This is a genomic window from Arthrobacter sp. CAN_A1 (assembly GCF_015751665.1).
In the GTDB taxonomy this organism is placed as follows: Bacteria; Actinomycetota; Actinomycetes; order Actinomycetales; family Micrococcaceae; genus Arthrobacter_D.
This window is the reverse complement of the sequence record NZ_JADOUR010000007.1, coordinates 1-115343: the sequence shown is the minus strand read 5'-3', so window position 1 is coordinate 115343 and position 115343 is coordinate 1. Positions and strand designations below refer to the sequence as shown.

General features: G+C 64.9%; 107 protein-coding genes, 1 tRNA gene and 2 riboswitches (1 of these 110 running past the window's edge). Of the genes, 54 read left to right on the top strand and 54 right to left on the bottom strand.

Annotation, left to right across the window (positions count from 1 at the left end; translation table 11 throughout):
- Positions 1–247, top strand: the final stretch of a protein-coding gene (locus IWX62_RS10285) for a DUF3027 domain-containing protein (RefSeq protein ID WP_333483354.1). 257 nt of this gene lie to the left of the window's left edge; the window shows 247 of its 504 coding nt (coding positions 258–504); its start codon lies beyond the left edge, outside the window; the stop codon is at positions 245–247.
- Between the two features lie 48 nt (positions 248–295).
- Positions 296–1573, top strand: coding sequence for an MFS transporter (locus tag IWX62_RS10280; protein WP_196841318.1), 1278 nt, complete (start codon positions 296–298; stop codon positions 1571–1573).
- Between the two features lie 16 nt (positions 1574–1589).
- On the opposite strand, the gene serC is transcribed toward IWX62_RS10280, so the two are convergent.
- Positions 1590–2714: a phosphoserine transaminase gene (serC, locus tag IWX62_RS10275; RefSeq protein WP_196841317.1), complete on the bottom strand. Its 1125-nt coding sequence runs from the start codon at positions 2712–2714 to the stop codon at positions 1590–1592.
- A 248-nt stretch (positions 2715–2962) separates the two neighbouring features.
- Here serC and IWX62_RS10270 point away from each other — a divergent pair, with 248 nt between their 5' ends.
- From IWX62_RS10270 to IWX62_RS10235, 7 genes are all read left to right on the top strand, one after another.
- The gene (locus IWX62_RS10270; protein ID WP_196841316.1) at positions 2963–3670 is read left to right on the top strand and encodes a metal-dependent transcriptional regulator; all 708 of its coding nucleotides are present in this window, start codon (positions 2963–2965) and stop codon (positions 3668–3670) included.
- Between the two features lie 138 nt (positions 3671–3808).
- A riboswitch (cyclic di-AMP (ydaO/yuaA leader) is annotated at positions 3809–3982 on the top strand.
- 2 nt (positions 3983–3984) lie between these two features.
- On the top strand, positions 3985–4788 hold the full coding sequence (locus IWX62_RS10265; RefSeq protein WP_333483353.1) for a M23 family metallopeptidase: 804 nt from the start codon (positions 3985–3987) through the stop codon (positions 4786–4788).
- 124 nt (positions 4789–4912) lie between these two features.
- A riboswitch (cyclic di-AMP (ydaO/yuaA leader) is annotated at positions 4913–5076 on the top strand.
- Positions 5077–5081: 5 nt separating this feature from the next.
- A complete protein-coding gene (locus IWX62_RS10260; protein ID WP_196841315.1) occupies positions 5082–5909 on the top strand; it encodes a hypothetical protein in 828 nt (275 codons plus the stop codon).
- 29 nt (positions 5910–5938) lie between these two features.
- Entirely contained in the window at positions 5939–6814 is an 876-nt protein-coding gene (locus IWX62_RS10255) for an NlpC/P60 family protein (protein ID WP_196841314.1), read from the top strand.
- 261 nt (positions 6815–7075) lie between these two features.
- Positions 7076–7576, top strand: coding sequence for an HNH endonuclease (locus IWX62_RS10250; RefSeq protein WP_196841313.1), 501 nt, complete (start codon positions 7076–7078; stop codon positions 7574–7576).
- A complete protein-coding gene (locus IWX62_RS10245) occupies positions 7573–8523 on the top strand; it encodes an NTP transferase domain-containing protein (RefSeq protein WP_333483352.1) in 951 nt (316 codons plus the stop codon). Before IWX62_RS10250 ends, IWX62_RS10245 begins: the two co-directional genes overlap by 4 nt.
- Positions 8520–9836 carry a molybdopterin molybdotransferase MoeA gene (locus IWX62_RS10235; protein ID WP_196841312.1) on the top strand — a complete coding sequence of 439 codons (1317 nt, stop codon included), beginning with the start codon at positions 8520–8522 and terminating at the stop codon, positions 9834–9836. The genes IWX62_RS10245 and IWX62_RS10235 overlap by 4 nt, the downstream gene beginning before the upstream one ends.
- A gap of 124 nt (positions 9837–9960) precedes the next feature.
- On the opposite strand, the gene IWX62_RS10230 is transcribed toward IWX62_RS10235, so the two are convergent.
- Entirely contained in the window at positions 9961–12282 is a 2322-nt protein-coding gene (locus IWX62_RS10230) for an FdhF/YdeP family oxidoreductase (protein WP_196841311.1), read from the bottom strand.
- A gap of 64 nt (positions 12283–12346) precedes the next feature.
- On the opposite strand from IWX62_RS10230, the gene fdhD reads away from it, so the two are divergent.
- A complete protein-coding gene (gene fdhD, locus IWX62_RS10225) occupies positions 12347–13186 on the top strand; it encodes a formate dehydrogenase accessory sulfurtransferase FdhD (protein WP_196841310.1) in 840 nt (279 codons plus the stop codon).
- Positions 13187–13215: 29 nt separating this feature from the next.
- On the top strand, positions 13216–14271 hold the full coding sequence (locus IWX62_RS10220; protein WP_196841309.1) for an LLM class flavin-dependent oxidoreductase: 1056 nt from the start codon (positions 13216–13218) through the stop codon (positions 14269–14271).
- 133 nt (positions 14272–14404) lie between these two features.
- On the opposite strand, the gene IWX62_RS10215 is transcribed toward IWX62_RS10220, so the two are convergent.
- Genes IWX62_RS10215 through IWX62_RS10200 form a run of 4 tightly spaced genes read right to left on the bottom strand, consistent with a single transcriptional unit; the run spans position 14405 to position 17544 of the window.
- Entirely contained in the window at positions 14405–15220 is an 816-nt protein-coding gene (locus IWX62_RS10215) for a DUF1684 domain-containing protein (protein ID WP_196841308.1), read from the bottom strand.
- A gap of 34 nt (positions 15221–15254) precedes the next feature.
- Positions 15255–16046: an amino acid ABC transporter ATP-binding protein gene (locus IWX62_RS10210; RefSeq protein ID WP_333483351.1), complete on the bottom strand. Its 792-nt coding sequence runs from the start codon at positions 16044–16046 to the stop codon at positions 15255–15257.
- Complete coding sequence (locus IWX62_RS10205; RefSeq protein WP_196841355.1) at positions 16033–16692, bottom strand: amino acid ABC transporter permease; 660 nt, start codon at positions 16690–16692, stop codon at positions 16033–16035. The genes IWX62_RS10210 and IWX62_RS10205 overlap by 14 nt, the downstream gene beginning before the upstream one ends.
- A gap of 27 nt (positions 16693–16719) precedes the next feature.
- On the bottom strand, positions 16720–17544 hold the full coding sequence (locus tag IWX62_RS10200) for an amino acid ABC transporter substrate-binding protein (protein ID WP_196841307.1): 825 nt from the start codon (positions 17542–17544) through the stop codon (positions 16720–16722).
- A gap of 216 nt (positions 17545–17760) precedes the next feature.
- Between IWX62_RS10200 and IWX62_RS10195 the strand changes: the two genes are divergently transcribed.
- Positions 17761–19644 (top strand): ABC transporter ATP-binding protein, encoded by a 1884-nt coding sequence (locus IWX62_RS10195; protein WP_196841306.1) that lies wholly within the window; start codon positions 17761–17763, stop codon positions 19642–19644.
- A 22-nt stretch (positions 19645–19666) separates the two neighbouring features.
- Here IWX62_RS10195 and yczE read toward each other — a convergent pair whose 3' ends face one another.
- The 4 genes from yczE to IWX62_RS10175 all read right to left on the bottom strand — a co-directional run bounded on the left by yczE (position 19667) and on the right by IWX62_RS10175 (position 21555).
- On the bottom strand, positions 19667–20299 hold the full coding sequence (yczE, locus tag IWX62_RS10190; RefSeq protein WP_196841305.1) for a membrane protein YczE: 633 nt from the start codon (positions 20297–20299) through the stop codon (positions 19667–19669).
- 11 nt (positions 20300–20310) lie between these two features.
- Positions 20311–20805 carry a DUF6314 family protein gene (locus IWX62_RS10185; protein ID WP_196841304.1) on the bottom strand — a complete coding sequence of 165 codons (495 nt, stop codon included), beginning with the start codon at positions 20803–20805 and terminating at the stop codon, positions 20311–20313.
- 16 nt (positions 20806–20821) lie between these two features.
- Positions 20822–20898 (bottom strand) — tRNA-Arg (locus tag IWX62_RS10180).
- Between the two features lie 18 nt (positions 20899–20916).
- On the bottom strand, positions 20917–21555 hold the full coding sequence (locus IWX62_RS10175; RefSeq protein ID WP_196841303.1) for a hypothetical protein: 639 nt from the start codon (positions 21553–21555) through the stop codon (positions 20917–20919).
- Positions 21556–21719: 164 nt separating this feature from the next.
- Here IWX62_RS10175 and IWX62_RS10170 point away from each other — a divergent pair, with 164 nt between their 5' ends.
- The 8 genes from IWX62_RS10170 to IWX62_RS10135 all read left to right on the top strand — a co-directional run bounded on the left by IWX62_RS10170 (position 21720) and on the right by IWX62_RS10135 (position 32180).
- On the top strand, positions 21720–23264 hold the full coding sequence (locus IWX62_RS10170; protein WP_333483350.1) for an alanine/glycine:cation symporter family protein: 1545 nt from the start codon (positions 21720–21722) through the stop codon (positions 23262–23264).
- A gap of 128 nt (positions 23265–23392) precedes the next feature.
- Entirely contained in the window at positions 23393–25873 is a 2481-nt protein-coding gene (pcrA, locus tag IWX62_RS10165; RefSeq protein ID WP_196841354.1) for a DNA helicase PcrA, read from the top strand.
- 143 nt (positions 25874–26016) lie between these two features.
- Positions 26017–27186, top strand: coding sequence for an ADP-forming succinate--CoA ligase subunit beta (gene sucC, locus IWX62_RS10160; RefSeq protein WP_196841301.1), 1170 nt, complete (start codon positions 26017–26019; stop codon positions 27184–27186).
- Between the two features lie 59 nt (positions 27187–27245).
- On the top strand, positions 27246–28148 hold the full coding sequence (gene sucD / locus IWX62_RS10155) for a succinate--CoA ligase subunit alpha (protein WP_196841300.1): 903 nt from the start codon (positions 27246–27248) through the stop codon (positions 28146–28148).
- 219 nt (positions 28149–28367) lie between these two features.
- Positions 28368–29423, top strand: coding sequence for a zinc-dependent alcohol dehydrogenase family protein (locus tag IWX62_RS10150; RefSeq protein WP_196841299.1), 1056 nt, complete (start codon positions 28368–28370; stop codon positions 29421–29423).
- Positions 29424–29558: 135 nt separating this feature from the next.
- Positions 29559–30179, top strand: coding sequence for a TetR/AcrR family transcriptional regulator (locus IWX62_RS10145; protein WP_196841295.1), 621 nt, complete (start codon positions 29559–29561; stop codon positions 30177–30179).
- Positions 30176–31738, top strand: coding sequence for an MDR family MFS transporter (locus IWX62_RS10140; protein WP_196841294.1), 1563 nt, complete (start codon positions 30176–30178; stop codon positions 31736–31738). Before IWX62_RS10145 ends, IWX62_RS10140 begins: the two co-directional genes overlap by 4 nt.
- Positions 31739–31742: 4 nt before the next feature.
- Complete coding sequence (locus IWX62_RS10135; RefSeq protein ID WP_196841292.1) at positions 31743–32180, top strand: SRPBCC family protein; 438 nt, start codon at positions 31743–31745, stop codon at positions 32178–32180.
- A 21-nt stretch (positions 32181–32201) separates the two neighbouring features.
- Here IWX62_RS10135 and IWX62_RS10130 read toward each other — a convergent pair whose 3' ends face one another.
- A complete protein-coding gene (locus tag IWX62_RS10130; protein WP_333483349.1) occupies positions 32202–33299 on the bottom strand; it encodes a VIT1/CCC1 transporter family protein in 1098 nt (365 codons plus the stop codon).
- Between the two features lie 285 nt (positions 33300–33584).
- Here IWX62_RS10130 and IWX62_RS10125 point away from each other — a divergent pair, with 285 nt between their 5' ends.
- The 4 genes from IWX62_RS10125 to IWX62_RS10110 all read left to right on the top strand — a co-directional run bounded on the left by IWX62_RS10125 (position 33585) and on the right by IWX62_RS10110 (position 37390).
- Positions 33585–33980, top strand: a complete 396-nt coding sequence (locus IWX62_RS10125; RefSeq protein ID WP_196841289.1) for a YidH family protein — start codon at positions 33585–33587, stop codon at positions 33978–33980.
- Positions 33981–33989: 9 nt separating this feature from the next.
- Positions 33990–34325, top strand: a complete 336-nt coding sequence (locus IWX62_RS10120; RefSeq protein ID WP_196841288.1) for a DUF202 domain-containing protein — start codon at positions 33990–33992, stop codon at positions 34323–34325.
- An 81-nt stretch (positions 34326–34406) separates the two neighbouring features.
- The gene (locus tag IWX62_RS10115) at positions 34407–36113 is read left to right on the top strand and encodes a long-chain-fatty-acid--CoA ligase (protein WP_196841286.1); all 1707 of its coding nucleotides are present in this window, start codon (positions 34407–34409) and stop codon (positions 36111–36113) included.
- A gap of 35 nt (positions 36114–36148) precedes the next feature.
- A complete protein-coding gene (locus IWX62_RS10110) occupies positions 36149–37390 on the top strand; it encodes an AI-2E family transporter (RefSeq protein WP_333483348.1) in 1242 nt (413 codons plus the stop codon).
- A 136-nt stretch (positions 37391–37526) separates the two neighbouring features.
- On the opposite strand, the gene IWX62_RS10105 is transcribed toward IWX62_RS10110, so the two are convergent.
- Complete coding sequence (locus IWX62_RS10105; RefSeq protein ID WP_196841285.1) at positions 37527–39059, bottom strand: sodium:solute symporter; 1533 nt, start codon at positions 39057–39059, stop codon at positions 37527–37529.
- Between the two features lie 186 nt (positions 39060–39245).
- On the opposite strand from IWX62_RS10105, the gene IWX62_RS10100 reads away from it, so the two are divergent.
- A complete protein-coding gene (locus tag IWX62_RS10100; protein ID WP_196841283.1) occupies positions 39246–39824 on the top strand; it encodes a cupin domain-containing protein in 579 nt (192 codons plus the stop codon).
- Between the two features lie 28 nt (positions 39825–39852).
- Here IWX62_RS10100 and IWX62_RS10095 read toward each other — a convergent pair whose 3' ends face one another.
- Complete coding sequence (locus IWX62_RS10095) at positions 39853–41661, bottom strand: amino acid transporter (protein ID WP_196841352.1); 1809 nt, start codon at positions 41659–41661, stop codon at positions 39853–39855.
- A gap of 362 nt (positions 41662–42023) precedes the next feature.
- Between IWX62_RS10095 and speB the strand changes: the two genes are divergently transcribed.
- Complete coding sequence (gene speB, locus IWX62_RS10090) at positions 42024–43016, top strand: agmatinase (RefSeq protein WP_196841281.1); 993 nt, start codon at positions 42024–42026, stop codon at positions 43014–43016.
- Positions 43017–44687, top strand: coding sequence for a thiamine pyrophosphate-binding protein (locus IWX62_RS10085; protein WP_196841280.1), 1671 nt, complete (start codon positions 43017–43019; stop codon positions 44685–44687).
- A 79-nt stretch (positions 44688–44766) separates the two neighbouring features.
- Here the strand turns inward: IWX62_RS10085 and IWX62_RS10080 are convergent, their stop codons facing one another.
- The 4 genes from IWX62_RS10080 to IWX62_RS10065 form a co-directional block, all read right to left on the bottom strand.
- Entirely contained in the window at positions 44767–45894 is a 1128-nt protein-coding gene (locus IWX62_RS10080) for an FAD-dependent oxidoreductase (RefSeq protein WP_196841278.1), read from the bottom strand.
- Complete coding sequence (locus IWX62_RS10075; RefSeq protein ID WP_196841276.1) at positions 45887–46606, bottom strand: class I SAM-dependent methyltransferase; 720 nt, start codon at positions 46604–46606, stop codon at positions 45887–45889. The genes IWX62_RS10080 and IWX62_RS10075 overlap by 8 nt, the downstream gene beginning before the upstream one ends.
- Positions 46607–47737 (bottom strand): type III polyketide synthase, encoded by a 1131-nt coding sequence (locus IWX62_RS10070; protein ID WP_196841275.1) that lies wholly within the window; start codon positions 47735–47737, stop codon positions 46607–46609. It lies immediately after the preceding gene.
- A 61-nt stretch (positions 47738–47798) separates the two neighbouring features.
- Positions 47799–48269, bottom strand: a complete 471-nt coding sequence (locus tag IWX62_RS10065) for an SRPBCC domain-containing protein (RefSeq protein ID WP_196841273.1) — start codon at positions 48267–48269, stop codon at positions 47799–47801.
- Positions 48270–48472: 203 nt separating this feature from the next.
- On the opposite strand from IWX62_RS10065, the gene IWX62_RS10060 reads away from it, so the two are divergent.
- On the top strand, positions 48473–49150 hold the full coding sequence (locus IWX62_RS10060) for a hypothetical protein (protein ID WP_196841272.1): 678 nt from the start codon (positions 48473–48475) through the stop codon (positions 49148–49150).
- Positions 49151–49215: 65 nt separating this feature from the next.
- A complete protein-coding gene (locus IWX62_RS10055) occupies positions 49216–51540 on the top strand; it encodes a Tex family protein (protein WP_196841271.1) in 2325 nt (774 codons plus the stop codon).
- A gap of 119 nt (positions 51541–51659) precedes the next feature.
- Here IWX62_RS10055 and IWX62_RS10050 read toward each other — a convergent pair whose 3' ends face one another.
- Positions 51660–52361, bottom strand: coding sequence for a transglycosylase family protein (locus IWX62_RS10050; protein WP_196841269.1), 702 nt, complete (start codon positions 52359–52361; stop codon positions 51660–51662).
- Positions 52362–52672: 311 nt separating this feature from the next.
- Between IWX62_RS10050 and IWX62_RS10045 the strand changes: the two genes are divergently transcribed.
- A complete protein-coding gene (locus tag IWX62_RS10045) occupies positions 52673–53104 on the top strand; it encodes an acyl-CoA thioesterase (protein ID WP_333483347.1) in 432 nt (143 codons plus the stop codon).
- Between the two features lie 76 nt (positions 53105–53180).
- Here IWX62_RS10045 and fdhA read toward each other — a convergent pair whose 3' ends face one another.
- The gene (fdhA, locus tag IWX62_RS10040; RefSeq protein ID WP_196841266.1) at positions 53181–54398 is read right to left on the bottom strand and encodes a formaldehyde dehydrogenase, glutathione-independent; all 1218 of its coding nucleotides are present in this window, start codon (positions 54396–54398) and stop codon (positions 53181–53183) included.
- A gap of 181 nt (positions 54399–54579) precedes the next feature.
- Positions 54580–55050, bottom strand: coding sequence for a DUF4383 domain-containing protein (locus IWX62_RS10035; protein WP_196841265.1), 471 nt, complete (start codon positions 55048–55050; stop codon positions 54580–54582).
- Between the two features lie 404 nt (positions 55051–55454).
- Here IWX62_RS10035 and IWX62_RS10030 point away from each other — a divergent pair, with 404 nt between their 5' ends.
- The gene (locus IWX62_RS10030; protein ID WP_196841264.1) at positions 55455–55694 is read left to right on the top strand and encodes a YegP family protein; all 240 of its coding nucleotides are present in this window, start codon (positions 55455–55457) and stop codon (positions 55692–55694) included.
- A gap of 7 nt (positions 55695–55701) precedes the next feature.
- On the opposite strand, the gene uvrA is transcribed toward IWX62_RS10030, so the two are convergent.
- Together uvrA and IWX62_RS10020 are read right to left on the bottom strand one after the other, a co-directional pair.
- A complete protein-coding gene (gene uvrA, locus IWX62_RS10025) occupies positions 55702–58245 on the bottom strand; it encodes an excinuclease ABC subunit UvrA (RefSeq protein ID WP_196841263.1) in 2544 nt (847 codons plus the stop codon).
- A gap of 10 nt (positions 58246–58255) precedes the next feature.
- Positions 58256–61537, bottom strand: coding sequence for a DEAD/DEAH box helicase (locus tag IWX62_RS10020; protein WP_333483346.1), 3282 nt, complete (start codon positions 61535–61537; stop codon positions 58256–58258).
- Between the two features lie 142 nt (positions 61538–61679).
- Here IWX62_RS10020 and IWX62_RS10015 point away from each other — a divergent pair, with 142 nt between their 5' ends.
- On the top strand, positions 61680–62900 hold the full coding sequence (locus IWX62_RS10015; protein ID WP_333483345.1) for a hypothetical protein: 1221 nt from the start codon (positions 61680–61682) through the stop codon (positions 62898–62900).
- Between the two features lie 36 nt (positions 62901–62936).
- Here the strand turns inward: IWX62_RS10015 and IWX62_RS10010 are convergent, their stop codons facing one another.
- Positions 62937–63689, bottom strand: a complete 753-nt coding sequence (locus tag IWX62_RS10010; RefSeq protein WP_196841261.1) for a hypothetical protein — start codon at positions 63687–63689, stop codon at positions 62937–62939.
- A gap of 306 nt (positions 63690–63995) precedes the next feature.
- On the opposite strand from IWX62_RS10010, the gene IWX62_RS10005 reads away from it, so the two are divergent.
- Entirely contained in the window at positions 63996–64199 is a 204-nt protein-coding gene (locus IWX62_RS10005) for a cold-shock protein (RefSeq protein WP_019483883.1), read from the top strand.
- A 167-nt stretch (positions 64200–64366) separates the two neighbouring features.
- Here IWX62_RS10005 and IWX62_RS10000 read toward each other — a convergent pair whose 3' ends face one another.
- On the bottom strand, positions 64367–64648 hold the full coding sequence (locus tag IWX62_RS10000; RefSeq protein WP_196841260.1) for a hypothetical protein: 282 nt from the start codon (positions 64646–64648) through the stop codon (positions 64367–64369).
- An 88-nt stretch (positions 64649–64736) separates the two neighbouring features.
- Positions 64737–65930, bottom strand: coding sequence for a benzoate/H(+) symporter BenE family transporter (locus IWX62_RS09995; protein ID WP_196841259.1), 1194 nt, complete (start codon positions 65928–65930; stop codon positions 64737–64739).
- 83 nt (positions 65931–66013) lie between these two features.
- Here IWX62_RS09995 and IWX62_RS09990 point away from each other — a divergent pair, with 83 nt between their 5' ends.
- Positions 66014–66571, top strand: a complete 558-nt coding sequence (locus tag IWX62_RS09990) for a helix-turn-helix domain-containing protein (RefSeq protein ID WP_196841258.1) — start codon at positions 66014–66016, stop codon at positions 66569–66571.
- Here the strand turns inward: IWX62_RS09990 and IWX62_RS09985 are convergent.
- The gene (locus tag IWX62_RS09985) at positions 66568–70110 is read right to left on the bottom strand and encodes a TM0106 family RecB-like putative nuclease (protein WP_196841257.1); all 3543 of its coding nucleotides are present in this window, start codon (positions 70108–70110) and stop codon (positions 66568–66570) included. The two genes, IWX62_RS09990 and IWX62_RS09985, sit on opposite strands and share 4 nt — an antisense overlap.
- A gap of 56 nt (positions 70111–70166) precedes the next feature.
- Positions 70167–70652, bottom strand: a complete 486-nt coding sequence (locus IWX62_RS09980; RefSeq protein WP_196841256.1) for a MarR family winged helix-turn-helix transcriptional regulator — start codon at positions 70650–70652, stop codon at positions 70167–70169.
- A gap of 45 nt (positions 70653–70697) precedes the next feature.
- Here IWX62_RS09980 and IWX62_RS09975 point away from each other — a divergent pair, with 45 nt between their 5' ends.
- The 3 genes from IWX62_RS09975 (at position 70698) to IWX62_RS09965 (ending at position 72598) form a co-directional block, all read left to right on the top strand.
- Entirely contained in the window at positions 70698–71624 is a 927-nt protein-coding gene (locus IWX62_RS09975) for an EamA family transporter (protein ID WP_333483344.1), read from the top strand.
- A 79-nt stretch (positions 71625–71703) separates the two neighbouring features.
- Complete coding sequence (locus IWX62_RS09970) at positions 71704–72162, top strand: DUF3817 domain-containing protein (protein WP_196841255.1); 459 nt, start codon at positions 71704–71706, stop codon at positions 72160–72162.
- A gap of 37 nt (positions 72163–72199) precedes the next feature.
- Positions 72200–72598, top strand: coding sequence for a 2-polyprenylphenol hydroxylase (locus IWX62_RS09965; RefSeq protein WP_196841254.1), 399 nt, complete (start codon positions 72200–72202; stop codon positions 72596–72598).
- Here IWX62_RS09965 and IWX62_RS09960 read toward each other — a convergent pair.
- The 3 genes from IWX62_RS09960 to IWX62_RS09950 are packed head-to-tail and all read right to left on the bottom strand — an operon-like array spanning position 72595 to position 77221.
- Entirely contained in the window at positions 72595–73236 is a 642-nt protein-coding gene (locus IWX62_RS09960) for an MBL fold metallo-hydrolase (protein WP_196841253.1), read from the bottom strand. The two genes, IWX62_RS09965 and IWX62_RS09960, sit on opposite strands and share 4 nt — an antisense overlap.
- Positions 73227–76049 (bottom strand): FAD-binding and (Fe-S)-binding domain-containing protein, encoded by a 2823-nt coding sequence (locus tag IWX62_RS09955; RefSeq protein ID WP_196841252.1) that lies wholly within the window; start codon positions 76047–76049, stop codon positions 73227–73229. The genes IWX62_RS09960 and IWX62_RS09955 overlap by 10 nt, the downstream gene beginning before the upstream one ends.
- Before the next feature lie 20 nt (positions 76050–76069).
- Complete coding sequence (locus IWX62_RS09950; protein ID WP_196841251.1) at positions 76070–77221, bottom strand: glycerol dehydrogenase; 1152 nt, start codon at positions 77219–77221, stop codon at positions 76070–76072.
- Positions 77222–77386: 165 nt separating this feature from the next.
- Between IWX62_RS09950 and IWX62_RS09945 the strand changes: the two genes are divergently transcribed.
- The 3 genes from IWX62_RS09945 (at position 77387) to IWX62_RS09935 (ending at position 79006) form a co-directional block, all read left to right on the top strand.
- Positions 77387–77707 carry a putative quinol monooxygenase gene (locus IWX62_RS09945; protein ID WP_196841250.1) on the top strand — a complete coding sequence of 107 codons (321 nt, stop codon included), beginning with the start codon at positions 77387–77389 and terminating at the stop codon, positions 77705–77707.
- 85 nt (positions 77708–77792) lie between these two features.
- On the top strand, positions 77793–78587 hold the full coding sequence (locus IWX62_RS09940; RefSeq protein ID WP_196841249.1) for an IclR family transcriptional regulator: 795 nt from the start codon (positions 77793–77795) through the stop codon (positions 78585–78587).
- A 20-nt stretch (positions 78588–78607) separates the two neighbouring features.
- Positions 78608–79006, top strand: a complete 399-nt coding sequence (locus IWX62_RS09935; protein WP_196841248.1) for a hypothetical protein — start codon at positions 78608–78610, stop codon at positions 79004–79006.
- A gap of 14 nt (positions 79007–79020) precedes the next feature.
- On the opposite strand, the gene IWX62_RS09930 is transcribed toward IWX62_RS09935, so the two are convergent.
- The 5 genes from IWX62_RS09930 to IWX62_RS09910 form a co-directional block, all read right to left on the bottom strand.
- Positions 79021–79269 carry a hypothetical protein gene (locus IWX62_RS09930; RefSeq protein WP_196841247.1) on the bottom strand — a complete coding sequence of 83 codons (249 nt, stop codon included), beginning with the start codon at positions 79267–79269 and terminating at the stop codon, positions 79021–79023.
- Entirely contained in the window at positions 79239–79655 is a 417-nt protein-coding gene (locus IWX62_RS09925) for a hypothetical protein (protein ID WP_196841246.1), read from the bottom strand. Before IWX62_RS09925 ends, IWX62_RS09930 begins: the two co-directional genes overlap by 31 nt.
- A gap of 97 nt (positions 79656–79752) precedes the next feature.
- Positions 79753–81336, bottom strand: coding sequence for a GMC family oxidoreductase (locus IWX62_RS09920; protein WP_196841245.1), 1584 nt, complete (start codon positions 81334–81336; stop codon positions 79753–79755).
- A complete protein-coding gene (locus IWX62_RS09915) occupies positions 81333–81935 on the bottom strand; it encodes a hypothetical protein (protein ID WP_196841244.1) in 603 nt (200 codons plus the stop codon). The genes IWX62_RS09920 and IWX62_RS09915 overlap by 4 nt, the downstream gene beginning before the upstream one ends.
- A 2-nt stretch (positions 81936–81937) precedes the next feature.
- Positions 81938–82978, bottom strand: coding sequence for an NAD(P)-dependent alcohol dehydrogenase (locus IWX62_RS09910; protein ID WP_196841243.1), 1041 nt, complete (start codon positions 82976–82978; stop codon positions 81938–81940).
- A gap of 424 nt (positions 82979–83402) precedes the next feature.
- Between IWX62_RS09910 and IWX62_RS09905 the strand changes: the two genes are divergently transcribed.
- The 3 genes from IWX62_RS09905 to IWX62_RS09895 all read left to right on the top strand — a co-directional run bounded on the left by IWX62_RS09905 (position 83403) and on the right by IWX62_RS09895 (position 87546).
- On the top strand, positions 83403–86234 hold the full coding sequence (locus IWX62_RS09905) for an aconitate hydratase (protein WP_333483343.1): 2832 nt from the start codon (positions 83403–83405) through the stop codon (positions 86232–86234).
- A gap of 42 nt (positions 86235–86276) precedes the next feature.
- Positions 86277–86675 carry a universal stress protein gene (locus IWX62_RS09900; RefSeq protein ID WP_196841242.1) on the top strand — a complete coding sequence of 133 codons (399 nt, stop codon included), beginning with the start codon at positions 86277–86279 and terminating at the stop codon, positions 86673–86675.
- A gap of 202 nt (positions 86676–86877) precedes the next feature.
- On the top strand, positions 86878–87546 hold the full coding sequence (locus IWX62_RS09895; RefSeq protein WP_196841241.1) for a GntR family transcriptional regulator: 669 nt from the start codon (positions 86878–86880) through the stop codon (positions 87544–87546).
- 123 nt (positions 87547–87669) lie between these two features.
- On the opposite strand, the gene IWX62_RS16275 is transcribed toward IWX62_RS09895, so the two are convergent.
- Genes IWX62_RS16275 through IWX62_RS09885 form a run of 4 tightly spaced genes read right to left on the bottom strand, consistent with a single transcriptional unit; the run spans position 87670 to position 89743 of the window.
- The gene (locus IWX62_RS16275) at positions 87670–87951 is read right to left on the bottom strand and encodes a hypothetical protein (protein ID WP_333483342.1); all 282 of its coding nucleotides are present in this window, start codon (positions 87949–87951) and stop codon (positions 87670–87672) included.
- Positions 87952–88005: 54 nt separating this feature from the next.
- The gene (locus IWX62_RS16270) at positions 88006–88287 is read right to left on the bottom strand and encodes a hypothetical protein (protein ID WP_333483341.1); all 282 of its coding nucleotides are present in this window, start codon (positions 88285–88287) and stop codon (positions 88006–88008) included.
- Positions 88288–88303: 16 nt separating this feature from the next.
- Entirely contained in the window at positions 88304–89182 is an 879-nt protein-coding gene (locus IWX62_RS16265; RefSeq protein ID WP_333483340.1) for a flavin-containing monooxygenase, read from the bottom strand.
- A gap of 21 nt (positions 89183–89203) precedes the next feature.
- On the bottom strand, positions 89204–89743 hold the full coding sequence (locus tag IWX62_RS09885) for a MarR family winged helix-turn-helix transcriptional regulator (protein WP_196841240.1): 540 nt from the start codon (positions 89741–89743) through the stop codon (positions 89204–89206).
- Between the two features lie 76 nt (positions 89744–89819).
- Here IWX62_RS09885 and IWX62_RS09880 point away from each other — a divergent pair, with 76 nt between their 5' ends.
- Complete coding sequence (locus tag IWX62_RS09880) at positions 89820–91394, top strand: MFS transporter (protein ID WP_196841239.1); 1575 nt, start codon at positions 89820–89822, stop codon at positions 91392–91394.
- Between the two features lie 98 nt (positions 91395–91492).
- Positions 91493–91810, top strand: a complete 318-nt coding sequence (locus tag IWX62_RS09875) for a DUF6457 domain-containing protein (RefSeq protein WP_196841238.1) — start codon at positions 91493–91495, stop codon at positions 91808–91810.
- 97 nt (positions 91811–91907) lie between these two features.
- Here IWX62_RS09875 and IWX62_RS09870 read toward each other — a convergent pair whose 3' ends face one another.
- Positions 91908–94247, bottom strand: a complete 2340-nt coding sequence (locus IWX62_RS09870) for an FdhF/YdeP family oxidoreductase (protein ID WP_196841237.1) — start codon at positions 94245–94247, stop codon at positions 91908–91910.
- A gap of 128 nt (positions 94248–94375) precedes the next feature.
- Here IWX62_RS09870 and IWX62_RS09865 point away from each other — a divergent pair, with 128 nt between their 5' ends.
- Positions 94376–95110 (top strand): glutamine amidotransferase, encoded by a 735-nt coding sequence (locus tag IWX62_RS09865; RefSeq protein WP_196841236.1) that lies wholly within the window; start codon positions 94376–94378, stop codon positions 95108–95110.
- Positions 95111–95224: 114 nt separating this feature from the next.
- On the top strand, positions 95225–96460 hold the full coding sequence (locus IWX62_RS09860) for a glycerophosphodiester phosphodiesterase family protein (protein ID WP_196841235.1): 1236 nt from the start codon (positions 95225–95227) through the stop codon (positions 96458–96460).
- A gap of 18 nt (positions 96461–96478) precedes the next feature.
- Here IWX62_RS09860 and IWX62_RS09855 read toward each other — a convergent pair whose 3' ends face one another.
- The 6 genes from IWX62_RS09855 to IWX62_RS09830 are packed head-to-tail and all read right to left on the bottom strand — an operon-like array spanning position 96479 to position 101663.
- Positions 96479–96835 (bottom strand): hypothetical protein, encoded by a 357-nt coding sequence (locus IWX62_RS09855; RefSeq protein WP_196841234.1) that lies wholly within the window; start codon positions 96833–96835, stop codon positions 96479–96481.
- Between the two features lie 44 nt (positions 96836–96879).
- Positions 96880–97578, bottom strand: coding sequence for an SDR family NAD(P)-dependent oxidoreductase (locus IWX62_RS09850; protein ID WP_196841233.1), 699 nt, complete (start codon positions 97576–97578; stop codon positions 96880–96882).
- Complete coding sequence (locus IWX62_RS09845; RefSeq protein WP_196841232.1) at positions 97575–98339, bottom strand: SDR family NAD(P)-dependent oxidoreductase; 765 nt, start codon at positions 98337–98339, stop codon at positions 97575–97577. Before IWX62_RS09845 ends, IWX62_RS09850 begins: the two co-directional genes overlap by 4 nt.
- A complete protein-coding gene (locus IWX62_RS09840; RefSeq protein WP_196841231.1) occupies positions 98332–99711 on the bottom strand; it encodes an MFS transporter in 1380 nt (459 codons plus the stop codon). Before IWX62_RS09840 ends, IWX62_RS09845 begins: the two co-directional genes overlap by 8 nt.
- Complete coding sequence (locus IWX62_RS09835) at positions 99708–100598, bottom strand: polysaccharide deacetylase family protein (RefSeq protein WP_196841230.1); 891 nt, start codon at positions 100596–100598, stop codon at positions 99708–99710. Before IWX62_RS09835 ends, IWX62_RS09840 begins: the two co-directional genes overlap by 4 nt.
- Positions 100599–100601: 3 nt before the next feature.
- Entirely contained in the window at positions 100602–101663 is a 1062-nt protein-coding gene (locus IWX62_RS09830) for an asparaginase (protein ID WP_196841229.1), read from the bottom strand.
- Positions 101664–101921: 258 nt separating this feature from the next.
- On the opposite strand from IWX62_RS09830, the gene IWX62_RS09825 reads away from it, so the two are divergent.
- Positions 101922–102986 (top strand): LacI family DNA-binding transcriptional regulator, encoded by a 1065-nt coding sequence (locus IWX62_RS09825; RefSeq protein WP_196841228.1) that lies wholly within the window; start codon positions 101922–101924, stop codon positions 102984–102986.
- Here the strand turns inward: IWX62_RS09825 and IWX62_RS09820 are convergent.
- From IWX62_RS09820 to pxpA, 5 genes are read right to left on the bottom strand one after another with little or no spacing between them, the layout of a single operon-like run.
- Positions 102972–103952, bottom strand: coding sequence for a biotin-dependent carboxyltransferase family protein (locus IWX62_RS09820; RefSeq protein WP_196841227.1), 981 nt, complete (start codon positions 103950–103952; stop codon positions 102972–102974). The two genes, IWX62_RS09825 and IWX62_RS09820, sit on opposite strands and share 15 nt — an antisense overlap.
- Positions 103942–104844, bottom strand: a complete 903-nt coding sequence (locus IWX62_RS09815; RefSeq protein WP_196841226.1) for a 5-oxoprolinase subunit B family protein — start codon at positions 104842–104844, stop codon at positions 103942–103944. The genes IWX62_RS09820 and IWX62_RS09815 overlap by 11 nt, the downstream gene beginning before the upstream one ends.
- Positions 104841–106202, bottom strand: a complete 1362-nt coding sequence (locus IWX62_RS09810) for an acetyl-CoA carboxylase biotin carboxylase subunit (RefSeq protein ID WP_333483339.1) — start codon at positions 106200–106202, stop codon at positions 104841–104843. The genes IWX62_RS09815 and IWX62_RS09810 overlap by 4 nt, the downstream gene beginning before the upstream one ends.
- Entirely contained in the window at positions 106199–106438 is a 240-nt protein-coding gene (locus IWX62_RS09805) for an acetyl-CoA carboxylase (RefSeq protein ID WP_196841225.1), read from the bottom strand. The genes IWX62_RS09810 and IWX62_RS09805 overlap by 4 nt, the downstream gene beginning before the upstream one ends.
- A 47-nt stretch (positions 106439–106485) precedes the next feature.
- Positions 106486–107238 (bottom strand): 5-oxoprolinase subunit PxpA, encoded by a 753-nt coding sequence (gene pxpA / locus IWX62_RS09800; RefSeq protein WP_333483338.1) that lies wholly within the window; start codon positions 107236–107238, stop codon positions 106486–106488.
- A 93-nt stretch (positions 107239–107331) separates the two neighbouring features.
- Here pxpA and IWX62_RS09795 point away from each other — a divergent pair, with 93 nt between their 5' ends.
- From IWX62_RS09795 to IWX62_RS09780, 4 genes are all read left to right on the top strand, one after another.
- On the top strand, positions 107332–108816 hold the full coding sequence (locus IWX62_RS09795; protein WP_196841224.1) for a PucR family transcriptional regulator: 1485 nt from the start codon (positions 107332–107334) through the stop codon (positions 108814–108816).
- Between the two features lie 31 nt (positions 108817–108847).
- Positions 108848–109786 (top strand): acetamidase/formamidase family protein, encoded by a 939-nt coding sequence (locus tag IWX62_RS09790; protein WP_196841223.1) that lies wholly within the window; start codon positions 108848–108850, stop codon positions 109784–109786.
- A 90-nt stretch (positions 109787–109876) separates the two neighbouring features.
- Positions 109877–110920 (top strand): iron-containing redox enzyme family protein, encoded by a 1044-nt coding sequence (locus IWX62_RS09785; protein WP_196841222.1) that lies wholly within the window; start codon positions 109877–109879, stop codon positions 110918–110920.
- Positions 110917–111189 carry a CDGSH iron-sulfur domain-containing protein gene (locus tag IWX62_RS09780; RefSeq protein WP_196841221.1) on the top strand — a complete coding sequence of 91 codons (273 nt, stop codon included), beginning with the start codon at positions 110917–110919 and terminating at the stop codon, positions 111187–111189. The genes IWX62_RS09785 and IWX62_RS09780 overlap by 4 nt, the downstream gene beginning before the upstream one ends.
- On the opposite strand, the gene IWX62_RS09775 is transcribed toward IWX62_RS09780, so the two are convergent.
- Both IWX62_RS09775 and IWX62_RS09770 read right to left on the bottom strand, forming a co-directional pair.
- Complete coding sequence (locus tag IWX62_RS09775) at positions 111186–111737, bottom strand: GNAT family N-acetyltransferase (protein WP_196841220.1); 552 nt, start codon at positions 111735–111737, stop codon at positions 111186–111188. The genes IWX62_RS09780 and IWX62_RS09775 overlap by 4 nt on opposite strands.
- A 125-nt stretch (positions 111738–111862) precedes the next feature.
- A complete protein-coding gene (locus IWX62_RS09770; RefSeq protein WP_196841219.1) occupies positions 111863–112951 on the bottom strand; it encodes an alkene reductase in 1089 nt (362 codons plus the stop codon).
- A 104-nt stretch (positions 112952–113055) separates the two neighbouring features.
- Between IWX62_RS09770 and IWX62_RS09765 the strand changes: the two genes are divergently transcribed.
- Together IWX62_RS09765 and IWX62_RS09760 are read left to right on the top strand one after the other, a co-directional pair.
- Positions 113056–113382, top strand: a complete 327-nt coding sequence (locus IWX62_RS09765; protein WP_196841218.1) for an ArsR/SmtB family transcription factor — start codon at positions 113056–113058, stop codon at positions 113380–113382.
- Between the two features lie 72 nt (positions 113383–113454).
- Positions 113455–114510 carry a phosphatase PAP2 family protein gene (locus IWX62_RS09760; protein ID WP_196841217.1) on the top strand — a complete coding sequence of 352 codons (1056 nt, stop codon included), beginning with the start codon at positions 113455–113457 and terminating at the stop codon, positions 114508–114510.
- A gap of 111 nt (positions 114511–114621) precedes the next feature.
- Here the strand turns inward: IWX62_RS09760 and IWX62_RS09755 are convergent.
- Positions 114622–115343 (bottom strand): S-layer homology domain-containing protein (locus IWX62_RS09755; RefSeq protein ID WP_333483337.1); only part of this gene is annotated, 722 nt, incomplete at its 5' end.

Here is a 115343-nt window from a genome sequence, read left to right as displayed (position 1 = left end):
TCCTGACGCCGAACGGGTGGTCACCCACCGGTTCGAAGCCCATCTGCCCGGCTACGGGGGCTGGCATTGGTTTGCCACCCTGGCCCGGGTGCCCCGCGGTAAGGAACCCACCATCTCTGAGGTGGGCCTGCTGCCGTCGGAAACCTCGCTGCTGTCACCACCCTGGGTTCCCTGGGCGGAACGGGTCCGTCCCGAGGATTCCGCCAAGGACGAATCGATATCCCCCGACGCTGCCGGAGGCGAATAACCAGTTGACTCACGGTAGGCGTGGAGCGCGACGAGCGGCATTCACTTAATGGGAATGTTCCGCTCGCTCCATATCCATAACTACCGGGTCTGGTTCTTCGGAGCTCTGGTCTCCAACATTGGCACCTGGATGCAGCGCACCGCCCAGGACTGGCTGGTGTATGACATCCTGACCGATCAGGATGCAGCGGCCATGGGCATTGTGATGGCGCTGCAGCTCGGGCCGCAGCTGCTCGTTGCCCCGTGGGCCGGTCTCATCGCCGATTCGGTGGACCGGCGCAAGCTGCTCATTATCACCCAACTGTCCATGGCGGCGCTTGGCGTCGGGCTGGGCCTGCTGGTGGTCCTCGGGGTCGCTGAACTGTGGCACGTCTACGCGTTCGCGCTCGCCCTCGGGTTTGTTTCGGCGGTTGACGCTCCAGCCCGCCAGACTTTCGTATCCGAACTGGTCCGCGATGACTACCTGCCCAACGCCGTCGCACTGAACAGCGCCTCCTTTAATGGGGCACGGATGGTTGGCCCCGCGGTGGCGGGACTGCTGACCGTCGCGGTTGGCCCGGGCTGGGTCTTCATGATCAACGCCCTGACCTTCGGCGCCATGATCTTTGTCCTGGTGACCATCAGACGGTCGGAGCTGCGGGTCCTGGAAAAGTCGCCGCCGGGCAAAGGCCGGATCCGTGAGGGCTTCAGATACGTCCGCAACCGGCCGGACCTGATGATGGTGATGCTTGCCATCTTCATCGTGGGTACGTTCGGGCTCAACTTCGCGGTCTACATCGCGGCCATGGCCCGCACCGAATTCAACAGTGGCGCCGGCGTGTTTGGGGTTCTGTCCTCGGTGATGGCCGTGGGGTCAGTGGCCGGGGCGCTGCTCTCCGCCCGGCGCAGCAAGCCCAGGCTGCGGTTCATCTACGGAGCGGCGGCGGCATTCGGCGTCGCCTGTGCCGCGGCGGCACTGGCACCCACCGTCTGGCTGTTTGGTCTCGCCCTGGTTCCCGTGGGCCTGTTCGCGCTCACCCTGATGACCAGCGCCAACGCCTACGTCCAGACCACCACCGAGCAGGTGATGCGTGGTCGGGTGATGGCCCTGTACTTCGCCATCTTCCTCGGTGGCACTCCGCTGGGTGCGCCGATCGTCGGTCTGGTGTCCAACACCTTCGGCCCGCGGTGGAGCCTCGCCGTCGCTGCCGCGGCGGGACTCATCGCGGCGCTGGCCGGGATGATCTGGGCCTGGCGGGCCCACCACCTCCGTCTTCGCTACGACCGGGCACCCCGACGCCGGCTGCGCATTGAAACCGACTTCGGGGACCCCGCCACCGATCCGTGACGCTCACCGGGTGTGGTCAGCCGCCGATGACGTGATCGATGCACGCCAGCAGGGCCGACACGTCGTCAGGTTCGATCGAGACGAACGTGGCGATGCGCAACTGGTTGCGGCCCAGCTTCCGGTACGGCTCGACGTCGACAATCCCGTTGGCGCGCAGCACCTTCGCCAGCAGCGCCGCATCAACAGAATCGTCGAAGTCGATCGTCGTGATGACATTCGAGCGGTCCTCGGCACGGGTCACGAAGGGGGTTGCGACGCCGGACGCCTCGGCCCACCGGTATACCCGGCCCGCTGACTCGGCGGTCCGGGCGGCGGCGAACCGCAGACCGCCGCTGGTGTTCAGCCATTCGATCTGGGCGTTCAGCGTGACCAGGGTGGCCAGCGACGGTGTGTTGTAGGTCTGGTTCAGGAGGGAATTGTCGATGGCCGTCTTGAGGCTCAGGAAGTCGGGGATCCACCGGTCGCTGGCAGCGATGCGTTCAGCGCGTTCCAGTGCTGCGGGGGAGAACATGCCCAGCCACAGGCCGCCGTCGGACGCGAAGTTCTTCTGCGGGGCGAAGTAGTAGACGTCGGAAGCGCTGACATCAACGTCCAGCCCGCCGGCGGCCGAGGTCGCGTCAATGAGGACCAACGCATCCGGTGCGGCGCCATCCACCCGGTGAACCGGGGCGGCAACACCGGTGGACGTCTCGTTCTGCGGCCAGGCGTAGACGTCGACTCCCGCCTCAGCCTGAGGGGTGGGCCGGGTCCCCGGCACCGAGGTGATCACCGACGAAGCGTCGAGGAACGGGGCCCGGTTGGTGGCCGACGCGAACTTGGACCCAAATTCCCCGAAGGACAGGTGCTGGGCCTTGTTCTCCACCAGACCAAAGGACGCCACATCCCAGAAAGCGGTTGACCCGCCGACTCCCAGAATCACTTCGTAGCCGTCCGGTGCGCTGAACAGTTGGGTCAGGCCGTCCCGGATCGACCCGACAAGATTGCGCACCGGCGCCTGCCGGTGGGAGGTGCCCAGCAGGGTGCGCCCGGCCTGGGCGAGTGCTTCCAGTTGACCGTCACGGACCTTCGAGGGGCCGGCACCGAAACGCCCGTCGGCGGGGAGGAGCCCAGCGGGGATTGTGTGGTCCGGGGAAATACTCATGGTTCCTCCAAAGGGGTAAGCGTGCAACTCGCGACGGGTTTCATTCTGCCGCACTGGCGGTCTCCGGCGACATTTGTGAACCGCATCGGGAGGCGTGGACGGCGGCGGCTGATTGCCTTGGCCGGCAGGAAATGGGTTAACCTTGGGAGGCGTAGAACTCCCGTTCGGCGCTGGCGTTACGTGCCGCGTTCCCACCGCGCAAGCTGCCCGCTGATCCAACCCGCACCAGTGCCTAGGAGCTGAACCGCATGACGGACCTCATCGATACCACTGAGATGTACCTGCGGACCATCCTGGAACTGGAGGAGGAAAACATTGTTGCCCTCCGCGCCCGGATCGCCGAACGGCTCCGTCACTCAGGCCCTACCGTGTCGCAGACCATCGGCCGGATGGAACGCGACGGGCTGGTGGTGGTCTCGGGCGACCGCCACCTGGAATTTACTGACCTCGGCCGCCGTCGTGCCATCGGTGTCATGCGTAAACACCGTCTCGCTGAACGTTTGCTTTCCGACGTGATCGGCCTCGACTGGGCGTACGTCCATGAGGAGGCTTGCCGCTGGGAGCATGTGATGAGTGAACGGGTTGAACAGCGCCTCTACGAGCTGCTCGGAAAACCCACCGAATCTCCCTACGGCAACCCCATCCCCGGGCTTGAGGCGCTGGGCGGACCGCCGACCGAAAACTTCACCGCCGGTGTGTTGAGCCTCCTGTCAGTGATCGGGACCAACCCGCCCGGATCGGTCATCACCCTGGTCCGGTTGGCCGAACCTATTCAGGTGGATCCTGAGTTGCTGTCACAGCTTGATGAGGGCGGATTGCGACCGGGAACGGTCATCAGCGTGCAGACGGTCGGCGATTACGTGTCGGTCCGGGTCGAGGGGATCGAAGGCGCTCTTGAACTGCCGCCTGAGGTTGCTGCACACGTGTTTGTTTCGGTCAGCCCGACGGTAGTTTAGGGCAGAACAGCGCACTGTTGCCGCAAGTTATCCACAGGAAAAGATAACGAACGTATCTCTTTTGCTTCTGGTCCCGGATAATGGAAAACTGGCGTTGATACATCAGCGTTACCTGATCCGCACGCCTAACCCTGTCAGCGGATCAGGATGCTGAGAACCCGTGACAGGGGCGGAGGACCCATCGATGACGGCTGTTTCGCCGCCTTGGGGTGAAGTCCGGATCCGGTGCCGCGTCAGTGGACCAGATCAGGACCGAGTTCTTTCCCGACTCGAATCCGACAGCTAACTTCGCAGGCATATACGAAAGGGACCCTTTGTCGAAGCACCATGCTTCGGGACGCCGCCGTGCCGGTGCCCCAGTACCAATAGCGCGCCCGAGAGACGCCCAGCGGCTCGAGCGACGACGTCGGGCCACCCGGGTCCGAAGCGACCTTTCGCTGACCGGGATGAGCCAGAAGGTGGCCATTGCCGCCGCCGCGTCAGGGCTGGTCCTCACCATCGCGCTGCCCACCACTGCCGCGTCCATTCCGGCCGGGGAGACGGCTGCCGCCACCGGTGAGGCCGTTGCTGCCGCCGAAACGACAGTTGCACCGCGGGATATCACGGTTCCCGACGCCGCACTGGTTGATTTCAGCCGCACCGCACTGCAGAGCACGTTCGACGCCGACGCCAAACTCACCGAGATCATGACCGCCGCAGGGTCCGCGGCCGTGCCTGCCGCAGCCAGGGGATCGTTGTCCGCGCCGCTGGACGATCTCATCATGACCTCACCCTTCGGTTACCGGGTCAGTCCGATTACCGGGATGGGTGGGGAACTCCACTCCGGACAGGACTTCAGTAGCTCCTGCGGCACCGAAGTGTTGTCCGCAGCGGCCGGCACCGTCACCTTCGCCGGCTGGCACCCCTACGGCGGAGGAAACCGTGTGGTGATCGACCACGGCAACGGACTTGAATCCACCTACAACCACCTCTCGCTCAGCAGCGTCAAGGAGGGGCAAAAGGTTGACCGCGGCGAGGCAGTCGCACAGAGCGGCAGCACCGGCGCCTCGACCGGGTGCCACCTCCACTTCGAAGTGATGGTTGACGGCCAGACCGTCGACCCCATGGGCTGGCTGTAACCAAGGCCACACCGTTCCGTGACCGGAATGTGACATTGTGGCCGATCTGCTGTACCGTCGATCCCGTGCCAAATTCTTATAGGTTTGGCACTCCCGAGCAGATCGCCTAGCTCTGCCACTGCCCGGGGTCCGTTCGCACAATTCGCATGGCAGAGGCGGGGGAACCAATTAGTGGATTTCGCAAGAAATCCTTGGGGTTAAGTCGCATGTTTCCAACAGGAAAGTTGCGGCCGGGTGACTCCCATCCGAATCCGACAGCTCACCTCGCAGGCAATTGGGAGAGGCAATCAAACGTGTCAACTAGCTCTTCTCTGGGCCGCCACAGGGCCGCCCGCACGCACACCAGCCCCCTGACGGCGATCTCCACCGCTGTCTCCTCGAACGCCGGATCGGTAGGCCGCCAGGCCGCCGTCATCGTCGCAGCCTCAGGGCTTGTCCTGACTGCCGGATTGCCGGCACACGGGATCGGCGAGGCCGAGCGCGTTGCCCTCTCCACCCCCCTGAACTCGGTATCGGTGACCGCAGATGCAGTCAGCGCAGCCGCCACCGCGGAGATCACCTTCGAGCGCACCGCCGTCACGGCAACACCCGCCGTCGTGGAAGCTGCACCAGCCGTTGAGGTCCAGGCCGACGTCGTTGAGCCAGTAGCCGAAGCCGTTGCACCAGCCGCCGTCGTCGAACCCGTCGTGCAGGAAGCTGCCCCGGCCGCCGAGGCGCCGGTCGAGGCCCCCGCCGCTCCAGCACCTGCACCTGCTCCAGTCGCAGCAACTCCGGCGCCCGCCGCCGAGGAGCCAGCACCGGCAGCACCGTCCGGCAACATCGCAGCAGGGCTCGTCGGATCCGCCTACTCCCAGATTGGTGTTGCGCAGGATTGCACCGCCATGGTCGAGAAGGCACTTCGATCGGTCGGTAAGTCAGTCGGAGACATCGCCCCGAGCGGCTTCTTCGCCTTCGGTTCGGTTGTCGGTTCGCCGGCAGCAGGCGACCTGGTCATCACCGGCGGCCACGTGGCAATCTACGTCGGCAACGGCCAGGTCATCAGCGGTGGCCTGAACGGTATGAACACCGGCCTCCACTCCCTTTCAGACCTTCCCGGCGCAAGCTTCGTCCGCGTTAGCTAAGACCCCCTTAAACCTTGGAGAACGCAAGAATGACAACTCGCGCAGCAATTGCACGTCACCGCGCCGACAAGCGCCACGCCACCAACTTCTCGGCCCTGGCCAAGGCAGTCACTGAAAACGCCGGCGGTGTAGGCCGCCAGGCAGCAGTGATCGCCGCTGCCTCCGGCCTCGTCCTGACCGGCGGGGTGTCGGCGAACGCCGCTGACCTCTCGCTTGAGTCGGTCGAACGCGTCGCCCTCACCTCGGCCTTGGAGGTTCAGGTAGCGCCAACAGTTGTCGAGGCACCGGCCGACGCCGAGATCGCCTTCAACCGCACCCCGGTCAAGGCTGTTGCAGCCCCAGCCGTCGTCGAGGCACCAGTCGTCGAGGCACAGGCCGAGACCGTGGTCGAACTCGAGGAGGCTCCCGCAGTGGCTCCGGCCGCAGAGGTTGTTGACGCCGAGCCAGCACCCGCCGCCCCTGTTGCAGAGGTTAAGCAGGCAGCACCCGCCCAGGCAGCACCCGCCCAGGCGGCACCAGCCCAGGCAACACCAGTCGAAAAGCCAGCAGCCAAGGAAGCACCAGCAGTTTCCTCGGGAGTGGCAGCCACCATTGCCGCCGCGGCGCAGGGTCAGCTCGGGGTCACCCAGGACTGCACCCGCCTCGTCAGCAACGCCCTTGCCGCCGCCGGAATCAACTTCCACGGCTGGCCAGCAGGCTACCTGTCCCTGGGACGCACCGTTGGAGCCGGCGAAGCCATCCCCGGCGACCTCATCTACTATGCCGACGGTGGCGCCGGTGTTGCACACATCGCCGTCTACATCGGTGGCGGCCAGGCCGTCCACGGTGGTTTCAACGGCAACCAGACCGTCGTCGCACCAGCTGACCTCGGCTCAGGCCCCGTCTACATCCGCGTAGGCGGCTAAACCAGACAACGTGTGATCGGGAGGACCCGGGGATTCCGATCCCCGGGTCCTCCCGCTTTTAACCTCCGCTGCCCCGCCGCCATGCCGCTGTGGCCACGCCGCTCGTCCCAACGGCGCCGCGGGGCGACACGCCCTGGCCCGGGACGCCGGATTAGCAAACCGGGCGCCCGCCGAACTACCCTTACTTTAAATAAGTCAGTTGTCGTCCTGTTATCCCGGACCACAGGGACGCAGGCCCGGAGTCGGCAAAGAGGAATGTGCATGCGCACTCTCGTTCTGAATGCTGGATATGAGCCACTGGCGGTAGTGACCTTCCGCCGGGCGCTGGTCCTTGTGCTGGCGGGAAAGGCCAGCGTCGTCGCGGAGGGTGAGAACCCAGTGGTGGGACCCACCGATGTCCTGGGTCGTCCCTCGGTTATTCTGCTCAACCGCTATGTGAAGATCCCGTACCGTCACAGCGTTGTGGTGACGCGCAGGGGAGTGCTGCGGCGCGACAACCATCTGTGCGCCTACTGCGGGAAAAGTGCTTCAACTATCGATCATGTGTTTCCACGCTCCCGCGGGGGTGCGTCCAGTTGGGAGAATCTCGTGGCATGCTGCCTCCGCTGCAACAACGACAAGAGCGACAAGACCCTTGCCTCCCTGGGCTGGCAACTGCGGGTAACCCCTCAGCCACCGCGTGGCGCCTCCTGGCAGTACCGTGAAATTGAGCAACCCGCACCGCAGTGGAGCGCTTTTCTTCGGTCGGAGTCCGCCGCTTGAGTTCGTCAGCACCTCTCGATTTCCATGCGGTTGTGCTGTCCGGGGGCAGATCGTCGCGCCTCGGTGGCATCGCCAAGGCAGGCCTACACAGCGGGGGCCGCACGCTCCTCAGCCTGACCTGCGATGCCGTGGCTGCAGCCCGCCGCACCATCGTGGTCGGGCCGGACGCCGACGCGCGGCAGGACCATCCCAGCGCGGGCGGTTCGCCGGTGACGGACCGCGAGTTCGTCCGCGAGTCCCCTCCATTCGGTGGACCGGCCGCCGCCCTGGCCGCCGCCGTCGACCATCTCGGCGACGATGCCACCCCGTGGGTGCTGGTCCTCGCCTGCGACATGCCCCGGATCACGCACGCCATTCCGGCTCTGTTTGCTGCGGCGGCGCAGCGTCCCGAGGTCTCGGTGATGGCGCACGACCGCGGCCGGGACCAGCCGCTCGCTGCGCTGTACCGGCTGGACAGCCTGCGCGCCGCCGTCGCCGCGGTCCAGACCAACGGGGGAGCCCAGAATCTATCGATGAAGGCACTCCTTGCTAGGGTGCAATGGAGAGCAATCGACGTTCCGGCGGGAAGCACAGCTGACGTCGACACCTGGGCGGACGCCCAATCACTCGGTGTCTCAGGCACGGCACCGACCTCAACCTCAGGAGCAGCAATGAAAAAGCAGGACCAGATCCTTCAGGAGTGGAGCGCCCAGCTCATTGAAGCCTTCGAACTTGAGGGCACCACCATCGACATCGATGCCATCCTGTCCCTCGCCGGGGATGCGGCGCACTCCATTGTGCGGCCCGCGGCACCTCTGACCACCTTCATTGCGGGCTACGCCGCTGGCCTCGCGGTAGGCAGCCAGCAGGCCACCGAGGCCGTGGCCATGGAATCGGCCATTGAGGCCGCCCGCAGGCAATGCCCCACCGGGGAAGCAGCCGAGCCTACGCCGACAGATGCCCCGTGAGCGAAGCCCCCGTGAACGAATCCACGACTGCTGCAACGCCGCCGACCGACCCGGCTGAGATCCCAGCCACCGGACGGAACCTCGGGTGGGAACAGGCGCGCCGCGCGGCCTACGACGCGGGAACACCGCTCGTGAACCAGACGGTCCCCCTGTCCGAAGCGCTGGGCCAGACACTGGCCGAGCCGGTCCGGGCGCTGCAGGCCATCCCGCACTACGCCTCATCGGCTATGGATGGGTGGGCAGTCAGCGGCAACCCGCCCTGGCAACTGGTCAGCCACGCCCCGAAAGAGGAGCATCCCTGGCAGCGCCCCGCACCGCACCGCGACTCGGGTGCTGGACCGTTGTCCTCTGGAGAGGCGACGTTCATCCTCACCGGCGGTGTCGTCCCCGATGGCACTTCAGGAATCCTGCGGATGGAGCACGGAGCCGTCCGGGGAGACCTCCTGGACCGTAACGACCGGGCACGCCAGGACGAGCCACGACCACAGGAGCACATTCGTCCGGCCGGGGAAGAGGCCCCCGAGGGTAGCGAAACTATTCCCGCGAACGTCACGCTGAACCCGGCGCAGATCGCACTCGCGGCTGTCTGCGGGTACGACACCCTTCCTGTGCTGCGCGCCCCCCGCGTCTCGCTGCTCCTGACGGGGGACGAGGTCATCGAGGCGGGTCTGCCCGAGCCCGGACAGGTCCGCGACACGTTCGGCCCCCAACTCCCCGGCCTGGTCCAGATGATGGGCGGGCATGTCGACACCTCCGGCCGCGCCAAGGACGACCTTGACGACGTCGTCGCCGCCATCAGCGCCGAGGCCCTCGACGAGCTGTCCCTCGCCCGAGCCTCCGGAGACCTCTTGATCACCACCGGTGGTACGGGCAGCTCGTCAGCGGATCACATCCGGCGTGCGCTGGAAACCCTCGAGGCTGAGTTCATCATCGACGGCATCGCCATGCGCCCAGGACACCCGACGCTGCTGGCGCAGCTCAAGGATGGGCGGTTCCTGGTGGGACTGCCGGGGAACCCGCTGGCAGCGATGATGGCCATGTTCACCGTCGTAGGACCGCTGTTGGCGGGGTTGCGGGGTGCACCCTTCCCTGAAACCGAGGAAACGACGGTGGGCGAGGATTTCGACGATTTGCCCGGACGGAGCCGGTTGGTGCCGTACCGGCTCGAGTCCGGCCGGGCTGTGGCAGCAACACATCAGCGCTCGGGCATGCTCCGCGGCCTGGCCTCTGCGAGCGGGGTGATGGTGGTACCCGCCGAAGGGTGTGTTGCCGGAGACCGGGTGCAGGCCCTGAAGTTGCCCTGGATCAGCTAGCTCTTGTTCGCGAACACGCCGCCGGTTCGCATCCTGCGAACCTGTCCTGACAGACAGAAGCCCCCGTTCACGTGAACGGGGGCTTCTGTCTGTCAGGACCTGTCTAGATCACCGCGAGCTCAGCTCAGGCGATTTTCTCGAGGCGGATGATGACCGACTTGGAGGTTGGCGTTCCGCTGACGTCGGCCGTTGAGTCCAACGGCACCAGAACGTTGGTTTCCGGGTAGTAGGCGGCGGCGCAGCCCCGCGGGGTGGGGTAGGTGACGGCCCGGAAGTTCTCGGCCCGCCGTTCCACACCATCGGAGAACTGGGACACCAGGTGCACGATCTCCCCTTCGGCAATCCCTGCGGCTGCCAGGTCGTCTTCGTGCACCAGCACCACCCGTCGTCCGCCGTGGATGCCGCGGTAGCGGTCGTCCTTGCCGTAGATCGTGGTGTTGTACTGGTCGTGTGACCGGAGCGTCTGCAGCAGGAGCCTGCCCTCGGGGATTTTCGGGTACTCGAGGGTGTTACCGGTGAAGACTGCCTTGCCGGACGGGGTGGTGAACTTCCGGCCATCACGTGGTCCGTTGGGCAGCACAAAACCGCCGGTCTCGATCCGGGTGTTGTAGTTCTCGAAGCCCGGGATGACAGCTTCGATGTGGTTCCGGATCACCGAATAGTCGGCCTGCGCTGCCACCCAGTCGAGTTGAGGGGCGTTGTCGCGGAACGGGCTCTCGGGGCGGGCGAACAACCGGTCGCCGAGCTCGCAGACGATCGAGATTTCCGAGCGCACGTCCGGGCCCGGTGGGCGGAGCCGCCCACGTGACGCGTGGACGGCGCTCATCGAGTCTTCGACGGTGACACGCTGGTCACCGCTGGCCTGGGTGTCTTTGTCCGTCCGGCCCAGGGCCGGAAGGATCAGGGCGCGGCGGCCGGTGATCAGGTGGGAGCGGTTCATCTTCGTGGACACCTGCACCGTCAGACGCGTACTGCGCAGCGCCTTGTCGGTGACGTCCGAGTCGGGCGTGGCCCGTACAAAGTTGCCGCCCATCGCCATGAAAACCTTGGCGCCGCCGTCGCGCATCGACCGGATGGCTGCGACGACGTCGAAGCCGTGCTTCCGGGGCGAGGTGAAGTTGAAGTGGGAGTCCAGGGAGTCGTGGAATCCATCGGGCATGCGCTCGAAGATACCCATGGTGCGGTCGCCCTGCACGTTGGAGTGGCCGCGCACCGGGCAGACGCCGGCTCCCGGCTTGCCGATATTGCCCTGCAGCAACAGCACATTGACCACATCGCGCAGCGTCGCCACTGAGTGCTTGTGCTGGGTCAGTCCCATGGCCCAGCACACCACGGTGCCGGGGGAGCCGATCATCCGGTCGCCCACCGAGGTGATCTGCGACTTGGGGATACCGCTGGCGTCGACAATCTCGTCCCAGGAAACGTCACGGAGCTCCTGCAGATACTCCTCCAGGCCGGAGGTGTGCTCCTTGATGAACTCGTGGTCGAAGACCGTCCCGGTCTTCTCCTCCTGCTCCAGCAGGTACTTGCCCAGACCCTGGAACAGAGCCTGGTCCCCGCCGAGGCGGATCTGGAGGAAGTCGTCGGCCAGCTGGGTGCCGCCGCCGAACTTGGTGCCGAGGATGCCGGAGATTTTCTGCGGGTTCTCGAAGCGCAGCAGTCCCGCTTCGGGCAGCGGGTTGATCGCAACGATCTGGCCGCCGTTCTTCTTCGCCTTCTCCAGCGACGTCAGCATGCGCGGGTGGTTGGTGCCGGGGTTCTGCCCGGCCACCAGGATCAGCGGAGCCTTGTCGACGTCCTCGAGGGACACCGTCCCCTTGCCGATGCCGATGGTCTGCGTCAGTGCGGAGCCTGAGGACTCATGGCACATGTTGGAGCAGTCGGGGAGGTTGTTGGTGCCGATCCCGCGCACCATCAGCTGGTACAGGAATGCTGCCTCGTTGGAGGTGCGCCCCGAGGTGTAAAACACAGCCTCGTCGGGGCTGTCCAGTCCTGCGAGCTCCTCGACGATGATGTCGTAGGCCGTGTCCCAGGACACGGGACGGTAATGGGTGCCGCCCTCGTCCAGGAGCATCGGGTGGGTGATGCGGCCCTGCTGGCCGAGCCAGTACTCGTCACGCTCGTTGAGTTCTTCAATCGAGTACTTTTCGAAGAACGACGGCGTCACGGTGCGGCGGGTTGCTTCTTCGGCGACAGCCTTGGCGCCGTTTTCGCAGAACTCCGCTGTGTGCCGTTTGTCGCCCTCGGGCCAGGCGCAGCCCATGCAGTCGAAACCCTTGACCTGGTTCACTGCCAGCAGCGTCTGCGCGCTGCGCACTGGACCCATCTGGTCCAGCGAAATTTTCAGGGAATTAAGGACGGCGGGAAGTCCCACCGCCTGCCGCTTCGGCTTACCGACCTTAATCTCGGCTTCGTTGATTCCATCTTTAGGCGCACGAGTCGCCATAGCCATCACATCCTTGGGTCAGAAGTCCACTAGTCTCATCCTAGGACAATGGCAGGAGTACAAATTGAAGAAGCGCGTGAGTCAGCGCCGCCAAATTACCCGATTCCGTGTTGGCGCAACGGAAAACGGCACCAGCCGGCGCGAGGATATCCTCGCCGGCGAGGAACCGTTGGAGATCCGTTTGGGGTCCCGGTCCTTTTCAGTGACCATGCGCACCCCCGGGGACGACTTCGACCTGGTGACCGGTTTCCTGGTCTCCGAGGGGATCATCTGGGAGCCCGGGCAGCTGATCAGCCTCCGCTATTGTGCAGGGGTGGATGACGCGGGACAACAGACCTTCAACGTGGTGGAGTCCCAGCTCAGGCCCGATGTGGTGCTGCCGGACACCGCCATGGAACGCCACGTGTACACCTCAAGTTCCTGCGGGATCTGCGGCACAGCCTCCATCGACGCGGTCCGCAAGTCCTCCCGCTTCGACGTTCACGACGACGACGCCCAGGTCACGCTTCCCGCACTCGCCGGGTTGCCCGACCGGCTGCGGGAATCGCAGAAATTGTTCGACTCCACCGGTGGCGTGCACGCGGCGGGGCTGTTCACCCGTGACGGCGAATTGTTATGCCTTCGTGAGGACGTGGGCAGGCACAACGCCGTGGACAAGGTGGTGGGCTGGGCCCTGCGCGAAGGAATGCTGCCGCTGAAGGGGACCATCCTCCAGGTCTCGGGGCGCGCCTCGTTTGAACTGGTGCAGAAGGCGCAGCTCGCGGGGATCCCCGTGTTGTCCGCCGTCAGCGCGCCGTCTTCCTTGGCTGCCGACCTCGCCGAAGACACCGGCATCACCCTGGTGGGTTTCAGCCGCGGCACCTCGCTGAACTGCTACACCCACCCGCAGCGGATTGCCGCTTAGGCCCACCGACGCCAGGGACTGCTCGCACCATGGAACTCGGCATCTACAGCTTCGGCGACATCCACCCGAACCCGGTGACGGGGGAGCGGGTCTCACCGCAACAGCGCATGGCCGACCTGCTGGAACGGGCCAGACTCGCCGATCAGGTGGGGCTGGACTATTTCGGCATCGGTGAGCATCACCGGCCGGACTACGCTGTCTCGTCGGTGGTGCCCGTTCTTGCGGCCGCCGCGGCGCAGACCACCTCGATCCATGTCGGCTCGGCGGTGACCGTCCTGAGCACCGAGGACCCGGTGCGGGTCTACCAGCAGTTCGCCACCCTCGACCTGCTCTCCGGTGGCCGCGCCGAGCTGACAGCCGGGCGGGGGTCCTTCATCGAGTCGTACCCGCTGTTCGGGGCGGAACTCGGCGACTACGAGGAGCTGTACGAGGAGAAGATCCGGCTCCTGCTGCAGCTCGACGCCGCCGATCGCATCACCTGGACTGGCAAGTTCCGGGCAGCGTTGGATGATGCGCTGATCCTGCCGCGGCCCACTTCGGGACATCTGGACATCTGGATCGCTACCGGCGGCACGCCGGCATCATCGGTGCGTGCTGCCAGGCTTGGCACGCCGGTGATCTTTGCGTTGCTCGGTGGAACGGTGGGGAACTTCGCCCAGCACGCACAGCTGTACCGCGAGACGGCTGCCAAGGCAGGGCATGATCCCGCCTCACTGAAGGTGGGCCTGAGCGGCGTCGGGCTAGTCCTGAGGAAGGACGCACAGACCGTTTTCAAGCCGTACTGGCTGGACACGATGAAGCGGATCTCCTCGGAGCGCGGCTTCCCGATGCCGAGTGAGGTCACCTACAACATGCAGGCGGCACGTTCAGGGGCGGTGTTTGTGGGGAACCCTGAGGAAGTGGCGGAGAAGATTGTGCTGGCCCACTCCCAGATGCGCCACGACCGGCACATCCTGCAGCTGGACTGGTCCTCCGTGCCGCAGGCCCAGGTGCTGGAATCGATCGAACTTCTCGGCACCGAGGTGCTCCCTTTGGTACGCCGCGAGCTGGGCGTGACGGCGGCCTCGGCCATGCCGCACCGGTGAGCAAACCGGGCTGAGGGGGGCAATCTGGACATCCGGGGTGGAAATGTCGGCCGCCGATGTCGATTTTCCTCACCGGAGCGGGTTAGGCGGGGATCGACGGCGACGGCGACGGTGACGGTGACGGCAGGCCCGGTCAGTCGGGGCGGCGTTCCCCGGCCTCCACCGGGACGCCCACCCGGTTCCCCTCCACCGGCATGGGGCAGGTGCCAAAGGGCGTGAAGGCGCTCGGGTAGTTCAGCGACCGGTTGAAGTCGAGGGTAACCAGCCCGCCGGGGGTCACCCGGTCGGTGCTGAGGAAGCGCCACGCGGCGGTCGCGTGGTCGTTTGTTTCGTCGTGGAAGGCTACCTTCAGCGATCCCTCCTGCTGCTGTTCCGCGATGAGGGTGTGGGCAACACCGCCGAGGGTGAAGGAAACAGTTCCGGTGGCCCGCATGACGTCGGGGACCTCGGGGTGGGCGGTCGTGATGGGGGTCTCGCGGGGTTCCGGGTAGGCCGTGTAGCTGCCCTCGGTCACGGCGCCGGGTGTGTAGTCGTAGACCGGTACGCCGTCGAACCCGGTGTACGTGGGCGCGGTGTTGTCCCGCGTACGGACCACGTAGCGGTTCCCGCGAACAGCGAGTTCCACCACGGTGTCATGGTGGCGCACCCAGTTGACGGAATCGCCGTCGGCCAATGCCAGAGTGACGGTTCCGTCGACCGGCAGGCCGGTGCTGACCATGGTCAAACCGTCCCGTGCCGCAGCCGTGAGGACCGCGCCTGGACCGTTGCCGGGTTCGCTGGCGCTCCAGTTCCCTGGCACCAGATCAAGGGGCGCAGGCTGGGCCGGAAGCCACTGCAACGAGGTGAGGGTCAGCCAGCCATGCTCCGCAGCCAGGGACGTGTCCCGGCGCTCGCGGAAGCTGCGCCACTGGTGGGCGTCCTCTAGCTGGCCAGCGGTGAGCTGGGGCATCGTCGATCTCCTGACGGGTGCAGTGATACGTGGATCAGAATGGGTGAAGGAGGCGCTGCACGAATCGTTTGGTGCGCTCCTCCCGGGGGGCGCGCAACACGGTGTCGGGATGCCCGCGTTCAATCACCACGCCGCCGTCCATGAAGACCACCTCATCGGCGACTTCGCGGGCGAACGCCAGCTCATGGGTGACGATCACCATGGTCCACCGTTCGTCGGCGAGTTCCTTGATCACGGTCAACACCTCACCCACCAATTCCGGGTCGAGTGCCGAGGTGGGCTCATCGAACAGCAGCAGTGCGGGCTTGAGGGCCAGGGCGCGGACAATACCGACCCGCTGCTGTTGCCCGCCCGAGAGCTCGAACGGGTACTGGTCTTTCTTGTCGGCCAGCCCCACCCGTGCCAGCAGCGACTCGGCGTCCCGGATGGCGTCGGCCCGGCGGGTTTTCTTCACCTGTACCGGTCCCTCGATCACATTCTCCAGAACGGTCATGTGGGGAAACAGGTTGTAGTGCTGAAAGACCATGGCACTCTGGTCCCGCAGCGCCGACAGGTCCTTCGTTTTGACCTGGCCGCCGAAGTCCAGGGACGGGCCGCCGGCAATCGAGACGACACCGCCGTCGGGAGTTTCAAGCCCATTGAGGCACCTCAGTACAGTGGTTTTGCCGGAACCGGACGGGCCGATCAGCGCCGTCACGCGCCCCGGCTGGACGGCAAGGTCAATCGACTTCAGCACGACATTCTCGCCAAAGGACTTGTTCAGGCCGGTGACCGTCAGCAGGTTGCCCTGCTGGCCGGTGGCGCTGGTGGGTTCAGTGTGCGACATAGCGATCCAACCTCTTCTCCAGGTAGGACTGCCCGCTGGAAAGGGCGAGGCAGAACACCCAGTAGACCAGTGCGGCCTCCAGATACAACAACATGAATTGCTGGCTGAACGCAGCGATTTCCTCTGCCTGCCTGAACAGCTCGGTCACCAGGATCAGCGATGCAAGGGAGGTGTCCTTCACGAGGCTGATAAAAGTGTTGGACAGCGGCGGGACCGAGACGCGGGCGGCCTGGGGCAGGATGATGCGGCGCATCGTGCGGGCGCGTGACATCCCGATGGTGTGCCCCGCCTCCCACTGGCCTTTGGGCACCGACAGGATCGCTGCGCGGATAATCTCGGCCGCATAACCCGCCACATTCAGGGAGAACGCGATGATGGCGCTCGGCCAGGGAGGAATCACCACGCCGATTGACGGCAGGCCGTAGAAGATGACGAACAGCTGCACCAACAGGGGGGTACCCCTGATGATCGATACGTACGTCCTGGCCACTCCTGACGCGAACCGGTTGCTGCTCAACCGCATCAGGGCGATCAGCAACGCCAGAAGCAGGCCGAGGACAAACGACGCTAGGGACAGTGGGATGGTGCCTGTCAGCCCAGCCAGGACCAGCGGGCCGAGCGAATCCCAGAACAGTGTCCAGTCGATGGTGTTCCTCCGTGTACCTAGCCGGTGCTATTCGGTGACGTCGGAGCCGAAGTACTTCTCCGAGATCTCGGCAAGCGTACCGTCTGCGCGCAGGGAGGCGAGCGCCTCATCGACGGCGGCAATCAGGTCGTCGCTGCCCTTGGTGAAGGCGAAGGCGCTCAGCGACTCCTCATCGGTTTCGGCGGCAATCTTGATCGCATCGGTGGGGTTGGTCTGCTGGTAGTCCAGGTAGGTTAGCGTGTCGTTGATGGTGGCGTCGACCCGTCCCTGCTCAAGCAGGGTCACTGACTGCGCCCACCCTTCGACTGCCTCGATCTCGGCGCCGCTTTCCTGCGCCAGCGTGTGCCAGTTGCTGGTCAGCGACTGGGCAGTGGTCTTACCCTCAAGGTCCTCGAAGGAGGTGATCTCGGTGTTGTCGGCGGTGGTCACGATGACACCGGTGCTGACCGTGTAGGGGTCAGAGAAGTCGTAGGTTTCCAGGCGCTCATCGGTGATGGACACCTGGTTGGCGATGACGTCGAACCGGCCGGCGTCCAGTCCTGCGAAGATGGCGTCCCACTGCGTTTCCTCGAACTCTGCTTCAACACCGAGTTCAGCGGCGACGGCGGTGATGACCTCGACGTCGAACCCGGTCAGGTCGCCGACCCCGTCCTCGTGGAAGGTGAAGGGACGGTAGGTGCCCTCGGTGCCGACGGTGATGACTCCCGCGTCCTGGATCTCCTGGAGCGTGGTGGGTCCAGCGGACGCGCTGTCAGACGAACCTTCCGACGACTGCTCGCCGCCACCGCAGGCGGCCAGGGCGAGGGTAAGAGCGGCGGCTGCGCCAAGGATTGAAAGACGACGGGTGTTCATTGCTGGGTCCTTAATGACTGGAGGGTGTTGAGAGGTCTCTTGCCGTTCTACCGCGCCGGGTTGGGCTGGCACAAAGCGGGGAGCCACATAGTGCAACAAAGCCCTCAGCGAAATTAGTTCCGGAGACCCGTGTGATCTGGCCAACCCCGGTTCCCGACCCGCGCACCGCCGCGGTTGCGGGCATAAGCTGAAGGCCTGAGCAATGGAGGCTAGTACATGAGTATGGAAGGCGCGGCCTGGAACTCCCTTTACCGGATTTCCACCGCCAAGGACAGCAACAACAAATTCTCGAAGGAAACGCTGAAGCGGATCCTCGCGTTCGCTGTGCCCTACCGGACCAAACTGATCTTCTTTATCGCGCTGTCAGTGGTGTCGGCCTTCCTCGCCGTCGCGACGCCGGTCCTGGCCGGGCAGGTGGTCAACGAGATCATCGCTGGCACCGGACTGGAGACAGTGGTGTGGCTCGCCGTCGTCATCGCGCTGGTGGCGGTGGCCGACGCGGTGGTGAGCATGGCCACCCGGTGGTACTCCTCCCGCATCGGTGAGGGAGTCATCCTCGACCTGCGCACCAAGGTATTCGATCATGTGCAGAAAATGCCCATCGCCTTCTTCACCCGCACGCGGACCGGCGCCCTGGTCAGCAGGCTGAACAATGATGTGATCGGCGCCCAGCAGGCTTTCAGCGGCACCCTCTCCGGGGTGGTCAGCAACATCGTGGCGCTGGCACTGACGCTGATCGTCATGCTGACGACGTCGGTCCTGGTCACCGTGCTGGCCGTGGTGATGCTGCCCATCTTCCTGCTCCCCGCCCGCCGGATGGGCAACCGTCTCGCCGCCCTGCGCCGCGAAGCCGCCGACCACAACTCGGCGATGAGCACCCAGATGACCGAGCGCTTCTCCGCACCCGGAGCCACCCTGGTCAAACTGTTCGGCCGCCCACAGGAGGAGTCGCACGAATTCGCTGTCCGCGCCGCGCGGGTCCGCGACATCGGCGTGCGCATGGCCATGCTGCAATGGGTCTTCGTGACAGCGCTGATGCTGGTATCGGCGCTGGCACTTGCCCTGGTGTACGGCCTGGGCGGCGCACTTGCCCTCGGCGGGGCGCTGAACACCGGTGAAGTGGTGACGCTCGCGCTGCTGCTGACCCGCCTGTACGCACCCTTGACCAACCTGGCGAACGCCCGGGTGGAAATCATGAGCGCGCTGGTGAGCTTCGAGCGGGTGTTCGAGGTCCTCGACCTGGACCCCCTGATCAAGGAAAAGCCGCAGGCCGGCACCATCCCCGACGGTCCGGTGTCGGTGGAGTTCGACGATGTCCGGTTCGCCTACCCCTCGGCGGACAAGGTTTCGCTTGCCTCCCTCGAAGAGGTCGCCACCCTGGACACCCGCGGCGGCGAGGAAGTGCTGCACGGGGTGTCCTTCCGGGTGGAGCCCGGGCAGACCATCGCCCTCGTGGGCTCTTCGGGGGCCGGGAAGTCGACGATCGCCCAACTGCTGGCACGGCTGTACGACGTCGACAGCGGAGCCGTCCGACTGGCCGGCACCGATGTGCGGGACGTGACCTTCGAGTCGCTCCGCCACACCATGGGCATGGTCACCCAGGATGGCCACCTTTTCCACGAAACCATCAAATCCAACCTGTTGTTGGCCCGGCCCGAAGCGACGACTGACGAGATCTGGGATGCCATCCGGCGGGCCCGGTTGGAGCCACTGATCCGGTCCCTCCCTGACCAGCTGGACACCATGGTGGGGGAGCGGGGCTACCGGCTTTCCGGCGGTGAACGCCAGCGGATGACGATCGCCAGGCTCCTGCTGGCCCAGCCGCGGGTGGTCATCCTCGACGAGGCGACGGCCGCACTCGACTCGACCTCCGAGGCTGCAGTGCAGGCAGCGCTCAGCGAAGCCCTTGAGGGCCGAACCGCGATCGTCATCGCGCACCGGCTCTCGACCATCCGCAGCGCGGACCAGATTCTGGTGATCGAGGATGGTCAGATCGCCGAGCGAGGCAACCACGATGAACTGCTGGAGCGTGGTGGCCGGTACGCGGAACTGCACCGCACCCAGTTCGCGGTCAAGAAGGTCGTGGTTCCGGGGCTCTAGGTCACCGGTAAGGGGACGCCGTTCAGGTGGCGGGGGCGGTGTTGCCTGCCGACCCGCCGCGGGGGCGAGGATCGGGAATGTGGAGCAGCGGTAGTGCTGCATTCACCATCGGGCCGATCAGGAGGGCAAACGCGACGGTTCCGACGCCGACCGTGCCGCCGAGGACCCACCCGATGGTGAGGACCGTCAACTCGATCACCGTCCGCACCTTCCAGATCTTCCAGCCCCACTTCCGGTTGATGCCGGTCATCAGCCCGTCCCGGGGTCCGGGGCCCATCCGTGCCCCGATGTAGAGCCCGGTCGCCAGGGCCAGCAGGGTGAGCCCGCCGGCAAAGAAAAGGATCTGCGCCCACAGCTCGGTGGGTGCCGGGAGTACCGCCAGGCCCACCTCGGCGCTGGGCCCCACCAGGGCAACGTTGAGGACGGTCCCGACGCCCGGCTTCTGTCGGATGGGGATCCACAACAGGAGTACCAGCAGGCCGATGATATTGGTGGCGACGCCGAACGGGAGGCCAGTTTGTAGTGCGGTGCCCTGCCCCAGGACGTCCCACGGCGAGACGCCGATTCCAGCCTTGATCATCATGGCAATGGCGAAGCCATAGCAGAACAGGCCAATCAGCAGTTGAGGCACTCGGCGGACGAACAGATGGGTCATAGGCCCAGACATTACGCGGGTGGACCGCTTCCCCACGACTTGGTTTCGTTCATCCTGCGAAGTCGGGTCTCCAACACCAGGTCCTTCGCCGGTCCGCTGACCCGCCAGGTGTACCGCCAGCTCTCCGCATCCACCAGCACAAAGTGCCCCCGATAGACATCGGGCGCGCACTGATGCACCGGCGAATCCTCCCCGGTGGTGAGGTCGAGGCCGTGGAAGTAGCGGCCATCCGGGAAGAACACCTCAGCCGAAGGCGCAGACCCTGCTGCCCGCCAGAGCAATTCCCGGGTCGCCGGAGCGGGGGAGTACCCAGCCCAGACCAGGGTGCCGCGCTCGCTGTGGAGGAGAGCGCCGTCGTCGTCGGGAGCAAAGGTGGCAATCCCACTGAAGGTGCCTGACAAGCCGGAAGACAGGTCCTGCAGAGTGCGATCCACCGACCAGGAGCCGTCGAGGTAACCGAGAAGTGTTCCGGTGGCGGTGAGGCGATACTGCGCAAAACTGGTCATCAGCCACCCATCGCGTTGGTGCCCCTGGCCGGAATCGAACCGACGACCTTCCCTTTAGGAGAGGGACGCTCTATCCTACTGAGCTACAGAGGCGGGTACAGCGGTATTAGCTTACCTGCTTTCCGGCGAGGCCCCATCCTGGCCGGTCGGCGGTGCCAGGGCCTTGCCGCGCACTCCGGCCGGAAGTAGCACCGCCAACAGGCCCGCAACGCAGGACAATCCGAGGAGTGCCCAGCGCGCTACGGTCAGCGCCGAGGCAAGTGCCACCTGACCGCCGTCGGGCGCCCCAGCGGCCAGCAGCGAATCTATTGCCACGTTCTCCCACAGGTCCACCACGGCGAAGAGCAGCGGCGGCGTCCAGAGGACCCAGCGGAGCCAGCGGCGGTCGACGTTCAGCTGGATCAGCAGGAGCCAGGCGATGCCAAAAATGAGCGGGAACAGGGTGCCTGCGGTTTTGTGGAGGTAGCTCAACTGGCTGAGGGCGTCGTCGTCCATCGCCGCCTGCAGGTCCGCGACGTATCCTGCGCCGTAGCCACCGAACATCATGTCGGGCATGGTCAGCCCGTCGGCGAGCTGACTCATCTGGCCGAGGGAAAGGAGGTGGTAGTACCCGAACAGCAGTACAGCCGTGACCGCGGCGGCGATCAGGACCATGTTTCCGTTGCTGCGGGGAGCAGCCGGCGTCGTCTGAGGGATGCCGGCAGCAGCGGTCCCATGCTTCCTGGCGATCTGTGCTCGGGTCTTGGACATTCCCCAATTATCCCCGCTGAACAGCGTTACAGCATGCATAACTGAGGGTCATCTGTGAAGTACGTTACGTTTTGGCGTCATTTTCGCGTTATGGGCGTCTGTGATTGCAAACACAACGCCTTCTGGGGTTGTTTTATTAGATGGCAATTAACCAAGCTCTACCTATGACCAGCGTTGCGGACGAAGTCGGATGGCTCGCGTCGGTCGAGGACGCGATAGATTCGGTCTTCGCGCCCGTAACCGAGGTGTTCTCCAACATCGTGTTCTTCCCCATCACCATTGGGGACATCAGCTTTCCCGTCGTTGTCGCGTGGCTGATCGCCGCAGGCATCATCTTCACGATCTACTTCGGGTTCGCCCAGTTTCGACACCTTAAGGTCTCCTACGAAGTGGTCAGAGGCCGGTATTCCTCAAAGGACGACCCCGGAGAAGTGCCGCATTTCCAAGCGCTCACCTCCGCGCTGTCCGGCACCGTGGGGCTTGGCAACATCGCCGGTGTTGGCGCTGCCATGGCCCTTGGTGGCCCGGGCGCCACCTTCTGGATGATCCTTGCGGGTCTCCTTGGCATGGCCACCAAGTTCGCTGAATGTACGCTCGGCGTGAAGTACCGCGAGGTCCACGCTGACGGCACCGTCAGCGGTGGCCCTTTCAAGTACCTCCCCATCGCCTTCGAGAAGTTCGGTCGCCTGCCCGCAAAGATCCTGACGGGTATCTTCGCCGTCGCTATCCTCATCTTTGGTGTGGCTGGCGGCAACATGTTCCAGGCCAACCAGACCTTCGCTCAGGTGCAGAACGTGACCGGCGGTGAAGAAGGATTCCTCGGCAGCGCCGGTGCAGCCCTCATCTTCGGTCTCGTCCTCGCGGCGCTGGTAGGCGCAGTGATCCTCGGCGGCATCAAGTCCATCGGCGCGACCACCAGCCGGCTGGTGCCCGCTATGGCAGCCGTGTACATCACAGCTTGCCTCTTCGTCATCATCGTCAACATAGGCAATGTCCCGGCGGCGTTTGCCTCGATTATCGAGGGCGCGTTTGCCCCAGCAGGTATGGCCGGTGGCTTCATCGGCGTCATGATCGTTGGCTTCCAGCGTGCTGCGTTCTCCAACGAGGCGGGCCTCGGCTCCGCAGCGATCGCCCACTCGGCAGTCAAGACCCGGCGCCCAGTCAGCGAAGGCTTCGTGGCGATGTTCGAACCGCTGATCGACACGGTGGTCATCTGTACCATGACCGCACTCACCATCATCATTGCCAGCGCACCGAGCCTGCAGGCAGGTATCGACCAGGTCCAGGGCGGCGGCGACGCCCCCGACGGCGTCATCCTCACCTCGGATGCCTTCGCGACCGTCATCTCCTGGTTCCCGATCGTTCTGGCCATCGCTGTTGCACTCTTCGCCTTCTCGACCCTGATCACGTGGTCCTACTACGGACTCAAGGCCTGGGAATATCTCTTCGGCCGCAGCAAGGTGTCCGAGATTATCTACAAGTGCGTATTCCTCTTCTTCACCGTTGTCGGAACGGTACTGACCTTCACCCAGGTCCTGAACTTCGCCGACGCCGCACTGTTCGTCTGTGCGTTCGTGAACCTGCTCGGCGTCTACCTGCTGCTGCCGGTCATCAAGCGCGAGATGAAGGCCTACCTGGCCGACCGCAAGAGCGGCAAACTGCTGCAGCTCGGTATCGACGCTGACGATATCGAAGAGGCCAAGCCCTAGTCGTTGCTTCCTCCAGCCTCTCGGCGCCCGTCGGTTCTTCTGGAACCGGCGGGCGTCCTGCGTTGGAGCACAAAGCGGCAACACCTGTTTCGTCAGAGCCAGCAACTAGACTTGATGGCACCATGGATATGCTTTTCGACCCACACCTCGGTTCATCTCCCGCCACCTCCAAGGGGCGTACGACGGCGTCCGCGCGGCTCGCCGCCGCCACCGGTTCTGTCGACGCGCCCCATTCCAGTGGTGGTCGGCGGGACGACGCGCGGGCACGCGAACTGCTGGTGGGCCTGAACCCGCAGCAGGAGGAAGCGGTGCGCCACAGCGGATCGCCGCTGCTGATTGTGGCCGGTGCGGGCTCCGGAAAGACCCGGGTCCTCAGCCATCGGATCGCCTACCTCCTGGCCACGGGCCGGGCCCATCACGGCGGAATCCTGGCCATCACCTTTACCAACAAGGCTGCAGCCGAGATGCGTGAACGCATCGAAGCCCTGGTCGGAGATGTTGCCAAACGCATGTGGATCTCCACCTTCCACTCGTCCTGCGTCAGGATTTTGCGGCGCGAGGCGGCATCGGTGGGCCTGAACTCCAACTTCTCGATCTACGATTCAGCCGATACCCTGCGGCTCGTCACCCTGGTGGCCAAGGGGTTGGACCTGGACCCCAAACGGTTCACCCCGAAATCCATCCAGCACAAAATCTCGGCGCTCAAGAATGAGCTGATCGACGAGGAAAGCTACGCCAGCTCAGCCAACTACTCCGACCCGTTCGAGCAGGCGGTTGCCGAGGTCTACAAGGGGTACGCGCAGCGGATGCGCCAGGCCAACGCGATGGACTTCGACGACCTGATCGCCCAGACCGTCTACATGTTCAGGGCCTTCCCCGGTGTGGCTGACTACTACCGCCGCCGGTTCCGGCACGTCCTGGTGGACGAGTACCAGGACACCAACCACGCCCAGTACGCCCTGGTGCGGGAGATCGTCGGAATCACCCAGGATCCCAGCGAGGACGGCGACACTATTCCGCTCGCCGAGCTCACCGTGGTGGGCGACTCGGACCAGTCCATCTACGCGTTCCGCGGAGCCGACGTCCGGAACATCGTCGAATTCGAGAATGACTACCCCAACGCCCGGACCATCCTGCTCGAACAGAACTACCGGTCCACCCAGACCATCCTCAGCGCCGCCAACGCGGTGATCTCCCGCAACCCCGACCGCCCCGACAAGAAGCTGTGGACCGCCGAGGGTGACGGCGAGCCGATCGTGGGCTATGTGGGGGAGAACGAGCACGAGGAAGCCCGGTTTATCGCCGAGGAAATCGACCGGCTGCAGGATGAGGACGGGCTCCTCCCCGGCGACGTGGCGATCTTCTACCGCACCAACGCCCAGTCCCGCTCCATCGAGGAAATCCTGATGCGCGTGGGCCTTCCCTACAAGGTGGTGGGCGGCACCCGGTTCTACGAGCGCAAGGAAATCAAGGACGCCCTCGCCTACCTGCGGGTGCTCGTCAACCAGGACGACGTCGTCAACCTCCGCCGGATCCTCAACGAACCCAAGCGGGGGATCGGCGACCGCGCCGAATACGCCGTCGCGGCACTCGCCGAACGGGAACGGATGTCCTTCATGGCGGCCCTCCGCCGGGCGGACGAGGCGCCGGGACTGGCCACCCGGTCGATGAACGCGGTCAACGGGTTCGTGAAACTCATCGACGACCTCGCCGAGGTGGCCGACGGGTCGGGTGCCTCAGCAGCACTCGAAGCGGTGCTGGAACAGACCGGCTACCTGGCGCAGCTGCGGCTAAGCAACGATCCGCAGGACGAGTCGCGGGTGGAGAACCTTGCGGAACTGGTGGCGGTGGTCCGCGAGTACGAACAGGACAACCCCGAAGGAACGCTGGGAGACTTCCTGGAGCAGGTCTCCCTGGTGGCCGACGCCGACCAGATTCCCGACGCTCCCGAAGGTTCTGCCGCCGAGGTGGAACAGGCGGTGGCCGAGGCGAAACGTTTGGGCGTGGTCACCCTGATGACCCTGCACACCGCGAAGGGGCTCGAATTTCCCGTGGTGTTCCTGACCGGCATGGAGCAGGGCATCTTCCCGCACCAGCGCTCGGCCACCGACCCGAAGGAACTGGCCGAGGAGCGCCGGCTCGCCTATGTGGGGCTGACCCGCGCCCGGAAACGGCTCTACATCACCCGGTCCGAGGTCCGCAGCATGTGGGGCCAGAGCCAATACAACCCGGCGTCGCAGTTTGTCGGAGAAGTACCCAGCGAACTCATCACCTGGAAACGTGAGGGCGCCTCCGGGCCGATGTGGGGTGGTGGTGGCGCCATCGGTGGGGGCAACAAATTCAGTGGATCCTACTGGGGTGCCGGCGCCGCGAGCGACGACACCGGGCGCGGGTTGCCCACCCGGTCCGCCTCCGTCGTCGGGCGGGTCCAGCCCCAGAAGGAAGTCCTGTCAGTGGCTGTGGGGGACAGCGTCAACCACACCAGCTTCGGCAACGGGACAGTCCTGGCCGTCGAGGGGAATGGGGACAAGACGGTCGCGAAGGTGTCGTTCGACGTCGGGGAGAAGCGCCTGCTGCTGCGGTACGCGCCGCTCACGAAGACGGGTTAGTTCCCTAGCTCATCACCTGACTTTTCTACAAACCATAGAAGTGTGCCCTTGGTCACTAAACCGGTAGTCTGTGAGAGGCGCTGAACGCCAAGGGACTAAAGTTCCCTGTGTAAACCTACTTCGACGTAGAAGGACACTGGCCTGTGGATCTGTTCGAATATCAGGCGCGCGATCTTTTTGAGGCACACGGAGTACCCGTGCTCGCCGGCATCGTGGCGCATACCCCCGAGGAAGCAAAGGCGGCAGCCGAGAAGATTGGCGGCGTCGTCGTCGTCAAGGCTCAAGTCAAAGTTGGTGGCCGCGGCAAGGCGGGCGGCGTCAAAGTCGCGAAGACCCCTGACGAGGCGTTCAAGTATGCCTCTGACATCCTGGGCATGGACATCAAGGGCCACACCGTCCACAAGGTGATGATCGCGCAGGGCGCTGACATCGCCGAGGAGTACTACTTCTCGGTACTGCTGGACCGGTCCAACCGCAACTATCTGGCCATGTGCTCGGTTGAAGGTGGCGTGGAGATTGAGCAGCTGGCCGTCGAGCGCCCCGAGGCGCTCGCCCGCATTGCCGTGGACCCCGCCGTCGGCATCGACCAGGCGAAGGCCCGCGAAATTGTCGAGACGGCAGGGTTCGCCCCCGAGCTGCACGACGGTGTGATCAACGCGATCATCAAGCTGTGGGACGTCTTCGTCAAGGAAGACGCCACCCTGGTGGAGGTCAACCCGCTGGTGAAGACCGGAAACGGCGACATCATTGCCCTCGACGGCAAGGTCACCATCGACGAGAACGCAGGATTCCGTCAGGCAGGCCACGCGGCCCTGGAGGATCAGGATGAAGCCGATCCCCTCGAGGCCAAAGCTAAGGCCAACGACCTCAACTACGTCAAGCTCGACGGCGAAGTGGGAATCATCGGCAACGGTGCCGGTCTGGTCATGTCGACGCTCGACGTCGTTGCCTACGCCGGCGAAGCGCACGGCAACGTGCGGCCCGCCAACTTCCTGGACATCGGCGGTGGAGCCTCAGCGGCCGTCATGGCCGCAGGACTCGACGTCATCCTGAACGATCCCCAGGTCAAGAGTGTGTTCGTGAACGTCTTCGGTGGCATCACTGCGTGTGACGCCGTCGCCAACGGCATTGTTGAGGCGCTCCAAATCCTCGGTGACAAGGAAAACAAGCCACTGGTAGTCCGCCTCGACGGCAACAACGTTGAAGAAGGCCGCCGCATCCTCGCCGAGGCAAACCACCCGATGGTCACCCTCGCCGACACCATGGATGAAGGCGCCGACAAGGCTGCCGAACTGGCTTACGCCGCCCGCTGATCGAGCCTGCACTTCCCGGCTAACGAACCTGCCGGGTCCAAAGGATTAAGGAATAACGTATGTCAATCTTTCTCAACAAAGACTCCAAGGTCATTGTGCAGGGCATCACCGGCGGCGAAGGCACCAAGCACACCGCTCTGATGCTCGCCGCTGGTACCCAGGTGGTCGGTGGAGTCAACGCCCGCAAGGCTGGCACCACAGTCACCCACGGCGACGTCACCCTGCCGGTCTTCGGCAAGGTCAGCGAAGCCATGACGGAAACCGGCGCCGACGTCTCCATCGTGTTCGTGCCCCCAGCCTTCACCAAGGATGCAGTCGTTGAGGCGATCGAGGCCGGCATCGGGCTCGTCGTCATCATCACCGAAGGCGTCCCCGTGCAGGATTCGGCCGAGTTCTGGGCACTTGCCCAGTCCAAGGTCGATGCCGACGGCAACCAGGTCACCCGGATTATCGGACCCAACTGCCCCGGTATCATCACACCGGGCGAGTCCCTGGTCGGCATCACCCCGGCGAACATCACCGGCAAGGGTGGCGTGGGCCTCGTCTCCAAGTCGGGCACCCTGACCTACCAGATGATGTTCGAGCTGCGCGATCTGGGCTTCTCGACCGCCATCGGCATCGGCGGTGACCCCATCGTGGGGACCACCCACATCGACGCACTCGCTGCGTTCGAGGCGGACCCCGAAACGAAGGCCATCGTCATGATCGGCGAAATCGGGGGCGACGCTGAAGAGCGTGCCGCCGAGTTCATCAAGGCCAACGTCACCAAGCCCGTTGTCGGCTACGTGGCAGGCTTCACCGCTCCCGAGGGCAAGACCATGGGCCACGCCGGCGCCATCGTCTCCGGCTCCGCCGGAACGGCGCAGGCCAAGAAGGAAGCCCTCGAGGCTGCCGGGGTCAAGGTGGGCAAGACGCCATCCGAGACCGCCACGCTGCTCCGCGAAGTGTACGCGGGACTGTAATTCTTTGACTGAAGGGCCCCGGCAGCTGGATTTTCCAGCCGCCGGGGCCCTTTTTGTCTGCTCCGCGCACACCTGCCCGCTGGGAGAGGGGAACCGTCGGGCATAGACCTCCATGCTCACCGGGGAGCCAGTCTTGGTGGGCAGCTGTGCCGGAATCCGCGCCGAGATGGCCGCGTTAGGCTAACTGAACACCCACACCCACCAGTTCGAGGAGTATGCATGCGTGCCACCATCATTCACGGTCCCGGCGACATCAAGGTTGAGGACCGCAACTATCCCACGATCAAGCGCCCGACCGACGCCATCGTGAAGGTCACTGCCTCTTGTGTTTGCGGCTCGGATCTCTGGCCGTACCGCGGGATCAGCAAGAACCGCGGCACCCGGGCGATCGGGCACGAATTTGTGGGCGTGGTCGAGGAGATCGGCCCCGAGGTGAAAGACCTGGCCGTCGGCGACTTCGTCATCGCGCCGTTCGTGGACAGCTGCGGCGCGTGCCCCCAGTGCCTCAACGGCGTGACCGTGGCCTGTGACCACCTCACCTCCTGGGGCGGCGACGACGAGTTCGGCCACTACGTTGAGGGAGCCCAGGGCGAAGCGGTTCGGGTACCGCAGGCCGACGGCACCCTGCGTCGGGTCGACGGCGTCACCCATCCGGATAAGGAACTGACGGCGAGCCTGCTGACCCTCTCGGATGTGATGTCCACCGGGCACCATGCGGCGGTCAGTGCGCAGGTCGGCCCCGGCCGCACCGTGGTGGTGGTCGGTGACGGCGCCGTCGGGCTCTGCGGTGTGCTTGCCGCGAAGCGCCTCGGTGCCGAGCGCATCATCGCCATGTCCCGGCACGAGGACCGGCAGGCGCTGGCCCGCGAGTTCGGTGCCACCGACATTGTTGCCGAGCGTGGCGACGTCGGCGTGGCGAAGGTCCGTGAACTGTTGGGGGGAGTGCTGGCCGACTCGGTGCTTGAATGCGTGGGCACCAAGGAATCGATGGAACAGGCCCTGGCCAGCACCCGGCCCGGCGGGAACCTCGGATTCGTCGGTGTTCCAACCGGCGGGGCTGAACTCCCCATCGGGCTGTTGTTCTCGAAGAACATCACCGTGGGCGGCGGTATGGCGCCGGCTCACACCTATATTCCGGAACTGCTGGCGGACGTGCTCGCCGGAAAGATCAACCCGGGCAAGGTATTCGACGTCGAGATGCACCTTGAGGAGGCAGCCGAAGCCTACAAGGCCATGGACGAGCGCCGTGCCATCAAGGTGCTCCTGAAGCCCTAGCTTCGTCAGTGAACGCGTCGGCAACTGTGGTGCACACAGGGGTCGGCGCGTTCGGCGTTTAACCCCACATCGCCAAAAGTGCAGGGCCGCAATTTTGCAGTTGTGTAAAACCTTGTCGAATGTGACAATAGTTCGGTGAGTCAACTACTTTCCCTGCGGGACCGAAAACGAACCGAGACCTGGGCTGCGCTGCATGAGGCCGCCGCCCGGCTCACCCTTGAGAACGGCCCGGACAGGGTCACCACCGAGGCGATCGCCGCCCAAGCCAACGTTTCGGCCCGCACTTTTTTCAATTATTTCGGCACCAAAGAGGACGCCATCCTCGGCCTGCAGGATCCTTCGATCGACGACGCCTGGCTGGCGGACTTCAAGGTCGATGCCAATCTCCTCGAGCAGGTCTCCCGGCTGCTCGTTTATGTGGTGCACTCCACCGAGGGCGGCGACGGCGAGAGTCTCCGGATGGAAGTGGTGCAGCAGTTCCCCCAGCTTCGCCAGCGCCGTTTCGCTTACTTCCTGAAAGTGGAGCAGCTGGTCCGCGATGTGGTCACCGCGGGCATCACCGACTCGGCCAAATGGGCCGACGTCGCTCACCAGCACCGGGCTGAAGACATTTCCCGCATGATCGTGCTGATCGCCGGAGCACCCATGCGCTACGCGATGCAGGAATCTGCACACGCCCCCACCCTTGATAACCAGTTCGCGGCCCTCACCACCGCCAACGCACTCCTCAGAGAGGTCCTCCCGGAAATCCAATGAGTACCACTACCAAAACCACCCCCGCTGCCGTCGTCGAGAAACCCACCGGCATGCTCCTGCTGTTCATCGGGCTGATGCTCTCCATGCTGCTGGCCGCTCTCAGCCAGATGATCCTCAGCACGGCGCTGCCCACCATCGTCGGGGAACTCCACGGCGTCGACCAGATGCTCTGGGTGATCACCGCCTACATCCTCACCGCCACCATCGTGATGCCGATCTACGGCAAACTCGGTGACCTGATGGGCCGCAAGAACCTGCTGCTCATCGCGGTCAGCATCTTCATGATCGGTTCAGTCGTGGGCGGCCTCGCTCCTGACATGGCGTGGCTTATCACCGGCCGTGCCATCCAGGGTCTTGGCGGCGGCGGGCTGATGATCCTGTCCCAGGCCATCATTGCCGACGTCGTCCCCGCCCGGGAACGCGGCAAATACATGGGTGTGATGGGCGGCGTGTTTGCCTTCGCGTCAGTGGCCGGCCCCCTGCTGGGCGGCTTCTTCACCGAAGGCCCCGGCTGGCGTTGGATGTTCTGGATCAACATGCCGCTCGGCGTCCTTGCGCTCCTGGTAGTGGCCTTCTTCCTGCACCTGCCGAGCCGCAAGATCAACACTTCACGGCTCGACGTCGGCGGCATGATGCTGCTCGCCATCGCCACCACCTCCGTGGTGCTGGTTGGAACGTGGGGCGGAACCCAGTACGACTGGACCTCCTCGGTCATCCTCGGCCTGATCGCTGCCACCCTCGTCAGCAGTGCCGCCTTCGTCATGGTGGAGCGCCGCGCCGCCGAGCCGATCCTCCCGATGCACCTCTTCCGCGAACGCAACTTCAACCTCACCACCGCCGGTGGGCTGCTGATCGGTGTCACAATGTTCGGCGCCATCGGCTACATGCCCACCTACCTCCAGATGGTCACTGGGGCCAGCGCCACCAACGCGGGTCTGCTGATGATCCCGATGATGGGTGCACTCTTGCTGACCTCCACCGGATCGGGCATCGTCGTCAGCCGGACCGGCCGCTACAAGTGGATGCCGATCGTCGGGGCCCTGATGGTCGCCGTCGCGCTCTTCCTGCTATCCACCATCCAGCCTGCCACCGCCCTGTGGATCATCTGCACCTACATCGGGTTGCTCGGTGCCGGTCTGGGTCTGAGCATGCAGATCCTCGTGCTGATCGTCCAGAACACGTTTCCCAACCGCATGGTGGGGACGGCCACCGCCTCCAACAACTACTTCCGCCAGATCGGTGCCACCCTGGGCTCGGCCATCGTGGGCAGCCTCTTCACCGCCAGGGTTGCCGACCTGCTGGTGGAACGCCTTCCCGCTGGTATGACTACGGAGGGCGGTGCGAACTCACTGACCCCGCAGATCGTCGCCACCCTGCCCGACGTCGCCAGGAACGCGGTGATCGAGTCCTACAACGATGCCCTCACGCCCTTGTTCCTGTACCTGGCGCCGCTCGGAGTGATCGCCGCGGTGCTGCTGTACTTCGTCAAGGAGACGCCCCTTGCGACGACGATCGCGGCGGACCCTGAGCTGGCCACCCAGGGTGACAAGGCAGAATAGACTCATGAGCCCCTACCTGATCACCCGTGAACGATTCATCAACGCCCCAGCCAGTGACATCTTCGAGGTCCTTGCGACCCCGGCGCTGCACAGCGTCATTGACGGGTCCGACACCGTCCAGGGGGAACAGCCGGGCGGCCCGAAGCGTCTGTTCGAGGGCGCCAAGTTCGGGATGGACATGCGCCTCGGGGCGAAGTACAAGATTCTCAACAAGGTGACCGAGTTCGAGGAGGGGCGCCGGATCACCTGGCGCCACTTCACGCAGGCCACCTGGAGCTACACCCTCGAGCCTCGTGACGGCGGCACCCTGGTGACCGAGCAGTGGGATGCCCGCTCGGTCACCGGGCGCATCGTCCTGCGGCCGATGGGATTCCTCCGCAAGAACCCGGTCGCCATGGAGAAGACCCTGGTGAAGCTGGATGAGTACGTTACCAAAGTCTGACCTCCGGGCGACCGGACGCGGTCAGAGGAGCCCGACGCCGAACACCAGCCCCAACAGGTAGGTGGCGCCGGCTGCTCCTAGGCCGATCGCGACCTGCCGCAGCGCCAGCTTCAGTGGTGAGGCGCCCGAGAGGAGTCCGACGACGGCGCCGGTCCCCAGCAGTGCCAAACCGACCAGCACACAGGCCAGGATCACGGCGGGCGGCCCGCTGAGACCCACCAGGTACGGCAGAATCGGGATCACAGCGCCGGACGCAAAGAAACAGAAGCTGGAGGCCGCCGCCCCCAGTCCGGTGCCGACGTGCTCGTGCTCATCCCAGTCGCCAGCGGTCTCCGGCTGGAGGGAAAGGCTTGGATCGCAGTCGCAGTCGAGTAGGCCCAGCCGTTCCGAGGCGCGGTGTTCGGCGGCTTCCCGGGACATGCCCCGCGCCCGGTACACCAGCACCAGCTCGTTGGCGTCAATGTCGAGTTCCTTGGCGGCGGTCAGGGTGATCTGGGTGGGCCGCGACGCAGCCAGCAGCTCACGCTGCGACCGCACTGACACGTACTCGCCGGCGCCCATGGACAGGGCCCCGGCCAGCAGGCCGGCAATGCCGCTGAACAGCACGAACCCGGTGGAGACTCCGGTGGCGCCGACGCCCAGCACCAGGGCCAGGTTGCTGACCAGTCCATCGTTGGCCCCGAAGACCGCTGCCCTGAAGTTGCCGGAGAGCCTGTTGCGGCCCCTGGTCGCCAGGCCACGGATGACCTCTTCATGGATCTGCTCGTCGGCGGCCATCGCGTCAGTCGCGGTCGGATCCGAAGCGTAGGGGGATCTGCTCTCAGCCCGTTGGGCCAGGGCCAGCACAAACACGCTGCCAAAACGCCGGGCAAGGAAGCCGAGCACCAGGTTGCGGAGGGAAGGGCGGGCGGGCTTTCCGGCGTCGGAGCCCAAGAGGGACAGCCAGTGTGCCTCGTGCCGGCCTTCGGCTTTGGCCAGGGCGAGCAGGATTTCGCGTTCCTCACCCTCGCGGCGGCTGGCCAGATAGCGGTAGGTCGCCGCCTCAGCGCGTTCGTCCGCGAGGTACTGCCGCCAGCGGCGGATATCGGCGGGTGCGGGGTTGTCTTGCCGTTGTGTCACGTGGGTCTCCTGGTCTATAGCGACCAGTGCCGTGACGGGGCTCCGGCCGTCGTTAAAGCGGCCGAAGGTCTCGTTCGCCGGTGGCATTCACCGGTGGACTGCCGGGCCATCGTCATCGATGGCCAGTGTGTCGACAGGCCGCTGCCCAGTTCCCTTGTGTGCCGGGTGCTGGGCGGGAGCTACTCCCCTTCTCAGGGTCAATCCTATCCCGGGCGCGTTCCGGTGCGGGACCACCCCTCCACCCCTCCAAGCTGGGGTGGGTGGGGTGCTGGCTAAGATGAGGGGATGGCCGTACCTCCTGATCAATCCCCGCGCCGGGTGTCCCTGACACAGCGGCTCCTGGGCAGCGGCACTGATCCGGACCCCCGGTTCACCCTGGCCAATGAGCGGACCTTCCTCGCCTGGATCAGGACGTCGCTGGCGCTGCTGGCCGGCGGGATCGCCGTTGAGGCGTTCGCCGCCGACCTGTTTGACCCTGTAGTCCGCAAAGCCATCGCAATCCTCCTGCTGCTCCTGGCCATGGTGATCGCCGGAGCGGCGTGTTTCAGGTGGCTATCGGTTGAGCGGGCGATGCGCCACGGATCGCCCCTCCCGCTGCCGCTTCTTGCCCCGCTCCTGGCTCTGGGTGCGACGGCGGTGGCCGCCGTCGTCGTCATTGTCGTCGCCATCCGACCGGCCTGACGGCTTCCGATGAACCGCGTGCCACCCGTTGACCCTGGGCTTCAGCCCGAACGCACCTCGCTGGCCTGGGCCCGCACGCTGCTGGCGCTGGTGATCTGTGGTGTGCTCTTTGTGCGCTGGGTCCCTCAATACGGGTGGTTTGCGCTGCTCCTCATCACCGCGTTGCTGGGGGCCGCACTTGGGATCTATGTAAGCCAACGGATCCGTTACCGCCGCAGCCTGAAGGGGATGCGCAGCGGTGTCCTCACCGCGGATGTGGCAACAGTTCTTGTGACCTCGGCCGTGGTGATCGCGGTGGGGGCCGCAGGAATATGCGGCGTCCTGTTCCAGCCACTTCATGAGTGAGACGTACTCTGGTGTGCACGGGGTCAGGGCTGGCCCGCCAATCAGGATAGAGTTCAACAGGCTTAGACAGGAAGTAGACTGATGACTTTTGAGACCGTTGCCCCCTGGGTGCGTAACTACAGCCCGGGAGTGCCTGCCGCAGTCGCCATCCCGGATGGTTCCCTCGTCACCCTCGTCGAGGAATCAGCGCAGCTGTACGGCAAGAAGGTTGCCCTCGAGTTCTTCGGCGCCGAAACCACCTACCGCGAGCTCGGCGACGCGATCCAGCGGGCCGCCGAGGGGCTGCGCCGGCTCGGGGTGGTGGCGGGCGACCGGGTGGCACTGGTGCTGCCCAACTGCCCGCAGCACGTAGTGGCCTTCTATGCTGTGTTGCGGCTCGGCGCCATCGTGGTGGAACACAATCCCCTCTACACCGACCGGGAACTGCGGCACCAGTTCGAAGACCACGGGGCACGGCTGGCGATCGTCTGGGACAAGGCAGCACAGCGGGTGCAGGACCTCCCCGCCGACGTCCCCGTGACAGCCCTGGTGACAGTCGATCTGACCCGGGCGATGCCCTTCTCGAAACGTGCCGCGTTGCGGCTCCCGCTCCGGAAAGCGCGGACGGCCCGGGCGGCGTTGACCACCAGTGCGAAGCTGACCGGTAGCCGAAGTGTCACCCCCTGGGACTCTCTGGTGGGGCACAAACCGCTGGCAGCCGCCCACCCCGGTCCGGTGGCCACCGACGTCGCCGCCCTGCAGTACACCAGCGGCACCACCGGCCATCCGAAGGGGGCAATCCTCACGCACCGGAATCTGTTGGTCAATGCTGCTCAGGGGCGGGCCTGGGTGCCGGGCCTGGACGACGGCAAGGAGGTCATCTACGCTGTCCTGCCGATGTTCCATGCCTATGGGCTTACGCTCTGCCTGACCTTCGCGATGAGCATCGGTGCGCGGCTGGTGCTGTTCCCGAAGTTTGATGAAGACCTGGTGCTGGATGCGGCGAAGGCTCATCCGCCCACGTTCCTCCCCGCTGTCCCGCCGATCTACGAGCGGCTTGCGAAACGGGCTGTGGAGCGCGATGTCAGCCTGAAGACTGTTCGCTTCGCGATTTCCGGTGCGATGAACCTGCCGCCCGCAACGATCGAACTGTGGGAATCGGTGACCGGCGGCTACCTGGTGGAGGGATACGGGCTCACCGAGACGTCGCCGATCTCCCTCGGCAATCCCATTGGTCCCAGCCGTAAACCGGGAACCGTGGGGGTACCGTTCCCCAATACCGAAATCCGTGTAGTCGATCCAGAGGATTCGAGCCAGGACCGCGAGCACGGCGACGCCGGAGAACTGCTGATCCGCGGACCCCAGGTATTCAAGGGGTACTGGCGCAACGACGAGGACACGCGCGCCGTCCTCAGCAACGACGGCTGGTTCAAGACCGGGGACATCGTCCGGGTCGACGCCGACTGGTTCGTCACCATCGTGGACCGGATCAAAGAGCTGATTGTGACCGGCGGGTTCAATGTCGCCCCCACCGAGGTGGAGGAAGCACTGATGACCCACGACAGCGTCGCCGACGTCGCGGTGGTCGGCATGCCGCTGGCCGGCGGAGGCGAAGAGGTGGTCGCCGCCGTCGTCGTCCGTGACGGACACCCGTTCAGCGGGGACGCCCTGAAGGCGTACTGCCGGGGCACGCTGGCTGCCTACAAAATACCGCGCCGTATTGTTGAGGTAGACGAACTGCCGAGGTCACTCATCGGCAAGGTGCTGCGGCGCCAGGTTCGAGACCAATTGATTGCCGGCGACAGCTGAGCTGCGCCATTACAGGGAGCAAGGAGACACGGACCGTGTTAAACATTTTCAGGCGCACCAAGGAGGCGCCTCGCGGGGACGATCGCCGCGAGGAAGCAGCCGGCGTCGACACCCCCCAGCAGATGGGGAGCCCCTGGAAGGACTCGCTGGGGCGTAGCAGCACCCGCGCCGCGCAGGTTCTGCTGATCCTGGTCCTTGCCGTAGTGGTAATTTTTGGTTTAATCCAGGTGCGTCTGGTGGTCATTCCCCTGCTCATTGCTCTTATCCTCGCCGCGGCAATTGGCCCGCTGGTGAACTGGCTGCGACGGAAGGGATGGCCAAGCTCGCTCGCTACAGCGTTCTCGTTTCTGCTCCTGCTAGGTGTGCTGGGTGGCCTGGTGACCGGTATTGTGTTTGCCGTCCGAAGCCAGGCGAGTGAACTGGTGGAAAGCGCATCCGCTGGATTCGACGAACTCTATGAGCTGATTCGCAATGGTCCCATTCCGATCGACGAGCAGCAGATCACCGAAGCCCAGACCGCGCTGACCGAGTTTGCGACCAGCAGTACGGTGGGTGCGGGTGCCGTATCGGGGCTAACCGCAGCCGGAGAGTTCCTGACCGGGGCGGCCCTGATGGTGGTCATCCTGTTCTTCTTCCTGAAAGACGGCGACAAGATTTTTGCCTTCGCACTCCGCGGCTTCAAAGGTGAGCGCCTCGTCAAAGCCCGCCGTGTCGGCACGCACGGACTCGAGGTGCTGGGCGGTTATGTGCGTGGAACAGCGATCGTTGCGCTCGTTGACTCGTTCTTCATCGGTCTGGCGCTCTTCGTTCTGGGCGTACCACTGGCACTGCCACTGGCAGCTATCGTCTTCATCGGTGCTTTCATCCCGCTCGTGGGTGCAACCGCAGCTGGCATTCTCGCGGCGCTGGTTGCCCTCGTCGCCAACGGCCCGACGACGGCGCTGATCGTCGTCGTCGTCGTGATCGCGGTCAACCAGATTGAGGGCAACTTCCTGCAGCCGGTGGTGATGGGCCGGTCGCTCAGCGTGCATGCCCTGGTGATCCTGGTCGCCTTGACGGCCGGCACCATCCTGGCGGGCATCGTGGGAGCCATCCTGTCGGTGCCTCTCGCCGCGGTGACCTGGAGCGCCATCAAGTCCTGGACCGGTGAAGAGGATGGCCCGATTACTCACGCGGACATCAAGCAGGCCGAACTGGACACCAAGGCCGACGCCGTCGGCCGCGGTCGCAGCAGCAGGCCCGGCAAGCGGATCGGCGCCTCAATAGCCAAGCCGTAGCCCCCGGGGAGGCTCAGCACAAAGGCCGGCGGCCCCTGGATGATCCAGGGGCCGCCGGCCTTTTCTGTAACTAACCCGCACCGGGCAGGCCCCCGGGGCGGGGCAAACCCCCTAGGGGGTTTGGTGTCTCCGGGGATCAGTGCCTGACTGAGGTGGCCGGCACCGCGACGTCGTCGTCGGCCTGGCCCGCTACCCGGCGCTCCCACGCGGCCATGACGGCCGGGTCAGTTCGCTGGGTGAGGAACGAAACGATCACAAACACTGCGGCCGAGGCGCCGAGGCCGTAGTAGATCGGCTCATTGGCGTAGATGCCGTCGTACTGGTTCTCGGCGTTGACCTCAAGGTAGATCATGGTGCCTAGTGTGAAGACGGTGCCGGCAGCCATCGACGCTGCGGCGGCGATGCCGGTGGCACGCTTCCAAACGAGGCCGCCCAGGATGGCGATCAGGAGACCGCCGACCAGGATGGCATAGGCGATGGTGAGGGCCGCGACCACGTCCTGGACGATCACGGCCAACGCGATCGTCACCAGACCCAGTCCCAGCACCCACCGGCGGTTGGCTGCCACATCGTGCTCGGGGTTCTCGGCGTCGCCCTCGGTGGAGGTATCGATAGTTGTCTGCCCGCCGCGGCCGAACCAGCTGCTGACGAAGGGAACGACGTCGGCCCGCGCCACGGTGGCGGCAGCGATCAGCGATCCGGAGGCGGTGGACATCATGGCGGCCACGGCGGCGGCAAGGACCAGCCCGCCAATACCAATGGGCAGAACGTTGATGGCAATATCCGCGTAGACGTCGTCCTGGGACTCAATGTTGGGCAGGATGACGCTGGCGGACATGCCGATGACCGCACCCGCCACACCGTAGAGGATGCAGTACACGCCGGCTGTCACGCCGCCCCAGCGGGCGACCGTGGGGGTCTTGGCGGTGAACACGCGCTGCCAGATGTCCTGGCCGATGAGCAGGCCCAGGGTGTAGACCACGAAGTAGGTGATGATGCTCTGGAGGCCGATGCCGGTGATGCTGAAGAACTCGTCACCCGCACGCTCGGAGATGCCGTCGAAACCGCCGGCGTTGATGAGAGCGAACGGGAGCATCAGCGCAAACACGCCGACGGTCTTGATGATGAATTGCGCCATGTCGGCGAGGGTAATGGACCACATGCCGCCAATGGTCGAGTAGATCAGGACAATTGCGCCGCCGACGGCGATGGACGCCGCCCGATCCCAGCCAAACAGCACCACGAAGATGGTGGCGTAGGCACCGGTCGAAGTGGCGCAAAGCATCAGGGTATAGGCCAGCATGACAATGCCGGAGGCCTTGGTGGCCTCGGCGCCGTAGCGCAGGGTCAGCATCTGGGACACCGTGTAGATCTTCAGCTTCTGCAGGGTGGGCGCAAACAGCAGGCTGAGCAGCAGCACGCCGACGCCGATGGCGACCACCAGCCACATGCCGGAGATGCCGTAGGTGTACCCGAGGCCGACACCGCCGACTGTTGAAGCCCCACCGAGGACGACTGCCGCCATGGTGCCGGTATAGAGGAGTGGTCCGAGGCGCCTACCCGCCACCAGATAGTCGCTGGTGTTCTTGGTGCGGGATTTGCCCCACCAGCCGAAGGCCAGCATGCCCACGAGGTAGATCACCACAATCGCTATGTTGATGAATTCCATGGTGCTCCTGAATGAGTGGATGGTAGGAAGAAAGTAACCTATAGAAAACTTATGTTTCGCTATAGGCTAGTTGTGATTTTCCTAACACGTCAAGTAGCCGTCCGGGAGGTCTGCCGGGGAATCCTCGGTATGCTCAAAGTCGATGTCCGCCCGGGGGAGTGCCCCGGGCAGAGAGATGGGACGCCAGTGAAGGCCCTGCCTGTAGAACCCAGTAACGCCCCGGTAGCCATCGGATCACGCATCCGTGCCGCCCGGCAATCCCAGCGGATGACCATCGAACAGGTAGCCGCCGCTACCTCCCTCACCAAGGGCTTTCTGAGCCGGGTGGAGAGGGATCTGACCTCGCCATCCGTGGCCTCCCTGGTCACGCTGTGCCAGGTCCTGTCGGTGTCGATCGGTGATCTGTTTCTGGTGCCGGAGACCCACCTCACCCGGTTGGGCGAGGCCCCGCGCATCAGCCTTGGCGGCGAGGGAATCAACGAGCGCCTCATGACGGCCCGCTCGGAGCGCCGACTGCAGATGATTCGCGCCGTCATCGAACCCAACGGGCGCGGCGAGTCCGAGCTCTACTCGGTGGACTGCGAAGTGGAGACCCTCCATGTGGTGGCCGGCAAGTTTGTGTTGATCTTCTCCAATGACCGCTATGAGCTGGAGGCCGGGGATACCGTGACCTTCCCCGGCCGGGAGCCGCACACCTGGATCAACCCGACCGATGAACAGGCCATCGTGCTCTGGACCCTGGTCCCGGCCGCATCGGGCGGCTAACCCGCCGCTTCCTACGAGGGGTCCACCGTCACCCGACGTGGACCCAGGGCCTGCGGGTCACGTCGGGCTCCGCTTCCCGCAGGACCTCCCGCGTCACCGGGGCAATCTCACCCTCACCCGTGATGAGGAACTTGAACAGGTTGGTCAGCGGGTGCCCCTCGGTCCAGCGGAAATAGACGTGGGGCATGAGCCCGGTGATGTCACGAATATGCAGCATCACCGCGGCGATGGTGGCGGGTACGTTGGAACTGTGGACCTCGAGAATCCGATAGCCATGCCGGGTCACGCCGTGCACCTGCAGGGCAGTCTCGAACTCCGACGAGTCGTCAACAATCACCTCAATGAACAGCGGGTTGTCGGCTGGGGTCAGATGGCTGACCGTGCACGCGTGTTCGAGTTTGCGGCGGTAGGCATTCGCCGTGAGACGTTGCGGCTCGTGCGCTATCAGGAGGATTTCGCCGTCGTCGGTTGAGGCGACGAACCGGAGCGCTTCGTCGTCGAGCCGGATCCCGGTGGCGCGCAGTTCAAACGCGCGGCTAAAACGCGACGCAAGCGAGACCACCACGATGCCCAGGATGAACAGGCCGGCGATCCGGACGCCGTCGGGCCGCTCCACCATGTTAATAATGGTGGTCAGCGACAGGACCGCGGTGACGAGGCCGAAGCCCAGGGCGGCCAGGGTTTGGTTGCGACGCCGCGCGGAGAGGGTGACCGCCACCGATGCCGAGGTGATGAGCACCAGCACGCCCGTGGCATACGCGCCGCCCTGGGCTTCGACATCGGCCTTGAAGGCGATGGTGACCAGGAAGGCGACGGCGGTGAAGACGATGACCAGGGGGCGGACGGCGCGGGACCAGTTGGGGGCCATCCCGTAGCGCGGGAGGTAGCGGGGGACCAGGTTGAGGAGCCCGGTCATGGCCGAGGCGCCGGCGAACCAGAGGATGGCGATGGTGCTGATGTCATAGGCAGTCCCAAAACCATCGCCCAGGTAGAGGTGCGCCAGATAGGCCAGCGCACGGCCATTGGCTTCGCCCCCCTCCTGGAATTGCTCGGCTGGAATCAGGATGGTGGTCGCGATGCTTGAGGTGATGAGGAACCCGCTCATGATCAGCGCCGCGGAGGTGAGCAGCTTCTTTGCGCCGGCGATGCGGCCGGCGAGGTCGTCGTGTTCGTCGCCCGGGTGCCCCTTGATCAAGGGCATGACGACGACGCCGGTCTCGAACCCGGACAGGCCTAACGCCAGGCGGGGGAAGATGAGCAGCGCCACCACCACCATCATCATGGGGTTGCCATGCTGGGTGTTCAGGGCCGTCCACCAGTCCTCGACCAGAGGTGGCTCAAGGGCCACCTGGGCCAGAGAAACCACAATCACCACCAGGTTCAGCGCCAGGAACACGGCGACCAGCGCGACGGCGATACCCACCGCCTCGCGGAACCCTCGCAGGAACACCACCGACAGGAGGCCCAGGAAGACGAGGGTGATGATGACCTCCTGGCCGTGCATCCAGCCGGGCGCAAACGGGTTCTCGATCAGGTGGGCGCTGGCATCAGCGGCGGAGAGGGTCATGGTGATCAGGAAGCTGGTGGCAGCGAAGCCCAGGAGGACCAGGACCAGCATCTTTCCACTCCAGCGGGGAAGCAGGCGCTCGAGCATCGCGATGGATCCCTCGCCGTTGGGGCTTTCCTCGGCTACCCGCTTGTAGACCGGGAGGGCGCCGAGGAGGGTGACCAGCACCAGGACGATGGTCGCGATGGGGGAGAGCACGCCGGCGGCGACAGCGGCGATGGCCGGCTGGTATCCCAGGGTGGAGAAGTAGTCGACGCCGGTCAGACACATGACCTTCCACCATGAATGGGTGGCGGTGCTACTGGACCGTTTGGGTTTCCGCTGGTTCTCGTCGTCGAGCAGCCAGTGGCCCAGCCGGCGGGCCCGACGGGAGGCTTTGATGCTGCGTAAAGTTGTACTCACGTCCTGACTGTAGGCCCGGACAGGTGGCCGAGGGGGCGGTTTTTATGGATCCTTTACGGGGCAGTTGTGGCGGATGGTCCGCCACCGGTGTTGACCGAGACGGACATCACAATTAGCCTTATAAAAAACAGTTGATGCTTATATGGCAACTTCTGTTTCGTGACTCCCGACCGAGTCCTGACTCTTGAACGACCAGTGCGGGCAGCCACTGCCCCAACCCGGAGGTACCCATGGAACAGCCGCGTGTCATGGCCAATGGAAACGTTGGCCCGATCGACTCCTCACGGATTCCCCGCTACGCTGGCGCCGCGACCTTTGCCCGGCTGCCGCGGCTGGACGAGGTGGACCGCGCGGACATTGCCGTCGTCGGCGTGCCTTTCGACTCGGGGGTGTCCTACCGTCCCGGCGCCCGGTTCGGTGCGAACCACGTCCGCGAGTCCTCCCGTCTGCTCCGCCCCTACAACCCGGCCTTGGACATCTCCCCGTTCGAGCGGGTGCAGGTGGCCGACGCCGGTGACATGGCGGTCAATCCCTTCAATATCAACGAGGCGATTGAAACCATCCAGCAGAATGCGCTGGATCTGACGGCCGACGGCGCCAAGCTCGTCACGCTCGGAGGGGACCACACCATCGCCCTGCCCCTCCTGCGTGCTGCGTCGGAACGTGCCGGGGCACCCGTGGCCATGCTGCACTTCGATGCGCACCTGGACACCTGGGACACCTATTTCGGCGCTGAATACACCCACGGCACCCCCTTCCGCCGCGCGGTCGAAGAGGGCATCCTCGACACCGAGGCCATCTCGCATGTAGGCACCCGCGGGCCGCTGTACGGGGTGAAGGATCTTGAGGACGACCGCCGGTTTGGGTTCGGCATTGTCACCTCCTCGGACGTGTTCCGGCAGGGTGTCGACGAAGTGGTTGCGAAGCTGCGGGACAGGATCGGCAACCGCCCGCTCTACATCTCCATCGACATCGATGTGCTTGACCCGGCCCACGCCCCCGGCACGGGAACCCCTGAAGCCGGCGGCATCACCAGCCGGGAACTCCTGGAGATTCTCCGCGGGATGCGCGGCATGAACCTGATCGGCGCCGACGTCGTCGAGGTGGCGCCCGCCTATGACCACGCGGAGATCACCGGCGTCGCCGCATCGCACGTCGCGTACGACCTGGTGAGCCTGATGGCCGATCAGGCAACTACCAGCATCCAGGCAGAGGAACGCTAAATGGTTACCAGTGACAGCGTCGCAACGGCACCCCCACAGCCGCTGAGCGGCGAGCGTAATGGTGGGGACCTCGTCGTCGAGACCCTCAGCGCCCTCGGGGCCACGACAGTTTTCGGGATTCCCGGTCAGCACGCGTTGGGGCTTTTCGATGCCCTGTCGCGCTCGGACCTGCGTTTCGTGTCCTCCCGGGTGGAGAACAACTCGGCGTTCGCTGCTGACGGGTTTTCCCGTGCCACGGGGCAGGTGGGGGTGCTGTTCCTCTCCACCGGGCCCGGTGCGTTGACGGCGCTCGCCGGGCTGCAGGAGGCCTACGCCACCGGAGTGCCGATGGTGGTGATTGCCAGCCAGATTCCGCTGGAGGGTCTGGGTGCGCGCCGCAAAGGCATGCTGCACCAGCTTGATGATCAGAAGGCGTCGGCGGCCAACGTCACCAAGAGTCAACGACTCATCCAGCACGCCTCCGGCATTCCATCAGCGATCCAGGACGCGTGGACCGAGGCCGTGTCCTCCCCACAGGGGCCGGTCTGGATCGAGGTGCCGCAGAATGTGCTGCTGGACCCCGTGATGGTGCCGCAGGTGGAGGACGCGCTCGCCGAGCCGTTCGACAACCCGCCCAGGGTGGAGCTGGTTCGCGAGGCAGTGAAGTGGTTGACCGAATCCAAGCGGCCCGCCATCGTTGCCGGCGGCGGAACCCGTCGCGGTCACGCCGAGTCGTGGTTGCTGTCCATCGCCGAGAAGCTCGGCGCACCCGTGCTGTGCTCGCCGGGCGGCAACGGGGCCTTCCCCTGGAACCACGAGCTGTCCTTGCAGGCCTGGGTGGAGGACCGCTACGTCACTGAGGTCCTCGAGGACGCCGACGTGGTTCTGGTGGTCGGATCGTCCCTCGGCGAGGTGACCAGCAACTACTTCACCCTGGAACCCCGTGGGCGCATCATCCAGATCGACGCCGAACCCCGCGTCCTGGAGTCCAACCGGCCGGCCCTGGGCATCCGCGCCGACGCCGGCCAGGCGCTCGCAGCGCTCGACGAGGCGCTGCCGACGCTCGACCGTGACCGCGCCGACGGGTACGACGCCGTCGCCCTGGTTGCCGAGACCCTCGCCAAGGTGCAGGGCCGCCTGGATTCGCAGGACCTGGCCATGGAGCGCACGTTCATGGCGGACATCCGCGCGGCAGCGCCGGCCGGGTTGCAAACCTTCTGGGATATGACGATCGCCGCGTACTGGGCGTGGAGCTGCTGGGACGCCAAGGACGGCCAGTTCCATTCCGCGCAGGGTGCCGGTGGCCTCGGCTACGGATTCCCCGGCGCCATTGGCGGCGCCGTCGGGCTGGGGGAGCGGGTGCTTGCGGTTTCCGGCGACGGCTCGTCGATGTACTCCATTGCCGAACTGGCCACCGCGAAGCAGCACAACCTGCCGGTCACCTGGCTGATCGTCGACGACGGCGGCTACGGGATCCTGCGCGAATACATGGAGGGTGCGTTCGGGAAGGCCACCGCCACCGAGCTGACCCGGCCCGACTTCGTGAAGCTCGCCGAGGCGTTTGGTGTACCGGCGGTCAAGGTGGCGCCGGGCGATGTGCGGCAGGCGCTGGAGTCGAGCTTCGCAGCGGAGGGGCCCAACGTCGTCGTCGTCGAAACCCTGCTGCGCCTGTTCGCCCCGACCCACCTCTAACCCCCACCCCCTTCGCCGAACCGTGGGTTATGGCGGGTCAAACGGCCGCCGGTCCGCCATATCTCGCTTCTCGGTTGGGCTACTGCATGGTGAAGGTGCGGGCAATGGCGTCGTGCACGGCGGGCACGGCATTGACCCGGCTGAACACGGCGTTGCGTGCTGACAATACCGGCCGTGGCAGCGGCCGGCCCAACGCCATGTTCAAATGTGCCTGCCGGGCCGCCGTCACAGCGGCTCGACGGCGGCGCACGTTGAACGCGGCCAGCTCACGGCCGACGTCACGTCCCTCCATCAGCGACGCCCTGATCATCGGCACCAGCTCAACAGCATCCAACCACCCCAGATTCATGCCCTGCCCGCCGATCGGGCTGACCTGGTGGGCTGCGTCGCCGATCAACACCGTCCGGCCGGTCACGAAGCGGTGTGCCAGCCGTCGCTGCACATCGAACGCGCTCAGCATCGAGTTGCTGGCGATCTCCACGTCGACGCCGGTCCGGGCCCGGATCAAGTCCGCCAGGCGGTCGGGCGTGGGTGCGGACACCAACGACGGCGTCCGCACCACCCAGCGCCGTACCCCGTCAGGCAGCGGGAAGGACTCAACAATCCCGCCGGGCTCCAGGTACAGCACCGCGGTTGACCGGTCGGCCAACCCGTCCGCGAAGTCACCCATCAGATACGTATCCGGGTAGGGGCGCAGCGAGGCAGGGACGCCGGCGCTGGTGCGGACGGTGCTCCGGCCGCCGTCGGCGCCAATGACCAGTTGCGCCTGCAGCACGTCACCCGTCGACGTCGTCACCAGCATCGACCCGCCGGCGTCGTGGACGTCGGTGACCGTGACCCCGCGCCGGAAAGCGCCGGGCGCGACGGCGCCGAGCCGGGTTTCCAGCACCCGCTCGGTCTGGATCTGGGGTACGGCGAGCACAAACGGGTAATCACAGTGCAAAGCACCGAAGGACAACCGGGTCACTTCCCGCCCGGCGCTGCGGGCCACTCCCTGATGGATGGCCACGCCGAGAGCCACCAGGTCCGCTGCGACCCCGGCCCCGGCCAGCGCCTCCAGCGCGGGCGGATGGATACCGATGGCCCGCGAATGGGTGCTGCGTGACGTCCGCTGCTCCAGTACCAGCACATCAAGTCCGGCCTGCCGCAGCAGGATTGCCGCGAATAGGCCAACCGGCCCGCCGCCAACCAGGATCACGTCATGCATGGGGTCGGCGGTGAATCAGCAGGTTGTGGGACGGGAACCGGGCGGTGACCTCCCAGCCCGGCGGCGCCACCTCAGCGAGTTCGGCCGCCGTATAACTGCGGCGGATGGACGTCAGCCCGTCCCGCCGGATCAGCGACCGACGGAGCGGGAGGGTGCCCAGGGAGAAGAGCAGATATCCCAGCCGGCTGCGCTCAATGTCGTTGTGCACCGCAATGCCGCTGCACAACCGCTCGGAATCGGCTAGAAGCCCGCCAAGCTGTCCGGGCGTCAGATGGTGCAGCAGATGGTTGGAGGTGACGACGTCGAACCGCTGCCCCTCGGCCACCAACTCGGCGCTGAACGCCCGCCGGAAGCTAAGCCCGGGCAGGGGCGCCTGGGACGTGGCGAATGCGTGGGCGCGTTCGTCGGGATCTATGGCCAGGATGGAGAGTTGCAGGCCGTCCCGCGCCGCCCACCGGGCGAACGCCCGGGGCATGTCACCGCCGCCAGATCCGATGTCGAGCAGGGTGGAGAGGCGCGACGTCGACAACTGGGGGCGGATCTGCGCCGCCCAGGTCCGCCGCCAGCCGGCGACCGTCGCGTTGATCAGACCGAACTGCGCGTACGTCCGATCCAACAGCGCGGGATCGCAGTCCGGCTTATCCATCTCCTCAACCGCGTCAACGTCGCGGTGCGCGAGGAAGCGATTCCCGCGGTGCGCGAGGAACTGCACTCAGGGCCCCACCTTGGTGAACAACGCCGTTTCGACTGTCAGCCCGGGCCCGAACGCCATCGAGCAGATCCGCTCATCCTGACCCGTGAACGGCTGATCAAGAATGTGCTTCAACACGAACATCACCGTGGCGCTGCTCATGTTGCCGTAGTCACGCAGCGTCTCCCGGGCGGGCACCAGTTGGTCCTCCTTGAGATCCAGCTTCGCCTCCACTTTGTCCAGGATGCTGCGCCCGCCCGGGTGGATCGCCCAGTGCTCAATGTCCTTGTACTGCTTTTCTGCGAGGGTCACGTCGCGGGCCAGGAGGGGCTCCAGCGCGCCCACAATGTGCTCATCGATAATGTGCGGCACGTAGGTTCCGAGCACCATCTCGAACCCCTCATCACCGATGTTCCACGCCATCGACTCCTCGCCGACCGGCGTCAGAACCGTCTCGAAAAAATCGAGACTCAGGGCCGGCGCTGTGCCGGTGTACTCCCTGGCACTGATAACCGCGGCGGCCGCCCCGTCGGCGAACAGCGATGACCCCACAATGGTGTCCGGATTATTCGACGACCTGACATGCAGGGAGCACAGCTCTGCGGCGACAACCAGCACGACGGCGTCGGGCTCGGCCTCGCAGAAGGACTTGGCGGCGCGCAGGGCAGGAAAAGCGGCGTAGCACCCCATGAATCCGAGGTGGTAGCGCTGCACGGCCGGGCTCAGCCCGAGTGCGCGAACCACCTTGTAGTCCGGCCCGGGGTTGAAGAATCCGGTGCAGGAAACGGTGATCACGTGGGTGATGTCCGTGGGCTCAATCCCTTCGGCGGCGGCGAGTGCCTTGCCTGCCGCCTCGACGAACAGCTTGGTGCCCTCTTCCGCGTAGACCTCGTTGCGGACCTTGGTGCTGGGGGAGAGGATGCGCCGTTCCGCCGAGTCGAAAAACACGGGGTTTTCCGACGAGGCGTCGAGGGTCATCTCCTTGACGGCCGTATACCGGGTCTGAATTCCCGACGAATCGAACGCCGCGCCAACCAGACGGGTCCCTAACCGGCTCAAGCCGGGTTGGGCAGCGAAGACGTCCCTCACATCGGACTGCACCATGACGGTCTCGGGAACGGCGGTTTCGAGGGACCTCATGATTACTGTCATAGTTCATTCTTAGTGGTGCGAGCCCGTTAAGACAATGCGGTCGCCGGGCGGGCGGAGGGGCCTAGCTGTTGCCGGGGGCCGGGTACTGGGCGTTGTCGTTCTCCAGGAGGGCCTGCAGATTGGTGAGGACCGGAGACCACTGAGCGCTGACGGTCTCGACGTCGGGCGCGTCAGCGAGCCGGTCGTGCACCAGGCGGAAACGCATACCACCGCCACTGATTTCCTCAAGGTCGACCGTCACCCGGCTGGCGGTGTCTTCCTGCGGATCGGTGAGCCCATCCTCGCCGTCGGGCACCTCCCGGAAGGTGTAGGACAGGCGGGTGGGCTCGTTGGCCTCCAGTACGACGCCGTGGTGGGTGACCGCCTCGGAACTTCCGTCGTAAAAGCGGATCGGGGCGCCTTGGACCCAACTGGACTCGAGCCGCCGACCAAACCAGTAGCGTCGCGTCACATCACCCTCGGTCAAGGCTTCCCACAGGCGCATGGGGGAGGTGGCTATCTCAGTTTCGTGCACAAACGCAGGCTCAGTCATGGCTTCAGCGTAGCCCAGCAACGTACGGTTGACCCAGCGCCAAACCGTGGCCACCCGCTGGCGAAGTGACGTCCCGCAGCCACCCGCCAGGCTCAATGTTGGCTGGGTCACCAAACCCTTGACCCGCCGGATACGAATAACAGGTAAGCACAGGCCGAGTTAACCCGCGGCCGGACCCACGACCCCTGAGAGTATGAGGAACCATGGTGAGCAGAACCGCAACGATCCTAGGCATCTCAGTGATCACCGCCGGCCTGATCTCTGGATGCGGCGGCATGGAAGACAACCCGCTCAACGTCAACAGCGCACCGCAGGCCGTCCAGGGTGGGAACGTAGCTGCGGGTTCCGACGCCGGGGTGGTTCCCGCCTCCCTGGGGGAGGATCCGTTGCAGTTGGGTGCCAACGGGGCGAAGTTGTGCTCGGTTGAACCGGCGCTGGGCTACCAGGAATACACGGTGCTCATCCATAACGAGACTCTCGAATCGTTCACTATCGACGACGTCAGCCTCGGTGCGCCGTCGGGAGTCAGCTTGAAGTCCGCCGAAGTGACCCCAGCCAATCGCGGTGGCCACGGCACCCACGGCATGGCCGACGGGACTGTCATGGGTGGCGGCGACGAGCACACAGGCGCCCACGGCGCTGGGGAAATGGCCGCCGAGAGCGACACTCCCAAGAATGTCTTCTTCACCGAACCCGTTCCGGCAGTCGGCTACGACATTTCGACGCTTGAGTATCTCAACGTGGTGGTCTCGGTGTCCCTCGACGAGGGCGCCGACAGGGGCACCTCCGACTTCGTGGAAGTCGACTATTCCACCGCCGATGGGTCCTTCACTGGCCGTCACCCGCTCACCATCACCATCGACAGCGACTCCTGCGCCTAGCCCGGCCCTAGGTCAGATCTGGTTCAGGGCGTCTGGCTGGAACCGTTCACCCGGAGTAGGCAACAATGGCTGGTGTGTTACCTCTAACCTCAGACGCTGCCATCTTCGATCTTCTCGCCAACGAATTGGGCGTCCACGTCTGGCAGGTGAAAGCCGCGGTCGGCCTGATCGACGCCGGATCGACTGTCCCCTTCGTGGCCCGGTACCGCAAGGAGGCCACCGGCTCCCTCGACGATGCTCAACTACGCACCCTCGACGAGCGCCTTGGCTACCTGCGCGAACTGCAGGACCGCCGTCGGGCCATCCTTGAATCGATCGACGCGCAGGGGAAGCTCACCGATCAGTTGCGGACCGCGGTTGCCGGGGCTGACACCAAATCCCGGCTGGAAGACATCTACCTGCCGTTCAAGACCAAACGGCGCACCAAGGCGCAGATGGCCCGGGAAGCGGGCCTGGAACCCCTCGCCAAGGCGCTGGTGTCCAACCCATCGCTGGATCCTGCCGTCGAGGCGGCCAAGTACGTCACCGGGGAGGTGCAGGATGCTGAGGAAGCGCTCGCGGGGGCGCGCTCCATCTTGGTGGAACGCGCCGGCCAGGACGCAGACCTGCTGACCTCGGCCCGGGAAAGGCTCTGGAAGCAGGGCCTCCTGCGGTCAAAGGTCCGCGCCGGCAAGGAGGCCGACGGACAGAAATTTGCTGACTACTTCCAGTTCGCCCAGGCCCCATCCACAATGCCGTCCCACCGTGTCCTCGCCCTGTTCCGCGGCGAAAAGGAGGGAATACTCGAGTTGGCTATTGCCGAAGCGGACCCGGCCGACGCCGTCGAGTTCGCCAGGGCGCGCGCCAGGTACGAGAACTCGGTGGCCGCTGTGCTGGGGGTCGCTGCCGCCGGCCGGCCCGCCGACGCCTGGCTCACCCAGACGGTCCAGCAGGCCTGGCGCAGGATTCTCGCGAAACTGTCGCTCGATCTACGTGTCCGCCTGTTTTCCGCCGCCGAGACCGAGGCGGTGCGGGTCTTCGCGGCCAACCTTCGTGACGTGCTGCTCGCGGCGCCCGCCGGGGGCCGAACCACACTCGGGCTCGATCCGGGGCTGCGCACCGGCGTCAAAGTGGCGGTGGTCGACGGCACGGGCCAGACGGTAGCCACCGACACCGTCTACCCGCATGCCCCGCTGAAGAAATGGGATGCGGCGCTCGCCGCCCTCGCGAAACTCGTGGCCACATACGACGTCGAACTCATCGCCATCGGTAACGGCACCGCATCGCGGGAAACCGACAAGCTCTCCGCCGAGCTGATCAAGGCGCTGCCGGAGCGGAAACTGGAGAAGCTGGTGGTCTCTGAAGCGGGCGCCTCCGTGTACTCGGCGTCGGCGCTTGCGTCCGCCGAATTGCCGGACCTCGATGTATCCCTGCGCGGTGCGGTGTCGATCGCCCGGCGGCTGCAGGATCCGCTGGCCGAACTGGTCAAGATTGACCCCAAATCAATCGGGGTGGGCCAGTACCAACACGATGTGACGGCCGCCAACCTGGAACGGTCCCTGAACGCGGTGATCGAGGACTGCGTCAACGCCGTCGGAGTGGACGTGAACACTGCATCACCGTCGCTTCTGAGCCGGGTGGCTGGCGTCGGTCCGCTGCTCAGCGAGAACATCGTGGCCCACCGCAACGCCCATGGCCGCTTCGCCCGACGGGCCGACCTGCTGAAAGTGCCACGTCTCGGCGCCAAAGCGTTCGAGCAGTGCGCCGGCTTCCTGCGGGTATCGGGCGGCACCGAACCCCTCGACGCGTCGAGCGTCCACCCGGAAGCCTACGGTGTGGCCCGGCGGATCCTGGCTGCGGGCGGCACGTCGCTCCGCGAGGTGGACCTGACGGCCTTCGTCGACGACACCTTCGGGCTCCCAACCATCAAGGACATCGTCGCGGAACTGGAGAAGCCTGGACGTGACCCCCGCCCTGAGTTTATGACAGCTTCCTTTACGGAGGGGGTGGAGAAGATCTCCGACCTGGTACCGGGGATGACACTCGACGGCGTAGTCACCAACGTTGCCGCCTTCGGTGCGTTCGTTGACGTTGGCGTCCACCAGGACGGACTGGTCCACATTTCGGCCATGTCGAACCAGTTCGTCAGCGACCCACATAAGGTGGTGAGATCCGGGCAGGTGGTTCGGGTAAAGGTCCTTGAAGCGGACCCCGAACGCAAACGAATCTCATTGACTCTGCGGCTCGACGACGAACCTGCCGGGGAGCCCAGAAACAGTCGCCCGGAGGCGCCGGGCGCTAACAGGGGAACGACGAAGCAGCGGCCGCTCAAGCCACCCGCCACCCGCACTCCTGCGCCGCCCGCCAACTCGGCGATGGCTGATGCGCTGAAGAAAGCGGGCCTGGCCTAACGCGGGACGGTGCCCGCAGGCACGTCAGTAGTCCTTAACGCACCAACGACGGCGGCCGCCCGGAATGATCCGGACGGCCGCCGTCGTCGTAGCGTAGTTCAGCTAGCTACAGCGTGAGGCTATGAGGCCGGGAGCTGCAGAACGTCACCGGTGAAGATGAGGTCAGCGTGGATGACCGTGTCAGCGTTGGCTTCGTACAGAGCCTGCCAGCCGCCGACAATACCAAGCTTGTCAGCGATGGTGCCGAGAGTGTCACCGGACTGGATGGTGTAGGTGTCGCCGCTGAGTGCTGGGGCTGCTACGGGGGCCTCAACGACTGGTGCGGGGGCTACTGGAGCCTGGGCTACTGGAGCCTGGGCGACGGGTGCCTGTGCAACCGGGGCCTGCTGGACCTGAGGCTGGATCTGCTCAGCCTGGGCCTGCACGGGTGCCTGTGCAACGGGGGCCTGCTGCATTGGCTCTGCCGATGGGTTGGCTCCACCGCTCAGGCCGAGCTTGGCCGAGCATGCTGGCCATGCGCCCCAGCCCTGGCCCTGCAGAACGTTCTCTGCTACGGCAATCTGCTGGTCGCGGCTGGCGTCCTGAGGAGCACCCTGTCCGCCGAAAGCGGCCCAGGTCGAAGGGGTGAACTGCAGTCCACCGGAGAAACCGTTTCCGGTGTTGATGCCCCAGTTTCCGCCGCTTTCGCACTGTGCGAGGGAATCCCAGGTGCTGCCGGGGGCTGCGTTAGCCACACCAGCTGATGCTCCGAGGCCAAGGCCTGCAAGAGCGACGACGGCAACGCCGCGGCGCGCGGTAGTGCTGAATTTTTGGTTCTTCATGGGTCAGATGCTCCGAAAGGCCACCAACGCTAGTTCCGTCCCCGGACATTTTTGCGCCGCTGCTCGCCTCGACTGTTTTAGTGGTCATGTCTGTGGTGGCTGCCGGACGAGCAACGTCGGGTGGATTGGCAGCACCGGGCATATTCCGTCACTGTCTCAGAAGAGGTGGTGACGGGGTTGTTTCCCTGAACGGGTTATCGTCTACGGTAGAACAGATTCTAATCGTTGCCAAATCGAGACGTGTCGGCACTTGACGAAGGGGTGGAAAAGGGATGGGTTTGGTAGGCCAAACGCTCACCTGTCGGGTACCCATGCGGTGGTCTGACATGGACGCCTACGGGCACATCAACAATGTACAGGTTTTGCGGCTCCTGGAGGAAGCCAGGATCCACGCTTTCGGGCCTCCCGGCGGCACCGGGGCGGAGGGCGAGCAGCCGCCAGTGGCAGTGTTCTCCTCAATAAACCCGGGCATTCAGGCCCTGGTGGTCGAGCACCGGGTCAGGTTCGTCGATACCCTCGACTACCGCAATGTTCCGCTGCGTATCGATGTGTGGATGAGCGACCTCTCCCCGGCGAGTTTCACCCTCGCCTACCGGGTTCATGACCCCCTCACCGAGGCGGTGTGTGTGAAGGCCGAAACAATCCTCGCTTTCGTCGACACAAACACCGGGAGCCTTCTCCGGCTGAGCGCGGACCAGAAGGATGCCCTCTCCCCCTTCCTGGGCGAGCCGCTGTTCTCCTGACCATTCGATACTGGCGCACCCACAGCAAGAGCCGCGGGCGCCGATGCCGGCCGCCCGCGGTCCTGGTGGTGCTGTGCTAGGCGGCCACGTATCCGTGGGGGTCCAGTACGTACTTGGTGGCAGCGCCGGCGTCGAACTCCTGGTAACCGCGGGGAGCGTCCGTCAGGCTGATCGCTTTGGCGTTGACGGCCTTGGCGATCTGCACCTTGTCGTGCAGGATGGCCATCATCAGGCCGCGGTTGTACTTCATCACCGGACACTGGCCCGTGGTGAAGGACAACGACTTGGCCCAGCCTGTTCCGAGACTGAGCGACAGTGAACCCACCTTCGCGGCATCGTCGACCGCTCCCGGATCACCTGTGACATAAAGTCCCGGGATACCCAGCGCGCCACCAGCTGCGGTGACGCTCATCAGCGAGTTCAGGACAGTAGCCGGTGCCTCATGAGACGCATCGGCGCCATGGCCGCGTGCCTCGAATCCGACTGCATCGACGCCGCAGTCCACTTCCGGAACGCCGAGGATTTGCTCGATCTGATCCTTCGGGTCACCCTTTGACACGTCTACCGTCTCGCACCCGAAGCTGCGGGCCTGAGCCAATCGATCCTCATTCAGATCGGCGACGATGACGACTGCGGCACCAAGCAGCTGGGCTGACACAGCCGCTGCAAGGCCAACAGGGCCCGCACCCGCCACATACACAGTCGAGCCGACGCCCACGCCAGCGGTCACGGCACCGTGGAACCCGGTGGGGAAGATATCCGAAAGCATGGTCAGGTCCAGGATCTTCTCCAGGGCCTGATCCCGGTCAGGGAACTTCAACAGGTTCCAGTCGGCGTAGGGAACCAGCACGTACTCGGCCTGGCCACCCACCCAGCCGCCCATGTCCACGTACCCGTAGGCGCTACCCGGGCGGTCGGGGTTCACATTCAGGCAAATGCCCGTCTTGCGTTCCTTACAGTTCCTGCACCGCCCACAGGCAATGTTGAAGGGAACCGAACAAATGTCGCCCTTCTTGATGAACTCCACATCGCGGCCAACCTCGACCACTTCGCCGGTGATTTCGTGGCCGAGTACCAGATCGGAGGGGGCAGTCGTGCGACCCCGAACCATGTGCTGGTCGGAGCCGCAAATATTCGTTGTAACAGTCTTGAGGATGACCCCGTGGTGAACCTGCCGGCCGATGTTGGCCGGGTTCACCCCTGGTCCATCTTTGAGCTCGAAGGTGGGATAGTCGATGTCGATGACCTCCACTTTCCCGGGTCCTTTGTAGGCAACGGCTTTGTTTCCAGGCATGAGCTTCCCTTCCGTTTCCGAACAGCCCTGTCGTCGGTGACTGGGCCCATGGCGAACGTACCGCTAGTCGGGTTGCACGAAGGTTGCACGAAGGTTGCATGGCTGGTCAGCCGCAGTTTGCCTTGCCCCGAACGGATCGGTGCAAGGCAAACTGGCTATGATCTGGGCCGGTGGCCGCTCGCTAGGTGGTGGTTGATTGGCTACCCCCACGGTGACGGGCAATATGCATGAGGGCCACGGCGCCAGCGATCAGCGCAAGGACCAGGTGCATCCAATTACCCGCCGCATTGAACGAGAGGAAATTGGCCGTCGACTCGAGATTGATGACCACACCGTAGATCCACATGATCAGGAAAAGGGCACCGCTCCCCAGAAGGAAATTACGGGCACCAGTATTATCCCTGCTCATGATGATCCCGGCCGCTCCGACAATCAGATAGACGAGGTTAAGCAGGATGGACACCTGGAAGACGCCGAAGAGCAACGCCTCGGAGCCGCTGGCGAAGGCCAACGATCCGTACTGTGTCGTCAGTCCCGGCACGAAGGCCAGGACGCCCAAAAGCAGAAAGACTACGCCCATTCCCATCGAGCCGGTACGAACCAGATCGTGGGTCACGTGAAAGTCACGGGCATGAGGTGATGCGGTAGTCATTTCCCCTCCCTTGGATCGAGAAAAGAACCTGTGACATTGGAATCTATTCGCCAAGCTTTTACAGGGCTGTTGGCGCCGGAATGGCTACCGTGCCAGCAGCTATATTCTACTGCTGGTAGAGGAAAGAGGAGACGAAAAACGGGTGTTTAATTAATCGCAATAAGGCGACATTGTGATAGAGGTGTTCCGCTCAGTCGCCCAACGCCAGGCGGCCGGTCATGAGAAGAGCACAGGGCCGCGCGCCCTCGCCGTCGTTGGCAGGGACTGTTGCAGTGGTGGATGAGACCACCCCTCCCAGGCTGGGTACGTGATTCACATATTTCTCCCCAGACCATATCCAGCAGACGTAAGGATGCTTAGTATGTAGCTACCCGTTCAGACATTCCTTACAAGGAGGTAAGAAAGTGTCAGGCTACTTCAAAATAGTGGATGCGCACGACGGCGGTTACCGGATCAAACTCATGGCAGGCAACGGAGCACTGGTTGCCGTCTCCACGTACTATCCGACAAAACCCGAGGCGGTCTCCGGCATTGAGCAGCTGCGCGAGATTGCCGGTACCGGACCGGTCACCGATCAGAGCCGCGGAAATCACATCAGCGCAAGCGCCTCGGGGAAGAAGGCTTTCAGCGATCAGCGCCGGTAATTGAGGCTTACGCGGTGTTTTTCAGCCGGCGGGCCAGGTACGGGGCCGTCCGGCTGACCGTGTTGGTGGCCACCGACGACGGCGTGCCAGCGGCGACAATGGTGCCGCCTTCATCGCCGCCCGAAGGACCCAGGTCAATGACCCAGTCCGCCGCGGCGATGACCGACATGTCATGCTCGACGACGACGACGGTGTTGCCGGCCTCAACCAGGTTGTTGAGTTGGATGAGGAGCAGTTGCACGTCTGCCGGGTGGAGCCCGGTGGTGGGCTCGTCAAGCAGGTACAGGGTGTGCCCGCGGCGGGCACGCTGAAGTTCGGTGGCGAGCTTGATACGCTGCGCCTCTCCGCCGGAGAGTTCGGTGGCGGGCTGCCCGAGCCGTAGGTAACCCAGCCCCACCTGGCGAAGGGTGGTCAGGCTGCGCGCTGCCGCCGGAACGTCGGCAAGGAACTCCGCGGCGGCGTCGACGGTGAGTCCGAGCACCTCGGCGATGGTCTTGCCCTGGTAGGTGATCTCAAGTGTCTCTGGGTTGTAGCGTGATCCGTCGCAGGTGGGGCACGGCCCGTAACTGCCTGGCAGGAAGAGGAGTTCAACGGAGACGAACCCCTCGCCGAGGCACGTCTCGCAACGGCCGCCGGTCACGTTGAAGGAGAACCGGCCAGCCCCGTACCCGCGCGCTTTGGCCTCGTCGGTGGCAGCGTAGACCTTCCTGACGGCGTCGAACAGGCCCGTATAGGTGGCCAGGTTGGATCGGGGGGTCCTGCCGATGGGGCGTTGATCCACCCGGACCAACCGGTCAATCAGGTCGAGGCCCTCAATATGCCCCACGGTCATGTGATCGCCCGGTGCGCAGTCGCGGTCGCTGCCGTCACTGTTGTTGTCACTGTCGGACTCCACCGGGACGCCGGCGTGTAGATAGTCGTTGACGACGTCGGCCAGCACCTGGGAGACGAGGGTGGACTTGCCCGACCCGGACACACCGGTGACGGCGGTCAGCACATTGAGGGGGACCGCGGCGTCGAGGGCGCGGAGGTTGTGACGGGTGATGCCGTTCAGCGTTAGCCAGCGCTCCGGTTGGCGCAGCGCCGTTTCGGCAGCGGGCGGAGCCTGTTCCGGGAAGAGGAACGGGCGGGTGACGGACTCGTCGATGTCGGCAAGACCGGGCACGGCACCGCTGTAAAGGACCGAGCCGCCGGCCTCGCCAGCCCGTGGGCCAACGTCGACCACCCAGTCGGCGTTGCGGACCACGTCCATGTCGTGTTCGACGACGAACACGGAGTTGCCGGACGTCTTGAGCTGCTGCAGGACCTCAAGGAGCGGTTCGGCGTCCGCCGGGTGCAGGCCAGCCGACGGCTCGTCGAGCACGTAGATCACCCCGAACAGGCCGGAGCGGAGCTGGGTGGCGATCCGGAGCCGCTGCATTTCGCCGGGGGACAGGGTGGGGGTGGGCCGGCGGAGGCTGAGGTATCCGAGTCCCAGATCCAGGAGGACACCGACCCGGTGGTGCAGGTCCTTGGTCAGGGTGACCGCCACCTCGGTGGTCTCACCGGAGCTCAGCGCGCGGGAGCTGGATCCGGCGTGTTGCAGGGTGGCAGTGGGCTCGACGATCGCTGCGAGGTCGGCCAGGGGGACGGCGGTGAGCTCGGCGATTGAGTAGCCGGCGAAGGTTACGGCCAGCGCGGCCTGCTGCAGGCCGCTGCCATCGCAGAGGGTGCAGGGGCCGCTGTGCATGAACTGCAGGACCCGTTCCCGCATCGACTGGCTGGAGGAATCGGCGAGGGTGTGCAGGACGTAGCTCTTCGCGCTCCAGAACCGGCCCTTATACGGTTTGGCGACGCGGTCCCGCTGAGGGGTGACCTCGACCACCGGCTGCTCCTCCGTGAAGAGGATCCAGTCGCGGGATTTCCTCGGCAGCTTGTTCCACGGGGTGTCGATGTCGTGACCGAGTTCGCCCAGGATGTCGCGGAGGTTTTTGCCCTGCCACGCTCCGGGCCAGGCGGCAATGGCCCCGTCGCGGATGGTCAGCGACGTGTCCGGGACCAGGGATTCCTCGCTGACCGTGTGGGCGACGCCCAGCCCATGGCACTGGGGGCAGGCGCCGGCGGCAGTGTTGGGGGAGAAGGCGTCGGAGTCCAGCGACTCTGCGCCCTCCGGGTAGGTGCCGGCCCGGGAGAAGAGCATCCTTACCGAGTTGGACAGAGTGGTGACGGTGCCCACCGTCGAGCGGGAACTGGGGGTGCCCCGGCGCTGCTGCAGGGCGACGGCGGGCGGCAACCCGGTGATTTCATCGACGCGCGGGTTGGATCCCTGCTGGATCAGCCGCCGGGCGTAGGGTGCCACCGACTCGAAGTAGCGGCGCTGCGCTTCGGCGTAGATGGTGCCGAAGGCGAGGGAGGATTTCCCTGACCCGGATACCCCGGTGAAGGCCACGATCGCGTCCCGGGGCACGTCCACGCTCACATTGCGGAGGTTGTTCTCGCGGGCGCCCCGGACCTTGACGAATCCGGTGCTGGGGGCGGTGGCAGGCAGGTCTGCTGATAGTTGTTGACTCACCCTTTCGACTCTAGCCTTCCAGCAGGCCCCGGATGTCGTCGGCGGTCAGCGCGGAGCTGAAGACGGCGTCGTCGTCCATCACCGAACTGAATAGCTTCGCCTTCTGCTCCTTGAGCTTCATGACCTTCTCCTCGATGGTGCCGGAGGCCACCATCCGGTACACCATGACGTTGCGGGTCTGCCCGATCCGGTGGGTGCGGTCGACGGCCTGGGCTTCGGTGGCGGGGTTCCACCATGGGTCCAGGAGGAACACGTAGTCCGCCTCGGTGAGGTTCAGGCCGAACCCGCCGGCCTTGAGGCTGATCAGGAAGACCGGGGCGTCGCCGTCCTTGAAGCCGTTGATCACGTCACCGCGGCGCAGGGTGGAGCCGTCGAGGTAGCTGTACGCAATGCCCTGGGCGTCAAACCGCTCAGCTGCCTTCTTCAGGAAGGAAGTGAACTGGCTGAAAACGAGTGCCCGGTGGCCCTCGTTGACGACATCCTCGAGCTGCTCGAACAGGACGTCGAGCTTCGCCGAGGGGACGCCGTCGTACGCCTGATCCACCAGCGACGCGTCGAGGCTCAGCATCCGCAGCAGGGTGAGGGATCTGAACACGATCATCCGGTTGCGGTCCAGATCCTCGATCAGCCCCAGCAGTTTCTGGCGTTCACGCTGCAGATGGGTCTGGTAGATCTTCCGGTGCCGCGAATGCAGTTCCACCTCCAGCACCTGCTCCTGCTTCGGGGGCAGGTCCGAGGCGACGGCTTCCTTGGTGCGCCGCATCAGCAACGGTCTGATCCTCCGGCGCAGACGGGCGAGGCGCTCGGTGTTGCCGGATTTCTCGATCGGATTCCGGTAGTCCTCGGTGAAACGGCGGGCCGACGGAAACAGGCCGGGCGCGGTGATGGAGAACAGTGACCACAGCTCCATCAGGTTGTTCTCCATCGGCGTGCCGGTGATGGCGAGCTTGAACGGCGCCGAGAACTCCTTGGCGCACAGGTGCACCTTGGCGGTGCGGTTCTTCACGAATTGGGCCTCGTCAAGGATCAGCCCCGCCCATTCCTGCGCCTGGTAGCCCGTGAAATCCAGGCGGAACAGGGTGTAGGAGGTGACGACGACGTCGGCTCCCGCCGTCAGCGCCGCCAGGGCACTGCCACTTTTTGCCTGGGTGTCGGTGACCCCGACGACGGTGAGGCCGGGGGTGAAGCGCTGGGCCTCGGACACCCAGTTGGGGACCACCGAGGTGGGTGCGACGACGAGGAAGGGTTTAGTTTCGCCGGTTTCCTTGGCATGGGTGAGGAGCGCGAGGGTCTGCAGAGTCTTGCCGAGGCCCATATCGTCGCCAAGGACCCCGCCCAGTCCATGCTGGTAGAGGAACGCGAGCCAGTTGAAACCGTCCTGCTGGTACGGGCGGAGGGTGGCGAACAGGGTGGGTGGCAGGGGAGTGGGGGTGATCTCCTGCAGATCGTTCAGGCCTTCCACCGCCGACCGCCAGCCCTGGGCCTCCTCGGTTTCCTCGGCCAGGTCCTCTAAGTCGGCCCACAATCCGGCCTGGTAGCGGCTGATCTTCAGCCCCGGTTCCCATTCGTTGAGGGAGCGGGCTTCCTCGATCAGTTCACGCAGCTGTTCGAAGATCGGCTGGTCCATGGACAGGTAACTGTTGTCCACGAGCTTGATCTTCTTCTTTCCATGGGCCAGTGCCCTGAAAATGTGGTCAAAGGGGATCTTGCGGCCCTGGACGGTCACCAGGACGCCGAGGTCAAACCAGTCACGGTTGTCGGTTTCCACGGTGGTGATGGTCAACTGTGCTGGTTCGGTCAGCTCCTCGTAGCTGGGCTGGTCGCCGATGATGTCAACCCTGATGCCGTCCAGTTCCAGCAGTTTGGGCAGGGTGTCTTCGGTGAACTCGACGGCGTCCATGTCCTCAAGGGTGAGGGCTGTGAGTGGGGTGGTCCCGAGGTGGACTCGGGCGGTGCGGAGGATCTCCGTTTCGGCGGACGGATCGCGGTACTCCTGCGCGCCGGGTACAGGGCGCAGGGGCTTGCGGGTGGTGTCATCGCCGAGCCGGTACTCCCAGTCCCAGGACAGTTCCAGCCGGTCATCGGTGGTGTAGTGGGCGGTGAGGATGAGCAGGGGAGGAGCGATGTCGGGGAACGTTACCGACGCGTCACTGCTGATCACGTCGATCGCCTGGTGCAGCCGCGGGTAGAAACTGTCGAGGAACAGCGTCTTTTCCTGGGCGGGGATGATTACCGGGGCGGTCTGTAGCAGCAGCCCGACGTCGTGGTCGGTGAGCCGTTTGGCGGTTGGCGCGAGGGTGATGACGGTGCTCTGGGCGGGGCTGCCCGGATCCACCGTGTAGATACCGTGGGTGCTGATTGGCCGGGCAGTGTCGGGTGGGTGCTGGTGGCCGTCGATTTCCAGCACCGGGCACAACTGCAACTGGTCCCCTGTGGTGACGGTCGCGTCGAGTTTCAGGCTGGCGTTGCCGGCCAGCGCCACCTTGACGCCCTTGGTGGAGCCGACAAACTCGACACCGAGCCGCTGTGCTTCCTTGAGTAGCTGCCACAGCAGCGGGTTGCTGAAGTCTTCCAGATAGAGCCACGAGTCGTTGTTGCCGAAGTAGCTGACCCCGGTTCCCCGGTGGAGGGAAGGGAACTGGGAGAACCACCGGTGCTGGTCGGGGTCGAGGAGGACACCGTAGGTCTGGTAGCTGATGCTGCCCCAGGACAGGTTGTTCTTGACCCAATTGCCCTTGCTGTTGCGGACTACCGGGCGGACACCCAGCCGGGGTTTGGCTGCATTCCGCGATGATCGGGGTGACCCCCAGCCGTGCTGCGGGCTCGTGGCGGCGCGCAGCTCAAACTGAAGCGCAAGCGGGGTGGGCGGCGTGGAGGTGGCGGCGCCGTCGTCGGGCGCGGGTTCGATCAGCCCGGTGAGGGAGCTTTGCCAGCCCCGCGGCTCTGCTCGCCGAAGGGGAGTAGTGAGTTCCTGGCGGGACAGCAGATGTTCGGTGTTGCTTTGCAGCGCCGTGGCGGCCACGTGCTTGCAGTCGAGGCTGATGGGGCAGCTGCAGAAGCTGTCCCTGAGGCGGTAGCGACCGTCGCCCTTTTCTGACAGGAAAAGGCGCGTGCGGTACGCGGCGGGTGAATTTCCCTGGACCCGGGCGTCAAGAGTATTGCCCGACGGATCCCAAGCAAGCTGGGACACTGCACCCTGTTTCGCGTAGGTCTGTCCACGCTGGAAGGAGGCGCCGCCCACCATGCGGATGATGTCGGTGACATCGATCATGGGGGAGCTGGTCTGGGGCATGCATTAATGCTCTCACGCGCTCCTGACGGAATGGCGTGCGGCCGTGGCCACGGGGAACCGACCCACAGCGATCGGATGGAAAAAGGCAGTGACGTCGAATCCGCGCGGGAGTAAACTGGCGCACGAGGGCAGGGAGCGGGCAATGAAGCCAGGCACGGGTGCGTATCGCAGGATGGTTTGTTGCATAGCCATGGTGGGGCTCATCGCCCCCGTAGTGGCCAGTGGTGCGGTGGCGGCGCCGCCCGGCGGTCCGCAGCTGAGTGATCTGCGCTATTACCAGGCCGCGGTCAACCTTCTCCCAGACGAGGACGGAGCCTATGCTGGCGCGGTCTCCTTCCGGCAGGAGGTCGGAGCTGCTGCGACGGTTGATGTTTTCCTGTCCCGGGCGGCAACCATCATCTGTCCAGGTGGTGGCGAAGACATCGCCACCTCCACGGTCCAAACCGAAACTCGGGACGCCAGTGAGCCGGGTCCGGTCACCCTCGACATCGGGCATAGCCTCGACCAGGCCGTCGGGCACGCGGTAGTCAACCTGGTTGTCACCGCCGCCCCCGGGTGCGGCGAGCCGGTATCAACCTCGGTGCTGCCTGCACAGGAGGTGCAGATTGCGGTGACGGGTACTTCGGTCAGGTTCTTTACTGGTATCGGGGGAACCACGTCGGCTGGCGCCGATCGTACGACTGGTCGGTCCTACAGTTTCGCCCGCGATGGCACCGGCTCCGCTAGCGTGGGCTCGCTCATCGTTGGGTCGGAGAGCCCCGCCGCGTTCCTGAAATACGCTGTGGAGCGGCAGCGAACCCACGGCGACGCCCCGGTTGCCCCCGACCCGGTCGCACCGCCGGGCGGCACAGGAGCGCGGGGCGACTACAGCGCCGAGTTTGAGCCCACCGGTCCGGGTGTCCTCTTCGAGGACGCCATTGTCCAGGCCAGCACCACCAGCCCGCCGGAGCGTGCGACGACGGTCAGTGCGTCGAGCTTCACCGCCGAACTGATCGACTGTGGTGACGGTACGACAGGTGTCCGCGAGCAATTCGTCGTCGGGTCGGGACCAGGGGTGCTGACCATCGGTCGCAAGCTGGGAACAGCCACCGCCTCCGGATCCATACAGTTCGATCGGTTCATCACTGACGGATGCCAGGGTGGCGTGACGGTATCCGACACGGTCGTTCTCCCAGTGACGCTGAACCTCACGGCCACAGCGCCGATCGTGCGGGTCAGCGACAGCCGATGGCAGATCCGGCCGGGCGGCGGATCTGAGCGCACGCACGGGTGGTACCTCGGGCGGCAGGCCACCGGCACCGTGGCGATCGGGGGAGTGGGCGGGACGACGAATCTCGCCGCTATCGGCTCCGCCGGCCCCTAAGCTGGGCTCGGCAATGCAGCAAGGCCCGGCAGGCTGTCAACCGGGGCCTCCACCGAGCACGTCGACGTGGACATGGTCGAGATGGCGCAGGATCTCGTTGCCGGGAGCCGGGGCCTCGTAGTAATGCCACTGCCCGCGAGCGAGATGCGCGCTCCAGAACTCGTCGTCGAAAATGACGTACTGAATGTCCAGATCGTCTGCGTGAGCAACGAGCCAGTGGGCGAGGATCCACCCCTCGCGTCGATTCTCTTCGTTGACCGGACGGTAGAAGACGTCGATGGCCCGGCCGTCGTAGTGGGTTGAGGCCTCACCGTGCCCCTGGCCGACCCCTCCCGGCGCGAACCCGCCGAGGCTTTGTTCTCCGAACACCTCGGCCATCGCCTGCCGCACCTGTTCGGCCCGGGGTGTCAGGCCGGTGTCAGTGACCTGCTCAACCTCCAGATCGGTGGCGGCCGAGCCACGACAGTGGAAGCTGGGCCCGGCGTCGTCGGGTGGTCCGTCCATCAACTGCTGGATGACTGCAGCGTCGATGGTTGAGGTGTCCGGCGCCTCCTCTCCCTGGACCAGAAGGGCAGCGGCGGTGGTGGCGATTTTCGCCTCCTCGCCGGTGAGGCCGACGTCGCCGTCGGCGGTTTCGACGGTGCACTCGGGGCTGCCGAGGAGGGGACCTTCAGGGAGGTTCATCCCGTTGACCAGTCTGGGCCCCACGAACACCAGTACCGAGGCCAGTATCCCGAGCAGCAGCAGGCCCAGGAGCAGTCGGAGCGGTCGCCGTCGGCGCCTCACCATCCCGTCACCACTGATTTTGTACCCCTCCCGAGTATCGACGCCGCGCGGGACGTGCCCCGCTCCAGCTTTAACTGGATCGCGGGGGCAAATGGTTCCCGCGCGGTGAGCTGGGGTTGAGCCCTGGTTTTTGCCTCAGGTGAAATCCATGTAGACTCGTACGCAGTTGTAGTGTTGCGCATTTTGTATTTCAAGCGGCGAAACCCAGACGGGCCAGCCGCTTTTTCTGTAGAAGCGGGAAACGAACGCCGCGACTGAAACTACCCGACAGTCGGGATCGGTTTCATATTTCCAGAAGGATGATTAAAAATGGCAACAGGTACCGTGAAATGGTTCAACGCTGACAAGGGCTTCGGCTTCATCGAACCAGAAGATGGCAGCGCCGATGTGTTCGCTCACTTCTCCGCTATCAACTCGAGCGGCTTCAAGTCCCTCGACGAGAACCAGAAGGTTAGCTTTGAGACCGAGCAGGGCCCCAAGGGTCCTCAGGCCGTAAACATCCAGGTCGTCTAGTTCGACTTAGTGGTCATTGACCACTGAAATAGGGCGGGAAGCAATTCCCGCCCTATTTTGCGTTAAAGGGCCACCCGCCCCCAAACCCTTGGGTTGAGTCAACACATATGACGGGTTTTCCCACGAAAACACGTCATATGTGCTGACTCAATCTGTGGGGGCGGGCTCTAGTCGGCCGGGATTGATTCACTCTGAGGCGGTGTCGGATGCGCCGTCGGGAAACGGTGCTCGGCCAGTGCGTCGAGGCTCGACAGGGCGCGATGCACCCCGATCAGCAGGAGCAGAAAGCCAGCAACCGCCAGAGTGATGCCCGCGGTGACCCAGAAGCTTGATCCTGAGACGAGTTGCTGTGGCACCCCTACGCCCAGCCAAACTGCGAGCCCGGACACCACCAGGAACAGGCCCAACGTGGTGGTTCCGGCCGACTTTTCAACAGTGAACGTGGTCATGGCAGAAACCTACCCTACGCATGCCGGGTGGAGCGCCCCCTAACCCAGCGAGGGTGGCCGAGCCAGCGGGCGAGTGCGGCGGTCGGAGCTACGTTGCGGGGCGGCGCTCCACGACCCAACGGACCAGCAACCCCGCGATCAGGGCCCAGAAGGCGCCGCCGATTCCAGCCAGGCTCAGGCCCGACGCCGCCACCAGAAATGTCACGATGGCGCTCAGCCGCTGCCCGGCGTCGGCCAGTGCCGCCGCGAGGGCGGACGCCATGGTTCCCATCAGCGCCAGCCCCGCCACGGTTTCGATCAGGCCGGGCGGCGCTGCGGCCACCACCGTCACCAGGGCGGCGGACGCACCGGCGAGTATCAGGTAACAGCAGCCAGCGCTGACTGCGGCAACCCAGCGGCGGCTCCTGTCCGGTCCTGCGGTCTCGCCCGCGGATAGGGCTGCGGACAGCGCGGCAAGGTTCATTGCATGTCCACCAAAAGGAGCGGCTGCGGCGGTGCCGAGCCCGGTGACCAGCATCGATGACCGCCATGGGGTGCGGTACCCAAACGACGCGAGGACAGCCACTCCGGGCACGTTCTGCGACGCCATAGTCACGATATACAGCGGCAAGGCCAGGCTGGCGACGGCTTGCAGGCTGAACTCAGGCATTGTCATCTCGACAGCCGGTGCAGCAGTGGCCCAGTCCAGCGGGATCCGGTTCACCGTCAGGTAGCCTCCAATTGCCAGCAAAGCACCGGCCAGCGTCAGGGGTACAGCCCATCGCGGCGCGAAGCGGGTGCCGACCAGCCAGACCAGGATCAGCGGCAGCACCAGCAGCGGGATGGTCCCCAGGGCGCGGAAGGGTGCGAGGCAGAGGGGAAGGAGAACTCCTGCGAGCATCGCCTGTGCCAATGTTGTTGGAATCCTGCCGATCAGCCGGCCCAGCGCGGGCACGGCGCCAGTCGCCACGATCAGCGCCCCCGTGACCACGAACGCGCCGACGGCGGCGGGCCACCCGCCATCGTAGGAAGCTGCCCCGGCCAGCAGGGCAGCGCCGGGCGTGGACCAGGCCAAGGTAATTGGTATGCGGTGCAGGGTGGAGAGCAGGATCATTCCGAGGCCGAAGATGACAGTCAGAGCGAGCAACCCCGACGCAGCCTGCTGCTCGGTGGCACCCGTCGCCCGCAAGCCGGCCAACACCACCGCAAATGACGAGGTAAAGCCGACCAGCGCTGTCACCACGCCGGCGAGGACTGGTTCCCGGAGCGGGGAATGGACTGTTGCTGCGCTCTCGGGCGTCACGGGATAGGTCTCGCAATCTATGCGGCAAATGGTTGGCAGTTCCGTAAACAGAACGCTGCTATCGTAGCCGGAGGAGGCTACCGATGACCACCAGGATGATGACCGACCGGCTGACCGCCGTGGGCCGAAGAATCAGGACCCTACGATCGGAGCAGGGCATGTCCCTGTCCATGCTCGCCGCGCGGGCAGGAATCGGCAAGGGGACGCTCTCCGAATTGGAGACCGGCCAACGGAACCCAACACTCGAAACCCTGTATGCGTTGGCCGCCCCCTTGCGCGTTCCCCTGGCGGCCTTGCTGGGTGAGGAGCCGGGTGCTGAGGCCAGCGATGACGTAGTGTCAGCCCGCTTGATGGGCGTCCGCCACCACGACGACGGCGGCATCACCGAGGTCTACTGGCTCACCATTGCAGCTGACGGATCGCGGCTGTCGCCACCCCACGGACCGGGTGTCATCGAGCATCTGCTCGTGGTGCGGGGGAGTGCCACCGTGGGGCGGGTCGGCGAGCAGCACACGATTGGGGCCGGGGCGTCCCACGCCTGGGTCAGCGACGGGGAGCATTCTTACACGGCGGCAGGCGAGGGGGCTGTTGCCGTTCTGACCATCGCCTCGCCACCGCCGGCTACGCCGTCACCCAGCTAGGGGAGAACACCCGTTCTCGCCGTGCACAACCCGACAAACGCGCCTAGCTCCTCGAACTGTTCCGGTCGGGGAGGCAAATGATGCGTGAGGTCGGGTGCACGGATGATTACGGCCCGCCACTGCCCGCGTGACACAGCAACGTTGACCCGGTTGCGGTTGAGCAGGAAGCCGATTCCCCGTGGGGCATCAGCCGCCGAGGAGCAGGCCATCGAGACGATAACCACCGGAGCTTCCTGACCCTGGAACCGGTCAACGGTCCCCACCCGGACACCGTTCAGGCCGGCCGCATCAAGCTGGGTCTGGATTTCCTGTACCTGGGCGTTGTAGGCGGCAACCACCAGAAGGTCGTCAGGTCCCAGCGGACGCGGCACCTCATCGGGGCCACCCGTCCACAACTTGCCGAGGTGGGCCGTCACCTGGCTGACCACCTCCGCGGCCTCCTGGGGTGAGGATGTGGTGTTTCCGGAGTGTTCCACCATGACGCATTCAATTCCCGCAGGTAGTCCAGCAAGGAATCGCCCGGCCGCCGCGGGTGCCGATTCGAGCTTTCCGTCATAGGACAGGTGGGACACCGCTGAACAGAGGTCGGGGTGCATCCGCCAGCTATCGGCCAGAAAGTAGCCCAACTCAGGCGAGAGCGTAGCGTGGCCGGCCGAAAGCCAGCCCAGCGCCGACGTGTCGACCGGTTCGGGGTGGGTTCCTTGGGTGACCTGCGGGAGTTGCTGCGGGTCACCGAGCAGCAACAGGCGCGAGGCGGCTCGGGAAACGGCAAGCGTATTGGCCAGCGAGTATTGACCGGCCTCGTCGATGACCAGCAGATCCAGTGACCCGGGCGGGACTTTGCTCCCCGTCATGGTCCAGGCGGTGCCGCCGACAAGTGCCCCGCCCGGAGAGTCCAGGAGCGCCGCCACACCATCGTCGGTGGCGTGAGCCCACGGGACCCGCGGATCCGCGGTCTTCTTGGCGGTACGGTCAGCCGGAACGCCCGCGGCCAGGGCCCGCCGGATCATATGCTCCACCACCTTGTGGGACTGCCCCACTACCCCTACCTTCCAGCCCCGGCCCACCAGGGCCGCGATGACGTGGGAGCCGACGTAGGTCTTGCCGGTACCCGGCGGGCCCTGCACTGCCAGATAGGAATGATCCAGGGCGGACACGGCTTCGGTGATGGCGGTGACGTAGTCGCCGTCGACCACCACCGGCAGGGACTGCAGGCCCGCCAGCGTGGGGTTGGCCCGGCGCAGGACCTCCAGGCCAGGATTGCGGGGAAGGCCGGGCAGGGCAGAGCCCACCTGGAGGGCCAGCTCGGACAGGGCGGCGCGGATGCTCTTCGTGGCGATGGGCTGGTCGGGGGTCAACGCGACGGGTGCTTGGCTGTACTCGGTGCCGCCTTTTCTCAGCTTTTCCCGGACCTCCAGCACATCCCTGACCCCGTCGTGGTCCCGGCCGATCACGTCGGTACCGAACCAGCCGGCCCTGAGCGAGGTTCCAGCATCCTCGGTGGCCAGATCCTCGGGCAGCGGCTGGTCATACATGCGGAACAGGGACTTGCCCGGCTCGAAGTCGGATCCCTCCGCGGCTACCCCGGACAGCCGGAGGGTGCGGACCGGGTTGCTTCGGGGGGTGGGCTTTTCCCAGTCGGTGAGCACCTCGGCCCGCTGCACCACAAAGACGTTCCGGGTATCAGCCCAGTCCTCAACGGCCTTGTCCATCCGGTCGAAGTGCTCCCACCAGAACTGCTTGTCCTCGCGGCGGTGATAGCCCACCGCCGCGGCGACCATCGCCACGGCCTGCTCGTCATCAGTGAGCGCATGGGTGGCCGGCAGTGCCTCCAGATAGTCCAGGAGTCGGGTTTCCTCGGGGCTGGGCTCCGCGGGTTCGGCCGGGAGGTCAGCGCGCGGCGCGGCAGTGGTGCTGATGCCCCGTTCAGCGGCACAGTCCAGCAGCCAGTTGCGCAGGCGCAGGGTCGAGAGGCAGTCGTACTCGTTATAGTCGCGGATCCCGGCCAGGATCTCATCGGCCAGGACGTCATTCCCTGAATCCCTCGCCGTGCAATAGTCGGCGTAGGCAACCACCGAGGCGCCGGCGTCCTTCACATCCCCGCTGCGCAGATGTTCTCCCATATAGAGGGGTTCAAGCTTTTTGATGCTGTAGGAATTGTCGGAAATCCTCAAACTGTGGCGCACCGTTTCATACAGGTCCACCAGGACGCCTTCCCGGAGCAGGGCATCGACCGCATCCTCGCCGACCACATGGGCCAGGGACAGGTTGCGCAGCGCCGTCTTTTCGTAGGAGGCGTAGTGGTAGATGTGCAGGTCCGGGTACCTGGCCCGGCGGCTGGCGACATAGTCGAGGAAGTCGGTGAAGGCATGCCGTTCCTCAAGCCGGGAGTGCGCCCATAGGGGCAGGAACGGGGGAGGGTCGCCGGGCCGGTCGGGGTTCTCGACGACACCAAACAGGTACTCGAGCCCCCACCGTCCGGCACTGTCCTGCCAGAGGGGATCGCCCTCGAAGTCGAAGAAGATGTCGCCCTGGCTGGGTGCCGGGAGCGTCGCCAGCGTGTGATCGGGAAGGACCCGGTAGCTCAGCGTGGTGGGCGCTCCGTCCTTGCCCGTGTAGGTGACGCTGCCATCAGGGTGGGAGGTGCCGGTCTGCATCCGGGCCTGGTCGCGGAGCCGCAGCAGGCTCCTCTCGGTCTCAGGGACCTCGAGGGCGGCAAGCTGGTCAATGGTGTGGACGTCAATCCCGTGGAGTCTAGCCCGGCGGGTGGTGCTCATCCCCCCGACGAGCAGCAGGTCCCTGGTTTCGACGACCTTCACATGGCAGTAATTGCACCGGCCGCACGCTGTGTGTCCGGCAGCTTCCCACCGCACCGGTTCGGGCTGGTTGCGGTGTTCGTCGACCAGCCGCAAGAACCGGTCGCGGCGCTCCCGGAAGATGGGGAGGATGTCGGAGAGGCTGTGGATGCTGTGCGCCCCGTTGCCCAACACCAGGGTGACCTCCGACGCCGTCGGGATGCCGGCCGCCAGCAACTGATCCCCGTAGGCCGCGAGCTGCAGCAGGGCGCTCACCTTCGCGTGCCGGGCCAGCTTTGTGTCCCACACCGCGTAGGAACCCTCAGCGGTTTTCACCAGGAAGTCGGACCGGCCGTGGAACTGGCCGTCGAAGAATGCGGCCTGGAAGACGACGTCGGCCCCCGACCTCAGCACGGCTATCGACTCCCTGTGCTTGTCCTCCAGCAGGGTACGCTCCATCCCCGCGGCGGGTACGACGTCGTACACACCGGTCCCGGCGTCCGGATCCCACGGTCCGTGCTCGGCCACGAGGGCGTCAAGGACCTTCCGTTCATGGACGTCGCCGAGGACGGCGGTGCGCTCCAGCATGGCGTCGACGTCGAACACGGGCCGGGTGGACCGGCCCAGCTTCTCGTCGAGGACACAGAGCAACCGGTACTCGCATTCGGCGGCGGTGACCAGGTCGGTGGCGGAGAACACCAGGTCCGGCGGCTCACCGGGAAGGGTGGGGTCGAGAAGGAACACTGTGCCTCCCAGCAGCTACATCCGGCGAGCGGTTGACGGTATCAGGACGGGTTCAGCTAACCACGTGCCGCTGACAATTTGGTGAGCAGTACGGCCAAGGCGTCCCGTTCCTCGGGTGACAGCGGAGAAAGGATCCGCCGTTCAGTCTCCAAATGGTCGGGGAGGGCGGCATCGATTAGCGTGAGCCCCTCGGCAGTGAGTGCCACCTGCTTGCCACGTCCGTCACCCGGGTCCTGCGCGCGGGCGACCAGTCGGCGTTCCTCAAGTCGGTTGAGGCGCTGGGCGATGGCGCTGGAGGTCACCATCGAACTGGCCGTAAGTTCACGGGGGGTTAGCGTGTAGGGCTGGCCGGACCTGCGCAGGGTTGCGAGGACATCGAAGCTCGCGGCATCCAACCCATGACTCAGGAAGGTCTGCTCAAGCTCCCGGTCGATCTGCCGGGACAGTCGGGACAGCCGCCCTACGACCCCCATAGGGGAAGCATCGAGGTCGGGCCGTTCGGCACCCCACTGCTTGAGGATGAGGTCTACATGATCGGTCATGGACCAAGCCTAGACACTTGCTAAGCACTTAGCTAAACTAGCTAAGTGCTTAGCAATCGACTTGTCCTGGGAATGACCGCCTTCGCTCCCGTTGCGTGGGGAACGACCTATCTGGTGACTGCCGAGTATCTGCCACCCGACCGTCCACTCCTCGCTGCGGTACTCCGGGCACTGCCCGCTGGGCTGGTCCTGCTTCTTCTTGTTCGCCGGCTGCCTCGGGGAAGTTGGTGGTGGAAGGCGGCAGTCCTCGGGGTGCTCAACATCGGCGCGTTCTTCGCGTTCCTCTTTATCGCGGCGTACCGGCTTCCCGGCGGCGTGGCCGCCACCATGGGGGCAATCCAACCGCTCGTTGTCGCCGTTCTGGCATCGGTAGTGGTATCGGAGCGTCTCACCATGCGGAAAGTGATCGCGGGTATGGCCGGTATTTTTGGAGTAGGGATGATGGTCCTGTCCGCTGAGGCAAACCTTGATCCGATTGGTGTAGCCGCGGCGCTCCTGGGTACCGTCTCGATGGGGACTGGGGTTGTCCTGTTGAAGCGGTGGGGGCAACCCGCGTCGCCGCTGACCCTGACTGCGTGGCAACTCGTCGCCGGTGGTCTGTTCCTGATGCCGTTGGCATGGTTCGTCGAAGGGGCGCCGCCTGCGGCGTTGACGCCAGCAAACATCGCCGGCTACTTCTACCTCATGAGTTTCGGTACCGCCATCGCCTATTTCCTCTGGTTTCGCGGACTGAGCCTTCTCCCGGCGTCAACCGCGTCGTTCCTTGGCCTGCTCAGTCCCTTGACGGCAACCTTCTGCGGCTGGATATTCCTTAGTCAGACCCTCTCGATTGGTCAATTGGCTGGCGCGATCATCATTATTGCCACACTGATCACGGTGGCCCGGTCAACCAGTGGCAGTCTTCTGGAGAGGAATAGGGGCGCGGCGGTGACCGGCTCGGAGCGCCTCCCCTGGCGAGCGGGCCGGGTGTGACATTCCCAACGCCAGTCCGGTGGGGGCGGGCACGGCGCCCTGCGGTAATTTGGAAGGACCGACCCTTTTGGAGAGACGCATGAGCCCCCGCATCCTATTCCGCACCGTCGCTGTCGCCGAGGCCCTGACCTGGACCTTCCTGCTCCTGGCCATGTTCCTGAAGTACGTGACCCAAACAACCGAGGCGCTCATTTCGCCTGCCGGCGGAATCCACGGGTTCGTTTTCCTGGTGTTTGTCGTGGTCACGGTCTTCGTCTGGGTGAACCAACGTTGGTCCTTCACCACCGGTCTGCTGGGCCTGCTCTCCGCTGTCGTTCCGCTCGCATCGGTCGTTTTTGACCAGGTGATGGAACGCCGGGGGAAGCTCGCCGGCGGGTGGCGGCTCGCTCCCGGCGCTGACAGCCCGCGCGGCCCGGCCGAGCAGGTACAGGCCTGGGTACTGCGCAAGCCCCTGCTCGCCGCCGTGGTGTCGATCGCGGCCATCGCCGTGGTTTTCGCGGCCTTGCTCGTCATTGGCCCGCCGGTTCCCAGCAGCTAGTAGGTTGGTACCACACCACTTACCCCGATAGGCGGGCATGACCACCACACCCCAGACGCCCGACGATGACCGGTTCTTCCTGCACGAAGGCAGGAAATGGCGCCGCGCCGATCCCACCCTGCCCGACGACGTCGCCAAGCAGTTGCTGTCCCAGCTGGGCCGCGCCCGTTCAGCAGTGAACAAGTACCGCAAGGCCAAGCAGGAACCCAAGGTGAAGGACGCGCGTCGCCGGGTGCAGATCGCCAAGGAAGGCCTCGGCGAACGGGGCACGCCCTGGTGGGAACAGTCACCCGCCGAGCGGCAGAAACGCTGGGAGAAGGCCATCAAGGCCCTCGATGACCTGAGGACCTCCGACGAACCGGCAACGGACGCGGCCCCTAAAGACGCTGCTGCTAAAGATTCCGGTCGCGAAGACTCCGCCCCTAAAGACTCCTAGCGGATCCCGGTTTTCGCCGGCGCGTTGTGCCCGGCGCAGATCCACTGCACCCCATCGTCGGCGATCCTGGCCTGCAGCAGTTCCTCGGTCTGCCGCGCCTGTCCCGGGTCGCTGATGGTCAGCCGGTAAAACTGCTTGAGCTCACCGCTTCTGGAGACGGCCACCGCATCCCCGGAAAAGAGCACCTCACCGAACTGGAACGCGAAGTGGCCGGGCGTGTGGCCCGGCGTCGGGAAGGCTGTGAGCCCCTCGGCGATGGTCTGTTCACCGGTGAGCTCCACCACTCCCGCCGGATATGCGGTGGGGAAGACGCGGGCCAGGAAACGCCGGAAGCGGGTGGGCGGGGGAACGTCCCCGCGCAGGATGGCGGCGTCGGAGGCGCCGAGCCAGACCGGGACCCCGAGCGTCTGCTGCAGCTGCTTCGCCACCCGTGTGTGGTCGGCGTCGTAGTGGGTCAGGAGGATGTGGGTGACCGGTCCAATCACCGGCTCCGCGTCGCGCAGTTCGGTGAGCAGGGCAGCGTAGCCGCCCGGCATGCCGGGGTCGATCACCGCGGTGACTCCTGGGGCGCTGACCAGATACCCGTTCGACCCCTTCGACTTGTCGAGCTGGTAGCAGTGTTCGGCGATCAGTCGCATGGGGGGATCCTCGTACTTTCCTCTAGAAGCTCAAGGATATGGCGATAATCCTCCCCGGTGGCCCGGGTCATCCCCAGCTCGCAAGTGCGGTTGCAGGAGGCATGGGCCGAGGCGCCAAAGGCTGCGATGTCGGCGGCCTGCCGCTGGGTGGCTGACGCGGTGAGCTCGGGGTGAAGCATCCCGCGGTCACCGGCGAACGCGCAGCAGCCCCAGTTCTCGGGGATCAGCACCTCCGCCGAGACGACGGCGGCCACTGCCTCCAGCGCTGGGTTCAGCCCCAGCCGGGTCGAGGAACACGTGGGATGCAGCGCCAGCGAGCCGAGCGGTTCGACGGCGCCCAGCACGGGCAGCACCCGGTCGGCCACAAACTGGACGGCGTCCAGCACTACCAGGGGCCGATGGCCGGCCGCCTCCAGCTCACGGGATGCCTCGTCGAGCGCACCGATCAGCCCCTCCGTGCAGGAGGAGGCGTCGCAGACGATCGGCAGTTCGCCGTCACGGGTGGCCTCCCGCAGCGCCGCAACGGTCTTCGCCCGCATTGCCATCTCGCCGGCGGCCATACCCTTCGACGCCCACGGCGTCCCACAGCACAGCCCGTCAATCCCGGCAGGGAGCAGCAGGGATATCCCTGCCCGCTCGCACAGCAACGCAAAACTGTCCTGCACCCCCGAACCCTCCCCCGCGGGGCCAAACAGCGTCCCCACACAGGCCGGGAAGTACACGGCGTCGGGTGCGGTGGCGGGGGCTGGCCGCGCCCGCGGGGCTCCGCCAGCTGGCAGTTCGGCTGAATACAGGGGCACCCTGTCGTGCCCCAGCACGGTCCGCGCCAGCCGATTCGCCGGGACGACGACGGCGTCAGGGACTTTCGCGGCGCCGTCGAGCACCAGCCCTGCCCCGCGGGTGACCAGGTTCCACCGGTGTGCGGCACCCGACCACGCGAGGTTCTCCGCCCGCCCGGCGTCGTCGCGGCGCAGCCGTTTGACCAGGGATCCCGTGTTGATCTCCACGGGGCACGCGGTCTGGCACATGCCGTCCACGGCGCAGGTCTGGACCGATTCGTAGTCGTAGTCCTTCGCGAGCTGCGCCGCCAACCCGGTGTCGCCGTCGAGCCGTGCCTGTTCAATGGCGCGCAGGGTCACGATGCGCTGGCGCGGGGTGAGGGTGATGTCCTTGCTGGGGCAGACCGGTTCGCAGAACCCGCAGGAGACGCAGCGGTCCACCTCGGGGGCCACCTCCGGGGTGGTCTTGATGTGGCGGAGGTGGGCCTGCGGGTCGTCGTCGAGGATGATGCCCGGGTTGAGCATGCCGGCCGGATCGAACAGCACCTTGAGCTCCCGCATGATCGAATACAGCTCATCACCGTACTGCCGCCGGACGTAGGGCGACATCATGCGGCCGGTGCCGTGCTCGGCCTTCAGTGACCCGTTCTCGCCCAACACCAGATCCACCATGTCCTCGGTGAACGCCCGGTACCGCTCCAGCTCGTCGGGGGCAGCGAACCGGTCGGTCAGCATGAAGTGGATGTTGCCGTCCTTGGCGTGCCCAAAAATGACGCTGTTGCTGTACCGGTGTTCGCCGAACAACCGGGTCAGTGCGGTGCAGGTGCGGGCCAACGCAGGGACGGGCACCACCACATCCTCCAGCAGGGCAGTGGTGCCCGGCGGCCTGGCCCCGGACACCGACGCATAAAGGCCCTTGCGTAACTGCCACAGGCTGGCCCGGGTCGCGGGGTCGGTGCTGAACTGGGCCGGTTCGCTGAGACCAAGCCCGCCCAGCAGGTATTGGCGGGCGCCCTGCCGTTCGTCGAGTTCCGCCGCCGACGACGCCGAATACTCCACCAGCAGCGCAGCCTGGTCCTGGACCGTCAGGGCGCGGACGACGTCGGGCGCCCCCGTCAGGGCCTGGCCCACCTTCAGGGAGACGGCGTCCATCAGTTCAGCGGTCGCCGCCCCGGAGTCGACCAGCGCAGGCAGGGCTGCCGCAGCGGTTTCCAGGTCCGGGAACACCAGCAGGCCGGTCGCGGCGAAGGCGGGGCGGGGAATGGTGCGGAACACCGCCTCGGCAATGAAGCCCAGGGTTCCCTCGCTGCCCACGATCAGGTGGGCCAGCATGGCGGCGGGCGTGTCGAAGTCCAGCAGCGCGTTCAGGCCATACCCCATCGTGTTCTTCATCGAGAACTGGTGCTGCACCGTCCTGACGGAGGCGGGGTTGTCCCGCAGGCGCCGGGACAGTCGCAGCAACCCGTCATGGAGATCGGGTTCGAGGGCCCGCAGGTGCGCGTCGGCATCCGCGGCGCCGGTGTCGACGACGGTGCCGCTGGGCAGCACCACTGTCACCGACTCAAGCGTCCGGTAGGCGTTGTCCGTGGTGCCACAGTTCATCCCCGACGAGTTGTTGGCCACCACCCCGCCGATGGTGCACGCCGCTTCGCTGGCCGGGTCGGGGCCGAACTTCCTTCCGTACCGGGCCAGCCGGGCGTTGAGCGCCCTGACCGTGACCCCAGGCTGGACGCGCACTCGCGAACCGCCGTCGAGCACCTCGATGTCCCTGAAATTCCTGCGCACGTCCACCAGCACACTGTCCGAGATGGCCTGCCCGCTGAGGCTGGTGCCACCCGCTCGGAGGGTTAGCGGGATGCCTTGCGCGGCGCTCGCCTGGAGGAGGCGCCCCACCTCCGCTGCGGTCGACGGAACCACCACTGCCTGCGGGATGAGCAGGAAATGCGACGCATCATGGGCGTTGGCGTGCAGGTCGATGGCGCGCGTCAACACCCGCGACGGGTCAGCGACTGCCGAGCGCAGGGCCTCAATCACCTGCGCCGGCGGCCGGACGGTCAGTGCTTCGCCTTGTACTGCACGGGTTCGGGCAGGCCCGCCCGGGTACGGATGCCGGCGGACAGCCGCTCGATCGATTTCAGGGCGCTGGCGAGGTCATCCACGCCCACGGGGAAGGGCATGTTGTGGATGGTTTCGCCGGGTACCGTGGCGGCTTCGGCCACGCGCCGCAGGTCCTCGTCGTCGTCGGGAGACAGGCCCACCTCGGTCAGCGTATTCGGCAGGCCCACCCGAGTGGTGAATTCGACGAAGTCCCTGATGTCGGCGCTGGGCGCACCCTCGAGGACCAGTTGGGTGAGGGAGCCGATGTTGACCTTCTGGCCGTGCGCCAGACCGTGGGTCTGGGCGGCGGCGGTCAGGCCGTTGTGGATGGCGTGGGCGGCTGCCAGGCCGCCGGACTCGAACCCCAGCCCGGACAGCAGCGTGTTGGCTTCCACCACTTTTTCGAGGGCGGGGGTGACCACGTTGTCGCGGACGGCGTCGAGCGCTGGGAGGGCGTTCTCCCAGAGCACATCCCACGAGAGCCGGGCTAGTGCAGTACCGGTCAGGGTGGGCAGACCGCCGGCCATGGTGGTGGTGAAGGCCAGGCTCGTGGCCCGGGCCTCAAGCCAGGTGGCCAGGGCGTCGCCCACTCCGGCGGCGAGGAACGACGCCGGCGCGTTGGCGACCAGCTGGGTGTCCACCAACACCAGGTCGGGGTTGCGGGGGAAGAAACGGTACTCCTCGAACACGCCGTCGTCCGTGTAAATCACTGACAGTGCGGAGGTCGGTGCGTCGGTGGAGGCGACGGTCGGTACGGTGACCCAGCGGATCCCCGAGGCGAACCCGGAGGCCTTGACCGCGTCGATGGTGCTGCCGCCGCCCACCGCCACGATCACGTCTGCCTGGTGTTCGGCGATGAGACCGGTCAGCCGGTTGACCTCGTTGGCGCTGGGCACCCCACCGAACCCCACCCGGGTGGTCGGCAGGCCGGCGGCGGTGAGGGAGGCTTCGACGTCATGCGCTACGAACCCCCAGACCAGATCGTCGGCCACGATCAGCGGCTTGCTGCCGAGCGGGGTGAGGAATTCGCCCACCCGGTGGATGGCGCCCTTCCCCTGGACGTACCGGGCAGGGCTGATCATGGTGCGGACGCTGATGGGATTGCTCATCTCGATCTCCTTTGATTGAGGCTGTTCCACTGTCAGCGTAGGCGAGCTCCACGGGGATGACGCCGGTCATTCTCACAAGGCGAGAACCGAAGTTGGAGGCTGCGGTGATTCTTGGCAGACTGCTGGAAACACCGCTTCACTTCCACACCCCAAGGCAGGCGCCCCATGATCTTCATCGTCGTAAAGTTCAACGTCAAACCCGACTGGACGGACCGTTGGCTCGACCTCACCCGCTCCTTCACCGAGTCCACCCGGCAGGAGCCAGGGAACCTGTGGTTTGACTGGTCACGCAGCGTGGATAACCCCAACGAGTTCGTCCTGGTCGAGGCGTTCCAGGACGACGCCGCCGGCGATCACGTGAACAGCGGGCACTTCCAGCAGGCCATGAAGGACATGCCGCAGGCGCTGGTGGAGACACCGCAGATCATCAGCGAGAAGATTTCCTCGGACGGGTGGGGTCGCATGGGTGAGCTGACCGTCGAGTAGCCGGTAGCCGGCTAGTGCGGGGATGGTTGGCGCCGGTCTGACGGGGTTGTTTGGCGTTGGCTTGACGACCGGCGAAGATGGGGTCATGGGACGCAATGATGCCCTTACCGGCATGGCTTCGGTGCAAAAGGCTTTTGCGCTGCTCGACGCCGTCGCGGCCGATGAGCGCGGGCTGTCGGCCAAGGAGATCGCCGCCGCCCTGAACATGCCGTTGCCCAGCGTTTACCGGCTCCTGAAAACCCTCGTTGAGTCTCGGCATCTGGTGCATCTCAAGGAGGAGAGCCGGTACGCACTCGGCTACAAGCTGCACGCCCTGGACGCGTCGCTGCACCGCCAGGTGGGGACACCGTCAGCGGTGGCCCGGTTGATGCTGGAACTTCATTCGCGGGGTGACGCCGCCGCCTACTATGCCGTGCACCGCGGCGACCATATTGTAGTGGCGCACGTGGTGGACTCGCCAGCCCGACGGCGCATCACCCCGATGGGCTTCGGGTTCAACGACGCAGCGCATGCGACGGCGTTCGGCAAGATCCTGCTGGCCGGCATGGACCCGGTGCAGCGCCGGGTCTTTCTGGCCAGGCACGGGCTGCCCGCCATTACCGACAACACCATCAGCACCCTGGAGGACCTGGAGCTGGAACTGGACCGGGTCAGAGAAGGTGGGATCGCCGTCGAGCGGGAGGAGTTCATGATCGGATCCTCCTGTCTGGGGGCTCCGGTGCGGAACGCCGCCGGTCAGATCGTGGGATCCGTTGCCGTCTCGCTCAACGCCGCGGACTTTGACCAGCGGTCAGCGAAGATCGCGGTGCTGCTGCGGGACACTGCGGACAAGGTGGGCCGCGCGCTACGGGCCACGTCGGTGTTGCCGCAGCGTCAGTAAATACTCGATAGCATCAAACTATGGAGAACCAGTCTCAGTTGTGGGGTGTCATTACTGAGGTCCTCACCTGGGTGGGATTGGTGCCGGGGATCCTGCTGATCCTGGCGGCCTGGATTATCCGCACCTCACAACTCGGCTGGACCGCCACGCACGCAGTTGTTTTCGTGACCGGTGAAGGGATCGGCTACCGCTGGCACGATCAGGATTACGAGATCAGGGAAGCCCTGTTCACCTTCAGGGAGGGCAAGGATCTGGTGCCGGGGACCGAGTTCACCATTTATTACAACCGGCGCGATCCAAGCCTGTACGCGCTGACCGAACCGGTGCCGCCGGCGCACGCGTACAGGATCCTGGGCTGGATCCTGACCGGCATCGGAGTGGCTTCTGCGGTGGCAGGGTTTGTACTGATCTTCGTGTGATTCTCTCGCGCGGCCTAGGACTTGATGCGGGAGGCAACGGTGGCGCGGACCGACTCGGCTTCGGCCAACACCCGGGCGCTGGGCAGTGAAGCAACAATAATGGTCTCGCCGCGTGAGGGCAGCGTCACGAAGTAATTGCCAGATATGACGTCGCGGGTAATGAGTTTAGAACCGATGACGTTCAGTTTCTCGGGACTGGCGGACGGCTTTGATCGTTTCAGCCGACCGGCGCTCAGGATATTGAAGAATTCCTTCTCAGCCATTTCAACCCCTTTCTCCTGGTTCCAGTATCCGCTGCTGTCGACTCGGTGTACACACCCTGCGCCGGGTTGTCCGGTTTCAGGGCCTCCCGGTCGATCAGGGTGTCCTGAACCGTTTTGGCTACGAGATCGACAAGGACTTCGTCCTCGTCCCCGCAGAGATCACTGATCGCCAGGTGGTTCAGGACCGCCAAGCCGACCCGTTGCGTTCCTGGGTCGGCGTCCATTGCCTCGTCGATCGCCCACTGGGTGCGTTTCCACCATAGGTCTCTCCTGTCTGCTGTCCGCCGTTGCGCTAACGCGACCCACGCAACTGTGCCCGCGATGACTGCCGCCACGACGGTGGCTAGCGGCGCACCAGCAGCAACTATCAGCAGCCAGTCCGGCACTACTGAGGAGATCGTCGCGCCTCGGAACACTGTTCCTCCAGACTATGCCGCGGACTGGAAGCCGACCCGTTGCGTTCCCGGGTCGGCGTCTACCGGGCTACAGGGCCGAGGTCGCCAACTGTTCCGCGATGTAGTCCGCCTGACGGATCGCCAGCGCCACGATGGTGAGCGTCGGATTGGCTGCCGCACCCGTGGTGAACTGCGACCCGTCCGACACGAAAAGGTTCTTCACGTCGTGGGTCTGCCCCCACTGGTTGACGACGCCGTCTTCCGGGCGCTCGCTCATCCGTGCGGTTCCCATGTTGTGGGTCGCGGGATACGGCGGGGTGTGGTGCGAGGACAGCGCCCCTACCGCTTCGTAGAGCAGGGACGCCTGCTGGTAGCCGTGGTTGCGCATCGCCGTGTCGTTGGCGTGGTCGTCGAAGTGCACGTTCGGCACGGGCAGGCCGAGCCGGTCTTTCACGCTGGTGTTCAGGGTGACCCGGTTGGTTTCCTGTGGCATGTCCTCGCCGACAATCCACAAACCTGCCGTGTTTTCGTAGTCGTCGAGCAGCGAGGCGAAGTTCGGACCCCAGGCTCCGGGGTCCGCGAAGCTGGCCAGGAAGGCCGGTCCCAACGCGATGGTTTCCAGGTAGTAGCCGCCCGAGAAGCCGCGGTCGACGTCGTGCCGGGACTCGTCGGCCACTAAGCCAGCCATCGTCTCCCCGCGGTACATATGGACCGGTTTGTCGAACTTGGCGTAGACCGAACCGGTGGTGTGGCGCATATAGTTCCGGCCCAGTTGGCCGGACGAGTTGGCCAGCCCGTCCGGGAACAGGGGAGATCCGGAGAGCAGCAGCAGACGCGGCGTCTCAATCGAATTCCCGGCCACCGCGACGAGGCGGGCCTTCTGGCGTTGGAGGTTCCCGGCGTCGTCGATGTACATGACGCTGTCCACGGTCCCCTCGGGGGTGTGGGTGATCTGCACGGCGTGACAGTTGGGCCGCAGATCCAGTTTCCCGGTGCCCAGCGCCTTGGGGATTTCGGAAACAAGGGTGGACCACTTGGATTTGTTCTTGTCGCCCTGGAAGTTGAAGCCGTCCTGGATGGAGGCGGGACGGCCGTCGTAGGGTTCGGCGTTGGTGCCGTAGGGGCCGGTGGCGTAGTGCCGGTACCCGATCCGTTCAGCGCCCGCGGCGAGCACCTTGTAGTTGTTGTTGGCGGGCATCGGCGGGCGCCCGTGACGGTGGGTGCTGCCGATCTTCTGCTCGGCCTTGTCGTAGTACGGTGCCAGATCGTCGAGGGTGATGGGCCAATCCAGGAGGTTGGCGCCGTCGATCCGGCCGTAGGTGCTGCGGGTCTTGAACTCGTGGGCCTTGAACCGTGGGGTGGCACCGGACCAGTGGGTGGTGGTGCCGCCCACCGCTTTCACCAGCCAGGCGGGCAGGTTGGGGAAGTCGCGCGCAATCCGCCAGGTGCCCGACGTCGTCCGCGGGTCCAGCCAGGCCATCTGGTTGAACGATTCCCACTCGTTGTTGATGTATTCGTCGTGCTGGATGTGGCCGCCCGCTTCGAGGACCACTACCTTGATGCCCTTGGTGGTGAGTTCGTGGGCGAGGGTTCCGCCGCCCGCGCCGGAGCCGATGATGACGACCACCGAGTCGTCGTCCAGGCCAAAGTGTGCTGATGTTTCGTTGCTCATATGGTTCGTGCTCCTCCAACTTTGTCCTGGCCCTTGAAGAGGTCATCGACCGGCTCCTCGGGGGTGCTGTCTGCTGAGTCCCTGACCCGCTGCGGTGCGTGCTGCGCAATCTCGTAGCCGAGCGGGCCGATTTCGGTGAGCGGTTCGTCGGCTTCCTCGACCCGGGGGTTGGGCAGCCAGTCCAGGTCATCGAATCCGCGGTGGAGGTAGCCGCCCTTGGAAAAGGACTCCCCTTCGTAGCCGAAGACTTCCCACACCTCGGGGTCGTCATAGAAGTTCAGGACCGTGGTCCGCCGGATGAAGCCGAAGAAGTCCAGGTCAGCGATGCGCTGCAGCACGGCGAGGGCTCGGTCATCGGAGAGGTCAAGGAAATTCTCACCGCCCTGCTGGTTCAGGGTCAGCAGGCCCTGGGTGAGGGCCACCCGGAACCAGGTGGATTCGTTGGACTCGGTGATGATCTTGTCAGCCATGCGCTCATACGGTCCGTCAGGGATCTTTGGATGCGGGAACGCCACCCTGATGATCCGGACCAGGATGGCCCGGGCCTCCTCAGTGAGTTGAAGCTCGTTGAGCGTCGAGTATTTCGCGGGATACGCCATTGTTATCTCCCTTGGGTGGTGAGGTTGGGAACGAGAATGCCACGGCCGACCAGCTTGCCGCTGTCCAGGTCATGCATGGCCTGGACAGCGTCTTCGAGGTCGTACGTCTGGGTGTGCAGGGTGACTTTGCCCTGGGCGGTGAGGGTCATGAGTTCCACGAGGTCGAGGTACGTGCCCACGAGGTTTCCCACAATGTTGATTTCCCGGGAGATGATCTCGATGGTGTCGATGTTCACCGCTCCGCCGTAGCCGATCGTGTAGTAGCTGCCCCGGTTCCGGAGCGCGTTGAGGCCTAGCTCTTCGGTGCCGTGTTCGCCGACGAAGTCGAAGACCACGTGCGCCCCGCCCTCGGTGATCTCGAGGAGCTTCCCGCCGTCACCGGCCTGCGACAGCGTGTGGTCAGCGCCGAGCGTCCGGGCCAGTTCAAGCGCCTCCTCGGAGGTGTCGACGACGGTGATCTGCGCCGAGGTCAGCGCCTTCAGGGACTGGATGCCGATGTGGCCCAGCCCGCCGCTTCCGATGACGACGGCGTGGGTGCCGGGGTGGAGCAGCGGTGCGGCCTTGCGGACCGCGTGGTAGGCGGTGAGGCCGGCGTCGGCGAGGGCGGCGATGTCGGCCGGCTTCAGCGCCGGATCCAGTTTCACCACCGAGCGGGCGTTGGTCTTCATCACCTCGGCCATCCCGCCGTCGACGTTCAGCCCGGGGAAGGTTGAGTTTCCGCAGTGGGAGTCCTGTCCTTCACGGCAGGCCAGGCAGAGGCCGCAGGTGACGATCGGGTGCATGATCACTGTGTCACCGGGCTGGACGTTGGTGACGGCAGAGCCCACCTCGCGGACCCAGCCAGCGTTCTCGTGTCCAAGGATGTAGGGGAGTTGGGGGTGCTGGATCGCGTCCCACTGTCCCTCGATGACGTGCAGGTCGGTGCGGCACAGGCCTGCCGCGCCGATATCGACGATGACGTCCCACGGGCCAGTCGCCGTGGGCTCCGGCACCTCGTCGATCAGCGGGTCTTCCTGGTAGCGGTGTACGCGAACGGCTCTCATGGTCCTCCTCAGCGATGACGTACGCGGGCAGGTTCCGACGGACTTCCGGCGCTCTCCCAGCGGTGAACGAGTGCTGATGCAAGTGTGCCCGGGGTCACACTCGTTGGGAAGGGAGTTTCTCGCCGGGTGAGAATCCCGTCCCGCACCCCGCCCCGCCGAGGGGGCATTCCGGTGTGGCGGGTCGGCGCGGCCGTCCAGACTCGTCAGGCTGGCGGTGAAGAAAAGTGGCTGCCCTGCGGTGGGGGCCCTATCCCCGCCGCGAAAAGTGGCGGACCCGCAGGGGAGTGGTGGCGCAACCGCTAACCTGCGCCTCCGCCACTTTTCTGGCGAGCAGGCAGAGTGTGTACCACTGTATACAGCCAATTTGCGTTTCAGGATATGATGGATTTAAAGGCCTAACCGATCCTCGAAGGGATAACTGCAAATGACTGCTGTCGACACATTCGGCTCCAAAGGTGTACTCGAGGTGGCGGGGGCTGAATATCAGATCTTCCGCCTCGACGCTGTAGAGGGATCAGAGAAGCTTCCCTACAGTTTGAAGGTGCTCCTCGAGAACCTCCTCCGCACCGAGGACGGCGCCAACATCACGGCCGACCACGTGCGCGCGCTGGCTAGTTGGGACCCTGAAGCAGAGCCCGACACCGAAATCCAGTTCACCCCTGCACGCGTCATCATGCAGGATTTCACCGGCGTGCCCTGCGTCGTCGACCTCGCCACCATGCGTGAAGCAGTCGTAGAGCTCGGCGGGGACCCCAAGCGGGTCAATCCGCTGGCTCCGGCTGAACTGGTCATCGACCACTCAGTACAGATCGACTTCGCTGGCAACGCCGGCGCCCTCGAACGCAACATCGAGATCGAATATCAGCGCAACGGCGAGCGGTACCAGTTCCTCCGCTGGGGACAGACCGCCTTTGATGACTTCCTGGTGGTTCCTCCCGGCATGGGCATCGTGCACCAGGTCAACCTTGAGTACCTGGCCCGCACAGTGATGACCCGCGAGGTCACCACCGGCGGCACCACCGCCCTGCAGGCCTACCCCGACACCTGCGTCGGCACCGACTCCCACACCACCATGGTCAACGGGCTCGGCGTCCTTGGCTGGGGTGTTGGCGGCATCGAGGCCGAGGCAGCCATGCTCGGCCAGCCCGTCTCCATGCTCATCCCGCGCGTCGTGGGCTTCAAGCTCACCGGCGAGATTCCCGCCGGAGCAACAGCCACCGACGTCGTTCTCACCATCACGGAGAAGCTCCGTAAGCACGGCGTCGTCGGCAAGTTCGTTGAGTTCTACGGAGAAGGCGTCAGCGCTGTGCCGTTGGCCAACCGCGCGACCATCGGCAATATGAGCCCCGAGTTCGGCTCAACGGCCGCCATGTTCCCGATCGACGACGTCACCATGGATTACCTCCGTCTCACCGGTCGCCCGGAAGAGAATTTGGCGTTGGTTGAGGCCTACGCCAAAGCCCAGGGCATGTGGCATGACCCGAGCAAGGAGATCCTGTTCTCCGAGTACCTGGAACTCGATCTGTCGACTGTCGTGTCCTCGATTGCCGGTCCGAAGCGTCCACAGGACCGCGTCGAGCTCACCAACGCCAAGCCCCAGTTCCGCAAGGACCTGGAAAACTATGTGCACCGCTCCGTCGAGGAGGAGGGCGCGACGGTCGACGAGGCACTCGAAGAGTCCTTCCCGGCGTCAGACCCACCCTCCTCAAACGGGACCGCCACCAAAATCGACGATCACCCGCACGAGACGGTCACCGAGACCGAGGCGAACCGCGACTCAAGCCCCATCGAGGTGACAACCGCCGATGGCCGTAGCTTCACCCTTGATCATGGAGCGGTCACCATCGCCTCCATCACCTCCTGCACCAACACGTCCAACCCCTCGGTGATGATGGCAGCTGCCGTGCTGGCACGCAACGCCGTCGAGAAGGGCCTCATGTCGAAGGCCTGGGTCAAGACCTCGGTTGCTCCCGGCTCGAAGGTGGTCACCGACTACTACGAGAAGTCAGGCCTGATCCCGTACCTGGAGAAGCTCGGCTTCTTTGTAGTCGGTTACGGCTGCGCCACTTGCATCGGTAACTCGGGTCCCCTTGATGAGGAGATCACCCGGGCCATTCACGACGCCGATCTGGCCGTCACCGCTGTCCTCTCCGGCAACCGTAACTTCGAGGGTCGCATCAACCCTGACGTGAAGATGAACTACCTGGCGTCACCGCCACTGGTGGTCGCCTACGCCCTGGCCGGCACCATGGACTTCGACTTCGACGCCGATCCACTCGGCCAGGACGACGACGGCAACGACGTCTTCCTGCGCGACATCTGGCCGAACCCGGTCGAGGTGCAGCAGATCATTGACGAGTCCATCGACAAGGAAATGTTCCAGGCCAGCTATGGCACCATTTTCGACGGCGACGAGCGCTGGCAGTCCCTGCCCACCCCGGCAGGCGATACCTTTGAATGGGATCCCGAATCCACCTACGTCCGGAAGCCCCCGTACTTCGAGGGAATGAAGGCCGAGCCGGAGCCCGTCACCGACATTGAAGGTGCACGCGTCTTGCTGAAGCTGGGGGATTCGGTCACCACCGACCACATCTCACCCGCCGGTTCCTTCAAGTCCGACACCCCCGCAGGCCGGTACCTGCTGGAGCACGGTGTGGAACGCAAGGACTTCAACTCTTTCGGTTCACGCCGCGGAAACCACGAGGTGATGATCCGCGGCACGTTCGCGAACATCCGGATCCGCAACCAGCTCCTTGAGGACGTCGAGGGTGGCTTCACCCGCGACTTCAGCCAGGCCGACGCGCCCCAGGCTGCCGTCTACGATGCGGCAATGAACTACCAGGCCGCGGGAACCCCGCTGGTGATTCTGGCCGGTAAGGAATACGGCTCGGGTTCGTCCCGTGACTGGGCTGCCAAGGGCACTGCACTGCTGGGTGTCCGCGCCGTCATCACCGAGAGCTACGAGCGGATCCACCGCTCCAACCTCATTGGTATGGGCGTGCTGCCCCTGCAGTTCCCCCAGGGCCAGAATGCCGAGTCGCTGGGCCTCACCGGCACCGAGACGTTCGCGGTGTCCGGCGTGACCGAACTGAACAACGGCACCTCCCCGAAGACCGTCACCGTCACCGCGACCCCCGAAGGCGGCGGCCAGCCTGTCACCTTCGACGCCGTGCTGCGGATCGACACCCCGGGCGAAGCCGAGTACTACCGTAACGGTGGCATCCTGCAGTACGTCCTGCGCCAGATCGCCGTCTAGCAGCACCGTCCAACCACCCCGACCTTCCCGAAAGGCCGTCCCATGAGTATTGTTCTAGCGCACGCCCACAACCCGTCAGCTGAAGCTGCCTTCGACTTCGCGCTGGCTGAAGCGGTGGCTCATCACTGCAAACTGGTGATCGTGAACTCGTCTCGTGGGGAGGCTCCCGGGGATCCGAAGCTGGCGTCGTCTGAACAACTGACTGCTCTCACGGACCGGGCTACGGATGCCGGGGTGGCGGTTGAGATTGAACAACCAATGCGCGGCAATGACGCGGATACCGAGGTGCTGGAAGCAGCAGAACGACATTCAGCGACCATGATCGTGATTGGTACCCGTCGCCGGTCGGCGATGGGCAAGTTCATCCTGGGCAGCACAGCACAACGGATCATCATGGATGCCGATGTTCCAGTGGTTGCTGTCAAGCCTGCCAAAGGCTAGCTCGGCCGCCCGTTGAAGTACGTGTATCCCCTTGTTTTGACGTGGGATACACGTACTTCTTCGACGACGTCGGTTGGGTAGCGGGAATGCTGTCTAGTCGTCGTGCGGGCAACCTGTCATAGCCTAAGCGGATCTAGAGTAGTAGGGTGCCTACTGTCCAGGCCCCATCAAGAGGAGCAGCAAGTGTCTGAACTGGCGATCCGTGTCTGATCTAGCTGATTCGACGGGGCGCGTAGATGGCGGAGTGATCTTCCGGGTGCTGCGTAGCGAGATTCTGGCAGGAGTTCACCCTCCCGGGACGCCGCTGCGTGAGGTGGGGCTGTCGGAGCGGTTCGGCGTGTCGCGCACACCCATCCGCGAGGCTCTCAGCCGGTTGCAGCACGAGCGCCTTCTCGAGCGAGCTGCCCGGGGGCTGCAAGTGCCTCAGATTGACCCGCAGGAGGTCATCCAGATTTATGACCTGCGGGTAATGCTGGAACAGGAGGCTGCGGGTCAAGCCGCCAAAAGTCGGACCGTCCCAGACATCATGCGGCTGGAGGCCCTGGTTGAACGGGACCGGGAACTTGGCTCTCCGGACGACCAGACCCGGATCCGCTGCAACGTCGAGTTTCATGCAGCCGTCAGTACCGCGGCGCACAATCGGGTGCTCCAGGACCTCCTTGATCGTCTCTCCACCCACCTCATCCACACGCCGCGGTCAACCCTCTCGGTCGGCAACCGGTGGGAGGACGCGCTGGACGAGCACGAAGCGCTGGTGCGGGCCATTGTCGAACAACGGCCCGACGACGCCCGGCAGATCGCCAAGCAGCACATGGAAACTGCCCGCTCTCTGCGGTTGGAGCTCTTGAAATCAGCTGCGAAGACCGAGTAACCGCCGCTCCCGCGCCCAAAAAAGTGGCGCACCCGCAGGTTCGGTGTCGGGCAACCACTTTCCTGCGGGGAAGCCGCTTTCCTGCGGCTACGGCACTCTGTTGTGGAGCGCTCCTGCGGGAGCCTACTCTTCTGAAGAGCCGGAGGCCGAGACGGCCGTACCGGCATGGGCAGGCTCAGGGTCGAAGGCCATGTGCTTCCGGACGTTCCCCAGCAGGACAGCCGGTGCGTCGAGCAGGTAGTTGAGGCCGAGGGTCCATGGCCGCCGGGCACCCTGCCGGTGAAACACCCCGATCGAGCGCCGCATGAAACCTGAGGACAGGTCCAGCAGCGGCCGCCGCGCCATGTCCGCTGTCGGCACCGGGACCGCCACCGTATGCCCGTGCCGGTCCATGTGATTCAGCAACCGGCGGACATAGCGCGAACTCAGATCGGACTTCAGCGTCCACGACGCATTCGTCTAGCCCAGGCAATACCCGAAGTTCGGGACCCCGCTCACCAGCACCCCCCGGTATACCCACGCGTCGCCCAGGTCTACTGGCTTACGATCAACAGTGAGCGCCGCACCACCGAGTGACTGCAGGGCAAGACCGGTGGCGGTGACGACGACGTCGGCCGCCAACTCCCGGCCCGACTCCAGCCTCACCCCGCCCGGTGTGAACCGGTCGATCCGCTCGGTCACCACCGAGGCCTTCCCGGAGGCGAGGATCCGGTAAAAGTCGCCATCGGGTGCCACGCACATCCGCTGTTCCCACGGATTATAGGCGGGGGTGAAGTGATCGCTGAGCTGTTTCTCGTCTTTGAGGATGCTGCGGGCCTGGTCCCGCAGATACGCCTTCGCCACAGGGGGGGAGCCGGGTGCACAACTGGTAGAAGCTCAGCGGGTAGACCACGTTGCGGGCGCGGGCCAGGGTGTAGGCGATCCGCGGCGGCAGAACCTTCCGGAAAGCTGCGGCGAAACGGTCGCGGCGTGGCACGGGCACGATGTACGACGGCGACCGCTGCAGCATCGTGACGTGAGCCGCGTCGTCGACCAGTGACGGGATGAGGGAGATTGCCGTGGCGCCACTGCCGATCACCACCACCTGCTTCCCGGCATAGTCCAGGCTCTCCGGCCAGAACTGGGGGTGGACCACCTCGCCGGTGAAGTCCTCGATGCCTGCCAGGTCCGGCCGGTACGGGGCGGCGTAGTTGTAGTAGCCGGTGCAGGAGTAGAGGAACGAACAGGTGACCGTTCGCCTCTCGGAGTCACCGCCGCCGTCGGTCTCCAACTGCAGGGTCCAGTGGGAGGTGGTGGAGGAGAAGTTGGCGCTGACCAGCCGGGTGTTGAAGCGGATGTGAGGGGTCACCCCGGCGTCCTCAGCAGTATCCTGGAGATAGCTCAGGATCGAGGAGCCGTCCGCGATAGCGTCCCGGCCGGTCCAGGGGCGCCAGGGGTAGCTGAGGGTGTACATGTCGGAGTCGGACCGGATGCCCGGATACCGGAACAGGTCCCAGGTGCCCCCGATCGCAGCTCGCGCATCAAACAGGGCGAACGTCTTGCCTGGGCATTCGGTCAGCAGCCGGTGGGCTGCACCGATACCGGAGATGCCCGCTCCGATAATGGCGACGTCGAGGTGCTCGATGGGGGAGGCCATGACTCCATTATCGGGCAGGAGCTAGTCGTCGTCGTGAGCTGGGCGGGTTCGTTCAGATTTCGCCGCATCGGTGAGGCCATCAGCGAAGTGGGAAAGCCGTTCAGTAGCGAGCCGAAGGTATCGACCGATGGCCCGTTGCTCGTCACTGGTGAATTCGGTAGTGAGGGCATCGAGGGAGTCGAAGAGAGGCCGAAGTTCGCCGAGGATGCGATCAACTGCCTCCTCGGTGGGGCGCAGGTGTACCCGTCGACGGTCTTTTCCATCCCGTATTCGGATCAGATGCCCGGCGCGTTCGAGCCGATCGACCAGTTCGGTCGCGGACCCGGTACTGATGCCAAGCCGGTTACCGAGTTCGGCGGGACCGAGGGGCTCGCCTTCCCTGCTCATCACATGCCCGACGGCGGAGTAGTCCAGGGGCCGCAGGTTGATTTTGCTACCTAGTGCATGGTCCACCTCGGCTGCTGCCCGGTTGACTCCCCGAAGTGCCCAGGAGAGTTCCTCAGCTGACACCCTGAGCCGTTCGGTTTCCTCAGCCCGCTTCGCCTGCTCGCTATGAGTCATGCACTAATACTAGTTGACAATTAGCTCGGTAACGGAGCAACTCCCTTAACGAGACAAAGTTGAAAGGATCACGATCATGAGACAGGACTCACTGGCACCGTCGTCCGAGCCAGTGCTCACTCCCGGCCGGCTCCGCGCACTGCTGATAGTCCTGTGCGCAGGACTCGCCCTGGTGGTGGCCGGCAACTCAGCGCTTGCGATCGCGCTGCCCGACATTGCAGCGGACCTCGGCGCGAACCAGTCCGAGCTGACGTGGATTATCGATGCCTATGCGCTCACCTTTGCCGCCTTGCTCCTGACCGCCGGAATTGCAGCAGACCGTGTCGGGCGCCGCACGATTCTGGTAATCGGGCTCGCCATCTTCGGCTTGTCCTGTGTCGCGTCAGCCTTTTCGCCAAACACCGATGGGTTCATTGCCCTTCGCGCGCTATCCGGGGTGGGCGCCGCAGCAGTCTTCCCTGTCACCCTCTCTGCCCTCGTTGACGCTTATCCGGAAGAGCGCAGAACCTTCGCCATCGGTGTCTGGTCGGGAGTTAGCTCCGCCGGCGCGGTTGCCGGGACCATTGTCGCAGGCGCACTGCTCGAAGCGTTCTGGTGGGGAAGTGTCCAACTCCTGTTCGGCTTCGTGGCGCTCGCGATCATTGTCCCGGTGCTGTTCCTCGTGGCCCAGCACCGCAACCGCTCGCTGTCGATGGACCCAGTGGGCGCGCTGTGGTCGGTCGTGGCGCTTGCTGGCCTGGTGTTCGGGGTGGTCGAAGGGCCCCAACGCGGATGGTTCGATCCTGTCACCCTGGCGTCGCTGGGGATCGGAATCATCGGCTTCGTCGCCTTTATTGCCCATCAACTCCGGGCTGCGGATCCATCGCTCGATGTCCGGCTGTTCAGGAACCGCGGACTTGCTGCGGGCTCGATCATCGTGACGGTCCAATTCTTCGCGTCCCTCGGCTTCTTTGTTCTCACGCCGCAGTACCTCCAGATCGTGCTTGACTACACCCCGCTCGGCGCAGCCCTCGCACTCCTGGTCATTCCGTTGGGGGTGGGTGCCGGAATCGGGATCTCGGGCGCCCTCAGCAAACGGTACGGTCCACGCGTCCCGGGATCGCTCGGACTCTTCCTGATGAGTGCGGGGTTCGCTGTCTTCGCCGTCGGATTGGCCGGAGGTCTCGACGCGTCCATCTGGGTGATGGGCGCCGGGGTGGTCGTGTTCGGGATTGGCTTCGGAATGGGGATCACCCCGGGGACCGAAATGATCATCGAGGGACTCCCCGCCGAGCGGCGGTCAGTTGCCAGCGCCGTCAATGACATCACCCGCGAAGTGGGCGGCGTTCTTGGTATCGCCGTCTTGTCCAGCATTCTCGTGAGCTACTATCGCGCCGACATCAAGCCCGTGCTGGAAGGCCTCCCCGATCAGGTGCGGCAAGTGGTTGATTCGGGGGCTGGCGCAGCCATCGGCGTCGCCGAGTCCTTCGGGCCCGACGGCGAGAATCTCGCCAACGCTGCCCGGGAGGCATTCGCCCAGGGGCTCAGCGCGAGCATGTGGTTCGGCTCGGTCATCCTGGTTCTCGCGGCAGTGATCACAGTGATTGTCGCACCAGGATCGGCCAAGGTCGAAGAGCGTGGCGATACCCAGCCGGAGGAAGTCAGCCCGTAACGTATTCACTCCATGTGTGGCCACGCATCATTGTGAAATGCAGGAACAGATGCTAATGCTTGAGGGCACCATCCTTCCCACAATTATTGGAGTCACACATGTCAGGTATCGACGACGAACTGCGGACCCTCAGCGAATGGAGCCGTCAACTCACTCAGGCGCTGCAAATTCTCGACTTGGAAGTGGATCACGAGCGCATCATTGAGGTCGCCAAGGAGACGTCCACTACAGTTTCTCCCAACGCAGGAGCAATCAGCGCGTTCCTGATCGGCTACGCAGCGGGCACCGCTGACACCAGCGGCCGCAAGGGCTCAAACGATGCAGTACAGTCAGCCGCCGACATGGTCATGCAGGTTAACGCCAAGGGCCTCGAAGACGGCCCGGATGCCAACGGTTGGACGAAGACCGCCCAGTAGCGGGAGCTTCACTGTTGGCTGACCAAAAAAGTGGCTCAACCGCGGGGAAGTGGTTGCTAAACCGTAATCCCGCAGTGGAGCCACTTTTCTGTGGGCGTTACGAGATTGAGGACTTCGCAGCGGCAGCCGTTTCGGAGGCGTCGCCCTTGGCTGGCTCGAGCCGCACGATCACTGCCTTCGACACGGGCGTGTTACTGCCCTCGGCCAGCTCTTCCAGCGGCACCAAGACGTTCGCCTCAGGGTAGTACGCTGCAGCACAACCACGCGCGCTCGGATATGAGACCACCCGCCAGTTCCGCAGCACACGCTCCCGGCCATCCTGGTACTCGCCCCGTACGTCAACGTATTGACCATCGGTGAAGCCCAGTTCGGCGAGATCATCGGGGTTCACGAACACCACGTGGCGGCCCTTCTTGATGCCACGGTAGCGGTCGTTGTGGCCGTAGATGGTGGTATTGAACTGATCATGGGAGCGGAGGGTCTGAAGAATGAGAGTCCCTGCGGGCCGCTCAACCGGCTGTAAGGCGTTCACCGTGATGATTGCCTTGCCGGTAGGGGTGCTGAAAGTTCGCGAATCGCGTGGGCCGTTGGGCAACACGAACCCCCCTTCCCGGCGGACCTTCGTGTTGTAGTCCTCACACCCGTCGACGACATGCGAAATGTGCTCACGGATGACGTCGTAGTTACCTTCGAATCCGGCCCAGTCCACCTCGACCTTGTCACCAAGAACAGCCCGTGCGAGACGGCTGACAATCGCCACCTCTGAAAGAAGATTCGGTGCGACAGGGTCCACTGTGCCGTGCGAAGGGTGCACAGCACAGACCGTGTCCTCAACTGTGACGAACTGCGGACCGTTGGCCTGCATATCGATCTCGGTACGTCCCATGGTCGGGAAGATAAGCGCCTCTTTACCAATCACCGCGTGCGACCGGTTCAGCTTGGTGGAGATTTGGACCGTCATATCGGTGGCCTGCATGGCTTCTTCGGCTGCGTACGTGTCCGAAATGGCTGCCACCAGATTGCCACCCAGGGCGACGAAGACCTTGACGCCGCCGTCGCGCATCTGCCGAATGGTTTCCACTGCGTCAATGCCGTGATCCCGGGGAGGGTCGAAACCAAACTCCTCTTCAAGAGCATCGAGGAAGGACGGCGGCATCTGCTCCCAGATGCCCATGGTGCGGTCGCCCTGGACGTTGCTGTGACCGCGAATAGGGGACGCACCTGCGCCGGGCTTGCCGATGTTGCCACGCAGCAGGAGCAGGTTAATGATCTCCTTGATGGTGGCCACACCCTTTTTCTGCTGCGTGATTCCCATAGCCCAAGTGATGATGACCTTGTCCGCCTTGATATAGCGGGCCGCCAATTCGTCGATCTCCTCGACAGTCAGGCCAGTCGCCTCAAGGACAGCGCCCTCGTCCAGCTGGGTCAGGCTGACTTTCAGTTCGTCGAGACCCTGGGTGTGCTTCTCAAGGAAGTCGTGATCCAGAATGGTTCCCGGATTTTCTGCTTCAGCGTCGAGAACCCGCCGGCAGATAGCTTGAATGAGCGCCATGTCGCCACCGATGCGGATCTGCATGAACTGGTCGGCAATTTCGGTGCCGCGGCCCAGGACTCCTTTGACTTCCTGCGGGTTCTTGTATCGCCGAAGTCCAGCCTCAGGCAGAGGGTTGACTGCAACAATCTCGGCGCCATTCTCCTTGGCGCGTTCCAAAGCGGTAAGCATCCTGGGATGGTTGGTGCCCGGGTTCTGACCCATGATGATGATGAGATCGGCTTTGGCGAAGTCGTCATACGCCACAGTGGCTTTGCCAATTCCGATGGTCTGGCCCATGGCCCATCCCGAGGACTCATGGCACATATTGGAACAGTCAGGAAGATTGTTCGTTCCGAAAGCCCTGACGAACAGCTGGTAGGCGAACGCGGCTTCATTTGATGCGCGGCCACTGGTGTAGAACGCCGCCTGACGTGGGCTTTCCAGGCTGTTCAGTTTGTCGGCGACGAGCGAGAACGCCTTCTCCCAGCTGACCGGCTGGTAGTGATCGCTGCCGGCAGGCTTGTAGACGGGTTCGGTGAGGCGGCCCTGCATGCCCAGCCAGTATTCGCTCCTGGTCAGCAGGTCGGTGACGGAGTGCTCGGCCCAGAATTCAGAAGACACCACCACAGGCGTGGCTTCCCAGGTGACTGCCTTTGCGCCGTTCTCGCAGAATTCAAAGTTGCTGCGCTTCCCCGGATCCGGCCAAGCGCAACTCATGCAGTCGAAGCCGTCTTTCTGGTTCAGCGCCAACAGGGTTTTCCGCGTTCGGTTGGGCCCCATGTGCTTGAGCGCCGGTTGCATTGAATGCATGACGCCCGGGACACCCGCCGCCCATTCCTTGGGCTTGCCGACCTCGATGTCGCTCTCGTCGGCTTCTTCTACGTGCGGATTCTTCCGGACCATTTTCCACTTCTCTTTCTCACCTTCGATACCCCAGACTTAGCAGTCAACTCTGCGTACCGCAAGGCCTGAGTTGGTCACAGACCAAATCCTGCACTGACCAAAGCGCCACAGGGCAGTAGTCTCGACAGGTGAAACCGTTTCTGTTGCTAGCCACCCGTGCCGAGGACGCCGCCGCCGACGGCGAGTACCAGGCGTTCCAGCGCTTCGGTGGACTCGCACCGGATCAGCTGCACCGCGTCCGGGCCGAATCCGGTCCGATCCCGCACCTCGACCTGAACCACTATTCCGGGATCATCGTGGGCGGCAGCCCTTTTAACTCCTCCGATCCCGAGGAGGACAAATCCGGCGTGCAGCGGCGGGTGGAACGCGAGATTGGGGAGTTGCTGGACCGGGTGGTCGCGGCCGACTTCCCGTTCCTGGGCGCCTGCTATGGGGTCGGGACGCTCGGCCGGCATCAGGGGGCGGTCATCGACAGGACCTTCGCCGAACCGATTGGGCCGGCGTCAATCACCCTGAATCCCGCCGGCGCGGAAGATCCGCTGCTGTCAGGCGTCCCGGCGTCGTTCGATGCGTTCGTGGGCCACAAGGAGGCGTGCACCACCCTGCCGGTGGGGGCGGTACTGCTGGCCTCCTCGGCCAGCTGCCCGGTCCAGATGTTCCGCATCCGCGAGAACCTGTATGCCACCCAGTTTCATCCAGAGCTCGACGCTGACGGGCTGGTGCAGCGCATCGACGTGTACCGAAATGCAGGGTATTTCCCGCCGGAAGAGGCCGAGGACTACATGGCCCGCGCCCGAGCCTCCCGGGTGGAATGGCCGTCTGCCATCCTGCGGAACTTTGTGGACCGGTACGCGGCAGAGTAGCCGCGGCGAGCTTTCACGCTCCGTTTACCCGGTATTGATGTCCGGGATGTCCTGGTGCGGCAACGTCTGTGGAGGAGGGGATCTCGCCCCACCACAACGAAGGGAACATCTTCTATGGCATCCCGTTTCGCCAAGACCCTCACCAGCACAGCCGCCGCGGCGGTGGGCCTCACCCTCCTGGCAGCGCCCGCTGCGTCGGCGCAGGCTCCTGTCCAGGCTCCTGCGGCTCCGGCACAGGACGACGCATCACCTATCCTTATCGGACATCGCGGCGCCGCCGGAACCGCGCCGGAGAACACTGTTGCCGCGTTCAAGGACGGCCGTAAATCCGGCGCCGATTTCTTTGAAATCGACGTCCAGCTCAGCTCCGACGGTGTGCCGTTCCTCTTCCACGACGACACCCCGGCGCGCACCACCAACGTCGAGGACGTCTTCCCGGACCGCGCCACCGACCCGATTACCTCCTTCACCTGGGCCGAGCTGCAGCAGCTCGACGCCGGATCCTACTTCGACGACCAGTTCGTCGGTGAACGCATTCCGCATCTCGACGACGCCGCGAAGGTCGCCACCACCAAGACCGGTGTCTACATCGAAATCAAGTCGCCGGTGAACTCGCCGGGCATCGAGCAGCTGGTGGCCGACGAACTGCGCACCGACAAGACCTGGCAGCGCCTCGTCGCAGCTGACAAGGTGCAGGTCCTCGGGTTTGATGAAGGTTCCAACCGGACATTCGCCGGGATTGCACCGGACATTGAACTCCAACAGCTGGCCGGGGTGGTGCCGGGCCCCGCAGTACTGGCCTCCTGGGCTACCTTCGCCGATTCCGTGGGGACCAACTACCGTGTCCTGACGCCGCAGAATGTCAGCGACGTCAAGGCGGCAGGTCTGGTGCTCGGCGTCTACACGGTGAACTCGCCTGAGGCGGTCCAGGCGTCGATCGACCTGGGCGTCGACGCCGTCACCACCGACTTCCCTATCCAGAACGTTCGGTATCTCAAGGGGGCGCCGGTGTTTCCCGGCAGCGGCGTCGAAATTATCGACTCGGTGAACAACCCGGCCGGCGACGACGTCCAGCCCGAAACCGGCGAGCATGTCCTGCTGCGCAATGCCAGCACCAGGACTATTGACGTCAGCGGGTATCTCCTTCGGGACGCCGCCAACAACATCCTCACCGTCGGTGACGGATATGTGCTCGACGCAGGTGCCGAACTGCGGGTCTACACCGGACCCGGAACCAACACCCCGGAGGCCTACTACAACGGCGGAACGGCGTCGGTGCTGAACAACGGTGGCGAATCGTTGGGTCTCTGGACTCCCGAGGACAAGCTGCAGGACGTCTTCGCCAACTAGCTGGCGCAGGCCAGAGGGCTAAAGCGGAGTAGGCAGGTCGCTCAGCTGAAGCCCGGCATTGACGACGTTCAGGGCGACGCCGGTTTCGTTCAGAAGCCGGGCCCGTAGCCGCTGCCGCAGTCTGTCCGAGTGAGGCAGCACCGCCGGATCCTTCAGGAGGGTCAGCCACACGTCATTGACCGTGGCGCATTGGATGACGGCGCCGGTCACTCCGCGGACCAGCCAGGTATCCCCAGCAGCTTGAACGCTGGGGATACCCGGCAGGCCGTGGCAGAGCGCGTTGATGGTTTGCGCCGCGATCAGCCGGTGACGAAGGGTGCTGACCGGGCCGAGCACCTCATCGGCAGTGACCGTCCGTCCGCAGACGCCACACATCTACCGGCCACTCCTTGCACTTGCGAGGGAGATACGGGGATTCATCACTGCATCACGTCACCGGAGTTGGGCCCCAGCGTCTGGCCGACGAAGAGGTTGCCGCCGGGATCGCTGGCGAGCAGCAAAGCGACGGGTGCAACCTCCGCTGGTGTGCCAAAACGCCCCAACGGCAGCTCCTTCCGTTTGGCCGCCTTCCAGTCCTCGGAGATTCCCTCTACCAGCGGCGTTTCGATCGGTCCCGGGGCAATGCAGTTGACCAGCACATTGTCGCCAGCCACCTCGAGAGCGAGGGACTTGGTCATACCGATGACGCCCGCCTTCGCCGCACTGTAATGGCTGAGGCCGGTGCCGCCCTTGATGCCCAGCTGGGACGAAATGTTGATGATCCGTCCCCATTTGTTCTCCCGCATCCCGGCGACCACCTCACGGCAGCAGAGGAAAACCCCCGTCAGGTCGACCGTGATGGTCTCCTGCCACCGGGCCAGCGACATGTCCTGGAGCGGTGATTCGGTGAGCAGTCCCGCACTGTTGACCAGGACGTCGATCCTGCCCAGCTCTGCCCGTGCCGCGGCGAAGCCGGCCACCACGCTGGCCTCGTCGCCCACATCGACGGTGATCGAGTGGGGTGAGGGCGTCCGATCCAGCACCACCACCCGCGAACCGGTCTCCCGGAAGGCCTCGGCGATTGCCGCCCCGATGCCGCTTCCGCCGCCGGTGACGACGACGGTCCGCGCGGTGCTCATGCCTTCATCTTGACGGTGAGGCCGCCGTCGACAATCAGCGACTGCCCGGTCACATAGGCGGCGTCGGCTGAGGTAAGGAACCCAATCACACTGGCGACCTCCTCCGGTCGCCCAACGCGACCCCACGGGATGTCCTGCCCCGCGCGTTCCAGTCCGTCCGGGCCCAGCGAGTTCACGGGATCCAGGGACTGCGGGGTTTCGATGAGCCCGGGAATGACCACGTTGGCCCGGATCCCTCGGGGACCCAGTTCGACGGCGACACTCCTGATCAGTCCAAGAATCCCCGCTTTGGCCGCCGCATAGTGAGCGTGCTCCTCCCAGCCGTAGACTCCACCCGCGATGGACGAGACGGCGACCATCGCGCCGCCCTCGTCCATCCGGGTGGAGCCGGCCCGTAGGGTCCGCAGCACACCGGTCAGATCGACGTCGAGCATGTCGTTCCAGCGAGAGTCGGTGAGCTCATCCAGGGAAGCATTGCGCAGGACGCCTGCGTTGGCTACCGCGTAGTCCAGCCGCCCAAAATCATTGAGCGCCCGATCTGCGAAGGTTTCCACCGACTCGGTGTTTCTGACGTCCACTTCCTGGATGACGGCCTGGCCGCCGGCCCGCTCGACCAGGCGGAGGGTCTCCTCCGGGTCGTGCGGGTCGCCGGAAAAGGTGCCGATGACCGAGCGGACCCCGCGCTGCGCGTAGTGGACGGCGAGAGCTCGTCCAATACCACTCGCAGCGCCGGTAATGAGGGCTACAGGGGACTCAGACACTCGGGTCCTCCAGCAGCTCCTTGGGGATGGGCTTCGCCATCATCATCAGCAACCCGGAAACCAGGGTGCCGAGGGCGCCCACCCACAGAGCCGCCGCAGTGGTCCCTGCTGCAGCGGTCACCACAGTGAACAGGGCTCCGCCGAGGATGATGCCCGGCTGGCTCATCGCACCGATGAACGCCAACCCGGTGGCCCGGCAGCTGACCGGGTAGCACTCGGCCATGAAGTACTGGATGGCTGCGTAGGGTCCCACCAGGAAGAAGAGTCCGACGCCGTAGGTGAGGATGATGAGGAAGGGGGTGGAAGCGATGGGGCTGAGCATCACCGAGAAGGAAATACCGGAGATGATCCAGCCGATGATGATGGTCTTCTTCCGGCCAATGACATCGCCGAACCAGCCGTGGAAAACGTAGCCGAAGTAAGCCAGTGCGTTGATGACGATCAGCATCCAGAAGGCGTCGGACAGTTCCACTCCGCGGGAGTTCACCAGCACTGAGGAACCCAGGATGCTGAAGACCATGATGCCGAAGAAGTTCACGATCCACGCGAGCGAGAACACGATCGTGTTACGCCGCAGTTTTGGTTCCCAGATGCGCTTCAGCGGAGCCGTCGAGGAGTGCTGAACACCGAAGGAGCCGGCCAATGCGTGGGCTTCGTCGACGTTGCCGGACTTTTCCAGCTGGGTCAGTTTCTCGTGCAGTTCAAACTGGGGGGTTTCCTTGAGCTTCTTCGCGATCAGGTACACGATGATTGCCGCGGGGATGGCCGCCATGATGTACAGGGCACGCCAGCCGAGGGATGGCAGGAAGGCGAAGGCCAGGGCCGCGGCAAGCAGGAAGCCCAGCGGCCAGCCGCCCTGCACGAAGGAGTAGTAGAAGCCGGGACGCTTGCGCTTCTTTTCGTCCTCGGTGACCTGGAAGACCTCGTTCATGTAGGTGGCGTTGACTGCCTGCTCCGAGAAGCCGAGCCCGCCGAAGGAACGAACCACCACGAGCATGGCGTTGCTGATGAAGCCCAGTCCGGCCGGGATCACCGAGGTGAGGGCCGACACGACGGCGGTGCCACCGACGGTGAGCATCATTCCCTTGCGCCGGCCGAGCCGGTCGATCACCGGGCCGATGCCGAAGCAGACGATTGCCGTACCGACGGCAATCCAGGTGTTGATCGCGTAGGCCTCGGTCTCGGTCCAGCCGAACTCTTCCTGCATGGCGGGAAGCAGCGTGCCGAACAAGCCATAGTCGAAGACTGCGATGGTCCACGCGAGCAGGGCCAGGATCATTGCCGTGTTGGTATTTTTCTTGCTGAAGATGGGCAGCGCGCGTTTTTCGTCAGCGGTGGGCGTGGACAGGTCGATGAGTGCCGGAGCCTTCATGAGTTGGCTTCCTTTCTGGGATTGTCGGACAGGAACTTGTCGGCGATCTGGTCAAACGTCCGCCAGGTGACGCCGTCGTGCGAGTTGAAGTGCTGGATGAGTCGCTCAAGCATGAGGAGGACCTGGGGGCGCCCCGACACATCGGGGTGGATGGTCATGGTGAAGACGGCGTCGTCCATTTCCTGATACACCCAGTCGAACTGGTCCTTCCACATCTGCTCGATATCGCGGGGATTGACGAATCCGTGGGAGTTGGGGGCCGCCTTGATGAACATCATGGGAGGCAGATCGTCCAGGTACCAGTTGGCTGGGATCTCCACCAGGTCCGTTTCATGGCCGCGAACCAGCGGTTTCATCCACGCCTCGGCGGGCTTGCTGTAGTCGATCTTCGTCCAGCTGTCGCCCACCCGCACGTAGTACGGCTCGAAGTCGTTGTGCATCAGGGAATGGTCGTACTTGATGCCCCGCTCCAGCAGGATCTCGTTGGTGATGGTTGAGAACTCCCACCACGGCGCCACGTACCCGGTGGGACGCTTCCCCGAGACCTGCTCAATGAGTTCGATTGATCGGTCAAGGATGGCCGTTTCTTGCTCACGGGTCATCGCAATCGGGTTTTCGTGAGAGTAGCCGTGAACCCCGATCTCGTGACCCGCCTCCACCACCATCCGGGTCAGCTCAGGAAACGTCTCCAGTGAGTGTCCCGGGATGAACCAGGTGGAGGGAAGGTTGTACTTTTCGAAAAGTCGGAGAATGCGGGGACCTCCCACCTCGCCGCTGAACAACCCGCGCGAGATGTCGCAGGGGGAGTCCTCGCCGCCGTAGGAGCCGAGCATGCCGGCAACGGCGTCGACGTCTACGCCGAATGCAATCTGTATGTTCTTTGCCATGGGTCAACCTTTCGATGGGGTCAAAGCGGTCAGGGTGTCGCTCTCCTGCGGGACCAGGAGGCCCCGCCGGTGGAAATGTTGTTCGATAAGGGGGCGGGTCATCCCGAGGCTGAGAAGCAGTTGCAGCAGAATCCTCGCCTGCCCGGGGCGGAGGAGGCCGGACGGTACCGCCCCCGCGGCGAGAAGGTCCTTCCCGCCGCCCGTACCATAGACCGGCACCACGGGTCCGGCATGGACCCGCGTACTGGTGACGACGACGGCGCCTCCGGCCGTCGCCTCCGCGACCGCCGCGCATATGACCGGGTTGGCGTTGCCGATCCCCGTGGCCTCCAGCACGATTCCTGCTGCCCCCGCCGCCAGTGCAGCCTCGATCATCACTGCATCGGCGCCGGGGTAGGAGGCGACGACGTCGGTTCGGGGGAAACCGACGTCGTCGCCTGTCTGGGGGGCGGGCAGGGGGTCGAAGCGGCCCGGGCGGGAGTCCATCGACACGACGCCGGTGTCGGTAACACTTCCGGCTGGGCTGCTGTCGGGACTGTCGAAGGCAGCGTGCGCGGTGGTGTGGACCTTCCGCACCCCCGCCGAGTGGAAGATCTGCCCGGCGAAACTGACCAGGGCGCCCCGCCCGCCCGCGTCGCTGGCGGACGCGACGGCGATAGCCCGCCGCAGGTTATCGGGCCCATCAGGGGTGGGGTGATCGGCGGCGTACTGGGCGCCAGTGAAGACCACAGGCCGCCAATCGTTGTGGAGGAGATCGGCCAGGTAGGAGGTTTCCTCGGTGGTGTCGGTTCCGTGGGTGACAACCACGCCCACCACGCGCGGGTCGCTCAGCGCCGCTTTGACCTCAGAGCAAATTGTCAGCATGTCCGGAAAGGTGAGCCGGTAGGAGCCCTTCCGCATCACATCGACCACTTTGACCGGGATCGATCCGTACCCCGTACTCTGCAGCAGCACCTCGCCGGAGTCCTCAGCGACTGTCGCGCCACCGGCAGCGGCAGAGTTGCGGGAAGCAATGGTGCCACCGGTAGCCAGCAGCACCACGTACTGTTCCTCACCAGCGTTCATGATCACCTCCATCTCGTCGACACGCCTTTACACAATCGTTTGGGTAAGCAGCAAGTCAGTCGCGGCCAGGACGCGCGTACGGTGTCGGTTGCCCCCAACAGCTGCAGTCTTTGTCCTGTGGGCCATACAACCCAATCGTTTGGGTTGCGCTGAGAAAAAGAATAGGATGTGATCTGGATCTCGTCAAGGGTTAGGGCAAAAGTTTTCACGTCTGAAACAATCGATCTACCACGCAAGGGCAGGACGGAGGGGAGCTTTATGGATTTATCAGGATCAAGCCGTGCGCCAATCACGCTGAAGGATCTTGCCAGCGAGCTGGGCATTCACCCCTCGACGGTGTCCAGGGTCTTGCACTCGACGTCGGATGTCGCTAAAGGTGCCGCGTCGTCAGCCACAGCCCAGAAGGTGCGGGACCTTGCCCGCGAGCGCGGATATTCGCCGGATCCCCAGGCCAAGAGCCTCAGGACCCGCCGCACCAGGGCCCTCGGCGTGATCGTGCCGCGGCTCTCCGACATTGTGCTGGCCACCATGTATGAGGGCATCGAGGAAGCGGCAGCCGAAAATAACTACTCGACGTTTGTGATGAATTCACATGACAGTACCGATGAGCAGCGCCGCAAAGCCGAGATCATGCTGGCCCGCCGCGTGGATGGCCTGATCCTCGGCGACGTGCATGCCGGTAGTGACCTGTTACCGGACCTTCGTGCCCGGCACATCCCGTTCGTGCTGATGAACCGGCGGCACCCGGGGTTTCCCTCGGCGACGTGTGACGACGTCGTTGGTGGTGAATTGGTGGCCGACCACCTGTGGCAGGCAGGTCACCGCCGTGTCGCCCTGATCGCCGGAGAACCGTATGCGAGCACTGCCCTTGACCGTACCGCCGGGTTCCGGCAGCGCTGGCGGGATCTCGGCGGCGAGCTTCCGGACAGCTCGGTGATCTGGTCGCGTTTCGACACTGAGGGCGGCAGGGACGCAGCGGAAACCATCGTGGGGCAGCCCGGTCCGGCACCGACAGCGGTTTTCGCGGTCAACGACTTCGCGGCGATCGGAGCCATGGGAACCTTCCGCGCCCATGGCCTGACCGTGGGCCTGGACATCGCCGTCGTCGGCTTCAACGACACCTCGCTCGCGGCGCAGCTGCCTATTCCGCTGTCCTCGGTGCGCTCGCCGATGTTCCAGATTGGCCGTCAGGCGATGCTGATGCTGCGGCGGGTCATTAACGGCGAGCGGGTCGAGTCGGTCAGGATGACCCCCGAGCTCTTTGTTCGTGAAAGCAGCGCAGCGGCCCCCCTCGACGAATCGCAGCGTTCACTGGCCAGCTGACCCCCAGATTCTGGACCTGATCTCCTTCCCTTCCGCGCGGGCGGCAAGGGCTTCTTCCATGGTGACCGGTGTGAAGGTTGTCCGCGTTCCCGGAGCACTCCGCGCCAGCAGATCCATATCGGAGCTGATGACGGTGGCCACCATGGCGTAGCCGCCGCCGGAGACTGCGTCGCGGTGGAGCACAATGGGTTCCTTGCCGCCGGGAATCTGGATGGAGCCGATCGCGTAGCCGGCGTCGACGATGTTCGACGGGTCGGAACCGGCACCGAACGGCTGGACCCGCGGCTTCCACGAGACTGACGGGCCGGAGTATCGCAGGCCCGTCCGGTCAGCGACGGGCGTTAGCTTCCACGTGGCGCTAAACAGCGTGTCCAGCCCTTCCTCGGTCAACCGATGGTCATACAGGCCGGGCATGACTCGCACCGTGATCTCCTTGGCGAAGGTTGGCCGGAGGGACTCGTCGATGAAGTCCGCAGCCGAGGCGTGGCGTTCCGATCCAGCCGCCCCGATGTCCAGGGTGTCGCCCGCTTTGAGGGTGCGCCCCTCGAATCCGCCCATGGCACCCAACGCGTAGGTGGAACGGCTGCCCAGCACCACCGGGACGTCGATTCCGCCCTGGACGGCGATGTAGTAGCGGGTTCCGGCGCGGATCATCCCGAAGGACACCTCGTCGCCGGCGACCAGCTCAAGCCGGGTCCACTGCTCCCGGGGAGCCCCGTTGACGAGCACGTTCACGGGGGCGCCGGCGACGGCGATGACGGCGTCGTTATCGGTGGTGAACCGGGGTCCGATGTAGGTGCATTCCAGGACGGCCTCCGCTGGCGTGTTGCCGGCGAGGGCGTTGGCCATCTCCGCCGACAGCTGGTCCATTGACCCGCCCTGGGGGATGCCGACGTGATAGTAGCCGGGCCGGCCCATGTCCTGGACCGTCGTGGCAAGCCCGGGTTCAGTGATCCTAATGGCCATTGAGGTGCTCCATGATCTCCTTGTTATATTCAGTGGGGTGGGCGAGAGCCCGCTCGAGGTCGAACACCACGGGCGCCTGCCGGTAGGTGAAGGACCCGTCGGCAACAAGCTCCTGGATATGCCGGTATTCGGCTTCGTCAACCGGTTTGAACTTCACAATGTCTCCGGGTTTGAAGAAGATCATGAAGTCGTCGAAGTCCGAGAGGCGCTGGGCAGGGTCGAAGATCGGTGCCGCAGCGATCCCGAACATCTGGTACCCGCCGGCGCCGCGGACCGAGTAGATGCAGGCGAAGCAACCGCCGTGGCCGACGGTCAGGGCGGGAGTGTCGGTGCGGGGGCTCAGATACTTGGGGACCTCGAGCTGTTTCTCCTGCGGAACGATCTGGAACATGAAGGGCAGGCCGGCCACAAAACCGACCATCGACACCAGCCACGGCGACTCGTGATGACGGCTGATGAACTCGGCTGGCGACGCCAGGTTGTTCTCCTCGGCCGCGAAATCGAGGTCGTTGCCCTCCGGACGTTGATGTCCCGAGCGGAATCGAGCACCGGTTTCCCGGGTGTACGGATCGTCGTACCAGACGGGCACCTCGATAATGCGGGTCTGGAGGGTGGGCTGCGTCATCTGCGCCACCTCGGCCTCGACGCTGCGGACAGCCTTTTCAAGGGTGTTGGGCGGGAGGTCGTCCGGGTTGAAGCGGATCAGCACTGACGCGTTGGCTGGGCAGATGTCGGTGATCCCCGGTAGGTGGCGGGACCCGAGCGCGGCAGCCATCGCGTTGGCTTTGAAATTGGCAGCGAGGCTCATTCCCTCGGCAATTTCGACGAAGAGGAACTCGTCTCCTCCCCAGGTGTAACGGGCGGCGTCCAGGTGCAGGGCTGTGGCACTCATGCATTAGCTCCTAACAGGTCGGGTGTGGTTTCGATGAATTTGGAGTGGTGCTCGACGGCGGCCACTTCGCTCCGGGCGAGGACTGCCTTCAGCAGGGGGAGAGTGGTCTTCACCCCGGAGATGAGGACCTCGCTGAGCGCTCCGGACGACCGGGCCATTGCCTGGTCCCTGCTGGAATCCCAGACGATGAGCTTGGCCAGCAACGAGTCGTAGAAGGGGGCCACGGCCGACCCGGCCACCACCCCTGAATCGATGCGGACGCCTGGCCCTCCTGGCCACTGGAGCCGCTCCAGGGTGCCGGGGCTGGGCATGAATCCGTTTTCGGGGTCCTCGGCATTGATCCGGAACTCGAAGGCGTGGCCGCTGAACCCGATGTCCTCCTGGGTGAGGCGGAGTGCGCCGTCGCGCGCCACCAGGATCTGCTCACGGATCAGGTCCAGGCCGGTAATCATTTCCGTGACGGGATGCTCCACCTGCAGGCGGGTGTTCATTTCGATGAACGCCGCCTCCTGGGTGTCAGGGTTGTAGAGGAATTCGATAGTTCCCAGCCCGCTGTAGTGACATTGGCGGCCCAGCTCGATGGAGGAGGCCAGGATGGTTGCCCTCACGTCGTCGGGCAGCCCGGGGGCCGGTGCTTCCTCGACGATCTTCTGCTGTCGGCGCTGGAGGGAGCAGTCCCTGTCGCCCAGGTGGATGACCTGTGCGCCGTCGCCGATGATCTGGACTTCCACGTGCCGGGCGCGGTGGACAAACTGTTCAAGGTACACGGTGGAGTCCCCGAAGGCCGCCTGGGCTTCGGCCTGGGCGATTTCAACGGTCGACAGGAGATCGGCTGCTGCGGTGACGAGGCGGATGCCCCTGCCGCCACCGCCTGCGGAGGCCTTGACCACGAGGGGATAGCCCACCTTTTCGGCGATCCCCAGGGTGTCGCTGTCCGGTGTGAGAGCTCCGTCACTGCCGCGCAGGGTGGGGACTCCCGCGGCCTTGGCCGCCTGCCGGGCGCGGGACTTGTTGCCCATGAGCTCGATGGCGTCGGCGGACGGACCGATCCAGGTCAGCCCCCGGTCAACCACGGCCCGCGCGAACCCGGCGTTTTCGGACAGGAATCCGTAGCCGGGGTGCAGGGAGTCGCATCCGGTGGCCGACGCCGCCTCAAGGACCGCTTCTGCATTGAGGTAACTTTTCCCCGCCGGTGCCGGGCCGATGATGTGGACCTCGTCAGCCAGTTGTGCTGCGTAGGAGCCTTCATCGGGTTCGCTGGCCGCCAGCACCGTCTTGATACCCAGCTCGCGGGCCGCGCGGATGATCCGGACGGCAATCTCGCCACGGTTCGCGACCAGCAGCTTGTCCACGGTCATCCCTCGGTCACCGTCGCAATGACGTCGCCGGGGTTGACGGTCCCCGAGTCCTCGATGGCGAAGCTTTCGAGTATCCCCGAGACGTCGCTGCGCACTTCGGAGAACTGCTTCATGATTTCCACGACGCCGACCGTCTGGCCGGCCTCGATCCGATCTCCGACGGTGGCGTAGGGCTCCTTGTCGGGGCCGGGCTTGCGGTAGAAGATGCCGGGAAGTGGGGAAATGATGTCGGTCACGGGTGGCCTTTCGGTGCTTTATTCGGGCTGCTTGGACAGGTGGGGTGTTACTCGGAGAGAGCGGCGCGCACGGCGGCGGCGACGTCGGGGGAGTTGGGTGCATCGGAGTGTACGCAGATGCTCTGGAATTCGATGTGCAGTTCGGAGCCATCCGATGCCTCGACGACGCCATCCGCCAACGCGCGGCGCACCCGTGCAGCCGCTTTGACGGGGTCCGTGGGTTCGGGGCGACGCTGAATCAGAAGCTGCCCCTCCGGGCCGTAGTTGAGGTCCACATAGAGTTCGCTGACGAACTGCACACCCAGTTCGTCGCAGACAGCCTGGTGCTCGGTAGCCGCCAGACCGTAGAACGGCACGTTATAGAGGGCAGCGACCTTGGCCGCGGCAGTCATCAGAGACCGGTCCCGGGACAGCATGCCGTACAGGGATCCGTGGGGTTTGATGTGGTTGAGGGTGGCGCCGGCGGCGGTGAGGAAGGACTGGAGGGCTCCCACCTGGTACAGCAGGATGTTCTCCACCTCGTCGGGGGTCAGCTTCATTTCGCGGCGGCCGAAACCGACCAGATCGGGTAGCCCTGGGTGGGCGCCGATGCCGAGTCCCCGTTCGGCAGCAGCTGACACCGTTGCGGCCATGGTGTCGGGGTCTCCAGCGTGGAACCCGCACGCCACATTGATGACGTCCACGGTGTCCATCAGGGCAAGGTCATTGCCGAAGGAGTGCAAGCCCAGGGATTCACCCATGTCTGAATTCAGGGTGGGGCCTGGCTTGCTGGTGGCAGGGGTCACAGCTGGCGAAGTCATGCGCTTCACACTAGTAGCCGCCGGCGCAGCCGATATAGTGGACTTCCGCCCTCGGATAATCCGGTTTGATGGGCACATGCACAGGTGGACTCGATGATTATTGCTGATCTGCTATCCGAAGACACTCTCCAACTCCGGCTCCATACCCCCAGTTCGAGGGACCGGCTAGCCCGGGAAATCAGCTGGTGCGCCCCGGCCGAAACTATCGATCCCACCCCGTTCCTGAGCCGAAACGTCCTGCTCCTGACCAACGGCATCGGCCTGAATATCGAGGATGACCGCACCTGGTCGGCCTATGTGGAACGGCTGGTCTCGGTACAGGTGGCCGCGGTGGCGTTCGGCACCGGATTCGCCCACCACCTCATCCCGCCGGGGCTGGTGCGCGCAGCAGCGGACCACGATCTACCCCTGCTGGAGATCCCGCGGTCTGTCCCGTTCCTTCAGGTGCATCGCCACGTCACCAATGTGCTGCAGTCCGAGCGTTTCACCGCGATCACCCGGTCCTGGGAGCTCGCCCAGACGTGCGCCGGTCTCGCGTCATCGGGGGCAAGACTTTCAGTCATCCTCGATGCGGTCGCGGCGGCGGTCAGGGGTGAGGTGGCGATTGCCGACGCCCTCGGTGCGGTGATCGCCAGGTCGCCGGAACGGTCAGCCTGGAGTCAGGAGGACCTGGAGGTGGCAGCATCGGCAGGGATGGATGCCACGGTTCCGTTGCCGATGGGGACAGGGGATTCCTTTCAGTTGGTGGTGCGGGGTGCCGAGGTGGAGCATCCTATTTCCACCCTGCTGGCGCCCGTCGCGTCGATCATTGCCGTGCAGCTGCAGACCGCGCTGCTGACCACCACGTCCAAGCAATCCGAGTTGGTGACGCTGCTGGACCAGGTGGCCGACTGGAAGGGGGTTGCGCTGGAGCAGTTCGCCGAGACCGTGCGGTCCACCGGGCTCCTCAGCGACGAGGCGACGGTTGTTATCGCGGCCCGCACCGGCCACGGCACCCTGTCGGATGCCTGGAAGACCCGGCTGATGCTGCAGTCAGTGTTCGACGTCGTCAGGGTCCAGGTGCGCAGCGGCACCCTGTTCGCGTTTGCCCAGCAGCCGCGGACGGTAGGTGCTGGGGGCGCGGTGACCCCTGAGTCGCTCCTGGGCTGGTTCACCGATGAGATGCCGGACCAGGCGGTGGTGCTCAAGGGCCCCTGTGCCAGCACCGATGAGCTACGGCTCGGTGTCTACCAATCCCAGGATTTGCTGGCGACCGTGACCGGGCCAACCATTGCACCTGAGCTGGGGATCAGCGCACTGATCGCCTCAACCGCTACCCATGGGGCGCGGGCAGGGGCGCGCAAGCTGTTGGCTCCGGTGATCGCCTACGATTCCACCCATTCGCTGGGCCTGCTCAACACCCTTGAGTGCTTCCTCGCCCACGACGCGCAACCCTCCCGGGCTGCTGCGAGTCTTTACATCCATCGGAACACCCTGAGCCAGCGGATCGGGAAACTCGAAGGGTTGTTGAAGTTGTCCCTCTCCACTCTGGAGGGGCAGGCGACCTGCCTGATGGCCTTGCGGATCCTCACGAACTGAACCTCCCATCAGGGCATCGTAGGCTGACCCCATGACCATTCCCTTTCTTGAGCCCAGCCCGGCCACCGCCACCCAGGTTTTCTCCCGCGACAATCCGCCGGTGCTCACGGTCAATCCTGGTGATGCAGTGCGGGTCCGCTCCCTCGACGCGTGGGGCCATCTGGAACGTCAGACCGTCCCCGGCGAGGACAAGCCGCAACTCTTCGCCGAACGGAAGGGCCATTGCCTGACCGGGCCCATCGCTGTGTCCGGCGCACAACCAGGCGGCGTGCTGGCCATCACCTTCGTTTCCATCACTCCGGACCCCTGGGGCTTCACCAACGCGGGCCGCAAGGACGATGCCTTCACCCGCCTGCTCGACGTCGACGGCGGGGTTCCCCAATGGTTGTTGTGGGATATCGACGTGAATCAGGGAACGGCCACCAACCAGCTGGGGCAGATCGTGTCGCTCAACCCGTTCCTCGGCGTCGTCGGTGTGCCGCCGAACCGTCCCGGTGACTTCACCACCACCCCGCCGCGCGCCGACGGCGGAGGCAACATCGATTGCAAGGAACTGACTGCGGGATCAACCCTCTTTCTGCCGGTGACGGTGCTCGGCGCGCTGCTCAGCATCGGTGATGGTCATGCCGCGCAAGGCGACGGCGAAGTGGGCGGCACAGCGATTGAGTGCGGAATGACCACTGAACTGGTGCTCGACGTCGTCGAGGATGCCCCGCTGCGGACGATTCACGCAATCACCCCGACGGCAAGAATCACGTTTGGCTTCAACGCCGACCTCAACCTCGCAACGGCTGAAGCGCTCAAGGCGATGCTGACCTGGATGCAGCAGCTCTACGGCATGGAGCGCACCCTCGCTTTGGCGCTGGCCAGCACGGTCGTGGACCTGAGGATCACGCAGATTGCCAACGAAACCTGGGGTGTGCACGCGGTGCTCCGCCACGATGCTGTGCACGGGGTCACAACGGTCTGAACGGTCCGCCGCTGCTCTCCGGCCGGATAGCAAGTATGCTGAGGACTTGCTCTAGTTCACGTTTGACCGCCCAATGAAAGGGGTCCCGTCATGAAACAACCTCAGCCTCGCGGCCCAGTGAGCACGCTGCTCCTGGACATCCTGAATGACCCTGAACGCAGCGCCTCCGATGCCGTGGACCCCAACGACGATCTTGCCGCAGTGGTGCGGGACGCCATTGCTGCCTCGCCCGATCTTGCCGTTGATGAAGACCTCCAGCTGACACTGTTCTGCCTGTTCGAGCTGCACTACAGCGGCATCGACGGTACGGGCGGCGACTGGGAGTGGAACCCTTGGCTGATCGCCGTCCGGCGTCTGCTGGAGCGGGCCTATGAAGCGCAACTGCGGGCGATCGTGAAACTTCCGGAACTGCCGGAGCCGACCAGCGCCGGCGTAGCGGCTGGCCTGTTCGAGCTGACCGGTCGCGACGGCGGTCCGAGCATGTCCCGGTATGTGGCCAAACAGGCGACCGAAGAGCAGATCGGCGAGTTTTTGATCCAGAAGTCGATCTACACGCTGAAGGAAGCCGACCCGCACACGTGGGCCATTCCCCGCCTCACCGGTCGGGCCAAGGCGGCCTTGGTTGAGATCCAGGCCGACGAGTATGGCGGTGGGGTGCCCAACCGGATGCACTCGGCCCTCTACGCCCAGTCGATGAGGGAAGCCGGGCTCGACGACGGGTACGGCACCTACCTTGACGCCGTCCCCGCCATCACGCTGGCGTCGTCGAACCTGATGTCGATGTTCGGGCTCAACCGGCGCCTTCGCGGCGCGATCGTGGGGCACCTCGCCTCGTACGAGATGACCTCCTCGCAGGCGAACCGGATGTATGCCCGGGGATTCCGGCGGCTTGGCTTCACCGATGCGACCGCCGCCTACTTCGATGAGCATGTGGAGGCGGACGCCGTCCACGAGCAGATCGCTGGCAGGGACCTTGCCGGTGGGTTGATTGAAGCCGAGCCGGAGCTGCTCGAGGATGTGTTCTTCGGCGCCGCGGCGGCGATGGCCGTCGACAGCTGGATGACCGAACACATCCTCGACGCCTGGAACGCGGGGACCTCCTCGCTGCGCTCCTCGGCTTCGGTCACCGCATGAGTGCCAACGCGCGCGACGACAGTGTCGCCGAAGATGGTGCCGGTGACGAGGTCGCCGCGGTACCGACCGGATCCCGGCAGACCATCGTTGCCTTCCCCGATGGTCCGCTGCTGGTCCGTGGAGACTTCGACATTGTCGACCCGGACGGCAATCAGCTCCGCCGCAGCCGCAAGACGGTTGCGCTGTGCCGGTGTGGGGCTTCGGTGATTAAGCCGTACTGCGACGGCAGCCATAAGCTGATCGGCTTCAAAACCGAACCCGAAAGCTAGCTCCGCTCGGGCAGTGTCAGTTCGAGGATGAAGTCATTCTCGACGCCGGCACCCAGGCGGAAAGTTTTCACTCCCACCTTGATGAAGCCGTGCTTCTCGTAGAACCGGACGGCCCGGTGGTTTTCGTCGTTGGTTCCTAGCCAGACTGCGGCCGCGCGCTTTCCGGCCGCCGTCTCCAGTGTCGCCTGCATCAGCAGGGCGGCCTGTCCACGCCCGTGATGGTCAGGGTGGACGTAGAACTTGCTCAGCTCCATGGTGGGAAACGTCGAGAGGGACGCCAGCACTCCGGCGTCAGTGGGGTCGCCCTCGATGATCATGCTGTAGGCAATGAGGCGGTCGCCGTCGCGCAGGCACAGCAACTTCTTGCCCGGATCGGCGAGGTACAGACGGAACCGCGCCGGCGAGAGTTCGGTCGTGATGTGATGCTTGATGTCCTCGGGCCGCGAGGAGGCCGGGCAGGCGAGCGGGAACGTGACAGCGGCCAGCTCGGCGAGCCGCTCGGCGTCGTCTGCGGTTGCCTGGTCAATGAGGAGATGCACGGGATCCATGATTCCATGCCGGGACAGTACACCCGTCCCGGGGCCGCCGTGGCGGCGCAATGTGACGACTGGGCTCCGGTCCCGCCTGCCTACCGTCGCGCGGGAGCGACGGCAGACGGGCCGGGATCGCAGTACTAGGAGCTGGTGACGAGGGTGGGGTAGTCGGTGTAGCCCACCTCGGTGCCGCCATAGAAGGTGCTGCCGTCGGCCTCGTTGAGCGGGGCATCGGAGGCGAGCCGCTCCACGAAGTCGGGGTTGGCGATGAACATGCGCCCGAAGGCGATGAGGTCGGCGCCGCGTGCCAGCCACACGTCGGCACGTTCCTTGTCCGCTGCCTCCTGGTTCTGGACTAGCGGCGACGGGTTGACGATGAGCGTCCCCTCCCAGAGGTCCAGGATGCGCTGGTTGACCTTGTCCTCGCGGGCTTCGACGATGTGGAGGTACGCGGGACCCAGGGGAACCAACTGCTCGAGGAGCGACGTGTAGGTGTCCAGGACGTCCTCCTCGGCAATGTCATTGAAGTCGTTGCCGGGGGAGAGGCGGAAGCCCACGCGTCCGGCGCCGATGGCTGCCACGACTGCCTGCATCACTTCGACGAGGAAGCGGGTGCGGGCGACGGGGGAGCCGCCGTATTCGTCGGTGCGCTGGTTGGTGCCGCTCGCCAGGAACTGGTGGGGGAGGTAACCATTGGCACCGTGGATTTCGACGCCGTCGAACCCGGCCTCGACGGCGAGGCGGGCAGCCGTGGCATAATCGGCAACGGTGTCGGTGATGTCCTGCACGGTCATGGCCTGGGGGACCACGAAGTCCTGCATGCCGTCGGCGGTGAAGACCTGGCCGGCCGGGCGGACCGCTGAGGGGGCGAGCGGGACCATGCCGTCGGGCAGCAGGCTGGGGTGACCGATGCGGCCGGTGTGCATGATCTGGGCGAAGATCTTGCCGCCTTCGGCATGCACGGCGTCGGTGACGGAGCGCCAGCCAGCAACCTGCTCGGCAGTGTGCAGGCCTGGAGTGAAGGGATAGCCCTGGCCCAAGGCGTTGGGCTGCGTGCCCTCGGTGATGATCAATCCGGCTGACGCGCGCTGCGCGTAGTAGGTGGCCATCATGTCGGTGGGGACGCCGTCGTCGTCGGCCCGGGAGCGGGTCATCGGGGCCATGACGGCGCGGTTGGCGAGCTGCAGACCCCCGACGGTGGTGGTGTCAAAAAGTGTTGAGTCAGCCATGGCGATGCCTATCGGTCGATTGGTTGGTACGATAATCAACGTACAACGATGGAAGTCTTAGTACAACTTTCGTCGTACTAGTTGGTAATGTGAAGGAGCTCGGCATGAGTGCAGAACCCCTCCCGCGGCAGGTAGGGCATCCACTGCCCGATGAGCTCCGTCTCACCGAAGTGCTGCATGCGCTCGCGGATCCACTTCGCTTGAGCATTGTGGCAACCTTGGCGGACTCGGGCGCCGAACTGTCCTGCAGTGCTTTTCACCTTCCGGTCACCAAATCGACCAGCACGCACCATTTCCGTGTCCTGCGCGAGGCTGGCCTTGTGCGGCAGCGATACGAGGGTACCGCCCGAATGAACAGCCTGCGCAGGGAAGACCTGGACGCCGTCTTCCCGGGGCTACTGGCGTCGGTGCTCGCGTCGGCAAAACAGTAGGGCTTGGCTTACTGCGAGCTATAACACATGTTTTTGGAATGTAACGACGCTCTCGCACGATAAAATCTACTAATGAGTAATGAGGGCACGCGAGCCATTTCGCCATGGCGTCGCCTCTTCGGGATCCCGCTGGTCACCACGATGACCTTCATGGTGTTGATGCTTGCCACAGCAGTGATCAATGGACTTCCAGTGCGTGATCCCGACGGATTTCTGGGGCCGAGCTATGTTCGTCTGCCGCTGATCGTTGTCCTGGTGATGGTGGTCGACGTGGTGCCGCGGGTGTTTGCCCAGCGACCACGGGCCGGGGAGATCCTTGGAACGATAGGCCAGGTATTTAAGTCTCGCTGGACTATGCCTCGAGTGGCGGCCATCACCGCCGGAATGGCGAGCTTTTATCTCGCCTATGTGGCGTACCGGAACCTCAAGAGCTTTTTGCCGTTTCTTCGCGACCGTCTCACAGACTCGGTGCTGGTGAACACCGACCGGTGGTTCGCTGGCGGAAGCAACCCGAGCGACGTTCTCCACGAGCTTCTGGGAACAGGCATCACGGCCGAGGTTCTCTCAGTGATTTACGTGTCCTTCCTGATTTTCGTTCCCGTTTCGCTGGCCGTCGCCATGGTCTGGTCCGATGACCTCTCTCGCGGAGCGTGGTACGTGAGCGCCCTGTGCTTCAACTGGATTCTTGGAACCGCGACCTATTACATGCTGCCGTCGCTTGGACCAATCTACGTTGAGGAGTCTTCCTTCGCTGATCTGCCGGTGACCGCGACGTCGGCCCTCCAGGATTCCCTTTACGAAAACCGGCTGGCCGTCCTCGTTGACCCCCATGCGACGCAGTCGGTCCAGGGTATTGCGGCGTTCGCTTCACTGCACGTATCCATCATGTTCACCGCGGCCCTGATGGCGCACCTCATCCGGCTGCCGAGGCCCGTGCGGTGGCTGTTGTGGATTTACGTTTCGCTGACAGGACTAGCCACCGTGTACTTCGGGTGGCACTACATCCTCGATGTTCCGGCCGGTCTTGCCATCGGTGGGCTGTCGGTCTGGTTGGCCGCGTTAGCCACGGGTCGGCTTCACCGTCCGGGTCGACGTCGGGCCGACAAGAAGCTGCACCCTTCGGCCTAGTGGCGGGTTGAATAGTGGAGCAATCAGGAAAGTATGTCCCGGTCGGAGCGCCGAGCCGTTTGTGCGACTTTGCGCCCCGACCGATGCTGCCATCAGGTTTTAGCCGTGGGGTTAGACCGCTGCGTCAAACCGGTAGATGAAGGCAGCCATGGCATCGCGCTTAATAGGCTCAAGCGGCCGATAGGTGCTGTCAGACCATCCGGTGGAGATGCCTTCTTCTGCGAGCCAGGCCATTTCTTTGTAGAACTGTTGGCTGGTTGATACGTCGCGGAAGGGGGACTTTGCCGGTGGCGTGTAGACGGGTGATCCTGCCATGCGGTACATGAAGGCTGCCATGGCGTCTCGACTGATGGACTGGAGGGGTCGGTAGCTGCGGGTGTTGTTCGGCTCGGCCCATCCGGTGGAGATGCCTTCTTCTGCGAGCCAGGCCATTTCTTTGTAGAACTGTTGGCTGGTTGATACGTCGCGGAAGGGGGACTTTGCCGGTGGTGTGTAGGCCGGTGAGCCTGCCATGCGGTACATGAATGCTGCCATGGCGTCGCGGCTGATGGACTGCAGGGGTCGGTAGCTGCGGGTGTTGTTAGGTTCGGCCCATCCGGTGGAAATTCCCTTTTCTGCGAGCCAGGCCATTTCAGTGTAGAACTGTTGGCTGGTTGATACGTCGCGGAACGGAGACTTCGTTGGTGGCGTATAGGCCGCCTTCTTGGGGCTGAAGGTGGCACTCCACTTAGCAGTGGTGCCGGGGGTGAGGGTGTAGCCGGTGCGGGCTTTGGCGGTGATGGTGATGGTTCCGGTGCCGGGGTAGGTTCCCTTGGCGATTACTTTGCCGGCGA

Coding starts and splice junctions, on each gene's coding strand:
- IWX62_RS10280 (WP_196841318.1), top strand. CDS start 296: ATGGGAATGTTCCGCTCGCTCCATATCCATAACTACCGGGTCTGGTTC.
- serC (WP_196841317.1), bottom strand. CDS start 2,714: ATGAGTATTTCCCCGGACCACACAATCCCCGCTGGGCTCCTCCCCGCC.
- IWX62_RS10270 (WP_196841316.1), top strand. CDS start 2,963: ATGACGGACCTCATCGATACCACTGAGATGTACCTGCGGACCATCCTG.
- IWX62_RS10255 (WP_196841314.1), top strand. CDS start 5,939: ATGACAACTCGCGCAGCAATTGCACGTCACCGCGCCGACAAGCGCCAC.
- IWX62_RS10250 (WP_196841313.1), top strand. CDS start 7,076: ATGCGCACTCTCGTTCTGAATGCTGGATATGAGCCACTGGCGGTAGTG.
- IWX62_RS10230 (WP_196841311.1), bottom strand. CDS start 12,282: ATGGCGACTCGTGCGCCTAAAGATGGAATCAACGAAGCCGAGATTAAG.
- IWX62_RS10220 (WP_196841309.1), top strand. CDS start 13,216: ATGGAACTCGGCATCTACAGCTTCGGCGACATCCACCCGAACCCGGTG.
- IWX62_RS10215 (WP_196841308.1), bottom strand. CDS start 15,220: ATGCCCCAGCTCACCGCTGGCCAGCTAGAGGACGCCCACCAGTGGCGC.
- IWX62_RS10210 (WP_333483351.1), bottom strand. CDS start 16,046: ATGTCGCACACTGAACCCACCAGCGCCACCGGCCAGCAGGGCAACCTG.
- IWX62_RS10200 (WP_196841307.1), bottom strand. CDS start 17,544: ATGAACACCCGTCGTCTTTCAATCCTTGGCGCAGCCGCCGCTCTTACC.
- IWX62_RS10195 (WP_196841306.1), top strand. CDS start 17,761: ATGAGTATGGAAGGCGCGGCCTGGAACTCCCTTTACCGGATTTCCACC.
- yczE (WP_196841305.1), bottom strand. CDS start 20,299: ATGACCCATCTGTTCGTCCGCCGAGTGCCTCAACTGCTGATTGGCCTG.
- IWX62_RS10185 (WP_196841304.1), bottom strand. CDS start 20,805: ATGACCAGTTTTGCGCAGTATCGCCTCACCGCCACCGGAACACTTCTC.
- IWX62_RS10175 (WP_196841303.1), bottom strand. CDS start 21,555: ATGTCCAAGACCCGAGCACAGATCGCCAGGAAGCATGGGACCGCTGCT.
- IWX62_RS10170 (WP_333483350.1), top strand. CDS start 21,720: ATGACCAGCGTTGCGGACGAAGTCGGATGGCTCGCGTCGGTCGAGGAC.
- pcrA (WP_196841354.1), top strand. CDS start 23,393: ATGCTTTTCGACCCACACCTCGGTTCATCTCCCGCCACCTCCAAGGGG.
- sucD (WP_196841300.1), top strand. CDS start 27,246: ATGTCAATCTTTCTCAACAAAGACTCCAAGGTCATTGTGCAGGGCATC.
- IWX62_RS10150 (WP_196841299.1), top strand. CDS start 28,368: ATGCGTGCCACCATCATTCACGGTCCCGGCGACATCAAGGTTGAGGAC.
- IWX62_RS10140 (WP_196841294.1), top strand. CDS start 30,176: ATGAGTACCACTACCAAAACCACCCCCGCTGCCGTCGTCGAGAAACCC.
- IWX62_RS10135 (WP_196841292.1), top strand. CDS start 31,743: ATGAGCCCCTACCTGATCACCCGTGAACGATTCATCAACGCCCCAGCC.
- IWX62_RS10125 (WP_196841289.1), top strand. CDS start 33,585: ATGGCCGTACCTCCTGATCAATCCCCGCGCCGGGTGTCCCTGACACAG.
- IWX62_RS10120 (WP_196841288.1), top strand. CDS start 33,990: ATGAACCGCGTGCCACCCGTTGACCCTGGGCTTCAGCCCGAACGCACC.
- IWX62_RS10115 (WP_196841286.1), top strand. CDS start 34,407: ATGACTTTTGAGACCGTTGCCCCCTGGGTGCGTAACTACAGCCCGGGA.
- IWX62_RS10105 (WP_196841285.1), bottom strand. CDS start 39,059: ATGGAATTCATCAACATAGCGATTGTGGTGATCTACCTCGTGGGCATG.
- IWX62_RS10095 (WP_196841352.1), bottom strand. CDS start 41,661: ATGTGTCTGACCGGCGTCGACTACTTCTCCACCCTGGGATACCAGCCG.
- speB (WP_196841281.1), top strand. CDS start 42,024: ATGGAACAGCCGCGTGTCATGGCCAATGGAAACGTTGGCCCGATCGAC.
- IWX62_RS10085 (WP_196841280.1), top strand. CDS start 43,017: ATGGTTACCAGTGACAGCGTCGCAACGGCACCCCCACAGCCGCTGAGC.
- IWX62_RS10080 (WP_196841278.1), bottom strand. CDS start 45,894: ATGCATGACGTGATCCTGGTTGGCGGCGGGCCGGTTGGCCTATTCGCG.
- IWX62_RS10070 (WP_196841275.1), bottom strand. CDS start 47,737: ATGACAGTAATCATGAGGTCCCTCGAAACCGCCGTTCCCGAGACCGTC.
- IWX62_RS10065 (WP_196841273.1), bottom strand. CDS start 48,269: ATGACTGAGCCTGCGTTTGTGCACGAAACTGAGATAGCCACCTCCCCC.
- IWX62_RS10060 (WP_196841272.1), top strand. CDS start 48,473: ATGGTGAGCAGAACCGCAACGATCCTAGGCATCTCAGTGATCACCGCC.
- IWX62_RS10055 (WP_196841271.1), top strand. CDS start 49,216: ATGGCTGGTGTGTTACCTCTAACCTCAGACGCTGCCATCTTCGATCTT.
- IWX62_RS10050 (WP_196841269.1), bottom strand. CDS start 52,361: ATGAAGAACCAAAAATTCAGCACTACCGCGCGCCGCGGCGTTGCCGTC.
- IWX62_RS10045 (WP_333483347.1), top strand. CDS start 52,673: ATGCGGTGGTCTGACATGGACGCCTACGGGCACATCAACAATGTACAG.
- fdhA (WP_196841266.1), bottom strand. CDS start 54,398: ATGCCTGGAAACAAAGCCGTTGCCTACAAAGGACCCGGGAAAGTGGAG.
- IWX62_RS10035 (WP_196841265.1), bottom strand. CDS start 55,050: ATGACTACCGCATCACCTCATGCCCGTGACTTTCACGTGACCCACGAT.
- IWX62_RS10020 (WP_333483346.1), bottom strand. CDS start 61,537: ATGCCCCAGACCAGCTCCCCCATGATCGATGTCACCGACATCATCCGC.
- IWX62_RS10015 (WP_333483345.1), top strand. CDS start 61,680: ATGAAGCCAGGCACGGGTGCGTATCGCAGGATGGTTTGTTGCATAGCC.
- IWX62_RS10010 (WP_196841261.1), bottom strand. CDS start 63,689: ATGGTGAGGCGCCGACGGCGACCGCTCCGACTGCTCCTGGGCCTGCTG.
- IWX62_RS10005 (WP_019483883.1), top strand. CDS start 63,996: ATGGCAACAGGTACCGTGAAATGGTTCAACGCTGACAAGGGCTTCGGC.
- IWX62_RS10000 (WP_196841260.1), bottom strand. CDS start 64,648: ATGACCACGTTCACTGTTGAAAAGTCGGCCGGAACCACCACGTTGGGC.
- IWX62_RS09990 (WP_196841258.1), top strand. CDS start 66,014: ATGACCACCAGGATGATGACCGACCGGCTGACCGCCGTGGGCCGAAGA.
- IWX62_RS09980 (WP_196841256.1), bottom strand. CDS start 70,652: ATGACCGATCATGTAGACCTCATCCTCAAGCAGTGGGGTGCCGAACGG.
- IWX62_RS09970 (WP_196841255.1), top strand. CDS start 71,704: ATGAGCCCCCGCATCCTATTCCGCACCGTCGCTGTCGCCGAGGCCCTG.
- IWX62_RS09965 (WP_196841254.1), top strand. CDS start 72,200: ATGACCACCACACCCCAGACGCCCGACGATGACCGGTTCTTCCTGCAC.
- IWX62_RS09960 (WP_196841253.1), bottom strand. CDS start 73,236: ATGCGACTGATCGCCGAACACTGCTACCAGCTCGACAAGTCGAAGGGG.
- IWX62_RS09950 (WP_196841251.1), bottom strand. CDS start 77,221: ATGAGCAATCCCATCAGCGTCCGCACCATGATCAGCCCTGCCCGGTAC.
- IWX62_RS09945 (WP_196841250.1), top strand. CDS start 77,387: ATGATCTTCATCGTCGTAAAGTTCAACGTCAAACCCGACTGGACGGAC.
- IWX62_RS09940 (WP_196841249.1), top strand. CDS start 77,793: ATGGGACGCAATGATGCCCTTACCGGCATGGCTTCGGTGCAAAAGGCT.
- IWX62_RS09935 (WP_196841248.1), top strand. CDS start 78,608: ATGGAGAACCAGTCTCAGTTGTGGGGTGTCATTACTGAGGTCCTCACC.
- IWX62_RS09930 (WP_196841247.1), bottom strand. CDS start 79,269: ATGGCTGAGAAGGAATTCTTCAATATCCTGAGCGCCGGTCGGCTGAAA.
- IWX62_RS09920 (WP_196841245.1), bottom strand. CDS start 81,336: ATGAGCAACGAAACATCAGCACACTTTGGCCTGGACGACGACTCGGTG.
- IWX62_RS09915 (WP_196841244.1), bottom strand. CDS start 81,935: ATGGCGTATCCCGCGAAATACTCGACGCTCAACGAGCTTCAACTCACT.
- IWX62_RS09910 (WP_196841243.1), bottom strand. CDS start 82,978: ATGAGAGCCGTTCGCGTACACCGCTACCAGGAAGACCCGCTGATCGAC.
- IWX62_RS09905 (WP_333483343.1), top strand. CDS start 83,403: ATGACTGCTGTCGACACATTCGGCTCCAAAGGTGTACTCGAGGTGGCG.
- IWX62_RS09900 (WP_196841242.1), top strand. CDS start 86,277: ATGAGTATTGTTCTAGCGCACGCCCACAACCCGTCAGCTGAAGCTGCC.
- IWX62_RS16270 (WP_333483341.1), bottom strand. CDS start 88,287: ATGTGCGTGGCACCCGATGGCGACTTTTACCGGATCCTCGCCTCCGGG.
- IWX62_RS16265 (WP_333483340.1), bottom strand. CDS start 89,182: ATGGCCTCCCCCATCGAGCACCTCGACGTCGCCATTATCGGAGCGGGC.
- IWX62_RS09885 (WP_196841240.1), bottom strand. CDS start 89,743: ATGACTCATAGCGAGCAGGCGAAGCGGGCTGAGGAAACCGAACGGCTC.
- IWX62_RS09880 (WP_196841239.1), top strand. CDS start 89,820: ATGAGACAGGACTCACTGGCACCGTCGTCCGAGCCAGTGCTCACTCCC.
- IWX62_RS09875 (WP_196841238.1), top strand. CDS start 91,493: ATGTCAGGTATCGACGACGAACTGCGGACCCTCAGCGAATGGAGCCGT.
- IWX62_RS09870 (WP_196841237.1), bottom strand. CDS start 94,247: ATGGTCCGGAAGAATCCGCACGTAGAAGAAGCCGACGAGAGCGACATC.
- IWX62_RS09860 (WP_196841235.1), top strand. CDS start 95,225: ATGGCATCCCGTTTCGCCAAGACCCTCACCAGCACAGCCGCCGCGGCG.
- IWX62_RS09855 (WP_196841234.1), bottom strand. CDS start 96,835: ATGTGTGGCGTCTGCGGACGGACGGTCACTGCCGATGAGGTGCTCGGC.
- IWX62_RS09850 (WP_196841233.1), bottom strand. CDS start 97,578: ATGAGCACCGCGCGGACCGTCGTCGTCACCGGCGGCGGAAGCGGCATC.
- IWX62_RS09840 (WP_196841231.1), bottom strand. CDS start 99,711: ATGAAGGCTCCGGCACTCATCGACCTGTCCACGCCCACCGCTGACGAA.
- IWX62_RS09835 (WP_196841230.1), bottom strand. CDS start 100,598: ATGGCAAAGAACATACAGATTGCATTCGGCGTAGACGTCGACGCCGTT.
- IWX62_RS09830 (WP_196841229.1), bottom strand. CDS start 101,663: ATGAACGCTGGTGAGGAACAGTACGTGGTGCTGCTGGCTACCGGTGGC.
- IWX62_RS09825 (WP_196841228.1), top strand. CDS start 101,922: ATGGATTTATCAGGATCAAGCCGTGCGCCAATCACGCTGAAGGATCTT.
- IWX62_RS09820 (WP_196841227.1), bottom strand. CDS start 103,952: ATGGCCATTAGGATCACTGAACCCGGGCTTGCCACGACGGTCCAGGAC.
- IWX62_RS09815 (WP_196841226.1), bottom strand. CDS start 104,844: ATGAGTGCCACAGCCCTGCACCTGGACGCCGCCCGTTACACCTGGGGA.
- IWX62_RS09810 (WP_333483339.1), bottom strand. CDS start 106,202: ATGACCGTGGACAAGCTGCTGGTCGCGAACCGTGGCGAGATTGCCGTC.
- pxpA (WP_333483338.1), bottom strand. CDS start 107,238: ATGACTTCGCCAGCTGTGACCCCTGCCACCAGCAAGCCAGGCCCCACC.
- IWX62_RS09795 (WP_196841224.1), top strand. CDS start 107,332: ATGATTATTGCTGATCTGCTATCCGAAGACACTCTCCAACTCCGGCTC.
- IWX62_RS09790 (WP_196841223.1), top strand. CDS start 108,848: ATGACCATTCCCTTTCTTGAGCCCAGCCCGGCCACCGCCACCCAGGTT.
- IWX62_RS09785 (WP_196841222.1), top strand. CDS start 109,877: ATGAAACAACCTCAGCCTCGCGGCCCAGTGAGCACGCTGCTCCTGGAC.
- IWX62_RS09780 (WP_196841221.1), top strand. CDS start 110,917: ATGAGTGCCAACGCGCGCGACGACAGTGTCGCCGAAGATGGTGCCGGT.
- IWX62_RS09775 (WP_196841220.1), bottom strand. CDS start 111,737: ATGGATCCCGTGCATCTCCTCATTGACCAGGCAACCGCAGACGACGCC.
- IWX62_RS09770 (WP_196841219.1), bottom strand. CDS start 112,951: ATGGCTGACTCAACACTTTTTGACACCACCACCGTCGGGGGTCTGCAG.
- IWX62_RS09765 (WP_196841218.1), top strand. CDS start 113,056: ATGAGTGCAGAACCCCTCCCGCGGCAGGTAGGGCATCCACTGCCCGAT.
- IWX62_RS09760 (WP_196841217.1), top strand. CDS start 113,455: ATGAGTAATGAGGGCACGCGAGCCATTTCGCCATGGCGTCGCCTCTTC.